Here is a 115,343-nt window from a genome sequence, read left to right on the forward strand (position 1 = left end):
GGATTTACGCTTGGCGCGGGGTGGAGCAGCCCGGTAGCTCGTCAGGCTCATAACCTGAAGGCCGCAGGTTCAAATCCTGCCCCCGCAACCAAAAACCAAAATCTCCTCCGCAAATCTCCAAATCCAAATCGATGACCCCACCATAAGCGTAAGCAAAAGTCGTTGCCTCGCGTCGTCGGGCCCGGTAAGAACGCAAGCCGCTACGGAAAGCACCCGGCTGCGGTCGCGGTCATCGCCATGCATGTTCTCATATCATCGGCGTGGCCCGCGAATTTTTGCACAAGTCCTTTGGATCGACGAATGGCGATAACGGCCCTGCAGATAGCGGACAGCGCGCTGATCCTTCCCCTGATCAAGCAGCAGTCGGTGACGATGCTGGAGGCCTACAGCGCCAATCCGCGGCTGAGTTCCGTTTTTGCGACACAGCAGCGGTGGCTGCTTGGCCATATGGCATTGGGCCTTCATTTCCGAGCCGCCGCGCAGGGCGAGCTGACGACGCTCTCCCGTTTCCTGACAAGCGTCACCGAGCATGCGGTTTCCAGCCGCAACACCGGCGACGCCTTCATCAAGGAAATGATCCATTACGGTTACGCCAGCCTGGTGGATGCAGCTAACGACCGACGCTCGCGGCCCATATCCATCTCGACCGTCGCACTGGAAGCGATCCATACCTGGGCCGCGATCCATCTGGTCACGCTCGACCGTTTCGACAACGGCCGTCGTCTGGAAGTATTTCAGGCTGCGGAAGGCGCCATCGCCCGTCTGCAGCCGGAAATCGCCGACGGCCTGCTGACGGACCCCGTCATTCGCCAGCCCCAGAAAACGTTTTCGCTGTTCACCTGGCTCAACAACGGCGGAGTGATCATGGAATGGCTCTTCGCGGGGCTCGGCGAGATCAGTTCCGACGGCCGGCGCTATCCGACACCGGTCGCTTCGCTGGCCGACATGGCAGGATGGCTGAAGCTCTCGCGCACCCATCTCGACCGCAAGCTGCGCGAGGCTGAGGCCATGGGAAGCCTGGGATGGGCGGGCCGGCGGGGCAATTCCGCCATGTGGGTCTCAGCCGCCTTCGTGCGGGAGATGATCGAAGCACAGGCGGCAAAGCTCGCTGTCATCGATGCCGCTTTCGAGCGTTGTTTTTCCCGTTGATCCTCTGCCGGCGTTCCAGATTTCGAATGTTCCGACGCAGCCGGATGGCGAAGGATTGACGAGCGGCGTTTTCAGGAGCGCATCGGGGCGACATCGATGACGGTCCGCCGGCCGGCACCGGTTCTCCGGACGAGCCGCGAAGGTTACCGGGGGCGGCGCACGGCCCGCACCTTGCCGCTGGTCCCGCCGCCGCAGAAGAATTGATCCGCGCCATCGGATTCAAGGCCGGAGACGCCCAGCCCCAGCGGCATTTCGAGCATTTCCAGCACGGTTCCGGTCTCGGGGTCGATACGCCTCACTTCGCCTTCGTCGCCTTCCCAGACGCCGTGCCAGAGTTCGCCGTCGACCCAGGTCACGCCGGTGACGACGCGATTGGATTCGATGGTGCGGAGGATCCTGCCCGTATCAGGATCGACCTGATGGATCTTGCGGCCGCGATATTCGCCGACCCAGAGCGCGCCCTCCGCCCAGGCGAGACCGGAATCGCCGCCATTCCCGGGCGCGGGGATCGTCGCGACGACGGTGCCCGTCTTCGGATCGATCTTATGGATGCGATCTTCGGCGATCTGAAACAGATGCCTGCCGTCGAAGGCCGTTCCGGCATGCGAGGCGACATCGATGGAACGCACCGTTTCGCCGCTTGCCGGATCGAAGGCGTTCAGCTTGTCTCCGGAGGCGAACCAGACGTGCTGGCCGTCGAAGGTGACGCCATTCACGCGATCGGCCCCCGGGAAGGGTCCATATTCTCGGATGATTTCGGCTTGAGATTTTTTCATGTGCTCATCCTAGTCGTTCGGGAGCGGACCGGGGAGTAACAAGATTGTCGGGAAACCGGGCACGGACGGGGTCATCCACCGGCGTGCGCGTCCCTGACCGAACCATTGCACCTTGCCGGCGTCCGAAAGCTGTTCCAGCGCCCGCTGCACGGTGCGGGCGCTCGCCCCAAGCGCAATCGCCAGCGCCGAGCTCGACCACGCCTCGCCATCGGCAAGGAAGGCGAGCACCGCCGCATGCTGTTCTTCGACCGGCGGCGCCAGCACGATGACGTCGTGGTTACTGGATGGCGTCAGAGCAAAGCCTCTCCTTGTCGCCGTAACGTCCGCCAGTCCCCGGAGTTCGGCCCGCAGCCGCCCGATTTCGACCCGCAGCCGGGCGCGATGCGATTCGTCCGCGTGACGGGCCCGAAAGGCGCGGTAAAGCAGCGCGCTTCTCGGCACGTCGCCCGGCCAGCCTTCGCCCAGCGCGCGGGCCAGCGCGAACAATATCGGGCGAGACGCAAGAGATACCTGCGTGTCTCCGCGCCGCACGCAATTGCGGCATGCATCCACCACCAGCACCCCCGCGGCGAGGGCCGTTTCGACCTCTTCAAGCAGGAGCAGGCGTTCCTGGCCTTGTGCGATCACCCGTGCCGCAGGCGTCTTCAGGACAAGGGATGCGCTTTCGACCTCCGCTGTCAGCGCGGGAATGCCCGCTTCCCGCGCGGCTTCCTCGGCACGACCGAGTGCTCTGCGCGCCGCCTTCGTCTGCAGGCGGCGGATCGCCACCCCTGCCACGACCAGTTCATAGGCAGCTTTCGATGCGGGCGGAAGCGGAGGTGGGTCGAAGGCGGCGAGAATGCGCTCGGCCGCGTCGAGGCGCCCGATCAGCAACAGGCGCCGAACCTCCAGATTGACCGCGTGTGCCGCGTTCACCCGGTCACCATGCGCTTCAAGCACGGCCCGAGCCTGGTCGAGTGCCTTTACCGGCCACGCAAGATCGCGGGAGACCAGTGCGATCTCCGCCTCGGCAACGACGCATCGTGCGCGGGCCATCGCCTCTTTCGGGCCGAACGCGCGGGCGGCACTTTTGAGCAGGGCCTTTGCCCGGGCGAGATCGCCGAGCTGCGCCATGGCGATGCCTCTGAGCGCAAGTGCGGGCGCATCGTCGCGCAGCGCCACCCGCTTCAATGCCCCCAGAGGATCACCCGAGGCGAGCGCCCGCGCCGCGGCCGTGATCAGCGAGTCCATCGGAATCCCGTCACACTTGTCACTCTCACCATTCGATATCCGGCCCTAGTCTATCTCGTGACCACCAACCTGCATCTCAACAAACAGGAGGTTCATATGCGAAATCAAGTCGTTTCGCCGGAAGAATGGCTGCAGGCCCGCCTTGAGTTGCTCGCCGCGGAGAAGGACTTCACCCGCCAACGGGATGCGCTGACGCGCCGCCGCATGGCGATGCCCTGGGAGCGGGTGGAGAAATCCTACCGGTTCGAAGGGCCGGATGGCGCGCTTTCCCTGGCGAATCTCTTCGACGGCCGCTCGCAGCTGATCGTTTATCACTTCATGTTCGGGCCCGATTGGGAGGAAGCGTGCAAGTCGTGCTCGTTCTGGGCGGACAATTTCAACGGCATCCCGATCCACCTCAACCATCGCGACGTGACGTTCGTTGCCATTTCGCGGGCGCCGCTTGCCAGCATCGAGGCCTACAAAAAACGCATGGGCTGGAGCTTCCCGTGGTTTTCCTCGAACGGCAGCGATTTCAATTTCGACTATCAGGTCTCGGTGAAGCCGGAAGATCTCGCCACGGGCCAAGCGTATTACAACTACAAGGTTCAGCCGAGCAACGCATCCGAGGAAGTCGGCATCAGCGTCTTCAGCAGGAATGAAGGCGGCGAGGTGTTCCACACCTATTCCTGCTATTCGCGCGGCGTCGACATGCTCAACGGCGCCTATCATTTCCTGGATCTCGTGCCGAAGGGCCGCGACGAGGACGACCTCCGGTTCCCGATGGCCTGGCTGCGCCGTCACGACCAGTATTGAGGCCTCAGGCCTTTTCCGGGTGTTCGACGGGTGGCGGCAATCGACGCAACTCCCGGCCTGACGTCCGGCAAACAATGCCATCCCTGCCATCAAATCCGGAGACATGACATGAGCAAGTCCTATATCGGCGGATGCGCCTGCGGCGCCATTCACTACGACATCCCTGCGGAGCCGCTGGTGATGAACGATTGCCAGTGCCGTCAATGCCAGCGCGACAGCGGCACAGGGCACGGATCCTACCTGACCTTCCCGCGCGCCGCGGTGACGGTTCACGGGCAGGCGAATACCTGGGATCTCGTCGGCGACAACGGCTACGTGAAGTCGCGCGGTTTCTGCGCCAATTGCGGGACACTGGTCTATCTGACCTTGCCGGCCGTCCCGGACATCTTTGTGGTCTATGCCGGCAGCCTGGAGGATCCGAGCCGCTACAAGCCGCAATTCGTCTGCTGGACGGCCGCCGGCCATCAATGGGACCACATGGACCCGGACCTGCCGAGGTTCGAGAAGATGCCGCCCGCCTAGCCGGCAAGGGTCAAATCCCCGACAGGTGGCGGCTGGTATCGAACCGACGGCGGACGCCATCACGGGATCAGTGGCCTGGAGGCAGGTGGCTCACGCCGAGTTTTGCGACGAGCGTCTTGTTTTTTGATACCGGCGTTCTCTATAGATCAGAGGCGGCTGGATTTGTTCGAATGCAAAACAATGAGATTGCAGCTCTGATCAATCGCGTGGCGATCGGCGATCGCAAAGCGTTCGCGGCGTTGTATAGTGCGACGAGCCCGAAACTATTTTCGATCTGCCTGCGTATCTTGAAAGACAGGGCCGACGCGGAAGAAGCGCTTCAGGAAATCTATGTCAGGGTCTGGCAGCGCTCCAGGACTTTTGCCGTCGATACCGGTTCGCCCCTGGCCTGGCTGGCAGCGATCGCGCGCAATCATGCGATCGACATCCTGCGGGCCAGGAAACCTGTCGCCGAAGACCTGGATGATGCCTACGATCTTGCCGATGACGGCATTCTCAACCCGGAGCAGCAGGTCGCCATGGCTGATGAAGGCCGCCGCATCGATAATTGCATGCAGGAGCTCGATTCCGTGCATGCGGGTGCGGTTCGACGTGCCTATGTGGAAGGTTTGAGTTATCTTGAACTGGCGGAAGAACTGAAGGTGCCTTTGAACACGGTGCGCACATGGCTGCGCCGGAGCCTTCTCAAACTGAGAGAGTGCATGCAGCGATGACGTCGGGCGAACAAAGTCAGGGCAGGCGGCCGCAGGACGAGATCCTGGCGGGCGAATATGTGCTTGGCGTTCTGTCGCTGGAGGCGCGTCACGCCGTCGAGCAGCGGATGGCGAGCGATCGTGCCTTTGCCCGGATCGTCGAACGTTGGCAGGCGGACCTTGCCTCCCTCAACGACGAGTATGAGGACGTCGCACCGCGCCCGGTGGTCTTCAGCCGGATCGAAACGCGGCTCTTCGGCCCCACGCGCGCTGTCGCACCCTCGTCCGGCCTGTGGAATTCCGCGCAGTTCTGGCGGTGGCTCTCGCTTGGCACGTCGGCGGTAGCTGTCGCCGCCATTGTCTATGCGTCCGGGGCCGGCCCGAAGCCTCAAAGATCGGCTCCGCTGGTGGCGGAACTTTCTTCGACCAATAGCCAGGTCAATCTGCTGGCTTCCTACGACGCCGGGAACGGCCGTTTGCGGATCGTGCCGGTCGCGGCCGGCGGACGCGACGAAAAATCGCTGGAACTCTGGCTGGTGCCCGGAAGCGGCAATCCGCGATCCCTCGGCGTCTTCCAGCCGGACAAGGCGGGCGAGCTCGTGATCCCCGCCGATCTTCGCGGCAACATCGCCGAAGGCGCGACGCTTGCCGTCAGCCTCGAACCATTCGGCGGCTCGCCGACAGGTGTGGCGACCGGCCCTGTGGTGGCGAGCGGCGTTGCCCGCAGGCCCTGACGATTTTCCCGGCATGACGGTTTGCAGCGACATCGTGACTGTATGTTTGCACACGCGTCACAAAAGTTTAGCAGGGAATAAATAAGGTGGCCTGAGTTTCACTTCGAGGCTTACCTGATGATCTCCCTTCTCCGTGCTTCCCGCACGGCAATGGCCGTTTGCGCTATTGCCGCAGCTTCCGTTTTGCCCGCCATGGCCCAGAGCCGTCCGGACCTCACCGTCGCCGTTGCCGACATTCCGCCGACGCTGGAACCGGCGCAGGAGCTTTCCAACGTCGGTACCCGCGTCACCTATTCGATGTTCGACACACTGATCCGCCGCGATTTCCTGTCCTCGCCGAAGGGCGACGGGTCGAAACTCGTACCTTCGCTTGCCGAAAGCTGGAAGCGCATCGACGGCCGCACGCTGGAGGTCAAGCTGCGGCCGAACGTCAAGTTCCACAACGGCGAGATCATGACGGCCGACGACGTGGTCTTCACCTTCTCGCCGGAGCGTCTCAGCGGCAAGAACGCCGTCATGAAGCAGGGTCCGGGCTTTTTCGGCGGACTTGAAAAGGTCGAGGCGATCGATGCCGCGACCGTCCGTTTTGTCACCAAGAGCGTCGATCCGATCCTCGAGCAGCGTCTGGCGTCCTGGGCTTCGTGGATCGTCAACAAGAAGGACTGGATGGCCAACGCCAACGGCAAGTTCCCGAAATTCCCGGTCGGCACCGGCCCGTTCAAGCTCAGCGAATACAAGCCGAACGAATCCATCAAGCTGGCCGCCTTTGACGACTATTTCGGCGGCAAGCCGACCGTCCAGTCGGTCATCTTCCGCGTCGTGCCGGAACAGGCGACCCGCATCGCCGGTCTCGTTTCCGGCGAGTTCGACATCATCGCCAATGTCTCGCCGGACCAGATCCAGCAGATCAACAGCTATCCGGATATCGAAGCGCGCAGCGTCGTCCTCGCGAACGCCCACGTGCTCGTCTACAACACCGAAAATCCGGTGATCAAGGACAAGCGTGTCCGCCAGGCGATGAACCTCGCCATCGACCGCAACCTGCTCGTCGAGGCGCTGTGGAACGGCCAGGCCGTGGTGCCGAAGAGCCACCAGTTCCCCGAATTCGGCGCCCTTTACGACGACAAGCGCGCCGGCCTCGTCTACAATCCGGAAAAGGCCAGGCAGCTTCTGAAGGAGGCCGGCTACAAGGGCGAGGAAATCCACTACGCGACCCGCGCCAACTATTACCTGAACGCCGTTCCTGCTGCCCAGGCGATCATGGAAATGTGGAAGGCCGTCGGGATCAACGGCAAGCTCGACATCGTCGAAAACACCGACACGATTACCGGCGATCTCAAGATGGTCCGTAACTGGTCGAACTCGATCCGCTATCCTGACCCCGCCGGCGGTCTGTGGAACCTCTGGGGCCCATATAACGGTCCCCAGCAGAACAAGGAATGGACGCCTGTCGAGTTCAACAAGCTCGGCGAGGAACTGGACCAGAGCTCCGATCTCGCCAAGCGTCGCGACGTTTTCCAGAAGATGCTCGACGCATGGGAAGACGATGCTCCAGGCACCATTCTCTACCAGCCGCTCGAAACCTACGGCGCGCGCAAGGCCGTGAACTGGAAGCCCTATAACTTCTACTACATGGACCTGCGTCCCTATAACCTTACCGTCGAGGCCAAACGTTCGTGACGGTTCTCGAAGCTGATCGTCTCTCCGCCGATTCCAATCGGCGGAGAGAACCCATCTCAAGCCGTGGTGCAGCCAGAGCGGACACCGTTCTTGCGGTGGAAGGCCTGACAGTGGGCACGGGTCGCGCCGATCTGGTGATCGACGTTTCGCTCGACGTGCGCGCCGGTGAAACGCTCTGTCTGGTCGGCGAGAGTGGCTGCGGCAAGAGCCTCACCTGTCTCGCCGCCATGGGCCTGACCTCCGAGCCGCTGATCCGCAAATCCGGCCGGATTTCCTTTCTCGGACAGGATCTTTCCCTGCTTCGCGAAAACCAGCTCGCCGAGATCCGCGGCCGCGACATGGCGATGATCTTTCAGGATGCGACGGCGGCGCTCAATCCGGTGCGCCGGGTCGGCATGCAGATCGCCGAAGTGCTGGTCGTGCATCGCGGGCTCACCTGGAGCCAGGCGATGAAACAGGCGGTGGAGCTGCTCGCTTCGGTCGGCATTCCCGATCCGGCCGGCCGCGCCAACGCCTATCCGCACCAGCTTTCCGGCGGCATGAACCAGCGCGTGATGATCGCCATGGCGCTCGCCTGCCGGCCGAAACTTTTGATCGCCGACGAGGCGACGACCGCGCTCGACGTCACGACGCAGGCGCAGATCCTGAAGCTGATGAAGGAGCTGCAGGCGGAGACCGGTGCGGCGATGATCCTCGTCACCCACGATCTCGGCGTCGTGGCCGAAATCGCCGATCGCGTCGCGGTCATGTATTCCGGCCGGGTGGTCGAGACCGCTACCGTCGACGATCTTTTCGAGCGGCCGCTGCATCCCTATACGCGCGGGCTGATGGCCTGCCGGCTGCATGCGACGACCATCAGCCATGGCCGCATCGCAGCGATCGAGGGCACGGTGCCGAGCCCGTCGCGGCGGCCCGAAGGTTGCAGTTTCCGGCCACGCTGTCCCTATGCGAGCGATGAATGTATGGCGCTGCCTGCGCTTCGCCCGATCGCCGGCATATATGGTGCCGATCAGCATCGGGCAGCTTGCCATTTCGCCGAGGACTTCGCGAGGGCGGGTTCATGAGCGGGAAAGGCAGGCTGGTCCTCGACGATATCGTCCGCGTCTATCGCTCCGGCGGCAGCCTGTTCGGTGGCAAGACGGTCGTGCGTGCCGTCGACGGGGTCAGCATCACGCTCGAACCCGGCGAGACGCTCGGCATCGTCGGCGAAAGCGGCAGCGGCAAGTCGACGCTCGGGCGCATCGCCGCCGGCATCGAAGCCCCCACATCAGGCCATGTCACGCTCGATGGAAAACCCTATGCCCGCATCGGTTCCACCGCCTGGCGGCGCGAACGGCGCGGCGTGCAGATGATCTTCCAGAACCCGTCGAAGGCGCTCGATCCGCGCATGGCGATCGGCGGCCAGATCGAAGAAGCCATGCAGGCCCATGGGATGTTCGACGCCGCAGGCCGCAAGCAGCGCATGAGCGAGATGCTGGCGCTGGTCGGCCTGCCGGGCATGGGCGCGCGCTTTTCGCACCAGCTTTCCGGTGGCCAGCAACAGCGGGCGGTGATTGCCCGTGCCCTGGTGCTCGACCCGAAAGTGGTGATCTGCGACGAGGCGGTGAGTGCGCTCGATGTCTCGGTGCAGGCCCAGATCATCAATCTGCTCAACGATCTCAAGGCTCGTTTCGGGATCGGTTATCTGTTCATCTCGCATGATCTCGGCGTCGTCCGCCATATCAGCGACCGGATCGCGGTGATGCGGAAGGGCGTCATCGTCGAGGCCGGCCGTGCCGCCGAAATCTTCGCCAATCCCCAGCATGAGTATACGCGATCGCTGCTGGCCGCCGTGCCGGCGACAACGCCCGCGGAGCGCCGCGCCCGCGAGCGTCTGATCGCTTGAACAGCCAGGAAAAAGCCATGTCGTCTCTGCCCGCCATCATCGCCCATCGCGGTTATTCCACCCTCTATCGGGAAAATTCGCCTGCAGCCTGGATCGGGGCGATCGAGGCGAAGGCGGACTATATCGAGGTGGACGTGCGGGTGACGCGCGACGGCGGGATCGTCTGCTGCCACGACAAGGACCTGCAGCGCCTCGTCGGCCGGGACGATGCGATCGCCGATATGGCAAGCGCGGAGCTGGCGGCGATCGAGGCGGACGGCTTTCCCGCCGCGCCGCCGCTTGCCCTGCTCTTCGAGACGGTGCCGGAAGACCGGCCGATCCTGTTCGACGTGAAGGACGAGTTGCCGGGTTCGCTGGATATCCTGCTGGCGGCGCTTGCAAAGGTGCCGAACCGCGCTCTCACGCTCGGCCTGCATTCGTCAGGCTCCGTCAGGCATATGCGGGACGGCGGCTGGACGCGGCCGGTCCTCGGGCTGATCAAGGGTTTCGACGAGGAAGCCTTTTTCGCGGCCGGCGGCGATATCCTGCGCATCTGGGAATGGGACACGGCGCCGGGGCGCATCGCCGGTCACGTCGAGCGCGGCCGGCCGGTCTGGATCACTGCCGGCGAAGGCGCCACCGGCCGCAGGGTCGGGGACTTTGCCGACGCGGAGCTTTTGCGCATGACGCGCGAAGGCGCTTCGGGTTTCCTGGTCAACGACCCAGTTGCTGCCCGCAATGTGTTGGAAGAAGCGCCGGGGACGCGGTCATGAGACTGCAATTCATCCTCGTCAAACTCGTGCGCGGGCTGCTGACGATGCTGCTTGCGGTGACCTTCGTGTTCGTCGTGCTGCGCCTGTCGGGCGACCCGGTGACGATGATGCTGCCGGACGATACGCCGGCTTCGGTCATCGCCGAATACCGGGCGATGTGGGGTCTCGACAGGTCGCTGCCCGAACAATATGTCCGCTACATCCTCTCTGCGGCACAAGGTGATCTCGGTTATTCCTTCCGCGACGACCGGCCGGCGCTGGCGGTGGTGCTGGAGCGGGTGCCGATGACGCTGCTGCTCGGTCTTTCCGGCTTTGCGATCACCGTGGTGATCGGTCTGTTCGCCGGTATCGCCGCAGCGCTGAAGCGCGGCACGGGCATCGACCATGCCGCCATGGCGTTTTCGATCTTCGGCCACAGCATGCCGAACTTTTTCCTCGCCATCCTGATGATCCTGCTGTTCTCGATGACCTTGCGGGTGCTGCCGAGTTCGGGCGGTTCGACCTGGTGGCATCTCATTCTGCCGGCGGTGACGCTCGGCATCATCAATGCCGGCACAGTGGCGCGCTTTACCCGCTCCTCGATGCTGGAAGTGCTGCATCAGCCCTATATGCGCACCGCTCGCGCCAAGGGCCTCAGGCTGACAAGGCGGGTGACGTCCCACGCCATCCCGAACGCGGCGATCCCGGTCGTCACCATTCTCGGCCTTCGCCTCGGCGCGCTGATCGCCGGGGCGATCGTTATCGAGTCGGTCTTCGCCTGGCCGGGCATCGGCCTGATGCTGGTCAATGCGGTCAGCCAGCGGGATCTTCCCGTCGTCCAGACGATCGTGCTCCTCGTGGCGCTCACCATGGTCGTCACCAATTTCATCGTCGATATCGCCTATGGCTGGCTCGATCCACGCATCGAAACCCGCGAGGCCAAGGAAAGCTGATGAGCATCGAACAATCGGCGCCGGCTGCAAAGGCCGGCTGGTTGAGGATCAGGATGGCCGGCAGGCCGCGCCTCATCATCATCCTCTGCATGGCGTGGCTGGCCTTCGTGCTGATCGTCGCGATCGGCGCGGATCATCTGGCGCCCTACAGCTACACGGCGCAGAGCCTGCTCAGCCGCCTGAAGGCGCCGGCCGTGCTCGGCGGCGATCCGCGGTTCCTGCTCGGTTCCGACGGACTTGGCCGCGATGTGCTTAGCCGGCTCATTTATGCCACCCGGATGAGCGTTCTGATCGCGATCGTCGGCTCTCTGATCGGCGCCACCTTCGGCACGCTGATGGGGTTCCTGGCCGCGCATTTCCGCGGGATCGTCGAAGACGTCATCATGGTCTTCGTCGATTTCCAGGCGAGCATGCCGTTCCTGATCATCGCGCTCGCGGTGCTTGCCTTTTTCGGCAACAATTTCGAGCTCTTCCTGGTGGTGGTCGGACTTTACGGCTGGGAGGTCTATGCGCGGCTGACCCGCAGCCTGGTGCTGCAGGCGAAGGGCCAGGGTTATGCGTTTGCGATCGGCACGCTCGGCGTCCATCCGGTGCGGATCTATGCGCGGCACATCCTGCCGAACATCCTGAGCGTGCTGATCGTCCAGGTAACGCTCAACTTTCCGGAGCTGATCCTTCTGGAGACCTCGCTCAGCTTCCTCGGCCTCGGCATCCAGCCGCCGCAGACCAGCCTCGGCCTGATGCTGGGTGAAGGGCGCAACTACCTCGCCACCGCCTGGTGGACCGGCGTGCCGGCCGGCATCGTGATCTTCCTGACGACGCTGTCGATCAGCCTCTGCGGCGACTGGCTGCGCGACAAGCTCGATCCGACGCTGAAAGTCGCTGAAAGCTGAAGGTCAGGCCTCGGCCTCGCCGATATCCCAATAAAGCCCGGCCATCATTGCAAGCCCTTCGCGGACGATCGAGATCGGCAGGTGCTCGTTCGGGGCGTGCTGCAGGCAGCCCGGATAGGAATGCGGGATCCAGATGGTCGGCAGACCGAGCAGGTCGGAAAAGATGTTGTTCGGCAGCGAGCCGCCGAGATTGGGCAGGATCGCCGGCGGGGCACCGAGCGTCTTCTCGATCGAGGCGACGACGCGCCTGACCCACGGATGATCGGGATCGAGGCGGCTGGCGAGGAAGATAGCGTCGGTCGGATCCTTGACCACGACCCGGTCGTAGCCGGCATCGATCAGCGCCTTGCGGACCGCCGGGACCACCGCATCCGGATCGACGCCGACCGGGAAACGCAGCTGCATCCGGGCGCGCGCTTTGGGCGGGATGGCGTAGAGCGGCTGGGCGAGATTGCCGCATTCCATCTCCATCACCTCGAAGGAGCTCCAGGCGAACACCTTTTCCTCCGGCGTGAGCCCCGGTTCGCCCCACCAGGGCTCGATCGGCGGGTCGCCGGCGGCGGGCGTGATGTGGCAATCCTTCAAAGCGATGCGGACATTTTCCGGGATCGAACCCGGTGTCATCTCAGGCACCTTGATCTGCCCGGTGCGGCCGACCAGCGCGGTGATCGCGTGGCAGAGTTCGATGCCTGGATTGGAGAGGATGCCGCCCCAGTTTCCGGAATGCTGGAAGCTTTCGCGCGCATGGATTTCCAGATGGAAGGACATGCCGCCGCGGGCGCCGAGAAAGATGGTAGGGCGGTCGAGGGCAAGGCGCGGGCCGTCGGAGGCGATGAAGACATCCGCCTTCAATTCGTCCCGATGGGCGGCGCACATTTCCTCCAGCCCCAGCGAGCCGGATTCCTCGCCCATCTCGATCAGGTATTTGAGATTGAAGCCGAGCGAGCCCTTGACCGCAAGCAGCGCCTCGACGGCGGCGAGGTTCACGGCATGCTGGCCCTTGTTGTCGGCCGTGCCGCGGCCATACCAGGCGCCGTTCCTCTCGATCATCTCGAAGGGCGAGAGGCCGTCGTCCCACTGGCCATCCAGACCGGCGACGACATCGCCATGTCCGTATTGCAGGACGGTGGTGAAGCTCGCGTCCTCGATGCGTTCGGCCAGCAGAAACGGGCCGGGCGCGGCATCGTTTTCGTAGATCTTCGTCGTGAAGCCGAGCCGCTTGAAAAAGGGCTGCATGTCGTCGGTGATATAACGCCAGAGATCCGGCTTGTTGGCGGCGACGCGGCTGGCGGATGGGATCGCCACGCGTTTGCGCAAGGTTTCTTCGAAGGAACCGTCATCGAGATAGCCCACGGCCTTGTCGATCGTTGCTTGGCGGGAGGCTATCGTCATCCGGGCATCCTTGAAATCAGGCGGTCTTGACCTTGGCGGGCGGTGGAAAGACCGAGGCGTTCGAGAGGTCGAGATCGAAATGGCAGCGGAACATGCCGCCGGTCTTGGTTGTCTTCTGCGGCGGCACCGTATTACGACAGATATCCTGCGCAAAGGGGCAGCGGGTATGGAAACGGCAGCCGGACGGCGGAAAGGCGGGATTCGGCAACTCGCCGGCGATCGGATGCAGCGAGCGGTCGCTGGTATCCATGTCCGGTGCCGCGTCGATCAGCAGGCGGGTATAGGGATGGCGCGGCTTGCGGAACAGTTCTTCCGATGTTGCCTCCTCCACCAGTTCGCCGAGATACATGACCCCGATCCGATCGGCCATGATGCGCACGACAGAGAGGTTGTGAGTGATGAACAGGCTGGTGAGGTGGAGGTTCTTCTGCAGGTCGCGCAGCAGGTTGAGGATCTGCGCCTGCACCGAAACATCGAGCGCGGACGTGGGTTCGTCAAGGATCAGGAATTCCGGTTCGCCGGCGAGCGCCCGGGCGATGCAGATGCGCTGCCGCTGGCCGCCCGAAAACTCCTGCGGGTATTTTTCCGCGTCGGCTGCCGAGAGGCCGACCTGAACCAGCAGTTCATCGACGCGGGCGCGGATGGCGGCACGGCCTTGGCGCAGCTTATGAACACGGATCGGTTCGGCGATGATGTCCTCGATCGTCCAGCGGCCGTTGAGCGAGGAATAGGGGTCCTGGAAAATCATCTGCAGGCGCGGCTTGTTGCCTGCGGCATTCGGCGGAAAGTTGATTTCGCCCGATGTCGGCGCCATCAGGCCGGAGACCAGCCGCGCCAGCGTGGACTTGCCGCAGCCGCTTTCGCCGACCAGGCCCATGGTTTCGCCATGGCGAACGGTGAGGCTGACATCGCTGACGGCCCTGGTACCGCCGGCCTCTCCCTTTTTCAGCCGTTCCAGAAGGCTCTGGTTGCGGCGGTAGACCTTGCTGACATGATTGAGGATGAGGAAATCGGAAGCGCTCATGCGGTCACCCTTTCCAGCGGATGGAAACAGGAAAAGGCGGAGCTTTCCGCGTGATAGAGCGGCGGAATGGTGGCGCGGCAATCGCTTTGCGCCTTGAAACAGCGCGGATTGAAGGCGCAGCCGGGCGGAACCGCGCCGAGCCCCGGCATGGCGCCGGGGATCTGGTCGAGCCGCATCTCGCCGGTGGCCGACGGCATCGGCGTCGCGCGGATCAGGCCGCGCGTATAGGGGTGTTTCGGCGCGTTGAAGAGCTCGCCGACCGGGCTGATCTCGGCGACGCGTCCGGCATAAAGCACCGCGACGCGATCGGCCATCTTGGCGATGACGCCGAGATCGTGGGTGATCAGCATCATGCTGACATTGCTTTCCCGGTGCAGGTCGCGCAGCAGTTCGAGGATATGGGCCTGGACGGAGACATCGAGCGCTGTGGTCGGTTCGTCGGCGATAACGAGCATGGGATCGGCGCAGAGCGCCAGTGCGATCACCACCCGCTGCCGCATGCCGCCTGAAAGCTGATGCGGGTAACGCTTGAACTGCACATCCGGATTGGGCAGGCCGACACGGTCGAGCCAATCCCGCGCCTTCTTTTTCGCCTGACTGCCGCTGAGTTTCAAGTGTGCCTGGATGGTGTCGCAGAGCTGCTGGCCAATGGTGATGACCGGGTTGAGGCTGGTCATCGGGTCCTGGAAGACGAAGCCGATCCGGCCGCCGCGCACGCTGCGCATGGCTTTCGGCGAAAGCTGGTCCAGCCGCTCGCCGGCAAGGGTGATGGTACCGCCGGTGCGCTTCAGCGGCGGTACGAGGAGGTCTATGATCGCAGCGCCGGTGATCGACTTGCCGGCGCCGGATTCGCCGACGATGCCGAGCACTTCGCCGGGATTGATGAAAAAGGACACCTTATCCAGTGCGGTGACCAGTCCTCCCTCGCGATTGATGGTGACGGTGAGTTCGCGGACGTCGAGAAGCGGAGCGGTTGATGTGATCATGAGCGGCCCCGCAGGCGCGGATTGTAGACGTCGCGCAGATGGTCGCCGAGGATGTTCACCGACACGACGAAGAGGACAAGCGTCAGGCACGGCCAGACCGAGATCCACCATTCGCCTGATTGCAGGAAGTTGTTGCCGTTGCGGATCAGCGTGCCGAGCGACGGCGAGGTGACCGGGATACCGATGCCGAGGAAACTCAGGGTCGCCTCGGTGATGATGGCGATGCCGAGATTGATGGTGGCGATGACGAGGACCGGCGCCATGACGTTCGGCAGGATATGCAGGACGATGATCGACAGGTTGCTGCGGCCGGTGATGCGGGCAGCCGAGACATAGTCCTGGTCGCGCTCGATCATCACCGAGGAGCGGATGGTGCGGGCATACTGGACCCAGAAGGCGATGCCGATGGACATCACGACGATGGCGATCGCGGTGCCGACACTGCGCTCGGCGCCGAGCACGGCGCGCGCGGCGCCATCGATGATCATCGCCAGCAGCAGGGCGGGATAGGCGAGCTGCACGTCGGCGACGCGCATGATGAAGGCATCCACCTTGCCGCCGACGAAGCCGGCGATCAGCCCGAGGCTGCCGCCGAGGACGAGGCCGATGGTAACCGACAGGAAGCCGACGATGATCGAGGTGCGCATGCCATAGGCCATGGCGGTGATCAGGTTGCGGCCCTGGTCGTCGGTGCCGAGCGGGAAATCGGGAGAGCCGTCCGCCATCCATGCCGGCGGAATGAAGCTGTCCAGCACCGACATGCCGGAGAATTCGAACGGGTTCAGCGAGAACAGCGGCACGACGAAGGCGTAGATCAGCAGCGCGAAGATCACCACGGCGCAGAGAGTGGGGCCGGGCGCCCTGCGCATGGCGCGCAGAAGCTTGCCACCTCTGCTGCGACGCCTGGCGATTGCGGGGGTGTTGACGACAGGCGTCATGATTGCCTCCTCAACACGCGGGCGTCGATCAGCGGATAGAGCAGTTCGACGACCAGATTGATGACCATGAAGACCAGGCCGACGAAGATCAGGTAGATGGCGATGACCGGGATGTCGGCGCCCTGGATCGATTGCAGGAAAAGCGAGCCGAGGCCCGGCCAGGCGAAGACGTTTTCCGTCACCACCGAAAAGGCGATGATATTGCCGAGCTGCAGGCCGAGCATGGTGATGACCGGCAGCAGCGTGTTCTTGATGGCATAGACATACCAGATGCGGGTTTCCGACAGGCCGCGGGCGCGGGCGAAGCGGATGTGTTCGCTCTGGCCGACTTCCATCAGCTGGGTGCGCAGCATGCGGATGATGAAGGCCACCTGGAAGGTGGACAAGGTCGCCGCCGGCAGGAGGATCGCCCGCCAGCCGGAGACGCTCAGAAGCCCTGTCTTCCAGAAACCGAGATCGACCACCGTGCCGCGCCCGAACGAGGGCAGCAGGCCGAGCTGCACCGAAAACACCGCGATCAGCAGGATGCCGACGACGAAATTCGGGAGCGTAATGCCGGCGGTCGAGACCAGCATGATGAAGCGGCCGAACAGCGAATTCGGGTGGACGCCGCAATAGATGCCGGCCGGAACGCCGACCGCGATGGTGATCAGCAGGCTGACGAAGGCGAGCTCGACGGTGGCGGGCAGGCGCTCGGCGATCAGGTTCGCAACCGGATCCTGGGTGCGGTAGGAAAAGCCGAAATCGCCCTGCAGCATGTTGCCGATGAAATGCAGGAAACGCGTCCAAAGGGGCTGGTCGAGGCCGAGCTTGGCGATCAGTTCCAACCGCTCGTTGACGGTCGCATCGGCCGAGAGAAGCGCCGCCAGCGGGTCGCCGATATTGGCGACCAGCAGGAAGGCGATGAAGCTGATCACCAGCAGGACGATAAGCGTCTGCACGATCCGTGACGCGGCGTAATTCAGCACGACAAATTCCTCAGCAGCAGCTATCCCCGAGCTTGTCGAGGAAGGCGGTGCATTTTTCGAGCTCGGAAATGGCGACCGACTCGTCCGGCTGATGCGCATCGGCGATATCGCCCGGACCGATGACGACCGAAGGGACGCCGGCGATCTGGAAAATGCCCGCTTCCGTGCCATAGGAAACATAGCGGGGTTCGCTGCGGCCGAGAAGGCCCAGCAGTTCCGCGTCGAGTGCCGGGTCGTTGTTGGGTTTGAGGCCGGGGATGCTGGCCTGGACATCGAAGACGATGCCGCAGGACGGATCGATCGCCTTCATCGCCGGTTCGAGCTTCTCAGTGGCAAAACGCTTCATGTGGTCCAGCACCTCATAGGTGCTCTGACCGGGGATGAGGCGCATTTCCCAGAAGAACTCGCAGTTTTCCGAGACGATATTGCCGTGCAGGCCGCCTCTGATGACGGTCACCTGGGTCGTCGAATAGGGCGGGTCGAGCCCTTCGAATTGCGGGCCGTTGCGCATGTCCTCGCGGATGCGGTTGATCTCGGCGATCATGTCGCCGGCCACCATGACCGCGTTGACATAGCGGTCTGGTTGCGAGGAATGACCGGGCTTGCCCTTGATGCGGCACCAGCCGATGAGGCCGCCCTTGTGGGCCGCGATCATGTCCATGCTGGTCGCTTCGCCGATCACGGCAAGGCGTGGTTTCAGGTCGCTTTGGCCAACCCATTCGGCCATCGAACCCACGCCGGTGCAGCCGACTTCCTCGTCGTAGGAAAAGGCGAGATGGATCGGCTTCTTGAGGTTCTTCCTGGCGATGCCGGGCACGGCTGCGAGACAGCAGGCGAGAAAGCCCTTCATGTCGGTGGCGCCGCGGCCGATCAGGCGGCCGTTCGCTTCCCTCAGCGTCCAGGGATCGCCGGTCCAGGCCTGGCCTTCGGTCGGCACCACATCCGTGTGGCCGCTGAAGATGATGCCGCCCGGCGCTTCCGGGCCGATCGTGATCAGCACGTTGGCCTTGTCGCCCTCCGGACTTAGAAAACGCCGGACGCGCCCCCCGAAGGGGGCGGTCTGGTCTTCGACATACTGGATCAGCTCCAGGTTCGAAACGGCGCTGACAGTGGGGTATGAAACGAGGCCGGCAAGCTGCCTGGAGATGTCGGACGCAATCGTCATTACTTCACCGTGAAATAACGCAGAGGGTAGGCAAGGTCGGCCGGCTGGACGACGGTGACGTTGTCCTTGACGCCCCAGAGAATGTTCAGCTGGTGAAGCGGGATGAAGGCGACGTCAGCTTTCATGATCTTGAAGGCCTGGGTGATATACCCGGTGCGCTTGGCCTGGTCGGTTTCCTTGCCGATCAGGTCGATCAGCTTGTCGACTTCCGGATTGGAATAACCGCCGATGTTGAAGGCGCCGAGACCGCTCTTGGCGTCGCGGGTGGCGGCGATCGAGGTCAGGAAGATGTGGGCGTCATAGGTGGCCGGCGAATAACCGAGCATCGCCATGCTGGTATTGTATTCCGGCGGGTTGACCTGGGTCGCCCATTTGGCGGTCGGCTGGGCACGCGGATCGACCTTGATATTGATGCGGGCAAGCGAGGCGGCGACGGCAAGGCAGGTCGCCTCGTCGTTCATGAAGCGGTCGCTGGTGCAATCCAGTGTCACGGAGAAACCGTTTTCATAGCCGGCTTCCTTCATCAGCGCCTTGGCCTTGTCGACATCCGGCTTGACCGGTGCGCCGAGCGCCGCATCGAAACCATTGACCTCCTTGCCGATCGGCAGTCCGACCGGGACCGAGAAATTGCGCATGATGCGTTTCTGGATCGCGCCGGTATCGATCGCCAGTTCCATCGCCTGGCGGACCTTCAGCTCCTTGAAGGGGTTCTTGGTCTTTTCGCTGCCGAAGATCAGGCTGTCGCGGGCAACGTCCGGCTGGATGTAGATGGTGCGAAGATCCGGGCCGGCCTGCATGTGCAGTTTCGGATCGTTCTCGATGCGCTCGGCATCCTGCGGCGGCACGCCGTCGATCATGTCGACTTCGCCGGAGATGAGGGCCGAGACGCGGGTCGACGGGTTGGGGATCACGAAGAACGTCGCATTATCGACATTGCCGGTCTTCTTGTCCCACCAGCCCGGGTTCGGTGCAAAGACCGTCTTCACGCCCGGATCGCGTTCCTTGATGACATAGGGGCCGGTGCCCATGGCGTTACGGTTTGCGAAGGTTTCGGTGGCGTTGTTGGCGGCGCCCGGCTGTACCGTGTTGTTCGCTTCGGCCCATTCCTTGTCCATGATGTACCAGTTGGTGATCTGGTTCGGCAGGATCGGGTTGATGGCGCGGGTCTTGATGCGGACCTTGTAGTCGTCGACCTTCTCGATCGAGGCAATCGAATTCAGGTTCGCCTTGATGCCGCCGGCCTGGCCGCGGGTCAGCGAGAAGACCACGTCATCGGCGGTAAAGGCGTTGCCGTTCGAAAATTTCACGTCCTTGCGGAGGCTGAATTCCCAGGTCGTGCCGTCGACCTGTTTCCATTCGGTCGCAAGCGCCCCTTCGATCTTCTGCTCGGCGTTACGGCGCACGAGCGGTTCGTAGACATTGGCAAGGACGGCGAAGATCAGCGTGTTGGAAACCGCATGCGGATCGAGCGTATAGGCATCGAGCGGGCCGGCGAACTTGAAGTCCGCCGCTTCCGCCATGCCGCCAAGCGGGGCGGCCAGGGCAGCCGCGGCGATCGTGCCCAGCAGCATCTTGCGTTTGAATGCGGAAAACGAAAAAGACATCATGATCTCCTAAGCGCGCCACGAGACAGTCGGGATACGGGACAAGGATGCGGCAGATATTTTATGGCTAAAATATCTCGACGGAGTGAGCTCGGAAAGTGTGAGCATGCGGCCGTTCCCTGTCGTTGTTTTTGGTGCCTACTTGCGAGGCTTGGGCAAACAATAGGCGATTTAAGGAAACATGCAAGCATGTTTGATCAAATGAGCGTAACTCTTTTGGGTGGGCAAAACACCGGCGTGCGCAGGCGCTTCCGAAGCGCCAAGCGTGTCGGAACATTGCAGATATTTCAATAGATTAGCTGTAGCCGCCGCCTTGAGGCGGTCAGGTTCCCGCGAACATCGGGCCGCCCTTGTGGGCCGGAAAACCGTAGCCGTTGATCATCACCAGATCGATATCGCTGGCTCGCGCGGCAATTCCTTCCGCCAGCAGCGCCGCACCTTCCCCAGCCATAGCCCCCAGCATTCTTTCGAGAATTTCGTTCTTCGAGAACGCGCGTGGCGCGATGCCCTTTTTGGCGCGGGCAGCTTCTATGATGGCGGTGACCTCCGGATCGATGGTGCGCTTGCCCTCCGGATAGACATACCAGCCACGTCCGGCCTTCTGGCCCAGACGGCCCGCCTCGCAGAGCGTGTCGGCGATCTCGACATAACGCGCCGAAGGATCGCGGGTCGCCGCCTGTCGCTTCCGGCGCGCCCAGGCGATTTCAAGGCCGGCCATATCGTAGACGGCGAACAGGCCCATCGGGAAGCCGTAGTCCTCCAGCGCGGCGTCGATCTCGTGCGGCAGGGCGCCGTCTTCCAGCAGGAATTCGGCCTCGCGGCGATAGGCGGAGAAGATGCGGTTGCCGATGAAGCCTTCGGTGACGCCCGTGACGACCGGCAGTTTTCGCAGTTTCTTGGCAACCGCGAGACCCGTTGCGAGCACATCCGGTGCCGTCTTGGCGCAACGCACGACTTCCAGGAGCCGCATCACATGGGCAGGCGAGAAGAAATGCAGGCCGAGCACCCGTTCCGGGTGGGCGGTCGCGGCGGCGATCTCGTCCGGGTTCAGGTAGCTGGTATTGGTCGCCAGCACCGCATCCGGGCGGATGACCTTGTCGAGGCGCTGGAAGAGGCTGGTCTTGACGGCGAGATCGTCGAACACGGCTTCGACGACGAGATCGCAGGGAGCAAGATCGGGGTCCGTCGCCGTCACGGAAAGCCTTGCCTTCTGGGCTTCGAAGCCGGTCTGATCGAGGCGGCCCGAGGCGACGTTGCGTTCCAGCAGGCCGATGATGCGCTCTTTGCCCTTTTCGGCGGCTTCGGTGGTCTGGTCGAGGCCGATCACCGAATAACCGGCACCAAGGGCCGCAACGGCGATGCCGCTGCCCATCAGGCCCAGGCCGCAGATGCCGATCGTCCTGACCGGACGAGGTTCGACGCCTTCCAGACCTTCGACCTTGGAGGATTCCCGTTCCGCGAAAAAGACATGGCGAAGAGCCGCGGCCTCGCGGCTGTCGCGGAGTGCGAGGAATGTGGCGCGTTCGTCCGCCAAGCCTTCCGCAAAGGGGCGGTTGGACGACGTGACCAGCCGGACCGCTTCGGCCGGCGCCTTCTGGCCGCGTGCCCTGGCAAGGATCCTGGCCGAGGTTTTTTCGATCTCGGCCGCATCGGAGAGCGCGATCGTGAGTTCGCCCGTGCGGCGGAGTGGTTTTCCGGCCAGTGCCGACACTGCGGATGTTGCGGCTTCGACGAGATCGCCTGCGGCCAGTTCATCGACGATCCCGAGTTTCAGGGCTTCCTCGGCCTTCACCGAACGCCCCGACGTGATCAGGTCGAGCGCCGCCGGAATGCCGATCAGCCGTGGCAGGCGTTGCGTGCCGCCGGCGCCGGGTACGATCCCGAGTTTGACTTCGGGCATGCCGACCTGCGCAGCCGGCGCGGCGACGCGAGAGTGGCAGGCAAGTGCGACTTCGAGACCGCCGCCGAGTGCTGCGCCGTTCAGGGCAGCGACGACGGGCTTCGACAGGCCTTCGATCTTCTCGATGACGGAAGGCAAGGTCGGGTCCATGGCCGGCTTGCCGAATTCCTTGATGTCGGCGCCGCCGATAAATGTCTTGCCGGCGCCGGTGACAACGACGCCGGTCACGTCGGCTGCCGTTTCCGCGTGCGCAAGCGCTTTGGCAAGCCCACCGCGGACATCGACGGACGTGGCGTTGACCGGCGGATTGTCGATCGTGACGACCAGAACTCCGTTGCGGGTCGTGGCGGAAACCGTGGCGGAAAATTCGATCGTCTCGTTCATGATAGCCTCAGGCCGGAATGACGGCGGTCGCCTGGATTTCGATCTTGGCGCGGTCTTCCACCAGCGCCACCACCTGCATGGCGGCCATGGCGGGGAAATGCTTGCCGATGATTTCGCGATAGGCCTGGCCGATACCCTTGAGGTTGCCCAGATATTCGGCCTTGTCGGTAAAATACCAGGTCATGGTGGTGATGTGCTCGGGTCCTGCGCCGGCTTCGGCCAGCACGGCGACCACATTCTGCAGCGTCTGCTTCACCTGCCCGACGAAATCGTCGGTTTCGAACTGGCATTGGCCGTTCCAGCCGATCTGCCCGCCGACGAAGATCTGGCGGCCGCTGGCGGCAACGCCGTTGGCGTAACCGATCGGTTTTGCCCAGCCTTCAGGCTGCAGAATCGTGTGCATCATCGTTCTCCAAATGCTGTGTCAGCGCTGCGCGCATATCGTCCGGCCAGGGAAGGGCCTTGTGGGTTTCGTGTGAGGTCGCGACGAGACGCTGCTTCGCCGTCCAGAGCAGCCGGTCGCGGGACCGCACCTCGTATTCGAGATCGGCAGAACTGTTGCCGACCCGGATGACCCTGATGGAGAAATCCATCATGTCGCCGTGGTAACCGGGGCTCTTGAACGCGACGTCCAGAGTTACTGTCGGCACGCCGATCTTGCGGTCGTTGATCATCTCCGGCCATGGCGCGCCGATCGCGCCGAAAAACTCCTCGCAAACCCCGACCATGATGTTCAGGTAAGAGGGGAAATAGGCGATGCCGGAGGGGTCGCAATCTCCGAAGTTCAGGCGGCGGGAGGTCGTGTAAGCCATGATCACCCTCACGCCTTCAAAAGTTCGCGGGCGATGATGAGCTTCTGGACCTCGGTCGCACCTTCGTAGATGCGCAACGCGCGGATCTCGCGGTAAAGGCTCTCGGTGATCTCCCCGCTCTTGACGCCGCGGCCGCCGAAGATCTGCACGGCGCGGTCGATGACGCTTTGCGCATTCTCGGTTGCCACCATCTTGGCCATCGCGGCCTCCTTGGTGGTCGGCAGGCCCTGCACATCGCGGCGCCAGGCGGCGCGGTAGGTGAGGAGCGCGCCGGCATCGATCTCGGCCGCCATGTCGCCGAAGGCTGCCTGGGTGAGCTGCAGGTCGGAAAGGTGGTTGCCGAACATCGGCCGGGCCCTGGCATAGGCAACCGCCTCGTCCAGCGCGCGCTTGGCAAAACCGAGCGCCGCCGCCGCGACGGAGGCGCGAAAGATGTCGAGTGTCCGCATGGCGATCTTGAAGCCTTCGCCGGGTGACCCGAGCAGGCGCGAAGCCGGAATGCGGCAGTTTTCGAAGCGGATCGTCGCCAGCGGATGCGGGGCGATCACGTCGATGCGCTCGGCGATCGAGAAGCCCGGATCGTCGGCGAAGACCACGAAGGCGGAAATGCCGCGCGTGCCGGGCGCTTCGCCGGTACGGACGAAGACCGTGTAGACATCGGCGATGCCGCCATTGGAAATCCAGGTCTTCTCGCCGTCGAGGACGTAGTAGTCACCGTCCTTGCGGGCGGTGCAGGCCATGGCGGCGACGTCCGAGCCGGCTTCCTTTTCCGACAGCGCGAAGGCGGAAATCCATTCGCCGGCCTGTGCTTTCGGCAGAACCGTGCGGCGCAGTTCCTCGGAGCCGGACAGGCCGATCGCGCCGGTGCCGAGGCCCTGCATGGCGAAGGCGAAATCTGCAAGGCCATCATGCCAGGCGAGCGTTTCGCGCGTCAGGCAGGCGGCGCGAGAATCGATCGCCCGGCTACCGCCGGCGCCGGTCGCGGCATCCAGAAGGCCTGCCTGCCCGAGCGCCCTGACGATCGCCCGGCAGGCGCCGTCGGTATCGGAATGGTCGATATGGCTGAGAGCGCCGGAAGCCGCAAAGGCGTCCAGTTTTTCGGCGAGCGCCTTGTGGCTCCCGTCGAAGAACGGCCAGTCGAGGAAATCGCGGGCCGGACCTTTGAGCGTCGTCGGGGCGGCCATCAGTTGCCCTCGAAGACCGGCTTGCGTTTTTCGGCGAAGGCCTCGAAGGCGCGGCGGAAATCCTTGGTGGCCATGCAGATCGCCTGGGCCTGCGCTTCGGATTCGATCATCTCGTCGATGCCCATCGCCCATTCCTGGTTCAGCATGGTCTTGGTCATCGTGTGGGCGAACCACGGCCCATCGGCCAGTGAATGAGCGAGCTTCACGGCTTCGGCTTCCAGAACGTCGCCGGGATGGATGGTGTTGAAGAAGCCCCAGGCTTCGCCTTCGCGGGCGTTCATCGTGCGGCCGGTGAACAGGAGTTCGGCGGCGCGGCCCTGGCCGATGATGCGCGGCAGGATCCCGCAGGCGCCCATGTCGGCGCCGGCGAGGCCGACGCGGGTGAAGAGGAAGGCTGTCTTGGCTTCAGGCGTGGCCAGCCGGATGTCGGAGGCCATGGCGAGGATCGCGCCGGCACCCATGCAGATGCCGTCGACGGCAGCAACAATCGGCTGCGGGCATTTCTTCATGGCCTTGACGACGTCGCCGGTCATGCGGGTGAAGGCCAGGAGATCCGGCATCGCCATGTGCGTCAGCGGCTCGATAATCTCGAAGACGTCGCCGCCGGAGGAGAAATTGCCGCCGGCGCCGGTCAGAACGATCGAGCGGATGTCGGAGGCGTAGACGAGATCGCGGAAAAGGTCCCGCAGTTCCGCATAACTTTCGAAAGTCAACGGATTCTTGCGTTCCGCCCGGTTCAGGCGAATGGTCGCGACACGGCCGTTTTCGCTGACTTCCCAGAGAAAATGCTTCGGCTGATAATCCTTGAACGGGCGGAGATGTCCCGCCATCGATGCCTGTTCGCTCATCCTGCCAATACCTCCCCACCGGCAACCGCGATTGCCTGTCCGTTGATCGATGCAGCACCGGGCGATGCCAGCCACAGAACGGTGTCTGCGACCTCCTCCGGCTTCACCAGCCGCCCCTGCGGATTGCTCTTCGTGAATTCCTTGAGCGCCTGTTCTTCCGTCCGTCCGGTCTTTTCGACGATCGTTTCGATCGAGCGGGCGATCAGCGGCGTATCAGTAAAGCCCGGGCAGACGGCATTGACGGTGATGCCGGTCTTGGCCAGTTCGAGCGCCAGAGAGCGGGTGAGGCCAATGACGCCGTGCTTGGCGGCCACATAGGCCGAGACATAGGCGTAACCGGTCAGCCCCGCGGTCGAGGCGATATTGATGATGCGGGCGCCTGCTCCGAAAGCCTTGAGATCCGGCAGCACGGCCTGGGTCACCAGGAACACGCCGGTGAGATCCACCGTCATGACCCGGTTCCACATCTCCAGCGAGGTCTTTTCGAAAGGCGCGCTCGGGCCTTCGCCGGCATTGTTGACGAGGATATCGACCGGGCCGAAAGCGGAATGCGCCGCCTTCAGGCCGTTGTCGATCGCCATTTTGTCGGTGACGTCGAAACCGTCGGCGACGCAGACCCTATCCTTGCCGAGCTTGTCAGCCAGCGCCTCCAGCGGCTCCGCCCGGCGGCCGGCGAGCGTCACCCGTGCGCCGGCTTCCACCAGCGCCGTCGCGATCGCCGCGCCTATCCCCGAGCCCGCGCCGGTGACGAGGGCGTGGCGGTTGGCAAGCCTGGCGGAGGTCGCTTCGCTCATGACGCGATCCTCATTTCGCCGCCGTCGGGCCGACGGCCGGAGGAGCAATGGCGGCCGCAGCGCGCGCGAGGTTGGTCTCGTATTGCGCCTTGCCGGAATAATACTGTTTTGGCCACGGAATGTTGGTCAGGCCGATCTTTGCCGCTTCGTGCAGAACCCAGGCGGGGTCCGCCAGATGCGGGCGGGCGACGGCGCAGAGATCGGCGCGGCCGGCGGCGATGATCGAGTTGGCATGGTCGGCTTCCGAGATCGCGCCGACGGCGATGGTCGGAATGCCGATCTCGTTGCGGATCTTGTCGGAGAAGGGCGTCTGGAAGAGGCGGCCATAGACCGGCTTTTCTTCCTTCCAGACCTGTCCGGACGAGCAGTCGATCAGGTCGGCGCCGGCATCCTTGAACATCTGCGCGTAGATCGCCGCGTCTTCCGGCGTGTTGCCGCCCTCGAACCAGTCGTGGCAGGAGAGGCGGACGGAGATCGGCTTGTCCGCCGGCCAGACCTCGCGGATCGCCTTGAAGACTTCCAGAGGATAACGCGCGCGGTTCTCGTGGCTGCCGCCATATTCGTCGGTGCGGATATTGGTGAGCGGCGACAGGAAGCTCGACAGAAGATAGCCGTGTGCGCAGTGCAGCTCGAGCCAGTCGGCACCGGCTTCGGCGGCATATTTCGCGGCGCGGACGTGGTCGGCCTTGACCCGGTCCATATCGGCGCGGTCCATCGCCTTTGGAACCTGGCTGGTCTTGAGGTAGGGCAGCGCCGATGCGGAGATCAGATCCCAGCCGCCTTGCTCGACCGGTTGGTCGATGCCTTCCCAGGCGACCTTGGTCGAGCCCTTGCGGCCCGCATGGCCGAGCTGGATACCGACCTTGGCGGCGGAATTGTCGTGCACGAAGGTTACGAAGCGTTTCCACGCAGCGGCCTGCTCGTCGTTCCAGAGACCGAGGCAGCCGGGGGTGATGCGGGCATCCGGCGAGACGCAGGTCATTTCCCCAAACACGAGGCCGGCGCCGCCAAGCGCACGGGAGCCGAGATGGACCAGATGGAAATCGTCGAGCATGCCGTCCTTGGCGGAATACATCGCCATCGGCGACATGACGATGCGGTTCGGCAGATGGGTTTCGCGCAGCGAATAGGGCGTGAACATCGGCGGCAGGGTGCGGCCGTTGCCTGAGACGTCGATGCCGTTTTTCTTTGCGAACCAGCGCTCGTAACCTTCCAGCCACTTGGGATCGCGCAGGCGAAGGTTCTCGTGGCTGATGCGCTGCGAGCGGGTCAGCATCGAATACATGAACTGTTCCGGCTCCAGCGTGTCGGCATAACGCTGTCCGACCACTTCGAACCATTCCATGGCGTTGCGCGCCGCGTTCTGGATGCGGGCGACGTCGACGCGGCGGATTTCCTCGTAGGTTTCGAGGACCGCCGGGATCTTGTCCTTGTCGTGGCCCAGCTTGTTGAACTGGTTGGTGAGCTCGATCGCGTCGTCGATGGCGAGCTTGGTGCCGGAGCCGATCGCGAAATGGGCGGTATGGGCGGCGTCGCCCATCAGCACGACATGCGAATTGCCGTTGAAATGGCTCCATTTGCCGCAGATCAGGCGGTTGAAGTTCAGCCAGGCGGAGCCGCGCAGGTGCCGCGCATTGGTCATCAGCTCGGAGCCTTCGAGCACTTCCGAGAACAGGTCCTGGCAGAAGTCGATCGAGCCCTGCTGGTCCATCTGGCCGAGGCCGTGCTTTTCGTAGGCCTCCTCGGTCGTCTCGACGATGAAGGTCGAGGTCTTGTCGTCGAACTTGTAGATATGCGCCTGGAACCAGCCATGGTCCGTCTTGCGGAAATCGAAGGTGAAGGCGTCGAACAGCTTGTTGGTGCCGAGCCAGATATAACGGTTTGGACGGACCACGAGGTCCGGCTCGAAGACTTCCGGATAACGGTTGCGAATCTTCGAGTTGAAGCCGTCGGAAGCGATGATCAGGTCCGCGTCCGGATAGTCGATATCGCCACTGGAATCGGTCTCGAAAACCAGTTCGACGCCGAGCGCCTCGCAGCGGCGCTGCAGGATGTTGAGGAGTTTCTTGCGGCCGATGCCGACGAAACCGTGGCCGGAGGTGCGCTGGCGCGTGCCCTTGAAGAGCAGCTCGATATCGTCCCAATGGTTGAACGCATCCTCGATCTCGGCGGCGCTTTCCGGATCCCAGGCCTTCATCGAAACCATGGTGGCGTCGGAGAAAACCACGCCCCAGCCGAACGTGTCGTAAGGCTTGTTGCGCTCGATCACGGAGATCGAGTGCTCCGGGTGCTGCTTCTTCATCAGGAGCGCGAAATAGAGACCGGCCGGGCCGCCACCGATACAGACGATGCGCATATCCAAGTCCTCCTGGGGTCAACCGTTCATTATTTTAAGTTTAAAGTATATGGCGTCTGGTCAAACCGTCAAGCGGATAATTCCTTCGCCATGGCATTTATCGGGGCGGCTTGTTCAGGCCTCGGTTTTCCGCTCCAGCCAGCCCGGGTCGTATTCGGGGAGCGGGATCGCATCGAGAAGCGCGCGGGTATAGGCCGCCGAAGGGGCGGCGAAAACCTGCTCGCAGGGGCCCTGCTCGACGATCCGGCCGAGCCGCAGCACATAGACATGGTCGCAGATGGCGCGGATGACCGAGAGATCGTGGCTGATGAAGGCCATGGCTAGACCGAGTTCCCGCGAAAGCTCTTTCAGCAGCTTCAGGGCCTGCGCCTGGGTGGAGACGTCGAGGCCCGAGACGATCTCGTCGGCGAGCACGAAATCCGGCTCCATCAGCACGGCGCGGGCGATGCCGATGCGCTGGCGCTGGCCGCCGGAAAGCTCGTGCGGGTAGCGATCGAGGCAGGCGGCGGGCAGGGAGACGCGGTCGAGCACGGCCTTGACCCGCGCCAGCGCCTCGGCGGTATCGCCGGCGAGTCCATGCAGCAGAAGCGGTCCGGTCAGAATGCGGCGGATCGTGTGGCGCGGGTTCAGCGAGGCCATGGGGTCCTGGAAGATCATCTGCATGCGGCGCCGCAGGGGCCGCATCTCGTTTTCCGGGATATGCGTGATGTCCTTGCCGTCGAAGGCAATGTTGCCGGAGGAGACATCGACGAGACGCAGCAGCGCACGGCCGAGCGTCGTCTTGCCGGAGCCGGATTCGCCGACGATGCCGATCGTCTGGCCGCGTCCGATGCGGATATCGACGCCATGGAGAACAGGCGTCGGGGTGTGGCCGCCGAACAGGCCTGCGCGCTTGCCGTAGGTGACTTCGATGCCGGTCGCGACGAGGAGGTTTCTGTCCATCAGCGAATCCCGATCTCCTGGCGGAGCGCATGGAAGATTTCCTCCGGCACCGGTTCCAGGCCGGCATCCGGCCGGTCGTAGCGTGGGCCGGCGGCGATCAGCGCCCTGGTGTAGGCATGCTGCGGGTTTTCGAGCACCGAGCGCACCGGCCCCTCCTCGATGACCTTGCCGGCATAAAGAAGCGTGACGCTGTCGCAGATCTGCGCGACGATGCCGAGATCGTGGGTGACGAACAGCACGCCGGTGCCGTGTGCCTCCTGCATGCGGCGGATGAGGCGGAGGATTTCCTTCTGGACCGTCACGTCGAGCGCTGTCGTCGGTTCGTCGGCGACGACCAGTTCCGGATCGACGGCGAAAGCCGCGGCGATCAGTACGCGCTGGCGCATGCCGCCCGAAAGCTGGTGGGGAAAGCTCGCCATCACGCGGTCGGGATCGCGGATCTGCACATCGGCCAGCAGCTGCAGGGCGCGTGCCTCGGCCGCCCTGGCTGAGAGCCCACGTTTTAGCCGAAGCCCGTCCGCCAACTGGGCGCCGATGCGGCGGCCCGGATTGAGTGCCGTCTGCGGGTCCTGGGGGATCAGCGCGATTTCCGAGCCCATGATGCTGCGCAGTTCCTGCGGCTTCATGGCCAGAAGGTCGCGGTTCTTGAAATTGATCCAGCCGCCGGTGACGCGGACGGTGCGCGGCAGAATGCCGAGGATCGCCTTGGCTATGGTCGACTTGCCGGCGCCGCTTTCCCCGACGAGGCCACGGACCTCGCCTTTCTTCAGCGAAAGGCTGACATCGCGCAGGACCGGCAGACCGCCTTCGCGATCGGAGACGGCCGAGAGGCCGGTGACGTTGAGAAGCATGTCTGTCATCGTCTCATCACCGGATCGAATGCCCGGCGCAGGCCGCCGCCAAGCTGGTTGAAGGCGAGGACGGTGGCGAAAAGCACGGCAAGCGGCGCGACAAGCAGCCACCAGGCATGGTGGATGAGCTGGCGTCCCTGCGCGATCATGCCGCCCCATGTCGGTGTGTCCGACGAGACCGACAGGCCGACGAAGGAGAGGATCGCCTCGACCACCACGGCGATGCCCATTTCCAGGCTGACGAGCGCGATCAGCACCGGAACGATGTTGGGGAAGATTTCGCGCGTCAGGATTTTCATACGTGGGAAACCGACGGTGCGGGCGGCGGTAATATAGTCGAGCTGCGCCTGGGCCAGCGTCTCGGCGCGCACCACCCGGCAGAAGCGGGTCCAATCGATGATGACGATCGCGGCGATGACCGAATGCACGCCGGAGCCGAAGACGGCGACCAGTAGGATCGACAGAAGCACCGGCGGAAAGGCCATCCAGATATCGACGATCCTTGAAATGATCCGGTCCGTCCAGCCGCCGTACCAGCCGGCGAGCAGGCCGAGCACGGTGCCGATCAGCGCCGCGAGGCTGGCCGAGCTAACGGCGACGAAAAGCGCGATGCGGCTGCCGTAGAGAAGCCGGGAGAGGACGTCGCGGCCGAGATCGTCGGTTCCGAGGTAATAACCTGGCTCGGCGCCGTCGAGCCAGGCCGGCGGCAGCGAGCCCAGCATCAGGTCCTGTTCAAGCGGGTCTTTGGGCGCGATCAACGGCGCGAGGATTGCGATGACCAGGAGCAGCAGGATGAAACCGCCGCCGAACAGGACTTTCGGCTCGGTGAGCAGGGTTTTGAACCGCGAGGGCGGGCGGAACTGCGCCGCGGGCCCGGTGATGGTGATCGGTTCAGCCATGACGGAGCCTCGGGTTAAGGGCTGCGGCCAGAAGATCGACTCCGAGATTGATGACGATAAAGATCGCGCCGAAGACCAGCACCAATCCCTGGATCAGCGGCAGGTCGCGGTTGATCACCGCGTCGATCGCCATGTTGCCGATGCCGGGATAGGAAAAGATGCGCTCGACGATGACTGTGCCGCCGACCAGGAAGGTGAACTGCACGCCTGTCAGCGACAGGGCCGGGCCGATGGCGTTGCGCAAGGCTTCCTGCAGTACCAGCCGCACTTCCGACATGCCCTTGAGGCGGGCCAGAAGCACGTAATCCTGCACCATGGCCTCCAGTAGCGCCTCCTTGAGAATACGGGTGATGACGGTGGCAAGCGGCAGGGCGAGCGCCAGCACCGGCATGACCATATGGGCGGCGATATCGAGGAAGATGTCAAAGCGCAGGCGGATGAGGCTTTCGGCGAGGTAGAACGGCGTCGCGAAATCGATCGACAGCGTCGGGTCGATCCGGCCGGAGAGCGGGAAGATCGGAAAAAGCACGCCGAGCAGGAGAACCAGCGCCAGCGCCCAGACGAAATCGGGCACCGCCAGCAGCACGCCGTTGGTGGCGTCGATTGCCGGTTCCAGAGGTGTGCGGCGAGACAGAGTGCCGATCACGGCCACCGCTCCGCCGATCAGTATGGCGACGAATAATGCCGCGAAGGCGAGTTCAAGCGTTGCCGGCAGGCGCCCGAGCAGCAATTCCAGGACATCGCGGCGCAGCGAGATTGAAGTGCCGAAATCGCCGACGAGCACCGCCTGCAGCCAGACGCCGAATTGCGCCGGCAGGCTGAGGTCGAGGCCGTATCTGGTGCGCAGCGCCAGGATGTCGGCGGGGCTTGCGCCCGGCGCGATCATCATCGCAATCGGATCGCCCGGCACGACGCGCAGCAACACGAAGACGATCAATGCGACGCCGAACAGCGTGATTGCTGCCATGACGAGTCGATTGAGGATGGATAAGGCGATCATGAGCATTCCTGGATTTGGCTGCCCCTCATCCGGCTGCCGCCACCTTCTCCCCGCGGGCGGGGAGAAGGGATATGTCGCGGCCTCTCCGTCCCTCTCCGGCGTCGCGTGTGGTACGTCCCCTCTCCCCGCGAGCGGGGAGAGGGTTAGGGCGAGGGGCAAACCCGTCGATCAGGCCTTAGACACCAAGGTCGGCTGCAGCGCGCCGGACACATTCGGCACGACCTTCAGCTTGTCCTTGTAGACGATCGGCTGGACATACTGGAGGAGCGGGATGACATAGCCCTGTTCGGCGATGTACTTGCTCACCGCCTTCCAGCCGGCGATGCGCTTCTTCTCGTCCTTTTCGCCCCAGAGCGGCATGATCATGTTGTCGAGATCGTCCGTGTTCCAGACCGAGTGCGGCGAGGGGCCGAACATGGCAAAGCCGGTAGAGGTGGTCGGGTCGGCGATCGCGTTGCCCCAGTTGTAGAAAGCGGCGGGGGCAAGCTGGTCGGCGGCGCGCAGTTCGTAATGCTTGGCGATCTCGTAGACTTCGATTTCCGCTTCGATGCCGACGCGGCGCCACATGCCGACGATCGCCTGGATCATTTCGTAATCCTTCGGCTTGAAGCCGCGCGTCGTCTGGATCTTGAACTTCACCGGCTTTTCGGTCGAGAAACCGGAGGCCTTCAGGAGTTCCTTCGCCTTGTTCTGGTCGTAGCCAACCTTGATCGAGGCGTCATAGGCGTCGTATTCCGGCGCTTCCAGCGTATCGATCGGCACGCCGTAACCCTTCAGCAGCCGGTCGACGATCGCCTTCTTGTCGATTGCGTGGTGGGCGGCAAGACGCACGTTCTTGTCGAGCATGGCGTCGATATTGTTGAGGAAGATCATGCCGATATCCGAGATCGGCTTTGCCGCACCCTTCAGGCCCTTCTTGTCCTTCAGGCGGTCGTATTCCTCGTAAGGGATTTCGAGCGTGATATCGGAGGAGCCGGATTCGATTTCGGCGACGCGGCTCGTCGCATCCGGCACGAACTTGAAGACGACCGTGTCGAAGGCCGGCTTGCCGCCGTAATAGTTCGGGTTAGCCTTCAAGCGCAGGAAGGCGTTGCCCTCATAGGCATCGACCATATACGGCCCGGTCCCGATCGGCTTCTTTTCGAAACCTTCGGCCCCGACCTTTTCATAATAGGCCTTCGGCATCACGTAGCCGGTGAGGAAGGCCATCCATTTGAAGAAGGTCGGGTCGTATTGCTTGACGTCGCCGGTGATGCGCTTTCCGTCGATCTTATAGTTGGAGACGCCGCCCCAGACGAATTGGATCGGATTGCCGGTTTCGGGCTTCGCGGCGCGTTCCAGCGACCAGACGATGTCGGCCGGGGTGAAATCGGAGCCGTCATGCCATTTGACGCCCTCGCGGACATCCATCCAGACCTTGGTCTTGTCGTCGTTCCAGCCCCAGGCGGTCAGCAGCCCCGGTTGGAACGAAAGATCGGGACCCTGACCGATGAACTGGTCGAAGATCGAGCGATAGATCGCCTGGATCGTCGGGTTGACGGCGGAGGGACCGACCGTCGGGTCGAAGGAGGGCAGGTTGACGTTATAGGCGATGGTCAGCGTTGAGCTGTCCTGCGCGAAAACTGCATTACGTCCGGAAAATACGCCTGTCAGAAAAGTGGCCGCGCCAAGGCTCAATGCCTGGCGCCGGGAGAGCGTCGTCATGATCTAACTCCATTGTTCCCTGGTGGCCAAACTTGCGGACAGGCTGTCCGTGTCGGGCTCATTCGTGTGAATGGTTGAACGTTAAAATAAGTGCGAAACGGCGGCAAGGACTATTTGCAACCGAACGTTTGCGATTTTTATGCCGAAGCGATCAAATAATATGCATTAGCATATATAATGGTTCTTGTTACCGCCGGTCATCATACGATGAACGCTTGGAATAGCGCGTAGTATTCCCGCGGCATTTGTGAATTGACAAATGCCCGGTGCAGAAAATATGCTTTTGCAAATGATTATCGAATGAAGCCGACAAGGCGAAGGGGAACTGCCATGGCCGAGCGATCTTTTGCGCGCGAAGTCGAGGATCTCAAACTTGGAGAAGGCGAGATTTTCCGGGGTGAAGGCATTCTCGCCATCACCAAGGCGCTGCTGCAATCCGGCGTTTCCTATGTCGGCGGTTACCAGGGCTCGCCGATCTCGCACCTGATGGACGTGCTGGCCGATGCCAAGGACATCATGGAGGATCTCGGGGTTCATTTCGAGACTTCCGCCTCGGAAGCGGCAGCGGCGGCGATGTTGTCTGCCTCCGTCATGTATCCGGTGCGCGGCGCGGTCACCTGGAAATCGACGGCCGGCACCAACGTCGCCTCGGACGCGCTCTCCAACCTCTCCTCCGGCGGCGTCAACGGCGGCGCGCTGATCATCCTCGGCGAGGATTTCGGCGAAGGCTCTTCGATCATGCAGGAACGCAGTCATGCGTTCGCGATGAAGTCGCAGATGTGGCTTCTCGACCCGCGTCCCAACCTGCCGGCTATGGTTCAGGCCGTTGAAGACGGCTTCCAGCTTTCGGAAGCCTCCAACACCCCTGTCATGCTGGAAGTGCGCATCCGCGCCTGCCATGTGCATGGCCAGTTCGTCGCGAAGAACAACAAGCGGCCCGATTTCACGCTGAAGCAGGCGCTGGAAAACCCGGTCCGCGATGTCAACCGCATCGTCTTGCCGCCGGCGAATTTCGCGCAGGACAAGGACAAGCTGGAGCGCCGCTGGCCGGCCGCCGTCAACTTCATCAAGGAGAAGAAGCTCAACGAGCATTTTGGCCCCGAGGAAGGCGAGATCGGCATCATCACGCTCGGCGGTCTCTACAACGGCGTCATGCGCGGCCTGCAGCAGCTTGGCCTGGCGGATGTCTACGGCAATTCCTCGATCCCGATCTATGTGATGAACGTCGCCTACCCGATGATCGACGACGAAGTGGTCGATTTCTGCGTCGGCAAGAAGGCCGTGATCATGGTGGAAGAGGGCGCTCCGGAATATATCGAGCAGTCGCTGCACACGTTGATGCGCCGCCGCGATATCCAGACCCGCCTGCACGGCAAGGACATCCTGCCGCTCGGCGGGGAATATACCGCGCCTGTCATGATGAAGGGGCTGAAGACCTTCATAGAGATGTACGATCGGCTGCTGCTCGGCAACCAGCCGCCGGTGCCGGATCCGACGCCCATCCTCAACGACCCCAAGGTCAAGGCGCTGGCCGAAGTCGTGCCGGCACGTCCTGCCGGTTTCTGCACCGGCTGTCCGGAGCGGCCGATCTTTGCTGCCATGAAGCTGGTCGAGAAGGAACTCGGCGAACATCATGTCTCGGCCGATATCGGCTGCCACCTTTTCTCGATCCTGCCGCCGTTCAATATCGGCGGCACGACGATGGGTTACGGCCTCGGGCCAGCGTCGGCTTCCGCATTCAACGTCGAAGCCGACAAGCGCTCGATCGCGGTCATGGGCGATGGCGGCTTCTGGCACAACGGTCTTGCGACCTCGGTCGGCAATGCCGTCTTCAATAAGCAGGACGGTGTCATCCTCGTCGTCGACAATTTCTATTCGGCGGCAACCGGCGGGCAGGACATCCTGTCGTCGCGGGCCATCAATCCGAACCGCAAGACCAACAACTCGATCGTCAATGCGGTGAAGGGCATCGGCGCCACCTGGGTGCGCCAGATCGATCGCACCTATGATGTCGGAAAGATGCGGGACACGCTGAAGGAGGCGCTGACCAGCAAGGAAAAAGGCCCGAAGATCATCGTCGCCTCTTCCGAATGCATGCTGAACAAGCAGCGCCGGGTGAAGCCGCAATTCAATAAGGCGGTCAAGGACGGCAAGCGCATGGTCAAGGAGCGCTTCGGCGTGGACGAGGACGTCTGCACGGGCGATCACGCCTGCATCCGGCTTTCCGGCTGCCCGTCGCTGTCGGTCAAGCACACGGACGATCCGTTGAAGGACGATCCGGTTGCGGCGATCGACAATAGCTGCGTCGGCTGCGGCAATTGCGGCGAGGTTTCGGAAGCGGCCGTTCTCTGTCCCTCGTTCTATCGCGCCGACGTCATTCACAATCCGACCGGCTGGGACAGGTTCCTCTCGAAATTCCGTAGCTCGGTGATCGGCTGGCTGCAGGCCCGTCGTGCCGCCGGCCGCGTCGTGTTCGCGGAGGCTTGATCCATGAATGAGACGGTAAACCCCAAGACGCTCCATGCTTCCGACAAGCCCCTGACGCTTGCCATCATGGCCATGGGCGGCCAGGGCGGCGGCGTGCTGGCCGACTGGATCGTCGGCCTTGCCGAAGAGCAGGGCTGGATGGCGCAGTCGACTTCGGTGCCGGGCGTTGCCCAGCGTACCGGCGCGACGATCTATTATATCGAGATGCTGCCGGCCCGTGACGGCGTGTCGCCGATCTTCTCGCTGATGCCGACGCCGGGCGATGTCGATGTCGTGCTCGCCGCCGAATTGATGGAGGCCGGCCGCTCCGTGCTGCGCGGCCTCGTGACGCCGGACAAGACAACGCTGATCGCCTCGACGCACCGTTCTTTCGCGGTTGGCGAAAAGGAAAAGCCGGGCGACGGCATCGGCGATCCGACCGTGGTGGTCGGGGCGACCGATTTCGCCGCCAGGCGCACCATCGCCTTCGACATGGATACGCTGGCGCTCAAGAACGGCAGCGTGATCTCCGCTTCGATGTTCGGTGCGCTTGCCGCGGCGGACGTGCTGCCTTTTTCCAAGGAAGCGTTCGAGGCGACGATCCGCGGCGGCGGCAAGGGCGTCGAGCCCAGCCTGCGCGCCTTCAACGCCGCCTATGAGCGCACCAGAGCCAAGCCGCGGGACGAAGTCACCGCCTCGGCGCCAAAGCGTTTCGATGTCATGCCGGAAACCGCCGGCCATCCGGACCTCGATCGGCTGGTGCATCGTATGCGCGCCGAATTCCCGGAGGTCGCCTGGCCGCTGCTGTTTGCCGGCGTCAAGAAGCTCACGGATTTCCAGGACCCGGCCTATGCCGGCGAATATCTCGACCGGGCCGGCAAGCTTCACGCGCTCGACCGGGCCAATGGCGGCGAGGATCGTGACTATGCCTTCACCGTCCAGTCGGCGAAATACGTCGCCGTCGCCATGGCCTATGACGATGTGATCCGCGTCGCCGACCTGAAAACCCGCGGCTCGCGTTTCGATCGTGTCCGCAAGGAGGTCGGCGTCAAGCAGGACCAGGTTCTCTACATGACCGAATACATGCATCCGCGCATGGAAGAAGTCGTCGGAACCATGCCGAAGACATTGGGCCTGTGGGTGGAAAACCGTCCCAAGGTTTTCGCCTGGCTCGACCGTCGCATCAACAAGGGCCGCCGGGTGCAGACCGGCACGCTCTTCTGGTTCCTGACGCTCTACACGCTGGCGGCACTCCGCCGCATCCGCCGCGGCACGCTGCGGCATGCGCGGGAAATCGAGCATCGCGAAGCCTGGCTCCAGACGGCGACGTCGCTGCTTTCGCGGAACTATGACCTCGCGGTCGAGGTGATCAACAATCGACGACTGGTGAAGGGCTATTCCGACACCCATGCACGCGGGCTTTCAAAGTTCGATCGGGTGATGTCGGCATTGGGGACCCTGGCGGACCGCGAAGACGGTGCGGCCTGGATGAAACGTCTGCGCCAGGCGGCGTTGCTGGATGAAAACGGCATTGCGCTGGATGGAGCGTTGAAGACGGTTTCCACCCTTTGAAGGGAGAGCCGTCGCGTTCTCGCGGCGGCATGCCAATCCGCTTCGCATACCAGCCGTTCGCCGCAATGATCATCCGCGGCTGGAAGCCGCCAGGGCGGTGTTCAGAACCTTGCTGCAGAAGTTCATATTCAGCAACGGGTTAAGAGATGTGGGCCCGCGGGTCGGGTCCTGTCCGCTGATGCAGGCAACCACCAGTGCCGACAGCGTGGCCTGGCGCGGATTTATGGCGCCGGTCGGGGTGGCAACCGGCTTGCCGTCCGGCCCAATGACGGGGCGGCCGACCAGAGCGACCAGAAGATTGCCGTATTGGCTGAGAATGATGGAATAGGCATCATGGCCGATGAAGCCGTTGGCATAGGCCTCGCAGGCTCTATACAGGCCGTCGCGCAGCGCCAGCACGGCACCGGCGCGGCCCTCTCCCTCCTCGATACTTTCATCCGTCTTGGCATCCGGCGCGACTTCGGTCGTGGTTCCGGTCGAACTGGTGATCTTGACCGTTGCTTTGGCGGATTTGTCGAAAGCAACCGTGTAGTCCGGGCTGGGTTCGCTGCAAATGATCGGATAGCCCAGTCGTTTGCGTTCGGTGATGAGCCTGAAATTGCCGGTCATGACCAGAGATTTGGTGCCGCCGATTTCGGCTTGCTGCACCTTTTCATTCGCGGAGGTACAACCTACCAATGCCGCCGCGAGCGCGGCAGCGCAGATCTTGTCAAACATGTCCCCGATCCCCCTGCAGCAACTTGCTGCCAGCGTCGGCATCTCCACTCTTAACCGGTGGGCCCTCGATGCCTCGGATGGTTAATGTGCGTTAAGAAATCATGTTTTGCAATCAAAAGTTATAATGTATTTATAAAACACGCACCCGCCGGATGAGTTCTTCTTGAAGAGGGTGGGTTTCAGCTCGGCTGGGCTGCGCGCAGAACACGCTCAAGGCGGCGGTCATGCTCCGGTTTTAAGCATACAGACACATTATAGCCGCGATCCCGTTGCTTTTGCTGCGCATCTGTCCAAAAACTAGATGCGAAGTTCTTCAGCACCGGCAGTTCACATGGAATCCACGGATCGTCAGCCAAGTCGCTTTCGAGACATCCTTGAGACGTATCGTCCTTACCTCATCGCTGCGGCGGCGTTGGCGGTTTTCGCGTTCACGACTTTTGCGATCTACAACCTCACGAACGAGGTCAGCTATGACGACGTTATCGAGGCCCTCGCCAACACGCGCTGGTCTTCGATCGGCCTTGCGGTGTTCTTCACGGCACTGAGTTTCGCGGCCCTGGTCGGCTACGACGTGAACGCGATCACCTATATCGGCCGGTCGCTGCCTTTCGTGCCTGTCGCGATAACGGCGTTCAGCGCCTATGCCGTGGGCAATACGGCCGGATTTGGCGCGCTCAGCGGCGGCGCCATCCGGTTCCGCGCCTATTCGCGCCTGGGGCTTTCGCCGGACGATATCGGGCGCGTCATCGCGTTCGTGACGCTCGCCTTCGGCATCGGGCTTCTGGCGGTCACCGCGCTGGCGTCGCTGGTCACGGCGCCGAGGATCGGTGCCATTCTCGACATCGACGGGGATTGGGTGCGCGCCGGCGCGGTGGTGATCATCATCGTGCTGACCGCCGTCGTGATCCTTGGGCGAGACGGGCGGACGGTTTCGGTGGGAAGCCTCAGCATCCGCCTGCCGGATACCCGTACGTCCTCGCAGCAGTTCCTGATCACCGCACTCGATATCGCCGCCTCGGCTTCCGTCCTCTACGTGCTTCTGCCGCAGACGGAAATCGGCTGGCCTTCCTTCCTGGCCATCTATGCGACGGCCGTCGGCCTCGGCGTCCTGAGCCATGTACCCGCCGGTCTGGGCGTCTTCGAAACGGTGATCGTTGCCGCACTTGGCAACAGGGTCAGCCTTGACGAAGTGCTCGGCAGCCTCGTTCTCTACCGCGTCATCTATCACGTCCTGCCGCTGCTCATTGCCACGCTGGTGGTGATCGGCGTCGAGATCCGGCAGCTTGCGCATCACCCCGTCGCCTCGACGCTCCGCAAGCTCGAATTCCGCCTCGCGCCGCCGCTTCTGGCAACCTTCTCGATGATCGCCGGGGCCATGCTGATCTTCTCGAGCGTGACCCCGACGCCGGATTCCGACATCAATTTCCTCGGCAACTACCTGCCGCTGCCGGTGTTCGAAGGCGCGCATTTCCTGTCCAGCATTCTCGGCCTGCTGCTGTTCGTCGCGGCGCGCGGCATCGGCCAGCGGCTGGACGGCGCGTGGTGGACCGGCATGGTCTGCACTGCCCTGGCGCTGGTTCTCTCCTTCATGCGGGCGCTCGCACTTTTCGAGGCGACGTTCCTGATCATCCTGCTGATCGGCCTGTTTCTCAGTGCCAAGCAGTTCAAGCGCCGGGCATCGCTGTTCGGACATGTGCTGACGCCCAGCTGGATCGCGGCCATGTTCATCGTCGTCGCCGCGGCGATCACGGTCCTGCTGTTTGTCTATCGCGAGGTGGACTACAGCCGGGAGCTCTGGTGGCAGTTCGAGTTCTCCGGGGAAGCGCCGCGCGGATTGCGCGCCGTCCTCGGCCTAGCGATTTTTGCGGCGACGATCTCCGTGTTCAGCCTTCTGCGGCCGGCGGCTCGACGTTCGGCATTGTCGACGCCGGGCGACCTCGAGCGGGCAGTGCAGCTCGTCATGGCGCAGGACAACGCCGACGCCAATCTTGTACGGATGGGTGACAAGCGGCTGATGTTCTCCGAAAGCGGCAAGGCCTTTATCATGTACGGCATTCAGGGCCGTTCCTGGATCGCGCTTTTTGATCCGGTCGGACCGCAGGAGGAGAAGGCGGATCTTGTCTGGCGTTTCGTCGAGGAGGCCCGTGCCCAGGGCGGCCGTGCCGTGCTCTATCAGATTTCGCCGGGCCTCCTTTCACATTGTGTCGATGCGGGTCTCAGGGCCTTCAAGCTCGGCGAACTGGCGATCGTCGATCTGTCGCATTTCGACCTCAAGGGCAGCCGGCTTGCTGCGCTTCGCCAGGCCATCAACAAGGGCGTCCGGGAAGGTTTGGAGTTTTCGGTCATCGAGCAGCCGGATGTGATGACCCATGTCGAAGAACTCAGGCGCGTGTCGGATGCCTGGCTCGAAGATCACAACACGCGCGAGAAGACATTCTCGCTCGGCGCTTTCCGGGATGACTATGTCAGCGCCCAGCCGGTCGCGATCCTCAGGAAGGACGGCAGGATCGTCGCCTTCGCGACGCTGTCGCTCACCGATACGAAGTATGAAGGTACCGTCGATCTGATGCGCTTCATGCCGGGCGCCCCGAAAGGCTCCATGGATTTCCTGTTCGTGAAGATCATGGAATATCTTCGCGATGCCGGTTATGGACATTTCAATCTCGGCATGGCCCCACTTTCGGGCATGTCGACGCGCGAGGCTGCGCTCGCATGGGACCGGATCGGCAGCGTCGTTTTCGAACACGGCGAACGGTTCTACAATTTCAAAGGGTTGAAAGCTTTCAAGTCGAAGTTCCAGCCCGCCTGGGAGCCGCGTTATCTGGCTGTGGCAGGGGGCGTCAGCCCCGCCATCGTGATGATGGACGCAACGCTTCTGATCGGCGGCGGCTTGAGAGGAGTGGTCGGTAAATGATGTTTCTACGTTCTCTTTCGATGGCGCTTGCCGCCCTGACGTTCGGCGCCTTGACGGCTGCTGCCCAGGATCAGCAGGATTATCACACGGGCCTGATCCCGCAGCCGCGCATCCTTGTGCCGAACAATGGTAGCGATCTTGAAGGCATCGTGTTCCTGATTTCCGGCAGTCGGGGTTGGGGCGCGCCGGAGGATGCCGAGGCGCAGAAGCTGCTCGCCGCCGGCGCGGCCGTGGTCGGCATCGATTTCCCGTCCTATGTCAAATCGCTCAACGCCGATGACGGCGAGTGCATCTACATGGTGTCTGATATCGAGGACGTCTCCCAGCAGGTGCAGCGGCGGATCGGAAACCCGCAATACCGCCACCCGATCGTTGCCGGCATCGGGGAAGGCGGCGCGCTGGCGCTTGCGATGATCTCTCAGAGCCCGGCCGCGACGATCGAGGAGGCAATCGCCGTCGATCCGCTGGCGGGCATCCCGCTGGCCAAGGAACTCTGCACCCCGGCATCCAAACAGAAAGCCGGCGATCGCACGATCTACGGTTTTGACGACGGCGCGTTGCCGGCGGCGGTGGCGATTGTTTCCACGCCTTCCGCCGATGCCGGCGGCAAGGCGCATGGACAGCGCCTGAAGCAGGACCACCCGGAGGTGGAGTTGATCAATTCCGGCGAGACGCCGGATGTGGCGCTGTCGCAGGTGCTCGCCACCCGTATCGCGGCGGCCGGGCGGATCAATCAGCCGCTCGACCTTCCCCTGACCATTCTCCAGGCCAAGCCGGCCATGAACACGATGGCGGTGATCTTTTCCGGCGATGGCGGCTGGCGCGACCTCGACAGCGAGGTGGGCGGCTATCTTCAATCGCAGGGCATTCCGACGGTCGGACTGGATTCGTTGCGTTACTTCTGGTCCGAACGCACGCCGCAGGCGACGGCGGATGATCTGTCAAAGATCATCGAACACTATCGCCGGCAATGGGGTGTCCAGAACGTGCTGCTGATCGGTTACTCGTTCGGCGCGGACGTGCTGCCCGCGACCTACAATTCCCTGCCGGCCGCAGACCGCGCACGGGTCAAGCAGATCACGCTGCTCGGCCTCTCGCGTGACGTGGACTACGAGATTTCGGTCACCGGCTGGCTTGGCGTCGCAGGCGCCGGCAAGGGCGGCGATACGATGAAGGACGTCGTCAAGATCGATCCGAAGATCCTTCAATGCGTCTACGGCACCGACGAGGACGATGATCCCTGCCCGACGCTGAAGGACAGGGGCGTCGAAGTCGTGCCGATCGAGGGCGGTCATCATTTCGACGAGAACTATCAGGCGCTCGGCAAGCGCATCCGCGACAGCCTGCAGACACGGCTGTCGAAATAGCCCGATCAGATTTCGTGCTTGCGGATGTTGAGGAGGATCTTGTGCAGCGTGCCCGTGAAGGCGCGGTATTCCTCCTCGTCGATGCCGTCGAACATCCGCACCAGTGAATCATACATGGTCGGCCAGAAGCGGCCGAAAGCGGCGCGGCCTTCCTCCGTGATGGTCACGTCGCGGATGCGCATGTCTTCTGCGCGGGGCGTGCGGCGGATATAGCCCTGCTCCTCGAGGGAATCGAGCGTGCGGCTCATGGTCGACTGCTCGATGACGGCAAAGATCGAAAGCTCGTTGATGGTGAGCGAGGCGGAGACGCTGAGGACCGCGAGCGTGCGCATCTTGGCGGTCGAGAGCTCGTACTCGCGCAATTCCTCCGCCATGTTGGAATTCCAGCGGGAGATGATCCGGTTCATCAGATACGGCGCGAAATGGTTGAGGCCGATCTCGCCCATGGTCGGCCGATTTTCCTGATCGCCTTCCTGGTGCCAGCGCAGCACCACGCCCGAAAACCGTTCTGCCATGAAATCCATCTCTCCTAAGCCGCCTCGCTTCAACGCAGCGACGATGCGAGCAGAAAGCCCGAGCCGCCCGACAGCCCCGGTCCCGGATGGGTCGAGGCGCCGATATGATAGAGGTCCGGCACGTGGGTGCGGTGGTTAACAGACGACTTGAAGGGTCGCCAGAGGAAAAACTGGTCGAGTCCGCAGAAACCGCCATAGGGATCGCCGCCGACGAGGTTCATGTTCAACGCTTCCAGGTCAGCAGGCGAATAGGCGCGGCGGGCGAGCTTGATCTCGGCGAAGTTCTCGATGTGGCGGGAAAGCAGTGCTTCGATGCGGTCGGCGTAACGTTCGCGCAACTCCTCGGTCCAGCGGCCGTCGGCGGGCGTGGCGATCTCGCCGGCCGCGTCGCCCTTGATGAAGCGCGGCGCTTCGGGAAGCTGCAGCCAGAGAACGGATTTGCCATCCGGCGCGCGTGAAGGGTCGAAGCTGGCTGGTTGGCCGACACAGACGGTCGGTTCGGCGGGCAGCAGGCCGCGTTCGCATTCGTTGGTGGCGCGGGAGACGCCATCGAGGCCGGGCGTCAGGTGCAGCAATGCCACCTTGGCGAGATCCGGATCCCCCTTCCAGCGCGGCGGTGCGGAGAGGGCATAGTGGATCTGCATATTGCCCTTGCCGTATCGATACCGGGCCACGCCTTCCTGAATCTCGGTCGGTGCCGGCTGCGGCCAGTCCCTGAGCAGCCGGTCGTAGATCTGGTTCGGCGTCGTCGAGCACACGACGCCGGATGTGGCGTTGATCGTCTCGCCGCCAACCAGCCGAACGCCGGCGGCCTTGCTGCCCGGGCCGGGAAGGATGCGTTCGACATCCGTACCCGTGCGGATCGCGCCGCCCTGATCGGCGATCAGTCGTTCGAAAGCCCTGACGAGGTTCGCAGCGCCTCCCTTGACGATCGGGCAGCCGGCAAGTTCGATGGCAAAACCGATGACCTTGACCATCTCGGCCGAATAGGCGCTTTCCGGCGCCAGGCCGCAATGCAGGACCCAGGGCGCCCAGAGGGCGTGGGCGGTTTCGGACCTGTAGGTGGTTTCGAGGTAGCCGCGTGCGGGCGTCAGGGCATCGCCGAACCAGGCGGCAAGCTGGCGCAAGCCCTTGCTCCAACCCTGTTTCGCGACCGTCTTCAGCGTGGTACCGGACCAGAGCGCTCCGCCCAGCAGCGAAAACAGGAAGGAGGCATCGGCGCCGAGGGCGTTCATTTCCTTGTCGAAGGTCTTGCCGTCGCCAACCGCGAGCGCCTCGAAGGTGGCGATATTGCGCTGGCGATCTTTCGAGAGGATGACGGAAGAACCGTCAGGGCGCAGCACGCCGGTCGGCAGGTCGGTATGGGCGAATTCAAGGCCGCGGGCTTCGAGATCCTTGCCGAGCGCGCCATAGGCGGGCGAGGTCAGGAACAGCACCATGGTGGTGGCCATCACGTCATGGGTAAAGCCCGGCGCCGTCACCTCCTCCGTGCACAGGCAGCCGCCGACGCGGTCGCTACGCTCCAGGACGAGAACCTTCTTGCCTTTCTTGCCGAGCATGGCGGCGGCAACCAGTGCGTTGATACCGCTGCCGACGATGATGTAGTCAAAATCCGCCATGCCGCCCGCCTTTCCGCTGGATACAGAAAGGGCCGGAACCTTCCGGTCCGGCCCTTCGATTGGATCAGGCGATCAGCGCCAGCGCGCGAACCGGCGAGCCGGTGCCCTTGACGAGCTTCAGCGGTGCGGCGATCAGCACGGCGCCCTTCGGCGGCAGCTGGTCGAGGTTGGACAAGGAGGCCAGGCCGTATTTGCCGGCTCCATGCATGAGGTTATGGGCCGGGAAGGGCGGGTTCATGCCGCCGGCCGAGCCGGCATCGGTGCCGATGGTTTCCTGGCCCCAGCCGATGATGTTTTTCGAGATCAGGTATTGGATCGCTTCGGCAGTCGGGCCGGGCGAATGCGGGCCGTTCTCGTCGGCATTCAGGAAGGTTTCGGTGGAGCCGTTGCGCTTGTACCAGTCGGAGCGCATCAGCACCCAGCTGCCGGCTTCGATCGCGCCATGCTCGGCTTCCCATTCCTTGATGCTGTCGACGGTCAGCAGATAGTCCGGGTTTTCTGCGGCTTCTTTGGAACGGTCGATGACATTGACCGGCGCGACGAAATTCTGCGGCGGGATGGTGTCGGTCGTGTTGTTTTCCTTGTCCTTGCCGGTGATCCAATGACAGGGCGCATCGAAATGGGTGCCGGTGTGCTCGCCGAGCTCCAGCCAGTTCCAGGCCCAGAACGGACCGTCCTGGTCGTACGCCGAGATGGTGTGGACGGCGACCTTCGGGGTGTTCTTGCCGAACTGCGGCGGCAGGTAGAGAACGGGGGTGTCCGGCCCGAGCGGCGCCGTCAGGTCGACGACCTTGACCGAGCCGGAAAGAAGAGCGGAAGCGAGACTGGTGAGCGTGGTGGAAGACATGGTGCCGGGTTCCCCTTGAATGACCGGTTTCGTGAGCCGGGCGGCAGGCCGGTTTCCTCTCCGGCCGCCGCTAACCGATGAGCGAGCCTATTGCAGAAAATATGAGGATGCAAGCAATCGGCCAGGGCTGCGCCGCGCAAATTTGCGTGGTCGTTTTGTATGAGAAATACCCGGGATTTTCATGCGGAATGGCACTTCGCTGTCTCGATTAAGGGCGGGTACAGCCCGCCATCGGCTTCTCGACCGGTTGCCCGCCCTTGATGCCGTTTCCAGAAAATGTATGCATATGGATAAATAATGGGAACAGGGGACGGGACGATGACGGCTTATGACGCGGTGGTGATCGGAGCGGGCCATAACGGGCTTGCGAGTGCCATCCACCTGGCCGCAAAGGGCTGGTCGGTGGCTGTCGTCGAGGGCAAACCGGATCCGGGCGGTGCGGTGAAGACACGCGAACTTACGCTGCCGGGCTTCCGGCACGATCTTGCTGCCATGAACCTGTCGATGTTTGCGGGCTCGCCCTTCTTCGCCACCTACAAGGATGAATTGATCGCCCATGGTCTCGGGTTTGTACCGGCCAGACACTGCTTCGCCAGCGTGTTTCGGGATGGGACGCATCTGGGCGTCTCGACCGATCTCGAAGAAACGGCCGGAGCGATCGCGGCGATCTCTCCGCAGGATGCGGCGGCATGGCGAAAGCTGTTCGCAGAATTCGGCTCCGACGCTCCGCATATTTTCGGGCTGCTTGGTTCGCCGATGCCGTCGCTTGCCGCTGCGAAAGTGGTCTGGAAGGCGTGGCGGGAGAAGGGCAGCGGCTGGCTTTACGATACGGTGCGCATGCTGCTCGCCTCGCCCCGCGATTTCCTCGATACTCGGTTCCGCAACGACAAGGTCAAGGCGATGATGAGCGCCTGGGGACTGCATCTGGATTTCGCGCCGGATGTGGCGGGCGGTGCACTTTTTCCCTACCTCGAAAGCATGGCGAACCAGGCTTTCGGCATGGTGATCGGCCAGGGCGGTGCCGATACGATCGTCAAGGCGATGACCGGGCTTTTGAAGGCGAAGGGCGGTGAACTGATGCTCGGCACGCCGGTCGAGCGGGTCGAGACGACCGGCGGCATGGCGACCGGCGTCAGGCTTGCCGACGGACGGGTGGTCACGGCCCGCAAGGCGGTCATCTCGAACGCTCATCCCCAGCTGTTGTTCGGAAAGCTCGTCGATACCGATCCCGCCCGGGAAACATTCGATCGCAAGGTCGAAAGGTTCCGCGCCGGACCGGGCACGATGATGATCCATCTGGCGATGGACGGCCTCCCCGATTGGAGAGCCGGCGAAGCGCTGAAAGACTATGCCTATGTGCATGTGGCGCCGGATCTGGCGATGATGTCCAGGGTCTATTCGGAGGCGATGGGCGGCCTGCTGCCCGCCGAACCGGCTTTGGTCGTCGGCCAGCCGACGGCGCTCGACCCGTCGCGCGCGCCGAATGGCAAACATGTGCTCTGGGTTCAGGTGCGGGTCCTGCCGGCGGAAATCCGTGGCGACGCGGCCGGGACCATCGCGGGTACGGATTGGGATGCGGTGAAGGAAGCCTATGCCGACCGGGTGCTCGACATTCTCGAGACGTATGCGCCGGGGACGAAAGCGAAAATCCTCGGCCGCGCGGTATTCTCTCCGGCCGATCTGGAGCGGGAGAACCCGAACCTGATCGGCGGCGACAATCTTTCCGGCAGCCACCATCTCGACCAGAATTTCCTGTTCCGGCCCGTGGCGGGTTATTCGCGCTACAAGACCCCGGTGAGGTCGCTCTATCTCTGCGGCGCGTCCACCTGGCCCGGCGCCGGCACGGGGGCGGGCTCCGGCTTCATGCTGGCAAAAATGCTGGCCGGGAAAGGCTGAGCGCGAACCTTTGACATTTCAAATATCTGCTTCTAGACCTTGGATCGGTTACAGAGGCAGCATTCGGAATGGCAGAAGCGGAAGCGACCAACGTCGATCTGGAGATCATCGTTCAAGGCGTCCAAGGGCGGTCGAAGCCCGAGCTGCGCCTGTGGTTGCGCATGCTGTCGACGACCAAGCTGATCAGCCAGGAAATCCGCCGCCGTCTGCGCACAGAGTTCGGCGCGACGCTGCCGCAGTTCGATTTGATGGCGCAACTCTATCGCGAGAAGGACGGGCTGCGGCTCGGCGAGCTTTCCAGGCGCACCATGGTCACCAACGGCAATGTCACCGGCCTTGTCGAGCGGCTGGAAGCGGACGGCTATGTGCAGCGGCTGACGCCGGACGGCGACCGGCGCGTGACTGTCGCAAAGCTCACCGATGCCGGCACGATGCTGTTTGCGGCGATGGCCGCGGCGCACGAGGGCTGGCTGCAGGACATGATGGCGGATGTCGATCCGCGTATGGTCGGCGCCCTTTGGCTGGAAATCGGTTCGCTCAAGAGTTCCGCCAGCAATCATCTCTCCGGTGCGGCCTTCGAATAACCGCGTTGCCGGGGTTCTCAGCGCTTCTTTTCCTTGTTGAACTTCTGTTCGAGAAGATTGACCAGCCGTACCATCGGCCAGAGGAAGGCGATGTAGATCAGCGCGGCGCCGATCAGCGGCGTCGGATTGGCGTAAAGCGCCTGCGCGTCCGTCGCCTCCTTCAGGAGTTCCGGCAGCGCGACCGTCGAGGCAAGCGAGGTATCCTTGAACATCGAAACGCAATTGTTGGTCATCGGCGGAATGACGATGCGGATCGCCTGCGGCAGCACGACCTTGCGCAGGGTGACGAAGAAGGGCAGGCCGAGGGCATCGGCCGCCTCGAACTGGCCGCGCGGAATGCCTTCGATGCCGGAGCGGAAGATTTCCGCCGAATAGGCGGCCATGACGATCGAGAAGGCGAGGCCCGCGGACGTCCAGGACGACAGGCGGATGCCGACGAAGGGCAGGGCGTAATAGATGAGTATCAGCACCACCAGCATCGGCGCCGCGCGAAAGATGTCGATGTAGAGCACCGTCAGGTAGCGCACCGGCTTCGGCCCGTAGAGGCGCAGGAGCGCGATCACCAGCCCGCAAGGGATGCCGAAACCGATGCCGGCAACGCCGAGCAGGAAGGTGTTGATCAGCCCGCGCAGCAGCGCCGGAAACGCGTCGCCGAGAACCCCGAGATTGAAGAAAGTGTCGAGGAGGGTCATTTCCTGGTGCCTCTGTGCTCACGAAAATGCCGGCCGTCGCCGGCCGGCATGACTGGGATTTGCAGAATCGATAGCCGGCTTATGGCTTTGGCAGCGGCTGTTCGACGGCGGATGCCGAACCGGCCGCCGGATCCGAACCGAACCACTTCTTGTGGATCGCGGCCAGCGTACCGTCCTTCTTCATGGCGGTGATCGCGTCGTTCGCCTTGGCGAGCAGCGGATGGTCCTTGGTCATCATCAGGCCGTATTGCTCTCCGGTCTTGATGCGCACCTTGACGGCGAGGTCCTTCATCTTGAGGAAGGCGTATTCCATGCCCGGAACGTCGCTGACGGCCACGTCGGCGCGGCCGGCCGAGAGATCCATCAAAAGATCCTGCTGGGCGTTGTAGCTCTTGATGTCGCTGATGCCGTATTTTGCCTTGTTGTCCTTGGCCCATTTGTCGCCGGTGGAGCCGGCCAGAACGCCGACGACCTTGCCCTTCAGGTCCTCGACCTTGGAAACGGTCGCTTCCTTGCGGGTGGCGATGCCCATGTCGGCATCATAATAGGGCTGCGTGAAGGACTGGCTGCCAAGGCGCTCCTTGGTGATGGTGATCGAGGAGATCGCGACATCGATGCGCTTGGAGGATGTGGCGGCGAACAGAGCCTGGAAACCGAGGTCGGAAATCTCGACCGTCATGCCGAGGCGTTTTGCCACTTCATTGACGATATCGACCTCGAAACCTTCGAACGTGCCCGTGGCCGTCTTGTATTCGAAGGGCGGGTTGCTCGGATAGGAGCCGACGACAAGCGCGGCGGCCGAAGCAAAGCCGGCGCTTGCGACGGACAGGGCGGCGGCACCTGCGAGGCCGAAAAAGGCGCGGCGGAAAAGGGTCATGGTCATGATTTCGTTCCCTCTGTTTTCGTGACCGGCGGGCATTTTCCTCTGCCGGATCGGATAGGATTCTTGGTTGTTGGTCAATGCAGCGGCCGGGCACAAGCTCTCCCCCAAGAGCAATCCAGCGCCCTCTCAACCCCTCTTTCCACGCGCGATCGGAGCGGATCGTGATCGAAAATCCCGCAAGTTTCAAGCGGAAAGATTGAAGCTTAAATCAAGTCCGAGAGGTCCGTTCGGAGGGATAAATCATGGGGCGTGAATAGTTTAGGTTTAAACTTGTTTTTTCGTGTCGCCGGTTCGATAGTGGGCGCGACAGGGGAACAGAGGCCGCCGGCAACCGTTGCGGCTTCACAGAAAAGCAGGAACCAAGCCATGCGTTTTGCCTATTTCGCCTTTTTCGAAAACACCGATGGCAGCGAACTTGCCGTGAGCAAGGCGGATGTCGAGACCGTCGCCGAGATCGTCAAGCTGACGCCCGGCCTCACTTCGGCCAATCTCTATACGCCCGAAGTCACCAAGGACATGTACAACAAGGACGAGCAGTCGCCGATCTTCGGCATGCAGCTCTATTTCAACGATTTGACGGATCTGGAAGACGCAATGGCGCCGGCCGGCCACCTGCATCAGCTTGCCGCTTCCGGCGTGCTTTCGAGCATTCGCGGTGCGAAGGGCACGCAGCAGGCCATGTATGCGCGGCATTTCCCGGTCGACGATGTCAGGCTCGATATCGAAAAAAACGGCAATCCCTGTTCCTACGTGGTGCATTATACCGGTCCGGCTCAGGACCTGAACGTCTGGATGCACCATTATGTCAGCCACCATCCGCAGGTGATGCGCACCTTTCCGGGCATCCGCAAGATCGAGGTCCTGTCGCGGATCGATTGGTGCGGTTTCCTTCCCTGGGAGCGGGTCAACCACATGCAGCGCAACCGGGTGATGTTCGACAGTCCGGCCGCGCTTCAGGCAGCGCTGCAATCACCGGCGCGCATCGCCATGCGCGAGGATTTCAAGACCTTCCCGCCCTTTGAAGGCGGCAATTCCCATTTCCCGATGGAAACCAGGATCATCGTCCCCTGAGGGACGATGAGGCTGTTCAGAGCTTGATATGGTCGCGGTCGAGATCCGCGACCGAGCGGCAGCCGAGAAGCGCCAAGGTGCGGCGGGTCTCTTCTTCGAGGATGGCGATGGCGCGAGCCGCACCCGCTTCGCCGCCGGCCGCTAGACCATAGAGTGTTGCCCGGCCGGTCATGACCGCATCGGCGCCGAGCGCCAGGGCCTTGACGATATCGGTGCCGCGGCGAAAGCCGCTGTCGGCGAGGATGATGATCCTGCCTTTCAGCTTGCTGGCGATTTTTGGCAGGACTGTCATCGGCGAGGGGGCGCCGTCGAGCTGGCGGCCGCCGTGATTGCTGACGACGATGCCATCGGCGCCCACATCGATGGCCAGTTCCGCATCGCGCATCGTCATGACGCCCTTTATGATCAGCGGGCGCTTCCAGATTTTTCGCAGATGGCGGATGTGGTTCCAGTGAAGGTCCGGCTCCACCTGCTCGCGTGACCAGATGGCGGTGCGGGCAAAGGTCTGCTGGTCGGCAGGCAGGAAATCGAGGAGGTTGCCGAAGGGCGGGATGCCGCGCGCCATCACCGACAGCGCCCAGCGGGGGTGGCAGAGAATATCCAGCTTGTGGCGCAACGTCGGGTCCATGCCGGAGCGATAATTGCGGCGGTCCCATTCGCGGTTGCCGAATGTCGCCGCGTCGGTCGTCACCATCAGCGCCTGGCAGCCGGCACGTTCGGCGCGGCCGACCAGTTCGTCCATGAAGGTCTGGGAGCGGAAGACGTAAAGCTGCATCCAGTGGGAGAGGTTCGGGATGCCGGAAAGCTCCTCGATCCGCATGTTGGAGACGGTGCTCTGAGTAAAGGTGACACCCGCCCCAGCCGCCGCTTTGGCTAGCCGCCGATCGCCTTCATATTGGAAGAGGCCATTGAAGCCGGTCGGTGCGACGATCAAGGGAAGTCGCATCTTCCGGCCGAAGATCGTCGTCGTAAGATCGGGCATGCCGACGCCGGTCAGCGTCGAGGGACGAAATTCGATTTCCGAGAAGACCTCGCGGTTGCGGCGGAGTGTCCATTCGTCCTCGGCGCCGCCCTCGAGATATTCCAGCACGAAGGCCGGCAAGCGGTTGCGCGCCATGGCCTGGAGGTCGGCGATGGTGACGGCTCGGTTCACATCCCTGCCGCTGTAATACTTCCGCCCGGCGAGCGTCATTACTCCACCTGATAGCCGGCTTCGGCCAGCACCGGCGACCATTCGGCGTTGACATCGTCCGGCGGCACCGCGGCGAGCAGGCTGCGGGTATAGGCATGCTGCGGATTGGCAAACACCGTCTCGGTCCTCCCGCTTTCCACCACTTCGCCACGATACATGACCATCACCCGATCGCAGAGATAACGGACGACGGAAAGGTCGTGGCTGATGAACAGCATCGAGAAGCCGTGCTCGTCGCGCAGTTTTAGCAGCAGATCGAGAAGCTGGGCCTGAACCGACACGTCGAGGCCGGAGACGATCTCGTCGGCGACGAGGATGCGCGGCAGGGTGCAAAGCGCGCGGGCGATGTTGACGCGCTGCTTCTGGCCGCCTGAGAGCTGGGAGGGGAAGCGCATCGCGGCATCCGGCGGCAGGCCGATTTCCTTCAACAGTTCGGCGGCGCGGTCCATGCGCTCGCGGGTGCTGTTGTGCAGGCCGCTTGCCTCGTTCGCCTGGGTGACGATGCTGCCGATCCGCCGGCGCGGGTTGAGCGCCGATTGCGGGTCCTGGAAGACCATCTGGATATATTCGCGGCGATAGGCCTTTTCCGCATTGCCGTTAGCGGTGACATCGCGACCGGCGAGCGTGATCCTGCCGTCGGTTGGCGTATCGAGGCCGACGACGAGGCGAGCGAGCGAGCTCTTGCCGCTGCCGCTTTCTCCGACGATGCCGACGAACTCACCCTCGCCGAGGGTGAAATCGACGCTGTTGACCGCCTTGAAGGCGTTGCGCCTGGCGAACGGGCTCCAGGCGGTCGTATAGGCCTTGGTCAGTTTTTCGCCGTTGAGATGGATCCTGGTCGAGGCGATCTCGCGGCCGGGCGCCAGTGGCGGCGGCACGATGTCCGGCGTCTTTTCGGTGCGGATGCAGGCGGCGATATGGTTGGGACCGATATCGGCGAGCGGCGGTTCGATCTCCGTGCAGGCCTCGATCGCGTTCGGACAGCGGGAGGCGAAGCGGCAGCCTTTCAGTTCTTTCAGCACCCGCAGGCCCGGCATGCGTTCCGGCAGGATGAAGAGACCGCGGCGCGGGCCCGATATGTTCGGGTTGGCGAGCTGCAGGCAGCGCGTATAGGGATGTGCCGGTGCCGAGAAAAGCTGTTTTGCCGGGCCGCGTTCGGCCGGGCGGCCGGCATAGAGCACCATGATCTCGTCGCTGATCTGCGAGGCGAGGCGCAGGTCGTGGGTGATGAAGATCACCGCCGTGCCGTCGCGCTTCTGCATTTCGGCGATCAGCTTGACGATGCGGGCCTGGATGGTGACGTCGAGCGCGGTGGTCGGCTCGTCGGCGATCAGCAGGCGCGGGCGGCTGGCAAAGGCCATGGCGATCAGGATGCGCTGGCACATGCCGCCGGAAAGCTGGTGCGGATATTTTTCCAGAAGCGCTGCGCCATGCGGCAGATGGACAGCCTCGAATTCCTTGAGAGCCCGCTCGCGCCAATGCTCCCCGGGGGCAAGACCGATGCGCAGAAGGTGTTCCTTCATCTGCTGGCCGACTGTCAGAACCGGGTTGAGGCCGGAAAGCGGCTCCTGCGGAATGAAGGCGATGTCACGGCCGAGAAGGTTGCGCCGGCGTTCCGCCGCCATCGACACCAGGTCTTCGCCATCGAAGGAAAGGGTGCCCTTGGTGACGGCAAAACCCTTCGGCAGATATTGCGAGATGGTGCGGCCGATCATCGACTTGCCGGCGCCGGATTCGCCGACCAGGCCGAGGATCTTGCCGGGTTCCAGCGAGAAGTTGAGATCGGTCAGGACCGGAAAACTTTCCTTGGCTCCGAGCGATTCAACGCAAAGATTTTTTGCTGAAAGAATGGGATTCTTGGCTGAAGGAATGGCCATGTCAGGTGCGCTCCGTCTGGGTCAGGCGCGTATCGAGCGTGCGGCGCAGGCCGTCGCCCAGGATATTGAAACCGAAGACCGCGAAGAAGATCGCGAAGATCGGCGCGATCAGGTTGAACGGCGCGTCGTAGATGTTCTGGCGCGCATCGGCGATCATCTGGCCCCAGGCGGCGGTTTCGGAGCCGACGCTCATGCCGACGAAGGACAGGATCGCTTCGACGATGACCGCGACGCCCATTTCGAGGCTCATCAGGGTGATCAGCAGCGGCAGGGTGCCGGGCAGGATTTCGCGGGTGATGGTGCGCCAGTGCGAGAAGCCGACAAGCTGGGCGGCCGAAACATAGTCGCGGCGGCGCAGCACGATCACCTCGCTTCGCAGCACGCGGCAGAAGCGGGTCCAGTCGACCAGGACGATGGCCAGCACGACGTTGCGCAGGCCGGTTCCAAGGCCTACCATCAGGATGAGCGACAGGATGACTGGCGGGAAGGACAGCCAGATCTCGACGACGCGGCCGATCAGCCAGTCGACCCAGCCGCCGAAATAACCGGCGACGTGAGCAAAGAAGGCGCCGATGATCATCGCACCGATCGAGGCGCTGAACGCGACTGTCAGCGCGACGCGGGCGCCGAAAATCAGGCGGGAGAGGACGCAGCGGCCAAGGCTGTCGGTGCCGAGCGGAAACATGGCGTCGCCGCCGTCGGCCCAGATCGGCGGGGTCAGGATCGACAGGAGGTTCTGCTCGTTCGGATCGTTGGGCGCCAGATAGGGCGCGAAGATCGCGCAGACGGCCAGAATGAAGATGATCACCAGGCCTGTCTGGACGCGGCCGGATTTCAGCCAGAGCGGAAGGGGTCTCATCTCAGCGTACCCTCAGTTTCGGGTTGAGGATCAGGTAGAGGCTGTCGACCACGATGCTGATCACCAGAACGGCGATGCAATAGGTGAGCCCGGCGCCCTGGATGATCGGCAGATCCGCGTTGCGGATCGCATCGACCATCAGGTTGCCCATGCCCGGATACGAATAGATGATCTCGACCAGCAAGGTGCCGCCGAACAGGAAGCCGAACTGCACGCCCATCAGGCTCAGCGTCGGCAGGATGGCGTTCTTCAGGCCGTGACGGATGAGAATGCGCTTTTCGGAAAGCCCGCGAAGCCGCGCCTGCTGGATATAGTCGTCCTGATAGGCATCGAGCAGGCTTGAGCGCAGCACGCGCATCAGCGACGGCGACAGCGCGATGCCGAGCGCCAGACAGGGCAGGATCATATGTTCCAGAGCGTTGAGGAAGGTCGAGATATTGCCGGTGATCAGGCTGTCGAGCAGCAGGAAGCCGGTCACGACCGGGCGCTCGAAACCGGGGCTGAGGCGGCCGGTGAAGGGCAGGACTTCGAAAAAGACGCCGAAGATCAGGAGCAGGAACAGGCTCCAGAGGAATTCCGGAAGCGACAGCAGCAGGATGGAGAGGAAGTCCATCACCGCTTCGGCGCGGGTGCCGCGGACATAAAAGAGGAAGAGGCCGCCGGCCAGGCCGAAGACGGTGGCGACACCCATGGCGATGACGGCGAGCTCGATGGTGGCCGGCAGGGTCGAGCCGATCAGGCTCGTCACGTCCTGGCGGAAGTGGATGGAGCGGCCGATATCGCCATGGAAGAGCTTGTTCAACCAGATGCCGTATTGCTGGTAGAGCGGCAGGTTGAGCCCCATTTCGGTGCGCATTGCCTCGACTTCCTGAACCGTCGCATTGGGCGGCAGGGACATGGCTGCCGGATCGACCGGCAAAATGCGCAGGATGCAGAAGAGAAGCGCGGAAACTATCAGCAGGATTGGTATCGCGGTCAGCACGCGCTTTACCAAAAGCTTGGCAATGGTCGCAAACATGCGCATGCCCCGTATTACGATGTCAGGGAAGGGGTCCGGATTGGCTCCGGACCCGATAAAACAGATTGGTCAGATCTTCGCTTACGACCAGGACATGGTGCTGCCCAGAACCCAGGCATTGCCATACTTGACGTAGTTGAGGCTCTTCTTCCGGACCAGCGTCTGGACGCTCTGCAGGATCGGGATGTTGGCGCCGGTCTCGACGGCTTCCTGCGCGACCGCCTTGTAACCGGCGATGCGCTTTTCATAGACCGGTTCAACGAACAGCTTGAGGATCTTGTCGCCGATCTCCTGACCCTTCCAGGCGCCGAACGGCATCTTGGGGTTCATCAGATAGCCGGAGAAGATTTCCGGGTCGCCGGTGGCGTTGTCGAAGCTGTAGAGCGTCGCTTCCGGCAGCTTGCCGCCACGGTTGAGCTCGAAATATTTCGAATATTCGATCTGTTCGAGTTCGACCTTGAGGCCGACCTTCTGCCACATCTGCACCAGGGCGCGGGCAATATCGAAGTCGCTCGGGAACTGGCCGTTGGTTGCGGCAAGCTTGAAGGTCGCCGGCTTGTCCGCCGTATAACCGGCGTCGGCGAGCAGCTTCTTCGACAGTTCCGGGTCGTAGGCAAACTTGTAGTCGGGCAGGTAGCCCGGCGTGCCGGGCGTTGCCGGTATCGAGAGCGGCACGGCGGCGCCGCCGTAGAACGCCTTGGAAAGGGCTGCCTTGTCGATCGCGTGGTGGGCGGCGAGACGGACGGCCTTGTCGGTAAAGCCCATGTCGTTGCGCATTTGCAGAAGGATCAGGCGGGTGAAAGGGTTGATCTCGGCGGTCAGGCCCTCGGTCTTGCCGAGCCGCTCAGCTTCGCGGACCGGGATGTTGACGGTCAAGTCCACCTGGCCGGACTGGATGGCGGCGGTGCGGGCCGACGGATCCTTGATGATGTCGATCGTGACGCGCTTGATCTTCGGCTTGGTGCCGAAATAGTCGTCGTTACGCTCCAGCACGATGCGGGAATTCATCTGGTAGTCGACGAGCTTATAGGGGCCGGTGCCGACCGGCTTCTTGGCGAATTCTTCCGGGCCGACGGATTCGACATATTTCTTCGGCACGAGGTAGCTGCCGAGGAATGCAAGCCATTGCGGCGCGGTCGGGGTCGGGGCGGAGAACTTCATTACGCCCGAGGTCGGCGAAAGGATCTCGATGTCGGTGAGCGTGCGCCAGGAATTGGCGATATCGAGCTTCAGGCCGGACTTGATGCGATCGACGAAGGTGTACTTGAAGTCCTCCATCGTCATCGGATCGCCGTTGTGGAACTTCACGTCGCTGCGGATCTCGAAGGGCATCGAAAGGCCATCCGGCTTCAATTCCCATTTGGTGATGAGATTGGCGATCAGCTTCAGGTCCGGCGACTGGTCGAGCGGCTGGTCGAAGACCATCTTGAAGAGCGGCTGCGCATCCGGAACGAAGCGGAGGTTAGGGTCCCAGGACGGCACGTCGGACGGCCAGCCGATGGTGACGTTGTCGGTATCTGCGGCAAAAGCGATTGTGGCCTGTGACAGCACGGAGCCGCTGACCGCGGCGAGGCCGAGCATCTGCAGGAGATTTCTGCGGTCGATTTCAAAAGTCATGACGATCCCTCTGGTTTGCCCGTCGATCGCGACCGACGGACCTGCGGCGGTTGGTGAAACGCAAGCCTGCAATCCTGCCAGGGGCTTCGATTTTTTCTTTTTGAGCCGCTTTTCGCGGTCGTCCCCTTAACAATTGAGGGGATCGTAGAACGAGGTATAAATTACTTCAAGCCTAAAATTTCGGATCGTGAGAAATTGAGAATGCGATCGACCTTTGCGTGTGGAAGGCCGAAAATGCGGGGTTTTTATCAGCCTGCAGGTTGAGAGCGGGGTAGAGACGATCGCCAAATTAGTGACCAGAAACCGATCTCGTAAAAATCCGTTGACGTCCTTTCCAATTATTTTATGCTTAAAATGTCTTTTAGGGAAATGACGCCTCAGCGCGGCTGAAAGAGGGACGTTCATGATCGATCCGCATTGTCATTCCAGTAGCATCATGGTGGAGCGTCCGGCGGCAGTCGCCTTCGAACTGATGTCGGACGGGCTGAAGCAGGGGCAATGGGCCTGGGGCAGCCTCAACCGTACCGAGGTGGAGCCCGGCCTCTTCTGCGGCACCTCGACCTTCACGGGAAAGCAGACTTTCGTGCGGCTGAATGTCGACCGGGCGCGCTTCCAGGTGGATTACGAGGTCGGCGCCGCCAAGGAGGCCATGCAGTTCCGCAACATGTCGCGCGTCATCCCGGGCGAACTCCTGCGGATGGGGCCGGACAAGTGCGTTGTGACGCTGCTGACCTGGCGGCTGGAGACGCAGACGGATGCGGAGTGGATCCAGTTCGGGACGATCCACGAGGCCGAGATGTTCCTGATCAAGGGCATCCTGGAACGGACATAAGGACAGAGCCATGCATTCTCCCTACCTCCTCTTCGAGAACCAGGCGCTGAAAAACCCGGATGCGCCGATGCTGATCGCGCCGGCCAGCGCCAGGCTGGCTTATGCGCCCGAGGGTTTTCGCCATAGCTATGGCCAGGTTTTCGCGCGCGTCGGCCTTCTTAAACAGAAGTTCGCGGCGGCGGGGTATGGGATCGGATCCCGCGTGGCCCTCCTCCTCGAAAACCGTCCGGAATTCTTCGACTACTGGCTGGCGCTCAACGCGATCGGCGTTTCGATCGTGCCGATCAATCCCGATCTGCGCCGCGACGAGCTGCTGTTCCAGCTCGACATGGCCGAGGCGCCGCTGATGGTGGTCATCCGCGAGCGCCTGGATGATCTGTGCAACATCGCGCCCGGCAAGGTGACGGTGATCACCGCCGGTGACGACATTCCGTCCTTGCCGCAAACGCGCGAGGCAAGGCCCGGCGGCCCGGATGCCGAATGCGCCCTGCTCTTCACCTCCGGCAGCACCGGCAAGCCCAAGGGCTGCATTCTCTCGAACATCTATTTCATCAGCATCGCCGAATGGTACACCACGCAGGGCGGCATCGCCGCGATGGGCGAGGGAGCCGAAGTGGCGCTGACGCCGCTGCCGATGTTCCACATGAATGCGCTCGGTTGCACGGCGGTCGGCATGATCATGAAGGGCGGTGCGATCGTACCGCTCGACCGGTTCCATTCGAGCAGCTGGTGGGCGTCGATCGCCGATTCCGGCGCGACGATCATTCACTGTCTCGGCGTCATTCCCGCGATCCTGCTGCAGCTGCCGGCCGTCGAAGCCGAGCGGGCGCACAAGGTGAAATTCGCGCTGGGACCGGGGGTCGATGCCCGCCACAAGATCGAATTCGAGGCGCGTTACGGCATCCCGATCGTCGAGGCCTGGGCGATGACCGAAACCGGCGGGCGGGCGGTGACCACCACCGCGGCGGACGATTACACGCCCGGCCTTCGCTGCATCGGTCGCCCGCGTGCCGGCATGGATTTCCGCATTGTCGACGATGCGGGCATGGATGCGGAAATCGGCAAGCCGGGCGAATTGCTGGTGCGTGCCAAAGGCGCCAACCCGCGCGACGGTTTCTTCAGCGGTTATCTCAACGACGAAAAGGCGACCGAAGAGGCGTGGGAAGGCGGCTGGTTCCATACGGGCGACGTCGTTTATGCCGACGAGAAGGGGCTCCTCTATTTCTTCGACCGCAAGAAGAGCATCGTGCGGCGCAGCGGCGAGAACATCGCCGTGCTGGAAGTGGAAGCCGCACTTGCCAAGGATCCGGCGGTCAAGGCTTCAGCGGTAACGCCTGTGCCGGACGATCTGCGCGGCGAGGAGGTTTTTGCCTTCATCGTCGAAAGCGATGTCGCGGGAGCGGGCGAGCCGACTGAGAAGGCGAAGCGGATCATCGAGGCCGCCGGCGCGCATATCGCCTATCACAAACTGCCCGGCTACGTGGTTTTCATCGACAGGCTGCCGGTGAGTTCGACGCAGAAGCTGCAGCGCGGCGAGATCAAGACGATGGCGGCCAAGGCCGTCGCAGATGGTTCGGCGATCGACCTCAGGAAGCTGAAGGCATCGATCCGCAAGGCGGGATGAACTCTCTTACGGTCCATCACCGCTTCTGATATACTGTAAATCACAGCTTAAATCCTGATATGGAGGCTTGCATGACCCCGGAAAAGATCCTCTACGAGACGTCCGTTACAGCGCATGGCGGTCGGGAAGGAAAAGCGCAGAGCACCGACGGCAGCTTTGCCGTCAATCTGTCGGTGCCGAAAGGGCTTGGTGGCCCCGGGGGCGAGGGGACCAATCCGGAGCAGCTTTTCGCAGCCGGTTATGCGGCCTGCTTCCTCGGTGCGGTGAAGCTCGTGGCGCGCACCAGCAAGATCGCGCTGCCGGACGACGTTTCGATCACCGCAAAGGTCGGCATCGGTCCGGTGCCGGTCGGTTACGCGCTGGCGGTCGAGCTCGTGGCTTCCTTGCCCGGCATCGAGCGTGCGGTCGCGGAAGAGATCGTCGCCGGCGCGCATGAGCGCTGCCCCTATTCCAACGCGACGCGCGGCAATGTCGACGTCAAGCTGACGGTGGCCTGATGGTCTTTTCCCGCGCGCGGCAATCGTATGACGGCGTGGTTCTGGCGGTGCCGGTGACGGTGCCCTACCAGCGCTACTCCATCGAGACCGCGCATTGGTGGATGGGCAAGGCGCTGAGGGCTCTGGCCGATGGCGCCGGCATCAGCCACCGGGATTTCGACGGTTTTTCCGTCGCGAGCTTCACCATGGGGCCGGATGTGGCTGTCGCTCTGACGCAGCATTTCGGGTTGTCGCCGCGCCATATCGACCACGTGCCGATGGGCGGGGCGGCGGGCATCGTCTCGCTCCGCCGGGCGGCACGGGCGGTGCAGGCGGGCGATGCGGACATCGTCGCCTGCGTGGCGGCCGACACCAACCGGGTCGATAGTTTCCGCAGCCTGCTGGCGGGCTTCTCCCGGTTTTCCCAGGATGCCGTCTATCCCTATGGGGCCGGTGGCGCCAACGGCAGTTTCGCACTGATCGCCAGGCATTACATGGATCGCTACGGCGCGACCCGCGAGGATTTCGGCAAGCTCTGCGTCGCCCAGCGCGACAACGCGCTACGTAATCCCGACGCGCTGATGAAGAAGCCGCTGACGCTGGAGCAATACATGTCGGCGCGGGCGATCGCCGAGCCCTTCCATCTGTTCGATTGCGTCATGCCCTGCGCCGGTGCGGAAGCCTTTCTGGTGATGCGTGAGGAGACGGCCACTTCGCTCAAGCTTCCCTTCGTCCGGCTGCTGTCTGCCATCGAACGGCATAATGCGTTTGCCGAGGATCCGGTGCAGGTGCGCGGCGGCTGGGTTGTGGATCGCGACGAGCTTTACGGCATGGCCGGTTCGGCGCCTGGCGACATGGATTTTGTTCAGACCTATGACGATTATGCGGTGATCTCGATGATGCAGTTCGAGGATCTGGGTTTCTGCGCCAAGGGCGAGGGGCCGGATTTCGTGCGCCAGCACACCTTCACGGTGGACGGATCCTTTCCGCACAATACGTCCGGCGGCCAGCTCTCGGTCGGTCAGGCGGGGGCGGCCGGCGGGCATCTCGGCATTACCGAAGCGATGCGCCAGCTTCTGTGGACAGCGGAAGGCAGGCAGGTGAAGGATGCGAAACTCGGGCTGGTTTCGGGCTTCGGCATGATCAACTACGACCGCGGTCTTGCCTCTGCGGCCGCTATTCTGGCGAGGGCGTCATGACCGAACCTCTCCCCAGGCCAAAACGCAAGAACCCGCTTGCCCGTACCACGCAGCCGCTGCTGCCGCCTCAGGCGCGCAGCCGCAAGGCACATGGGTTTACGCTCGCGGCCGCGACCGGCCGCTTCATGCTGCAATGCTGCGGCGAATGCGGGCGTTATACCTATCCGGCGCGCGAAGCCTGTCCGAACTGCCTTTCGTCGGATCTGACGTTCCAGGACGCGCCGAGCGGTGGTTCGCTGCTGTCGGAAACCCGGATCGAGGTCACCAGCGATCCCTATTTCCGCGAACACATGCCCTGGCGCACCGGGATGGTTCAGCTCGACTGCGGACCGGTCGCCGTCGTGCATCTGCATGGCGATTGCGGCGGGCCCGGTAGCCGGCTCAAGCTGTCCCTGCAGCTGGATCGGGCCGGGCAGGCCGTGTTCTTCGCCAAACCCGTTTCGGAGGTGCCGCACATGGAAGACAATCCGCAATGGCGCGAGATGACCGCCGATCCGAAGCACCGCCGGATTTTGATCACCGACGGGCGCGGCCCGCTTGCATTGCCGCTGGCGCAGGCTCTCAAGAAGGCGGGGGCGGCCAGGATCTTCGTCGGCGTGGCCGACCGCTGGAAGCCATTTGACCAGCAGGTGCCGCTGGAGGCGATCGAGGGGGTCGAACTCGTCGATCTGGACCTGACGAGCGAGCGTTCCGTGCAGGATCTGGCGATGGATATCGGTGCCAAGGTCGAGATCCTGATCAACACCGCCGATCATGTCCGGCCGGCGCATCTCTTCGACGCGGGCGCGGCCAATTCGGCACGCGAGGCGATGGATCACACCGTGATGGGACTGATGCGCCTTGCCCAGGCTTTTGGTCCGGTGATGCGCTCGCGCGGCGCAGATGGCGCGACCGGTGCCGTTGCCTGGGTCAACGTGCTCTCGGTGCACGGCCTCAGCAATGCACCGCAATTCGGCGTCCATTCCGCGGCGCATGCCGCCTGCCTGTCGTTGTCGCAATGGCTGCGTACCGAGCTTCGGCCGGGCGGCATCCGGGTTCTCAACGCCTTTACCGGGCCGCTCGATACTGAATGGTTCCAGACCGTGCCGCCGCCGAAGGTGGCGCCCAAGGCTCTGGCCGATGCCGTTCTCGACGGGTTGAAGCGGGGTCTGGAAGATATTTATGTCGGTGATGTCGCCAAGGATATCGAGGCGCGGCTGTTCGACAATCCGAAAGCCGTCGAGCGGGAGGCCGGCCAATGAGCGACGATATTCTGGGCAAATTCGCCGGAGCCTTGGCGAGCGGTGCGGTCCGCGTCGTCGATCTTACCCACACGCTGTCGCCGGATTTTCCGGTCATCGTCATGCCGCCGGAGCTTGGCCAGTCGGCGCCGTTCCGCATGGAGAGGATTTCCCGTTACGATGGCGGCGGGCCGGCCTGGTACTGGAACAACCTCTCGTTCGGCGAGCACACGGGCACGCATTTCGATGCCCCGATCCATTGGTATACGGGCCGCGACCTGCCGCTCAATTCCGTCGATACGCTGCCCCCGGCCGATATGATCGCGCCGGCCTGCGTGATCGATTGTTCGGCCGACGCGGCTAAGGACGCGGATTTCCTGCTGACCGTTTCGGATGTCGTCAAATGGGAAGAAGAGCACGGCCGCATTCTACCGCGCTCATGGGTCCTGCTTCGTACCGACTGGTCGAAGAAGTCAGGCGCCGCCTATGCCAACCTCCTTGCCGATGGCGCCCATACGCCCGGGCCGGATGCGGACGTCATGCGCTGGCTGGTGGCGGAACGGGACATTATCGGCTTCGGGACGGAAACGATCGGCACGGATGCCGGGCAGGCCGGGCATTTTTCACCGCCTTATCCGGCGCATCATTACCTTCATGGTGCCGGCCGCTACGGGCTGCAATGCCTTACCAATCTCGACCGTTTGCCGCCGAAAGGCGCGATGATCGTCGCGGCGCCGCTGAAGATCCAGAACGGCTCGGGCAGTCCGTTGCGCGTGCTCGCGCTCGTTCAGGAGCGCTCGACCGGATGAGAGCCGCTCGCCACGCGCCGGGCGGCCGTGTCGTAGAAGCTTGTCAGCAGTTCCAGCATTTCCGTCGCGTCGCCAAGCCCCTGTTCCGCATGGTCCATCTTCTGGATCAGCGAAATCAGCAGATGCCGGCGCAGGGCGCGGTAATCATGGGCGAGCTTGGTGCCCTTGCGGGTTGGCGTGTAGAGCGTGTCCTTGCGCGAACGGCCCTTGACGCGTTCGATCAGCTGCAGGGTCTGCAGCTTCTTGATGGCGTATTGAATGTTGGCGGTGTCGTCGCGGCCGAGAAGCCTGGAGATTTCGCCAAGCCCTTTTGGCTTGTTGCGATAGCGGATCGTGTGCAGGATGGCGGTGTCGAGACCGCTCAGACCCGCGCCGGCCAGTTCGCTCGAGCATTCAGCCTGCCAGCGCAGGAAGGCGGCCGAAATCCGCCACAGCGACCATTCGAATTCCGTCAGCGCGGCTTCCGACATCTCGACGGTCGTATCGCTCAGCGGGTTTTCGGGCGTGATCGGCGAATTCATGCGGCTCTCCGGGCGGTTTCTGCAACGAGAGTAAAGCCTTAAATTGGTGTTTTGACGAGCACGAAATCGCAACCGGCAAGCGAACGAAACGAGGGGAACAATGCGCATCTTCTGGCAAAGCTTCATCGATGCCACTTCAAGTGCCGCCTATATGAAGCGGCTCTCCAGCTATCTGAACAAGATCGCCGAGCCGGGCACCACGGTGGATGTTTTCGGCATCAGCCCGCCGGACCGGCATTTCGGGCGGCTGGCGGAATTCCGCTGCGCGGCGATCGCGATCGACAACGGGCTGGAGGCGGCGAGCCGCGGCTACGACGCGGTCGTCATCGGCCATTTCCAGGATCCGGGGCTCTACGAACTCAAGTCGGCGCTGACCATTCCGGTGATCGGTGCGGGCGAGGTCTGCATGCACTATGCCGCACGGCTCGGGCGGCGCATGGCGCTCGTCACGCTCGATGACGTCTTTCAGGTCTGGCACTACGAGCAGGCCGATCTCTACGGCCTCGGAGGCCGGGTCAAGCACGTGGTCGGCATGAACTGCGAGCCTTCGGATTTCAGCGCCGCCTTTGCGGGCGACGACGAGGCGCGGTGGCGGATGCTTGAAAACTTCACCGCCTGCGCTGAGCCGCTGGTGCGCGACGGCGCCGATGTCATTGTGCCTGCAGGCGTGCTTCCCGGCCTGCTGGTCGGCGGCGAATATGGGTTCAAGGTCCTGCATGCGCCGGTCGTCAACACGGCGGCGGTGGCGCTGAAGAGCGCCGAGATGGACGTGCGTCTACAGAAGATCAACGGTATCGAAGTGAGCCGCGGGCCGTTTTGCGCGCTCGCCAACGAGCACGCGATCGAGGATTTCCGGACGTTCGTGGCCAAGGGCCGCCAGGCGCCGCTGTTTCCAAGCGACACCTGAAAACGTCACATCGTCAGCATCAGGCGTCCGCGCGAAATGGCGCCTTTTTCCATCAGGCGATGGGCTTCGGCGGCTTCGGACAGGGGCATGGTGCGGGCGACCTGGGGTTTCAATATGCCGGCGCCGGCGAGATCCATCATCGCCTGAAGCGCCGATTTGTCGTCGGTGATCATGGCGCGGGTAACCTTGACGCCGAATTCCTCGCCCCGGTCCCGGATCGGGTCGGCGACAAGCCAGATCATATGGCCGCCTTTTTTCAGCACCTTGTAGGACTTGTCGTGGACTTCGCCGCCCATGAGTTCGAAGACGATGTCCTGATCGGTGAGGATTTCGGAAAAATCCTGTTCGTCATAGGCGATGACGCGGTCGGCGCCGAGGCCGAGCACGTAGTCGCGATTGGTCGAGCGGCAGGTGGCGGTGACGTGGGCGCCGAGATGGTGGCAGAGCTGGACAAGCAATCCGCCGACCGCGCCGGAACCGGAATGAACGAGAACCTTGTCGCCGGATTTGACTTCGGCGGTGCGCACCGAGATCCAGGTGCTGACGCCGGCATTGGTGAGCGCCACCGCATCGATGGTGGAAAGGCTGTCGGGGATTTTGACCGCATGCTTTTCATCGACGGCGATCAATTCCGCATAGCCGCCCTGGGAGAAAGTCCCGGCCATCACCACGGCTCGGTCTCCCGGTTTGAAGGCCGTGACACCGTCGCCGACCGCCGCCACCGTGCCGCCGCCGTCGCGACCGGGCACGCTCGGCATAGGCAGGGTGAAATGGTTTTGCAGGTGCCCGGCGCGGAGCTTCCAGTCGAAGGGGGTGACGCTGGCGGCTTCGAGTTTCACGAGGATCTGGCCGGGTCCGGCGACCGGATCGGGCAGGTCGACATAATGCATCACATCGGCCGGGCCGTGTTCGCTGTACTGTATGGCCTTCACGTCTTCACCCCCGGAAAATTGTTGCGGCTATGCGGAGCGCGCCGCGGTGACGTCGGCGGCGATGCCGGCGCCGAGGAACCTCGTATCGCTTGAGAGCAGGTAGAAGCTGATGCCGGCCTGCGACCATCTGCCGATGTCATCGGGAGAAGGGCGGAAGATGCCGACGGCCTTGCCAGCCTTGCGGGCCGCGCCGGTGATCTCAAGAATGGCTGCGTCGAGCTTTCCGGCTCCATCCGGCCCCATCGCGTCGATCGAGACGGAGAGGTCGCCGGGGCCGATGAAGATCACGTCGACGCCCTCTACGGCGACGATGTCCTCGACATTGGCAAGGCCGTCCGCGGTCTCGATCTGGATCGCCAGGACAATGTTCTCGTTGGCGGATTTCAGATAATCGGGGATGCGGTAACCATAGCCCGCGGCGCGCCCGGGTCCGACGCCGCGTTCGCCGATCGGCGGATAACGAGTGGCCAGAACCGCCGCCTTGGCCTGCGCAGCGTTCGAAACGCGGGGCACCAATACGCCGGCTGCTCCGGCATCCAGCGCTCCCGCAATCGATTCCGGAGCATGGCCCGGCACGCGCACCATGGCGGGTACACGATGCACGTCCGCGGCACGAACGAGATTTTCGATGAGTTCCCGGCCGATCTGGGCGTGTTCGGCGTCGATACAGATGAAATCCAGACCGGCCGCCGCAGTCACCTCGATTGCGACCGGGTGAGGGATCGCCGCGAATGTGCCGATGACGCGCTCGTGACCGATACATTTCTTGCGGAAGTCGCTCATTGGGACGCCTCGTGAAAATCTGCCGCTATGGCTTTGAACCTACACTGATTTAAAGTTTAAGCCTAAAATTCTTGAAGCCGCAAGCTGATTAAATCGTATACTGAAAATCGCTCATTTTGAGGACTTAACGCGACAATCGGGAATATATGCTTGAATAATCAGAAAATCAGTATACGGTTTTGACGGGAGATTTCGATGCTGAAGCTGAGCGACAATCTGGTCGATGCGATCTATGCCGATCTGCGGCAGAAGCTGCAGCGGAGTGCTGTTTCGCCGAGCGATCGCCTTGTGGATACGGAGATTGCCAACGCCCGCGGCATTTCCCGCATGCCGGCGCGCGAGGCGCTGCTGCGGCTGGTTTCGGAAGGGTATCTGGTCGGCACGACGCGCGGCTTTGCGGTCCGGGAACTGTCGCTGGAAGACATTTCGGGGCTTTTCGAAGTGCGCCGTCAGCTCGAACCGCGTGCGGCGGCCTGTGCCGCTCGCGACATGACGCCCGAGATCGAGGCGGAGATCACGGCGGCGATGAACCGGGTGGAACGGGCGCTCGGCGAAAGCGACATTCCGGCCCTGCTGGCAGCCAATGTCGATTTCCGTAATGCCTGGCTGAAGGCGGTCAGCAATCCGCACATGGCGGCGACGATTTCCCGCTTCATCGATTATTTCCAGTCCGTGCGGCTCGGCACGTTCGCCGATCCGGGGACTGCGGAACTTTATATCGATGGCCTTTCCCGCATCCACGCGGCCTTCCTCGCGCGCGATCCGCTGATGGTGCAGGACCGCATGACGCTTTTCATGTTCGCGGCGGAGGAAGCCTATCTCTCCGTTCGGCGGCGCCAGTTGCAGGAGGCGGAGGCCCAGCGTCCCGCCCGCAGAAGAACACAAAAGAGAGGAACAGCATGATCAAGCCGCATCCGCTGAAGGGTCCCAGCAAACTGAAACTCGGCGTCTTTTCGCCGAATGCGGACGGGGGACTTGCGATTACCGACGTGCCGGAACGCTGGCAGGCGCGCTGGGAGGACAATCTCAACGCCGTGCAGATCGCCGATCGCGGCGGGCTCGACTTTTTCCTGCCGATCGCTCGCTGGAAAGGTTTCGGCGGCAAGAACCGGGTGCGCGAATGGTCGTTCGAGACCTTCACCTGGGCGGCAGGCCTTGCTTCGGTCACCGAGCGGATCGGTCTTTTCATGACCGTGCATGTGCCGCTCGTGCACCCGCTCTATGCGGCGAAGGCGCTGGCGACGGTCGACCATATCAGCAGCGGCCGGGCCGGCCTCAACATCGTCTGCGGCTGGAACCCGAAGGAGTTCGGCATGTTCGGGGTGCCGCTGGTCGAAAAGGGTTACGACCAGGCCGACGAATGGCTGGAGATCATGGAGCGGGCCTATGCGTCCGATGCGCCGTTCGACTATGACGGCACCTATTACAAGCTGAAGGACGTCGTCAGCCGCCCGGCGAGCCTGCAGTCGCCGCGGCCGGTCACCATGAACGCCGCCTTCGGCGGGCCGGGCCGGGATTTCGCGGCGAAGAACTGCGACTATCTGTTCACGACCTTCACCGAGATTTCCGAAGCCGGAAAACATGTGGAGGATATCAGAAGCCGGGCGGACAAGCTCGACCGCGATGTCGGCGCCTATACGGTATGCCACGTCGTTTGCCGGGAAACGCAACAGGAGGCGGAGGACTATTATGAGCGTTATGCGGTGACGATGGCGGATCACGCGGCGGTCGACGCGCATATGGCCGGCAAGAAGGAGTTCACCCAATCGCATGACAAAAGCGCGTATGATCTCTATCGCAAGCGTTTTGCCGGTGGCGCCGGCGGCTATCCGCTGGTCGGCACGCCGGAAAAGATCGTCGAAGACATGATCGCCATATCCGAACAGGGATATTCCGGTATTGCAATGTCCTTCGTAAACTACACCTATGAGCTGCCTTTCTTCTGCGATCGCGTCGTGCCTTTGTTGAGGGATGCGGGACTAAGGGTCGAATGACGATGGATATCCTGAGCGACGAAACGGAAGCAACGCGGCTGGCCTTCCGGGAAGGCATGGCCCGGCTGGCGGCGGCGGTGAATATCGTCACCACGGACGGGCCGGGCGGGCTCGCGGGTTTCACGGCGTCGGCCGTCTGCAGCGTCACCGACCGGCCGCCGACGCTTCTCGTCTGCCTCAACCGGTCAAGTTCGGTCGCCGGGATGTTCGAGAGAAACCGGGTACTCTGCGTCAATACGCTCGCCGCAGGCCATGAGCCGATGTCGAAACTGTTCGGCGGCTCTACGCCCCAGGACGAGCGGTTCGCGGTGGGCGACTGGGTGCTCGGCGCGACCGGATCGCCGCGGCTGACCGATGCGATCGTCTCGTTCGATTGCGAAGTGGAAAACGCGGTTGCGAGCGGCACGCATCACGTGCTGTTCTGCCGGGTCATCGGCATTGCCCATGGCCCGGCGGATGAGGAGGCGCTCGTCTATTTCCGGCGCCGCTATCACCATCTCAAGTGAAATGAATTTGACGGCAGCCGCCGCCAACCATTCGTCATGCTCGGCCTTGTGCCGAGCATCTGCAACCGTCGTCCGCAGATCCTCGGCACAAGGCCGAGGATGACGCTGGAGGGTTTGTGGGGGAACAGCTTGGCTTTCGGGCCGGGCTTTTCTTCTTATTTCGACCTGGCGATGATCCCGCCGAGCACGGTGTCGAAACGGTCGATCTCTTCCACCTTGTTGTAGTGGACCATGGAAACCCGCATGCAGCCGGTGTCCATGGCAAGACCGAGGCGCTTCATCAGGCGGGGTGCGAACATGTGTCCGTCGCGGCTGCCGATATTGTTCCTGCCGAGCTCTACGGACAGATATTGCGGCGAAAGGCCCGGAATGTTGAAGCAGATGGTCGGAACGCGCTTTTCCACCTGGGCTTCATCGGAAACCCCATAGATGGTCGCACCGTGCTTCTTCAGCACCGACAGCATCTTCTTGGACAGCGTCTGCTCATAGGCGCGGATGGCGCCCATGGCGGCGGCAAGCGCATCGCGGCGGGAATGTTCGCCTTCGGGAAGGAACCTGCGGCCGAGATCTTCGAGATAAAGCACGGCGGCATTCATGCCGGCGACGTTCTCGTAGGTGAAAGTGCCGACCTCGATCTTGTAGGGGGGCACGTCCGGAATGAAGTCTTCCTTGAAGGTGGGGAGCCTGACCAGCGCATCATAACGGCCCCAGAGAAAGCCCATATGCGGCGAGAAATTCTTGTAGCCGGAGCAGACGAGATAGTCGCAATCCCAGGCCTGGACGTCGATCAGCGCGTGCGGGCCGTAATGCACGCAGTCGAGGAAAACCTCAGCGCCGGCCGCATGCGCCAGCTTGCCGACGGTTGCCACATCGACGATCGTACCGATCGAATGGGCGGTCACGGTGCAGGCGACCAGGCGGGTCCTGTCGTTCAGGAGCGGCTTCAGGTCGTCGGTATGCAGCATGCCGTCTTCGCGCATCTTCCACCAGACGATCCTGGCGCCGTCGGCTTCCAGCGCCATCCAGGTGGCGATGTCGGCGTCATGGTCCATGTCGGTGACGATGATCTCGTTGCGCTCCTTCAGCATCTTGGCGATGCCGAGGCTGACGAGGCGGATGAAGGATGTGGCGTTGAGGCCGAAGGAAATTTCCTCCGGACGGTAGGCATTGACCAGCAGGCCGACCGAGACGCGGGCCTCGGCGATCGTGCGGTCGACGCCCTGGCTGTGCAGGTAGGGCGCCATGCGCTGCACGTTGCAATCGACGAGATGGGCTGCGACCGCATCGACGACGGCCTGGGGCACCTGTGCGCCGCCGGCATTTTCGAAGAAGATGAAATCCTTGTATTTCTGGAGAGCGGGAAATTTCAGTCTCAGTTCATCGACCGGAAAAGCCTTGGCGAGGTTATCGCCTGCCGTAACGTGTGTATTCATGGATTTCTCCCAGGTGCCGTGGATCGATGAAGAGGATACGGATGACAACGAGCCTTCCGCTGTTTATGTTGGGCCCGTTGCCAAATGAGCATTTGATCAAACTTTCAGATGTTCTATTCTGGCCCCAGCGTTTGATCAAGGGGAATCGCGTCGGCAACAGAAGACGGCTGGACGCAAGCAGACTTGAAGAGAGGGGGCCTGTTGTGCGAGGCCTGGTTGTGATTTGAGTGGGATCAAGGGACCAAAGATGGCGGATAGCGGGCTTTTAAAGGTCACGTCGCGCGTGACCGTTCAGGATACGGTCTACGAACAGCTGCGCCGGGCGCTGATGTGGGGCTCATTCGCCCCGTCGCAGGCAATCACCATTTCATCGCTGGCGACCGAGTTCGGCACCAGCCACATGCCGGTGCGCGAGGCGTTGAGACGGCTCGCGGCGGAAAACGGGCTGGAGATCGGCCATAACGGGTCGGCGCGGGTACCGGCGGTTTCCCGCGAGCGGCTCGACGATCTTTGCCAGGCGCGTGTCGCGCTCGAAGGCCTGGCGACGGAACTCGCGGCCAAGCATATGAGCGACGAGGATATCGACCGTTCGGAGGCGCTTGCCCGCGAGCACGAGGAAACGGGCAAGGCCGGCGACGTCTACGGGATGCTGCGCAAGAACCAGGAATTCCATTTCGGCATCTACGAGGCATCGCGCTCCGAGGTGCTGCCGCAGCATATCGAGATGCTCTGGTTGCGGTTCGGCCCCTACATGCGGATGCTGACCAACTATGTGGAAAAGGAATTCGACAAGGGCGTCACGCATCCTTTCTCGTCCTATCACTTCCGGATCGTCGCGGCGCTTCGCGAGCGTAACGGAGCGCTGGCGCGGGACATGATGGTGGGGGATATTCTCGCCACCCAGTCGCATCTGCGGGACATGTCCCCGGAACTGCGCTGACCCCGGCACGGCGCGCCGGGGCCTTCGTCCGCTAAGGATTACTGGCCGAGGCCGAGCGAAGCGAGATAGTCGACCGAAGCCGGGATCTTCGACTTGTCCTTGATCTCGACGATCAGGCGCGGATTGCTGGTGAGATCGGCAAGCGCCTGGAAAACCGAAGGCCACAGGATGTTGCCTTCGCCAAGCGCCCAATGGCGGTCCGCATAACCATCGGCGTCCTGCAGGTGGACATGCTGCAGGCGGTTGCCGGCGGCTTTCACATAATAATCGACCGGCGGAGCGCCGGTGGAGCCATGCGCGTAATGAGCGTGGCCGGTATCGGTCGAGACCGCGACCGCCGGCGAGTTGAAGCTGTCGGCAAGCGCCACGCGGATGTGCTGGTCGATATCCTCGATGTTTTCCAGAACGATCACGGCGCCGATATCCTCGGCCTGCTTGACGGCATCGCGCATCGTCAGGTGCACGTATTCGAGGACGCGCTCGCCCTCGCCCTTGTTGTTGTCGAGGTTGTTGTAGGACCAGGTCGTGTAGGGGCTGTGGGCAACCATCTGCGTCGCGCCGATCGCGGCGCAGACGTCGAGGCCCTGCTTCAGGCGCCTGGCGACGACCGCGCGGATGTCGGGATCCTGGGAGGCGATGGTGAAGCCCCAGAACGGGCCGTGGATGCCGAGGCGGCCTTCAAAACCGTCGAGCAGCTTTCGGGCGCGCTCGGCGAGCGGCGTCCAGTCGCCGTTCAGAACGTCACCGGTGGTGAAATCCTGGAGTTCGAGATCGCGCTGCTTATCGAAAAGCCAGTTGCGGTGAATTTCGAGCTCGCCAAGCGTCATGGCAGCGCCGATCACGGGGAGGGAGGACATGGAAAACTCCATTAAAACAAAAGGAAATTTGGGGAGGGGACGTGCCGGAAGAAAATCCGCGCGGAGGTTTCCATCTCAGAATTTTGTGTCGGCAATATTACATTTGTAACGCGGGATGATGAAATTTGCATCCGTGTTCAATTTCATCGAATCGCCAAGCCGGCGTCACGGAACTGATACACAGGCTGGCCAAATAGCCCCTGCAAATCAGGGGGTCGTCGTGAGCGGCAACAATACGCTTCTTATCGCCATGAATCAGGGTGAGCGGCTTTTATGTCCGCAGCCCGGTCGGATGGCGTGCCGTTGGCGGGCCAGGCTCTGCGCACCCCTCAGCCGTCACCGCTCGAGCTCGCAGGGGCTGATCGAGCTCGTTCCATAACCCGAAGCCAAAGGATTGTTCTCCATGGTCAACTTCACCCGCCGCAGCACGCTCGGCCTTGCCGGCGCCGCTGCCGGTTCGCTGATCCTGCCGCGCTTCTCGATCGCCCAGAGCGACAAGCGCCCGTCGATCACCATCGCCGTCCAGAAGATCACCAACAACAACTCGCTCGACGTCTGGCACGAACAGTCGAATGTCGGCGAACGCGTTTTCTTCCCGAACCTCTGGGAAGGCCTCATCCTGCGCAACTGGATGGGCAACCAGGGGCCGCTTCCGGGCCTCGCGACCGAGTGGAAGCGCATCGACGACAAGACGCTGGAGCTGAAGCTGCGCCAGGGCGTCAAGTTCCACAACGGCGACGAGCTGACGGCCGACGACGTCGTGTTCTCGTTCTCCAGGGAGCGCGTGTTCGGCAATACGGAGCCGGCCGGCGGCAAGACGATCTTCGAATCCGAGCACAAGCCGACCACCGTCAAGGAATTGCCGGCTTCCGTTCCCGGCGTCGGCCGTCGCCTGTGGCCGGCCCTTGCCGGCGTCGAGGCCGTCGACAAGTACACCGTCCGTTTCCACAACGCGACGCCCGACGTCACGATGGAAGGCCGCCTCTATTCCGGCGGCAGCCAGATCACCAACCGCCGCGCCTGGGACGAAGCCAAGTCCTTTACCGAGTGGTCCCGCAAGCCGGTCACCACCGGCCCCTACATGGTGGCCGAATACAAGCCGGACGTCTCGCTGACGCTCGTCGCCTTCGATCAGTACTGGGGCGGTCGTCCGCCGCTCGCCCAGATCCGTTTCGTCGAAGTTCCGGAAGTCGCCTCGCGCGTCAACGGCCTGCTTTCCGGCGAATACGACTTCGCCTGCGACCTGCCGCCGGACCAGATCGCCACGGTCAAGGCCGCCAAGGGCTTTGAAGTCCAGAGTTCGACCATCTGGAACCACCGCGTTTCGGTGTTCAACACTCAGAACCAGATCCTTGCCAACCCGCTGATGCGCCGCGCGATGACGCACTCGATCGACCGCAAGGCGATCGTCGAAGCGCTCTGGGCCGGCCAGACGGTCATCCCGGCCGGTCTGCAGTTCGAATCCTTCCGGACTTCGGACATGTTCATCGAAGGCTGGGCCGCTCCGGAATTCAATCCGCAGCTCGCCAAGGACCTCATCAAGCAGGCCGGCTACAAGGGCGACCCGATCCCGTATCGCCTGCTCAACAACTACTACACGAACCAGACGGCCAACGGCCAGATCATGGTCGAGATGTGGAAGCAGGTCGGCATCAACGTGCAGATCGAAATGAAGGAAAACTGGGGCCAGATCCACGATCCGGCGGGCGTCAAGGGGGTCCGCGACTGGTCGGCTTCCAACACGATCAACGACCCGATCACCCCGCTGGTCGTTCAGTTCGGTCCGAACGGGGAAGTCCAGCAGAAGAAGGACTGGTCGAACGCCGAGATGAACAAGCTCGCGCAGGTCATGGGAACCTCCACCGACCGCGCGCTGCGCAAGAAGGCGATCGCCCGCATGCTGGAAATCGCCGAGCGCGAAGACCCCGTCTACCAGGTCCTGCACCAGAACGCGGTGTTCACCGGCATGAAGTCTTCGCTGAAGTGGAAGGCCGCTCCGGCCTTCGCGATGGACTTCCGTTCCTCCAACTGGGCGAGCTGATCCGATCGGCCTCCTCTGCTCCGGCGACCAGGTTGTCGCCGGAGCATTTGTTTTTCAAGAACGGCAATGTCTTCGCCCGGAAAAGGCGGAAGGCAGGAGTATGGCGGGATATGGATAGGGCATCGTCCAATCTGGTGGAGCTGCGCGACCTGAAGGTCGCCTTCGACGGCGTCCAGGTTCTGCACGGCATCGATCTCAATGTGGGCCGTGGCGAAGCGCTCGGTCTCGTCGGAGAATCCGGATGTGGCAAGTCGGTGACCTGGCTTGCCGCGCTGGGACTGCTTCCCGGCAAGGCAAGCGTCAGCGGTTCCGTGCGGCTTGATGGGCAGGAACTCGCCGGCGGTCCCCGCGAGGCGTTCGAGCAGGTGCGCGGTGGCCGGATCGCGATGATCTTCCAGGACCCGTCGAGCTCGCTCAATCCGGTGCTCAGGATCGGCCGGCAGATCGTCGAGGCGCTGTCGTTGCATCGAGGCCTGAGGGGCGACCCGGCAAGGAGAGAGGCGCTGCGGCTGCTGGACATGGTCGGCATTCCCGACGCCCGACGCCGTTTCGATCTCTACCCGCACGAATTCTCGGGCGGCCAGTGTCAGCGTCTGATGATCGCCATGGCGCTCGCCGGCGAACCGGACCTGCTGATCGCCGACGAGCCGACCACGGCCCTCGACGCGACGATCCAGGCGCAGATCCTCGACCTCATGATCCAGCTTCGGGCCGAGACCGGCATGGCGACGGTGTTCATCAGCCACGATCTCGGCGCGGTTTCCCAGGTCTGCGAACGGGTCTGCGTCATGTATGCCGGCCGGATCGTCGAGGAGGGCACCGTCGCCCAGCTGTTTTCCGAACCGCGCCATCCCTATACGCGCGGCCTCTTCGACGCGATCCCTCGGATCGACGGTCCCCGCCAGCGGTTGATCCCGATCCCCGGCACGGTCCCGAACCCGAAACATCTTCCCGAAGGCTGTTCCTTCCAGCCGCGCTGTTTTCGCGCGGTGGAGGCCTGCCGCGGCGAGCGCCCTCAGCTCGCGACCTCGGCGGACGGCCGGCAGCTGGCCTGCTTCCGGCCGGTCCAAGTCAATGAGCCTGTCGAAGCGCGCTCCAGAATGACCGAGGACATGCTGCAATGACCGCCCTCATCGAAGCGGACAATCTCGTTCGTATCTACAAGATCCGCCGCGGTCTGTTTGCGCAGCCGCATCCGGTGCGCGCCGTGGACGGCATCTCGCTTTCGCTGAAACCCGGCGAAACGCTGGGCGTCGTCGGCGAGTCCGGCTCGGGCAAGTCGACCCTCGGGCGGATGCTGCTCGGCATCGATGCCGCACAGGGCGGCGAAGTGCGGTTCGAAGGCAAGCCGATGCCGCACCTGAAGACGCCGGAATGGCGTGCACTGCGCGCAAAGATGCAGTTCGTCTACCAGGATCCGCTGGCGGCGCTCGACCGGCGCGTGACGATCGCAAGGCAGATCGGCGAGCCGCTGGAGATCCACAAGCTCATCCCGAAGCAGCATCAGCACGCCCGTGTCGCCGAGCTGATGGCGGCCGTCGGCCTGCGTCCGGATCAGGCCGGCCGTTATCCTCACGAATTGTCGGGCGGCCAGCGGCAGCGCGCCGTGATCGCCCGTGCGCTTGCCGCGCGCCCCAAGCTTCTGGTCTGCGACGAGCCGGTTTCCGCGCTCGACGTTTCCATTCAGGCGCAGGTCGTCAACATGCTGCGCGACCTGCAGGAAAAGAACGGCATCGCCATGGTTTTCATCAGCCATGACCTCAAGGTGGTGCGCAACATCGCCGACCGGGTGGCGGTGATGTATCTCGGTCGGATCGTCGAGGAAGCGTCCTCCGACGTGATTTTCCACTCGCCGCAGCATCCCTACACCAAGGCGCTGGTTTCGAGCGTACCGGTGCCGGGCAAGATCCTCGAAGGACGCGTCATCCTGCAGGGCGAGCCGCCGAATCCGGCCAATCGTCCGCTCGGCTGCGCTTTCCATCCCCGTTGCGCGTTGGCGCAGGACGTCTGCCGTTCCGTCGTGCCGCAGCTTCGTCCGATCGGCACCGGCCGTACGGCGGCCTGCCATGTCGTGGCCGGCGAAGCAGCCCCGATCGCTGCCTGAGAGGAGTTTTCGATGATCCGCTTCGTAGCCGTCCGCCTCCTCCGGGCAATGATCACCATCTTTGCCGTCGTAACCTTCGCCTTCGTCGTGCTGCGCATGTCGGGCGATCCGGCGCAGGTCATGCTCGGCCCGGACGTGCCGCAGGAGGCCGTCGACGCATTCCGCCGGTCCTGGGGCCTCGACCAGCCGCTCTGGATCCAATATCTCGCCTATCTCAGATCGATCTTCACCGGCGATTTCGGCGTGTCGATGCGCGACAAGGCGTCGGCGCTGGATCTGGTCCTGCAGCGCGTGCCCGCGACGCTGCAGCTCACCCTGCCGGCCTTGCTCCTGAAGCTGGCCTTCGGCATTCCGGCCGGCGTCTATGCGGCGCTGCATCGCCAGAGCTTTGCCGATCGCGGCGTGATCCTGCTTGCGGTCCTCGGCTTTACGATCCCATCCTTCGTCATGGGCCTGGTGCTGGTGCTGATCTTCGCGGTCATCCTCGGCGTGCTGCCGTCCGGCGGCCAGGATACCTGGGTGCATGGTATCCTGCCGACGATCACCATGAGCATCGGCGGCATCGGCATCCTCGCCCGCTTCTCGCGCAGTGCCATGATCGAGGTGATGGGCCAGCCCTATATCCGCACCGCCTCCGCCAAGGGGCTGAAATGGCGTGACGTCGTCTGGAACCATGCGCTGCCGAACGCCGCCGTGCCGATCGTGACGATCGTCGGCTTCATGGTCGGCTCGCTGATTGCCGGCGCCGTGGTGGTCGAATCGATCTTCTCGTGGCCGGGCATCGGCCGGCTGCTGATCGTTTCGGTCAGCAATCGCGACCTTGCCGTCGTCCAGTGCATCCTGCTGATCATCGCCGCCGCGATGGTGGTTTCGAACCTCGTCGTCGACCTGCTTTACGGCTGGCTCGATCCCCGCCTTCGCTCCAACGCGGCGCATTGAGGATAAAGAGACATGGCCACGATCAATCTTTCGGAAACCTCGCGGACGCCGGGCTGGTATGCGACTTTTATCACGCGCCTGCGCCGGAACCTGCCGTTCACCGTCGCGCTCGGCATCCTGTGGCTGACGGCCATGGTGGTGGTTGCGGTCTTCGCCGACCAGATCCGCCCCTACAACATCACCGCGATGGACCTTTCTAGCCGGCTTTCGCATCCGGGCGCCCTGAAGCACCTGCTCGGCACCGACGAGCTCGGTCGCGACGTGCTTTCGCGGCTGCTCCAGTCGGTCCGGGTGTCGCTGATCATCGCTTTCGGCGCGACGATCCTGTCTGCGGTGTTCGGCACGGCGCTCGGCTTTGCCGCCGCTCAGTTCCGCGGTGCGGTCGAGCATCTCGTGCTCGTGCTTGCCGACTTCCAGGCGGCGCTGCCGTTCCTGATCATGTCGCTCGCGGTGCTCGCCTTCTTCGGTTCTTCGATGGTACTGCTCGTCTGCCTAATGGGCTTCTACGGCTGGGAACGTTACGCCCGCATCGCCCGCGGTCTGGCGATTTCCGCCAGTTCGCAAGGGTATGCGGCCTCGGTCGTGCAGCTCGGCGCGACGCCGGCGCGGGTCTATTTCCACCATATCCTGCCGAATGTCGCCTCGACGCTGATCGTCTCGATGACGCTGACCTTTCCGGAAATCATCCTGATGGAAAGCGGTCTTTCCTTCCTCGGCCTCGGCGTGCAGCCGCCGGAAACGAGCCTGGGCAACATGGTCGGTTTCGGCCGCGAATACCTGACCCGCGCCCCGTGGATCATGCTCGCCCCCTCGGTGGTGATCATGCTGACGACGCTGTCGATCAGCATCGTCGGCGACTGGCTGCGCGACAAGCTGGATCCGACCCTTTCTTGAGCCCGGGCGTGACGTAATCTCAGGTGGCGGCCGCAAGACCGGCCGCCACCTGCATCTGTATTGCGGGTGAGAATTGCAACGGATCGTCAATGATCCGGCCGAAAATAGAGCAAGATCGGGACTGTTTGACGCACTCGCCACTTGAGTTTCTGCAATCATGCCGCTAAATCTCAGCCCACCAGGACCGGGCCCCTCTGACAGTTCATCTCTGAGCTGTGATGTCGGACTGGATTAGTCCAACTTGGGTGCCTGGTGTTCGTGGAAATCATGTGACGGCAACGGCGGTGACCTACGACAGGCAAAAATGCAGGTCGTAAGCGTCTCAGGTTCGTCTCGGTCCACACGCGGGCACTCCCGCCTTTGAGAGATTGGGTGCCAAATGATGGAATTCTTTAGTGCGGAGGCGTTGTCCGCCCTTCTGCAGGTTATCATGATCGACCTCGTGCTGGCCGGCGACAACGCGATTGTCATCGGCCTTGCAGCTGCGGGCCTGCCGAAGGCACAGCGGTCCAAGGCCATTCTGGTCGGTATCATTGCGGCAACCGTGCTGCGTATCGGTTTCGCGCTCGCCACCACCCAGCTCCTGCAGATCGTCGGCCTGCTGCTCGCCGGTGGCGTCCTGCTCCTCTGGGTCTGCTGGAAGATGTGGCGCGAACTGCGCACGCCGCATCAGCATGAGGAAGAAGCGAGCGAAGCGCTCGAGGACGCCGACCTCAATGCCGATGGCACGGTGGCCGGCGGCGCGCCGCGCAAGACCTTCGCCCAGGCAGCCTGGCAGATCGTCATTGCCGACGTTTCGATGTCGCTCGACAACGTGCTTGCCGTTGCGGGCGCCGCTCACGAACATCCGGGCGTCCTGATTTTCGGCCTGGTCCTCTCGATCGCGCTGATGGGTGTGGCCGCAAGCTTCATCGCCCGCCTGCTCAACAAGCATCGCTGGATCGCCTATGTCGGTCTCGCCGTCATCCTTTACGTGGCGCTCGAAATGATCTGGCGCGGTTATCACGAAGTCGCGCCTTATATCGGCATGTGATCTTCGACGGCGCGGCGGTACTGCCGCCGCGCCTTCTGTTTCGGGCCTTTCACACCCGCCTTCGCTCGCCTGTCGCCGAGCGGCTTTTCCTGATCTCAACCAAAACTTATGCCACGGCAGCAGAACCTATTCGTCAGGCTGCCGATCTGCTTTTATGTCTTCATGCCAAGCTGCGGCGTCCATGCGCCGGCCGTGTTGGAGTGGAGGACGCGGGCTCGATTTTGGAGGAGAATGCGCCTGTCCGCCGGGCGCTGAAGATCGACCATCTAGGAAAAGCCATGACCGAACCCTGTTATGATGTCGCCCATCTGGGCCACGTTGAGCTTTATTCCGACCGTTTCGAGGAATCGCTCGATTTCTTCACCCGTGTCTACGGACTGACCGAGAGCGGCCGCGAGGGCGACAGCGTCTATCTGCGCGCCTATGACGATTACGAATTCCACACGCTGAAGCTCACCAGGCATCACACCACGGGTGTCGGCCATATCGCCTACCGCACGTCGTCCGCCGAAGCGCTGGAACGCCGGGTCAAGGTAATCGAGGAAAAGGGTTGGGGCGTCGGCTGGACGGACGGCGATCTCGGCCATGGGCGCGCTTACCAGTTCAAGAGCCCCGATGGCCATCTGTTCGAACTCTACTGGGACACCAGGGAATATGTGGCGCCGCCGGAGGAAAAACCGGCGCTGAAGAACATCGCCCAGCGTTATCACGGCCGCGGCGCAAGCCCGCGTCGCCTCGATCACGTCAATCTGCTCGCTGCCGATGTCAGCCTGATCCGCGAATTCATGACCACTGCGCTGGGCAGCCGGGTCACCGAGATGATCCAGCTCGACAACGGCCGCCTCGGCGGCTGCTGGTTCACCATCAATAACAAGACCTATGACCTTGCCTGCTCCGAGGACCACACCGGGTCGCATGGCCGCTTCCACCATGTCACCTACGCCTGCGACCAGCGGGAAGACATTTTGCGCGCCGCCGACATTTTCCTGGAAAACGGCGTCCACATCGAATCCGGACCGCACAAGCATGCGATCCAGGGCACGTTCTTCCTCTATGTCTGGGAGCCGGCCGGTAATCGCGTCGAGCTTGCCAATGCAGGCGCGCGCCTGATCCTGCGTCCGGACTGGAAGCCGGTCGTCTGGACCGAGGCCGACCGCAAGAAGGGGCAGGCCTGGGGCATGAAGACGATCGAAACCTTCCATACGCACGGCACGCCGCCGGTGGCACACAAGTAAGTCAAGAGGCATTCCTATGGCAAAGACAGCATTGGTCATCAGCGCTCATTCGGCGGATTTCGTCTGGCGTTGCGGCGGCGCGATCGCGCTTCACGAGGAAAAGGGCTATGACGTCACCGTCATCTGCCTGTCCTATGGCGAGCGCGGCGAAAGCGCCAAGCTCTGGAAGAACCCGGGCATGACGCTCGAAAAGGTGAAGACCGAGCGCCGCAAGGAAGCGGAAAACGCCGCAAAGGCGCTTAATGTCACCGACATCCAGTTCTTCGACCTCGGCGATTATCCGCTGGTCGTCGATCAGGACGCCAAGTTCAAGCTGGTCGACGTGATCCGCAAGGTACAGCCGGAATTCATGCTCTCCCATTCCAAGTGGGACCCCTACAATACCGACCACATGTATGCGACGCAGGTGGCGATCGAGGCGCGCATGATCGCCCAGGCCTGGGGCCACAATCCCGGCGAAAAGATCCTCGGCGCGCCGCAGCTCTATCTGTTCGAGCCGCACCAGACCGAACAGATGGAATGGAAGCCGGATGTTTTCCTAGATATTTCCTCCGTCTGGGAAAAGAAGTGGGCGGCCATCCAGTGCATGGAAGGCCAGGAGCATCTCTGGCATTTCTACAAGAACGTCGCCGAGAACCGCGGCAACCACTTCATGCGCAATTCCGGCGGCCAGGCCAGCGGACGCAAATCCACCCATGCGGAAGGTTTTCAGTCGGTCTTCCCGCGCACCGTCGACGAACTTTGATAGGGATTGAGCGCTGATGTCGGTCGTCGTCCAGAATATCGAACGCGCGGATCAGTCGGTCATCGACCGCCTGGCCGCCTGCGGTGTTGCTACCGTCCACGAGGCGCAGGGCCGCAAGGGCCTGCTCGCCAGCTACATGCGGCCGATCTATTCTGGCGCGCGCCTTGCGGCGAGTGCGGTCACCATTTCCGCCCCTCCGGGCGACAACTGGATGCTGCATGTGGCGATCGAGCAGCTGAAGGCCGGCGACATCCTGCTGCTCGCTCCGACCAGTCCCTGCGAAGACGGTTATTTCGGGGATCTGCTCGCCACCTCCGCACAGGCGCGCGGCTGCAAGGGCCTGATCATCGACGCCGGTGTCCGCGACGTGGTCGATCTGACCGCGATGAAATTCCCGGTCTGGTCGAAGGCGGTCTATGCCCAGGGCACGGTCAAGGAAACCCTCGGCTCGGTCAATGTCCCGGTCGTCTGCGCCGGTGCCTATGTCCGCCCCGGCGATGTGATCGTTGCGGATGACGACGGTGTCTGCGTGGTCGCCCGCGAGGAAGCCGAAGCGGTCGCCAAGAAGGCGGAAGCCCGGGTCGCAGCGGAAGAGGACAAGCGGAAGCGGCTCGCCGCCGGCGAACTCGGCCTCGATATCTATAACATGCGCGGCAAGCTCGCCGAAAAGGGTTTGAAGTATATCTGAGCGGGGGAATCGGAGGGTTCTTTCGTCATCCTCGGCCTTGTGCCGAGGATCTGCTCACATCGACCGTTGGCAGATGCTCGGGACAAGCCCGAGCATGACGGCAGGATTTTTTGCCGACACGTGAGACGGGGAAAACGACCGGCTCGTTTCCCTGTAAAAGCGGAGGAAGATTTCATGGCGACAAGCGAAACCGGTATCCGCTGCATGTGGATGCGCGGCGGCACGTCCAAGGGCGGATATTTCCTCGCTTCGGACCTGCCGGCCGACCGCGACAATTTCCTGCTGCGGGTGATGGGCTCGCCCGATCCCCGCCAGATCGACGGCATGGGTGGCGCCCATCCGCTGACCTCGAAAGTGGCGGTGGTGAAGAAGTCCGAGCGGGAAGGGGTCGATGTCGACTATCTCTTCCTGCAGGTCTTCGTCGACCAGCCGATCGTCACCGATGCCCAGAACTGCGGCAATATTCTCGCCGGAATCGGGCCTTTCGCCATCGAGCGGGGGCTGGTACCGGTCAAGGGCGAGAAGACCGAAGTCTCGATCTTCATGGAAAATACCGGGCAGATCGCCATCGCGACGATCGAGACGCCCGGCGGCCGGGTGACCTACAAGGGCGAAGCCCGGATCGACGGCGTGCCGGGAACCTCCGCGCCGGTGCCGATCGTGTTCGCGGATACGGCCGGTTCCTCCTGCGGGGCGCTGCTGCCGACCGGGAATGCGGTCGATGTGATCGAAGGCGTCGCCTGCACGCTGATCGACAACGGCATGCCCTGTGTCGTCATGCGCGCCGATGTGCTCGGCATAAAAGGCGACGAAAACCCGAAGGAGCTGGAAGCCAACCAGGAACTGCGCGTCAGGCTGGAGGCGATCCGGCTGAAGGCAGGGCCGATGATGAACCTTGGCGATGTCACCAAGAAGTCGGTGCCGAAGATGACCATGGTTTCGGCGCCAACCGCCGGCGGAGCGATTTCGACCCGCACCTTCATCCCGCATACGTGCCACGACGCGATCGGCGTGCTCGGCGCGGTCAGCGTGGCGACGGCCTGCCTCCTGCCGGAAGGGCCGGCTTCGGAACTGGCCGTCATTCCGGATGGTGACGAAAAGCTGCTGTCGATCGAGCATCCGACCGGCGAGATGAGCGTCATCGCCACGATGAGGGATGGCGAGGTCCATCGTGCGGCGGTGCTGCGCACGGCGCGCAAGCTGTTCGACGGCGTGGTTTTCGGCGATTGAGAGTAGGATACGGCTATGAGGATCGCATTTCTGGGATTTGGCGAAGCGGCACGCGCCTTTCACGACAGTCTTGCGCCGAAGCTCGATAACGGTGAATTCCGCGCTTATGACCTCCTGCTCGGCAATCCCGAGAAGTCGGGCGAAATGCAGGCGGCGATGGCGAGCCGTGGGGTCCGGCCGGAAGTATCACCTGCGGGTCTCGCAGATGCCGAGTGGATCTTCAGCGCCGTGACCGCCGACCAGAGCCTCAGCGCGGCGCAATCCATCGCGCCTCATCTCGGCCAGGGCGCGCTGCTGATCGATATTAACTCCGTCTCCCCCGGCCGCAAGCGCGAGACCGCCGCGCTGATCAACCAGACCGGCGCCGATTATCTCGACATGGCCGTCATGGCGCCGGTTCATCCCAAGGGCCATGCAACCCCGGTTCTGATTGCCGGCAAGGGTGCCGCCGGGCTTCTGGAGCGGTTTCAAAGCCTGGGCTTCAGCGCAGAAGTTGCCGGTGAGGCTGTCGGCTCGGCAACGGCCATCAAGATGGTGCGCTCCGTGTTCGTCAAGGGTCTGGAAGCGATCACCGTGGAGGCGCTGCTGGCGGCAGAAGCTTCGGGCTGTTTCGAGGAAATCCTCTCTTCGCTGTCACAGAGCTTTCCGGGCCTCGACTGGTCGAAATTTCCGAATTACCAGTTCGAGCGCACCACCCGCCACGGCCGCCGCCGGGCTGCAGAGATGCGGGAAAGCGGCGTCACGCTCGATGCGCTGGGGCTGAACGGCGGTCTTGCCCGCGAGATCGCCGCCGTTCAGGACGAGATGGCGGCAAGCGGCGTGAAGCCGACGGATGATCTCAGGGACACCGTCGCGCGGGTTCTTTCGGCCCGGCGGCAAGGCAAATAAGTCCGTCCCTTCAATGCGTTCGGTGTATACGCATTGATCTTTTCCGCTCTAAATACCTGCCGTCATCCACAGCCTGCACCCTCTGTATACATGAGGCTTGGCCAATCCATCAGATATGGCTAAGATTTGTGATCGACAGGCGGAAGTTGCGCGCCTTGTCCGGGTAAAGGTGCGGATTTGGAAGAGACCTCGAGAACGACCCATACGATGCGCGCGCTGATGGAGCTGCGCAAGAAGATCCTCAGCGGCGACTATCCCGGCGGCACCCGGCTTTTCGAGGTGTCGCTGGCAGAAACGCTGCAGATTTCGCGAACGCCGGTGCGCGAGGTGATGTCGCGCCTTGCGGAAGAGGGGCTGCTCGACCGGCTGGCGAATGGCGGTTTCGTGGTCCGCAGCTTCACCTATGCGGATGCCGTCGATGCGATCGAGCTGCGCGGCGTGCTGGAAGGGACCGCGGCAAGGCTTGCCGCCGAACGCGGCGTTTCGCAGGCCGGATTGGACCAGCTTCGGGAAATCCAGGCCCGGCTCGACGATTGTTTCGGCGAAGCTGCGGACGATGTGGATCTGGAAGCCTATTCCGAAGCGAATGCCAAATTTCATATCGCGCTGGTCGAACTTTCCGGCAGCACCGTGATCCAGCGGGAAGTCGAGCGGGCGACGCGCCTGCCATTCGCCTCGCCGTCGGCTTTCCTGTCGGGCCGGGCTCACGTGGCGGCGTTCCGCCAGTCGTTGCATATCGCGCAGGACCAGCATCGCACGCTGGTGTCGGCGATTGCCGGGCGCGAGGGCGCAAGGGCTGAATTCATCGCCCGCGAACACGCCCGCATCGCCCGCAAGAACCTCGAATACGCTGTCTTCGAGGATCCGGAGCTGATGCTGACCGTTCCCGGCCTCGTGCTCCTCAACTCCTGAGAGCCCAAGTTAAAGCCCGAGCGCGATCCTCGCGATTTTTCCTGGCGGAGAGCCTTCGGTTTACCATCCGAAGGCGATCGTCAGCCTCCCGAACATTTTCCCTTGAATTTGTCTGCCGATGCCGTCATGTATACACGACACCGAAAGCACAGGCAAACCATAGGGAGGAATTCCGTGTCTCAGGCCAATCTCACTCAAGTTTTGAAGGATGCAGGCAACACTGTCGAGCATCTGCGCAGCTCCAAGACCGGCATCTATGTATACCCGGTCGTTGCTCCGGAATTCTCGAACTGGCGTTCGGAACAGGCTGCCTGGCGTGAAGGCGCCGTTCTGTTCGACCAGTCGCATCACATGGACGAACTGGTCGTCGAAGGTCCGGATGCTGCCAAGTTCCTCGAAAGCCTGTCGATCAACAGCTTCGCCAATTTCGGCGTCGACCGCGCCAAGCACTATGTTCCGGTCACGCCTGCCGGCCACGTCATCGGCGACATGATCATCTTCCGCGAAACCGAAGAGAAGTTCGTTCTCGTCGGCCGCGCTCCGACCGCCAACTGGCTGCTCTACAATGCCTCGCTCGGCAAGTTCAACGTCAAGCTGACGCATGACCCGCGTTCGCCTTCGCGTCCGGACGGCAAGCTCGTCACGCGTATCCACTACCGTTTCCAGATCCAGGGTCCGGATGCGCCGAAGGTCTTCGAAAAGATGAACGGCGGCCCGATCCCGGAGATCAAGTTCTTCCATGTCGACTGGATCAATGTCGGCGGCCGCAAGGTTCAGGCCCTGCGTCACGGCATGGCCGGCGCTCCGGGTCTCGAAATCTGGGGTCCGTATGCGGAGAAGGACGAGGTCCGCGCCGCCATCCTGAAGGCAGCGGAAGAAGCCGGCGTCGATCTGCGCCCGGTCGGCAGCCGCGCCTACGCCACCAACACGCTGGAATCCGGCTGGATCCCGTCGCCGCTTCCGGCGATCTACACCGGCGCCGAACTGCAGGGCTATCGCGACTGGCTCTCCGCACAGAGCTATGAAGCCAGCGGCTCGATCGGCGGCAGCTACGTCTCCGACAATATCGAAGACTACTACCTGAACCCCTACGAGCTGGGTTACGGCGTCTACGTCAAGTTCGACCACGACTTCGTCGGTCGCGCCGCCGTCGAAAAGCAGAAGGCAACCCCGCAGCGCCGCAAGGTTACCTTCGAATGGAACTCCGACGACGTCGTCAAGGTCATCGCTTCGGCCTTCCAGCCGGGCGAACAGGCCGCCAAGTGGATCGACTTCCCGCTCTCCAACTACGCTTCGTCGAGCTTCGACAAGGTCCTGAAGGACGGCAAGGTCGTCGGCCTGTCGATGTTCAACGGCTATAGCTACAACGAGCGTTCCATGCTGTCGCTCGGCGTCGTCGATGCCGACATCAAGGAAAACGACATCCTGACCCTCATCTGGGGCGAGCCGGATGGCGGCACTTCCAAGACCTCGGTCGAGCAGGGCCACAAGCAGGCCGAGATCCGCGTTCGCGTCGCAGCCGTGCCCTATGCTCAGGAAGCACGTGAAAATTACGCCGAAAGCTGGCGCACAAAGAAGGCCCTCTAACGGCCGGGCGTGCGAGAACGGGTTGTTCTCGCACGCCGCTCCGTCCGTCGGACCGGACGTTTTTCATTGGCTAAACGGGGGGAGGAACAACAATGGCACTTTTGAATCTGTTCAAGGGCAAGCAGGAAGAGAAGTCCGTGGAGCCGGCCAGCTTCAGGGATCTGATCGATGGCTATTCCATCGAAGTCATGCCGCGCACGGCGGCGAAGATCGAAGATTTCAAGACGCTGCTGCCGAAGGGCACGCGGGTTTATATCGCCCATATCGAGGGGACCCCGATCGAGGACATGGTGCAGACCGCAAGGCTCCTCCACGAAGACGGCTTCCCGGTCATGCCGCATTTTCCTTCCCGCATCATTCCGAGCCTCGCGACCCTGGAAGACTGGATCAAGCGATACAGGAACGAGGCGGGCGTGGACCAGGCGCTGCTGCTCGGCGGTGGCGTGTCGACGCCGGCAGGCGATTTCGACAGCTCGATCCAGCTGATCGAGACCGGCCTGTTCGACCGTTACGGCTTCAAGCGGCTGCATGTCGCGGGCCATCCGGAAGGCAATAAGGACATCGACAAGGACGGCGGCTCCAGGATCGTCGACGAGGCGCTGAAGTTCAAGCAGGCCTATTCGGAACGTACCGACGCGGAGATGGCAATCGCCACCCAGTTCGCTTTCGACGCCAAGCCCGTCATCGCATGGGCGGAGCGCATCGCAGCCGCCGGCGTCAAGCTGCCGATCCATCTCGGCATTGCCGGTCCGACGAAGCTGCAGACGCTGATCAAGTTCGCCATAGCCTGCGGCGTCGGCCCGTCGCTCGGCGTGCTGCAGAAGCGTGCGATGGATATCAGCAAGCTGCTCGTTCCCTACGAGCCGACCGAAGTGCTGGCCGAGATTGCCGATTACAAGGCCGCTCATCCCGAGAGCCTGCTTCAGAAAATTCATGTCTTCCCGCTCGGCGGTATCCGCGCCAGCGCCGAATGGATGAACGAACAACTGACCGGCGAGCGCAACGTCGCACCGTGACTTAACCGAAGCGGAGCAGGAATGACCTCGCTCCGCTTCGCCGCTGCCGGGAGGAGAAAGGCAGGGGAGGACAATACGTGGACTATCCTAATCTGCGTCACATCCGTCTTTTCTGCGCCTGCCTGCGCACGGGCTCGCTGACGCAGGCGGCCGATATCGTCGGCGTCACGCAGCCTGCGGCATCGCAGGCGATCTCCCGTCTCGAAGACCTTTTCGGCACCCGGCTTCTCGAACGAGGGCCCGGACATGCCATGGCGACGCCGGAGGGCCGGGTCGTGCAGACGAGGTCACTTCGCGCGCTTGAGCTTATTCGCACGGGTTGCCAGAAGCTCCAGGCGGATTCCGGATCGCGTGGCTCCGGTGCCGACGCCAGGCTGACGATCTCTCACCTTCGTGCCCTGCAAGCCTTTGCACAGACCGGAGGCTTTCCGGGCGCGGCGCGCATCCTCGAGCAATCGGGTGCCGCGGTCCAGCGCACGGCGCGCAATGCCGAGGCGATCCTCGGCACCAGTCTTTTCGAGGCCGACGGCCGCGCGACGCGATTCACCAGTGCCGGCCGTGCCGTTGCCCGCTGGGCCGGGCTTTCGCTGAAAGAACTCGGCAACGCGACCGAGGAGGTGCAGGAGCTGCGCGGCAAGTTCGACGGCCTTGTATCGATCGGCGCCCTGCCGATGGCGCGCACCACCATCGTGCCCGACGCGATCGCCTCGCTGGCTTTCACGCATCCGCTGGCGCGGTTCGAAATTCTCGAAGGCAGCTACGAACAGCTCCTCAGCGATCTGGAAATGGGGCATATCGATTTCCTGATCGGCGCGCTGCGCAGCCGCCTGACGCCGTCGCTTGTCCAGGAACCGCTTTTCGATTTCCGGCTCGCGGTCGTTGCCGGGGCCGGTCATCCGCTTGCGGCGAGGACGGATGTCTCGCTTGCCGAGCTTGCCTCCTATCCGTGGGTCGTGGCCCGCAAGGGCACGCCCAACCGCAGCACCTTCGATGCGCTGGCGGCGAAGTTTCCCGATGGACCGCGGACGCAGGGAACGGTCGAGACCGGTTCGCTGACGGCGCTGCGCGGGATACTGATGCAGACGGACCGGCTGGCGTTGCTCTCGCGCCATCAGCTCCGGCACGAGCTGAAGGCCGGGTTCCTCACGCTCCTGAATTACGACGTGCCGGGAAAGCCGCTGTCGATCGGCATCACCACCCGCCGCAACTGGCAGCCGACCGCTCTCCAGGCGGAATATCTGGCGGCGATCCGGCGCGTGGTCTCGACAGAGGAGACGGTCAGCGCTCCTGACGGCGGCTGCCTGCCGCCGCTGAAAGCCGCCGAGTAGCGTCACTTGCCATTGCAGTTTTCAGGGTTATCGTTATTGCCGCATATGTCCGGCCGGTCTGATGCCGCGCGCCGTCACGAGAGAGCGGGAGCATCTTTGAGAAAAAAGGCCGTCAACAGTCTCGAACGCCTGCAGGCAGTGCTTGAGGTCTTTACCGAGGATCGTCTGGAATGGACGCCCGAAGAGCTGATGGAGGAGCTGGGCTATAGCCGCCCCACGCTCTATCGCTACCTCAAGATCCTGAAAGACAGCGGTTTCCTGACCTCCATGCCGAATACCGGCTTCACGCTCGGACCAAGGGTGGTGGAGATGGATTACCTGCTGCGCAAGTCCGACAACCTCATCCTGTCCGGCGCCCCCTATCTGCAAAAACTTGCCGGACGATACGAATGCACGGCGCTGCTGGTGCGCTGGTACGGCGAAAAGATCCTGTGTGTCGATTCGATCAGTTCCAGCCGCGAGGCGATCAGCAGTTATCCGCGCGGGCGGCCGATGCCGCTCAGCCGCGGCGCGATCGGCCGGTCCATCGTAGCGTTTCTACCCCGCCGCAATCTGGTGCCGCTGATCAAGCGCACGCTCGACGAATGGCAGGCGGCGGGCGCCGGCGATACCGTGGAAGCGGTCCTCGACGGGCTGAAATCGGTGCGCAAGAAGGGTTATGCCGTGGCTTACGGCGAGGTCACGCCGGGTGTCGTCGGTTTCGCCGCGCCGATCTTCGACGCGGGCCAGAGCCCGATCGCAAGTTTTTCCGTATCGATCGCCCAGGATCACGTTCCCGGGCCCGTGGTGGAGGTAATCGCCCGGGAAGTCTTGCTTGCAGCCGGAGAAATCAGCGCTGCACTCGCATCGCATCGACATAGAATTTCGAGTCAATAATCTCATATTACAAGAAAATAGGTTGACTTTCGGGGGCTGCCTTCGCATCTTGCCGCGGCGGAGCAGGTCCGGCATTCGGCACATTCCGCTTGCGGATTTTTAAACGCCTCGGGGGCACTGGACTTCTTCAAAGTTCGCGGTGCGGTACCCAGGACCGACAGGAGGAGCATTTCATGAAGAAGATCGACGCTTTCAACCACATCTGGCCGAAGCCCTTTTTCGACAAGCTGATCGGCTATATCGGCACGATGACGGATGTCACCATGCGCTCGGGCGCGGTGCCGATGATGACCGATCTCGACCGTCGTTTTCAGGTGATGGACATGTTCGGCGGCGACTACCAGCAGGTCCTGTCGCTCGCTTCGCCGCCGCTCGAAAAGCTGGCCGGCGCCGAGCGCGCCTATGACCTCGGCCGGATCGGCAACGATTCCCAGAAGGAACTGTGCGACAAATATCCGGAGCGCTTCCCGGCCTTCATCGCCACCGTGCCGATGGAAAACCAGGAATGGATGATGGCGGAAACCAAGCGGGTCGTCGAAGATCTCGGCGCCTGCGCGGTCCAGATCTTCACCAACTACAGCGGCAAGCCGCTCGACCTGCCGCAGTTCGAGCCTTTCTTCGAATATATGGCCAAGTCCGGCAAGCCGGTCTTCCTGCATCCGTCGCGCGGCGCCAACTTCCCAGACTATCTGACCGAAGATCGTTCGGAATACGAGATCTTCTGGACCTTCGGCTGGCCGTATGAAACATCGGCGGCGATGGCGCGCCTCGTCTTCTCGCGCATCTTCGACAAGTACAAGGGCCTCAAGGTCGTCACCCATCATGCCGGCGGCATGGTGCCCTTCTTCGAAGGCCGCGTCGGTGCCGGCTGGGACCAGATGGGCAAGCGCACGTCGGATCGCGATCTCTCCACCGTGCTGAAGGCTATCGAGCGTCCGCATCTCGACTACTTCAAGGAATTTTATGCCGATACGGCGAGCTTCGGTTCGACCAAGGCGATCGAACACGCGATCGAATTCTTCGGCGAAGACCGCGTGCTGTTCGCGTCCGACGCGCCGTTCGATCCGGAAGGCGGGCCGATGTACATCCGCGAGACCATCAAGGTTCTCGACAACATGGACATTTCCGACGCCACGCGCCAGAAGATCTACGAGGGCAATGCCAAGAAGCTTCTCGGCCTGAAGTAAGCGCTCAGGTTTTGTCAGCTAACGAACGCGCGGGCGGCAAACGCCCGCGCGTTTTTCATTGGGAGAGCCGGTCGATGTAACGCCTGGCGGAGCGGGCGACGATCGCCTGTCCGTCCTTTCGGACATTCTGGTGCGAAAAGGCGCCGTAGATGCGCTCGAAAGGCCAGGGCGCCAGCCGTTCGGCGACGTCGGCGACTTCTGCCGCTCTGAGCGGCAGCATGTTGGGATAACTCCACATGAAGGAGACATGGTCGGCGCCCGGCGTGACCTGGACGATGTCGCCGGCCAGCAACACGCCCTCGCCGTCTTCGCCGGTCCAGTGCAGCACGGTGCCGCCCGCGAAGTGGCCGCCGCCATGGACCAGCGTGACGGAGGACGAAAGCACGAGCGCATCCTCGTCCCAGAGCCGGACATGGTCCGAGGGACGGCAGATCCATTGCTTGTCGGCGGCATGCAGATAGATCGGCGCGTCGAAGGCCGTCGCCCAGTCCTGCATGGTCGTGTAATAATGCGGATGCGATATCGCGATGGCGCTGAGGCCGCCCAAGGCCTGGATAATCGCTTTGGTCGCTTCGTCGAGCAGCGCAATGCAGTCCCAAAGAATATTTCCGGCCGGCGTTCGCAGCAGCAGGGCGCGCTGGTTGATGGCGAAGGCCGGGACGGTCTGGATCGCCATCAGGCCCGGCTCCAGCTGGACCCAGGCATTCCGATGCGTCCGCGCGAGTTTTTCCCTCCTCGTCCATGCCTGGCCGGAGGGCGGCACGTATTGACGCTCGTCCGCACAGATAGGGCATGTTTCTGGTGGCTCTTCGGCTTCCTCGAAAGAGGTTCCGCAGGCGCCACAGAGAAAAATCGACATCGCACCCTCCATCAGGACCTTTGCCGGCCCTGTCGTGAATTTGACAAGAAACGTTATTCGTCAAGGAAAGGGAAGTCATTGCTCATGTCGGCAACGTCCAGTCGGGACCGCTCATATTCTTCGGGAAGGATTCACGTTTTCCAAAGGCCGGTACGATAGGGTCGGGCCGACCTGTTTCACGCCCCGAGGATGAGATGACGGCCCCGAAGACGCCAAGGCTCCTGAATCTGGATATCCTGCGACTCGTCTCGGCATTGATGGTGCTGACCTTCCACTATGGATTCCGCATGCGGATTTCCGGCGAAGGCGGTGGTCTCGGCTTTCCGGAACTCGCGCCTTTCGCCATGTGGTTCGATACCGGCCTGCTGATCTTCTTTGCGATTTCCGGCTACGTCATCACCATGTCGGCGGAAGGCCGCTCGGCCTACGATTTTGCCGCCGGTCGTTTCGCGCGGCTCTGGCCGACCTTCATCGTCTGCGCGACGATCACCGCTGCCGTGCTCGCCGTCTGGCATGTGCCGACCCTCGATCCGCCGACGGTGAAACAATGGCTGGCGCATGCCGTCATCATCTCGCGCGGCCTCGGCCAGCCCTTCCTCGATGGCGCCTATTGGACGATCGCCTACGAGATCATCTTCTACTTCTGGGTTTTCCTGCTGATCGCCACCGGCCTTTTCGAGCGCGGCTGGCGCGTCGTGGTGCTGGCATGGCTGGCGATTTCCGTCGGCAACGAGGCTTTCATCGGCAGCGGCGCGATCCAGAAACTGCTGATCACCGAATATTCCGGCTATTTCGCCTTCGGCCTGGCGCTTTACAAGACGAGGCAGCACGCTTCCCCGTCGAGCCTCTGCGTGCTCGTCGCCGCCGTCTGCTGGGCGATGGCCACGCCGTTCCTGACCGAACCGGATTTCGTCGAGACATACGGGCTGAGCCGCAACGCCATCGGGCTGGCGTTGATCGGGCCGGCGGCGCTTGCGGCGGTTGCCGTCTGTGCAACGGCGCCGTCGCTACGCATTTCTCCCGGACTGGCGATCGGGCTCGGCGGCCTCACTTATCCGCTCTATCTGCTGCATCAGAACATCGGTTACGCGGTGTTTGCCCGTTTCGGCACCGACGGAAACCGCTGGCTTGTCGCTCTGGCACTGATTGCCATCCTGCTTTTCGTCGCCTGGGTGATCGCAAGAACGATCGAGCCGGCGGCACGACGGGCGATCATCCGCGTTGCAGGCCACATTCGAGACGGTTTCGGACGTCTGAGACAGCGCGCAGCCTGATCGCGGATTGACGGCCCTATTTTACCCGGATAAATCTGCGCCTTTATCAAGGGGAAGCGGATGTCGGATCTTCATTGGACAGCATTTCGGGGTGAAAACCGTATCGCGGGCGGATCTCCCGTGGAGGTCGTGACGGCGATCGGGGCCGGCGGCCATGATGGCGTGCTGGTCTTCGACGATGCGACGGGAAAGCCGGTCGATCTCGACCTGCGCGGCACTCTCGAAGACTGTCTCGGCCGTCTCCCCAAAAACGAGGTAAAGCCCGGCGAACAGCCGGAACGGCGGCCCGGACGGCCGAAGCTCGGCGTGGTGCCGCGCGAAGTGACACTGCTGCCGCGGCATTGGGAGTGGCTGGGCGAACAGCCGGGCGGCGCCTCGGTCGCGCTGCGCAAGCTCGTCGATGCGGCGCGCGCGGCCACTGGCGCGCAAGACGGCAGGCGTCGGGCTCAGGAGGCGGCCGATCGCTTCATGCGGGCGGTTGGTGGTGACCAGCCGGGATATGAGGATGCGGCGAGGGCGCTTTATGCAGGCCAGGCGGAACCCTTCAAGATGCTGACGGAGAGTTGGCCGAAGGATGTTCGCGACCATGCCCGCTATCTGGCGAAAGATGCGTTCGCAACCGGCCCTGCCGACGGGAAGTAGATCAGGTGGTTCCCCATGTAGCGCGCATTTTTCGGGCTGAGGGTGGCCCGGAGGGGTTGCCGCCTGACAGGGCCATCCGCGCAGTATACACGTTTGCGAACATGTTCTGTTTGCAATTGAACGTGGACCGAACGGAAACTGCACCGTAAGTTGTCTCACGCCGCCGGGGAGGGTGGCTGGAGGAGCAGTTTATGGATCGCATGAAGAACAAGGTCGCTCTCGTGTTCGGCGCCGGTTCGGTCGGCCCGGGTTTCGGGAACGGCAAGGCCGCTGCCGTCGCTTATGCCCGCGAGGGCGGCCGCGTCGTCTGCGTCGACGTCGATCTCGACGCGGCGAAAAACACGCTCGACGTCATCGAAGCCGAGGGCGGGACGGGGCTGGCGCTTGCCGCAGACGTCACCAGATCCATCGATATTGCTGCCGTCGTCGAAAAAACCATGGAGCGCTTCGGCCGCATCGACGTGCTGCACAACAATGTCGGCATCAACCTGCCGGGCGGAGCCGCGGAGGCGACCGAAGAGAGCTGGCGCAGGGTCCTCGACGTCAACCTGACCAGCGCTTTCCTCACCTGCAAGGCTGTCCTGCCGATCATGGAGAGGCAGGGGGGCGGAGCGATCGTCAATATCTCCTCGCTCGCGTCCATCCGGTGGACCGGCTATCCATACGTTTCATATTATGCATCGAAGGCGGCGCTGAACCACTTCACGCGCGCGATTGCGATCGAATATGCGGCCAAAGGCATCCGCGCCAATGTGATCCTGCCGGGGGTGATGGACACGCCGCATATCCAGAAACAGATCAGCGGTTACTACGCCTCTCCCGATGAAATGAAGGCTAAAAGAGACGCGATTTCGCCGATGAAACGCCAAGGAGACGGTTGGGACATCGCCTGGGCCTCGGTTTTCCTCGCCTCCGACGAAGCGAGATACATTACCGGGATCGAGCTCCCGATCGATGGCGGGCTGCATGCAACGGTGTCCGGCAGCTTGAGCTGACACGATGGCCCGCCTGCGGAACCAGTTCCATGATATGGATCGACCGTAAAGTTTTCGAGGCCGCAGTCAAATTCAGCCTTGCCTAATCCGCCCGTCTTGCGCAAACTCCGGCAACTTGTGGAAGAATAAGATCCAGATAATGGACCACTGCGGATGGCTGGAGGAGCCGGACGTCGGGAGGAGAAGCGGTCACGCCGGAGAGGGGTGTGGTCCGCCTGGATTTGCGGTTTGGCCCGTGATCGATCCGGAGCGTTTCTCCCGGCCGTCCCCTTCGCAGCATAGAGGAGGATGACGTGTGACGGCAGCCCAGAATACGATCGAGCCCATGGACGAGGCGTCGCTGCTCGCGGGCCTCGAAGGTGTGGCGCCGCAGCAGAGCGGCTCCGTCTGGATGCGGCCGGTGGAGGCGGTTGCCGCAGCACTTCTCGTCGGCATCATCGCGCTTTTGCTGGCCGGGGTCATTTCCCGTTATGTTTTCTCGCTGCCGATCGTCTGGATCGACGAGGTGGCGTCGATCTCCTTCCTCTGGCTTGCCATGCTCGGTTCGGCCATGGCGGTCGACCGCAGCGAGCACCTGCGGCTGACGCTGTTTGTCGGCATGCTGCCGGAAAAGGTGCATGCGCTGGCGAATACGCTCGCACTGCTGCTGATGGCGCTTTTCCTTGGGGTGATGCTGCGTCCGGCCTATGAATATGCGATCGAGGAATCCTACATCACCTCGGCGGCGCTCAACATTCCGATGAGCTTTCGCGCCGCGGCCCTGCCGGTCGGCGTCGGGCTGATGCTGATCCTCGCGGTCGCCAATGCGTTGAAGGGGGCGAACCTCAGGCAGGTCGCGATTTCCGCGGTGGTGATCGCCGCCGTGACCGCGCTCCTCTGGTTCGCCGGGCCGAGCCTGAAGCAGATCGGCAACTGGAACATTCCGATTTTCCTCGTCGGTTTCGTGGCGCTGTTTCTGGTTCTCGGCGTGCCGATCGCTTTCTGTTTCGGTCTCGGGACGCTGGCCTTCCTGACGTTCACCACGTCGGTACCGGTCTTCGTGATGATCGGCCGCATGGACGAAGGCATGTCGAGCATCATCCTTCTTTCGGTGCCGATCTTCGTGCTGCTCGGCTGCGTGCTCGATGCGACCGGCATGGGCAAGGCGATCGTCGAGGTTCTGGCCTCGCTGCTTGGCCATGTCCGTGCCGGCATGTCCTATGTGCTGCTCGGCTCGATGTTCCTCGTCTCCGGCATTTCGGGCTCGAAGGTTTCGGACATGGCGACCGTCGCGCCGGCGCTGTTTCCGGAAATGAAACGCCGTGGCCACAGACCGCCGGAGATGATCGCGCTTCTGGCGACGGGTGCGGCGATGGCGGAAACCGTGCCGCCGTCGATCGTGCTGATCGTGCTCGGGTCCGCGGCTGGCGTCTCGATCGCGGGACTGTTCACATCCGGTTTCGCCATCGCCATGGTCCTGCTGTTGGTGCTTGCGATCCTGGCGCGCTGGAAGGCGCGGCACGAATCCATGGCCGGCGTCCGCCGGGCGCCGCTTTCGGTGATCAAGAAGGCGTTTCTGGTGGCTGCTCCAGCGCTGGTGCTGCCCTTCCTGATCCGCACCGCCGTCGGCGAGGGGATTGCCACCGCGACCGAGGTTTCGACGATCGCGGTGCTCTACGCGATGATCATCGGCGCAACGCTTTACGGCGGCATCAGCCTGAAGAAGCTCTATTCCATGCTGGTGGAAACGGCGGCGCTCTCCGGCGCGATCCTGATGATCCTCGGGGCCGCGTCCGCCATGGCCTGGGCGCTGACCCAGACGGGGTTCGCGGCCCAGCTCGTCGAGGCGGTGCAGGGCCTGCCGGGCGGCTGGCTGACCTTCATGGGCGTCACCATCCTGATCTTCATGGTGCTCGGCTGCGTGCTGGAAGGCCTGCCGGCGATCGTGCTGATGGCGCCGATCATGTTTCCGGTCGCCCGTTCGCTCGGCATCAACGACATCCACTATTCGATGGTGGTGGTGACGGCGATGAATATCGGCCTGATGACGCCGCCAATCGGCATCGGTTTCTATATCGCCTGCAAGATCGGCAATGTCTCGCCGGACGAAGCCATGAAGGCCATCTGGCCCTATATCGGCGCGCTGATGATCGGCCTCCTGGTGATCGCAGCCGTGCCCTATTTCTCGACGGTTTTCCTTTGAAGGCCGTGAGACCATAAAAACCGGGAACTGAAATCGGAGGAGGATTTCATGAACGTCAATCGCAGAACGCTTCTTTTGGGGGCGGCCACGACCGGCATCGCCACCACCTTTTCGATCCGCACGCGGCCGGCAAATGCCGCCGAGTTCACCTACAAGTTCGCCAACAACCAGGCGCTGACGCATCCGATGAACGTGCGCGCCAAGGAAGCGGTCGCCAAGATCCTGGAGGAGAGCGGCGGGCGGATGGCGATCAACATCTTCCCGTCGAGCCAGCTCGGCGCCGACACCGACATGCTGAACCAGGTTCGATCCGGCGGCGTCGAAATGTTCAGCCTGTCGCCGATCATCCTGTCGACGCTGGTGCCCAACGCTTCGCTGAACGGGGTCGGTTTCGCCTTCCCGAGCTATGACAAGGTGTGGCCGGCGATGGACGGCGAACTCGGCAAATATGTTCGCGGCGAGATCGAGAAGAAGGGTCTGCTGACGCTCGACAAGATCTGGGACAACGGTTTCCGGCAGATCACCTCCTCCAAGGGGCCGATTACGACGCCGAAGGATCTCGAGGGCTTCAAGATCCGCGTGCCGGTGAGCCCGCTCTGGACCTCGATGTTCACCGCCTTCGGTTCGGCGCCCGCCAGCATCAACTTCGCCGAGACCTATACGGCGCTGCAGACCGGCATCGTCGACGGGCAGGAAAACCCGCTTGCCATCCTGACGACTGCCAAGCTGTTCGAAGTGCAGAAATATGTGTCGATGACCAACCACATGTGGGACGGCTTCTGGATCCTGCTCAACCGTCGCTCCTGGCAGGCGCTGCCGGCAGACCTGCAGGGGATCGTTTCGAAACACTTCAACGCCGCCGCCGAGCTGCAGCGCAAGGACGTGATGGGCCTCAACGCCACCGTCCAGGCCGAGCTCGAGGGCAAGGGCATGAAATTCAACAAGCCGGATGGCGCGCTTTTCCAGGAAAAGCTGCGCGCCGCCAATTTCTACAAGGACTGGAAGGCGAAATATGGCGACGAGGCCTGGGCCATCCTCGAAAAGGCCATCGGCAAGTCGCTGAGCTAATCGGGCACGGGCATGCATGTGATGGGAAGCGGCATATGGAACAAGTGATCGAAAACCTGCCGGGTCTTCGGGAAGGTGCCGCTTCCGCTTCGGGTGCGCAGGCGGTGGAACGGGCGTTGCAGCTTCTCTCCATCGTCGGTCGCGGGGCGGAGAAGGGCGTGGCGCTGGCCGAGGTGGTTGCCGATAGCGGCCTCAACAAACCGACCGCCCGCCGGCTTCTGATGGCCCTGATGCGGTCCCGCCTCGTCGAGCAGGACGAGCTTACCCGCCGGTATTATCTCGGCGGGGAGCTCTATGTGCTAGGCATGCTGGCCTCGCGCCGGCATGGCCTCCTGGAAATGGCGGGCGAGAGCCTGAAGCGGCTTTCGGCCAGGTCCGCCGACACGAGCTTCGTGTCGATGCGGCGTGAGGATTACGCCGTCTGTCTGCATCGCGAGGAGGGCACCCATCCGGTGCGCACCCATGCGCTGCTGACCGGCGACCAGAACCCGCTCGGGGTCGGCGCCGGCTCGCTTGCCATGCTGGCGGCGCTGCCGGATGCGGAGGTCGATGGCATCCTCGGCCGCATTGAAGGCGTCATCGCCGCGCAATATCCGGGCTATTCGACGGATATCATCCGCGATGACGTCGCGCGGACACGGGAGGTTGGCTATGCGCTCAATCCCGGGCGGGTGATCGCCAATTCCTGGGGGATCGGCATGGCGATCCTGCTGCCCGACGGGCGGCTCGCCGGGGCCCTGTCGATCGCCGCGATCGACAGCCGCATGGGCGAGGCGCGCCAGAAGGAGCTTGCGGCCCAACTGGGCCAGGAGGTCGAGCGGGTGCAGGGTAAATTGAAGGCGTTATTCGGTTCGGAAAACCCGGCGCTTCGAAAGGCGCCGCAGGCGTCGCGGTCGGGAATGCCGGAACGTGTCTGAAACAAAGGAGAAGGTCATGGCAGGAGCACAGATCGTCGGTTGGGCCCATTCGAAATTCGGCAAGTCCGAAGCGGGTTCGACGCGGGAATTGATGGCCGAGGTGATCAATCCGGCCCTCGAACATGCCGGTATCACGGCGAGGGATGTCGACGGCATTTTTGTCGGCGTGTTCAACAACGGCTTTTCCAAGCAGGATTTTCAGGGCGCCCTGGTGGCGATGGCGGCCGACGGATTCGATCATGTACCGGCGGTGCGGATGGAAAATGCCTGTGCCACAGGCTCGGCGGCGCTTTATCAGGCGCTCGATTTCATCGCTGCCGGCCGCGGCAAGGTCGCGTTGGTCGTCGGTGCCGAGAAGATGACCGCGCTGCCCACCAAGGAGACTGGCGACATCCTTCTGTCGGCCTCCTACCGCGAGGAGGAGGCGGATGTCGAGGGCGGTTTCGCCGGCCTCTTCGGCCGCATCGCCAGCCATTATTTCCAGCGCTACGGTGACCGTTCGGAAGAGCTTGCGATGATCGCGGCGAAAAACCACGCGAACGGCATGAAGAACCCCTATGCGCACATGCAGAAGGATTTCGGCTTCGATTTCTGCAACACGGTGTCCGACAAGAACCCCTATGTGGCGGCGCCTCTGCGCCGTACCGACTGCTCGCTGGTCTCGGATGGCGCGGCCGCGCTGGTGATCGCCTCGCCCGACGTTGCGGCCGGCATGAAGCGGGCGGTCGCCTTCAGGGCGCGCAACCATGTCAACGACATCCTGGCCATGTCGCGACGGGATCCGATCGCCTTCGAAGGTGCCCGCATGGCCTGGCAGAAGTCGCTTGCCGATGCCGGCGTTTCGCTCGACGACCTGAGCTTCGTCGAAACCCATGACTGCTTCACCATAGCGGAGCTCATCGAATACGAGGCGATGGGGCTCGCCGAGCCCGGCAAGGGATATCGCGTCATCCGCGAAGGCATCACCCGCAAGGATGGCCGTTTGCCCGTCAATCCGTCCGGCGGCCTGAAATCCAAGGGTCATCCGATCGGCGCGACCGGCGTTTCCATGCATGTGATGGCGGCGATGCAGCTCTGCGGCGAGGCGGGCGACATGCAGCTGCCGAAGGCGACAATGGCCGGCGTCTTCAACATGGGCGGCGCGGCCGTCGCCAACTATGTGTCGATCCTGGAGCGGACGAAATGAATGCGACAACCTCGGCTGGCGTCGGCGATCGCGCCGAACCGATAGGGGGTCTCAGCCCGCGTTCGACGCGGGTGATGAACCTCGCCCGTTTCGTGACGCAGGCGATGCGCCGCGAGCCGCAAGGCCTCGCTCTGGTCTGGGCCGAGAAGACCTGGACCTGGGAAGAGTTCGAAACGCGCATCGACGCGATGGCTGCGGCGCTGCAGCAGCGCTTCGGGGTGAGCAAGGGCGACCGCATCCTGGTCCAGTCGCAGAACTGCAACCAGATGTTCGAGAGCATGTTCGCCTGTTTCCGGATCGGTGCCGTCTGGGTGCCGACCAATTTCCGGCAGACGCCGGAAGAGGTGGCCTATCTCGCCAGGGCGAGCGGCGCGAGCGGCCTGATCTGTAATGCCTCGTTTCCGGATCATGCGCGGGTGGTGCGGGAAAGCAATCCCGCGATCGGTTTTGTTGTTGCCATCGGCGAAGCGGATTTCGGGCCATCATACGATGGCGTTGTCGAGGAGTTCCGCGGCGAGAAACCGGTCGAAGCGCGTGTCGAGCGCGACGATCCGTGCTGGTTCTTCTTCACGTCGGGCACGACCGGCCGGCCGAAGGCGGCGGTCTTGACCCACGGCCAGATGGGTTTCGTGATCAACAACCATCTCTGCGACCTGATGCCGGGTGTCACCTCCGCCGATGCCGCTCTGGTCGTCGCGCCGCTGTCGCATGGCGCGGGCGTGCACCAGCTCACCCAGGTGGCACATGGGGTGAAGACCATCCTGCTGCCGACCGAAAAATTCGACATCGACGCCGCCTGGGCGCTGATCGAAAAATGGCGCGTCTCGACCATGTTCACCGTGCCCACCATTTTGAAGCTGCTGGTCGAGCATCCGGCGGCGGACACATACGACCATTCCTCGCTGCGGTATGTCATCTATGCGGGCGCGCCGATGTATCGCGAGGACCAGAAGCGGGCGCTGAAAAGTCTGGGACCCGTGATCGTGCAATATTTCGGGCTGGGCGAAGTGACAGGCGCGATCACCGTGCTGCCGCCGGCCCTGCACTCTGCCGAGGACGGCGAGGCTGCCAGGATCGGGACCTGCGGCATGGAACGCACCGGCATGCAGGTGTCGATCCAGAACGATCAGGGCGATGAGGTCGGGCCTTACGAGACCGGCGAGATCTGCTGCATCGGTCCGGCGGTGTTTGCGGGTTATTACGACAATCCGGAGGCCAACGAGAAGGCGTTCCGCAACGGCTGGTTCCGCACCGGCGACCTTGGCCACATGGATGCGGAGGGTTTCCTCTACATCACCGGCCGCGCCTCGGACATGTATATTTCCGGCGGCTCCAACGTCTATCCGAGGGAGATCGAGGAGAAGCTGCTCACCCATCCTGATATCAGCGAGGTGGCGGTGCTCGGCGTGCCGGATCCGCTCTGGGGCGAGGTGGGCTATGCAGTCTGCGTCGCCAAGCCCGGTTCGGCGGTGACCGAGAAGGACCTGTTTGCCTTCATCGACGGCAAGATGTCCCGCTACAAGATGCCGAAGCGTTTCATCTTCTGGGATGCCCTGCCGAAATCCGCCTATGGCAAGATTACCAAGAAGATGATCCGTGAGGAGCTGCAGGCACGCGGCAAGCTCGATAATAAGCCGGCTAATAATGTGCCGACGCTGCGCCAGCTGAAACATCCAGGCCCTATCGCGCCGATCAGGCGAGAGGCGGTGCGGACCGAGTTGAAGCCAGTCGAGGGCGTGCTGCGGCCGGGCGAGGTCTTCATGGCCGGCGTGGCACGCATCTTTGCGGAGGCGGGCTGTAGGGGCGGTTTCCTCAATATCGAGGGCGGCGCCTGCGATCCGTTCCGTTACGTGCTGCCGGCCTTCTCGCCGGACGAGGATCATGTTGCCTGGTACAGCGCGACTTTCGCGCCGGAAGCGGGCGGCAGGTTCCAGGCGGCGACCGCAATGGTCGGCGAACGGGATGGCGCGCCTTTCCTGCATTGCCATGGCATCTGGGATACCGGCGAAGGGGCTCTGCGGATGGGGCATGTTCTGCCCTTCGACAGCATTGTCAGCCGGCCGATCGCGGTCAAAGGTTACGGTAGCGCCACGGCCACCTTCTCCTCCATTCCCGATCCGGAAACCAATTTCACGCTGTTTTCCGCCAGGGGCGAAAGCGGCGAAGGTAACGGCATCCTGCTACGCGTCCGGCCAAACGAGGATGTCGGTTTGGCGATCGAGGAAGTCTGCCGGGAGCACGGCATAGAGAGCGCCCGCATTCATGGCATCGGCAGCATCAACGAACCGGTGTTCGAGGACGGACGCCGGATTGTCTGCCTCGCGACCGAGATCGCCATCGAGAATGGCGTACTCGAAAACACGCCTGACGGGCTTCGGGCCTCGATCGATGCTGCGGTCGTCGATACGGACGGCGTCATCTATCACGGCCGGCTGGCGCGTGGCGACAATCCGGTCGGCGTCACTTTCGAACTGGTCATCGTCGAAAACCGGGAGAGCTGAACATGCGAAGCGTCGTCGTCACGGGTGCGGGATCGGGTATCGGCCTTTCGACGACGGAGCTTCTGATCGAAGCCGGCTGGCATGTGCTGGCCGCCGACCGCGATGCCGCCGCACTCGAACGGCTGATGGAACGGCTCGGCAACCGGGCCAGTCTTCTGACCACCGTTGTCCTCGATATTACCGACGAGAAGGCGATCGCGGATTTTGCCGAGCGATGCCGGGCGCTCCACAGCCCGCTGCAGGCACTGGTCAACAGCGCCGGCATCGGTTCGAACGTCCGGTTCGCCGATACCACGACCGACCAGCTTCGGCGGATGTATGAGGTCAATGTCGTCGGCGCGTTTGCGCTGTCCCAGGCACTGGCGCCGATCATGCGGGAAAACGGCGGCGGTTCGATCGTCCACATCGCCTCGGTTTCCGGCATCAAGGGCAATCTCGGCCGCTCCGCCTATGGTGCGTCGAAGGGCGCTTTGGTGACGCTCACCAGGATCATGGCCGTCGAGCTCGCCGACGACCTGATCCGCGTCAACGCGATTGCCCCCGGGCCGATCGAGACACCGATGGTCAGGGAAAACCATACCGCCGCGACACGCGAGGAATGGAGCCGCACCGTGCCGATGCGGCGCTACGGCCGGCCGGAAGAGATCGCCACGGCCATCGCCTTCCTCGTCGACGAGCGGCAATCCTCTTATATGACCGGCCAGATTCTTGCCATCGACGGTGGATTTACCGCCGCCGGATTGATGGCCTGATCCGTTCCGGCACGACATTCGCCCTGTGACAATCTCTTCATAAAAAGAGGTTGCAAGGCTCGTTGACAAGTCGCGGGATAGATTAGAAAACTGGCACCTTCCGACGGCAGCCACGGGGGGACTTCCATGTCTAGGCGCGCGTTTTTCGGCTTTCTCGCTCTCATCGTTTCCGCATCCGCTTTCGTCTCGCCCCTGACGGCGGCCGACCGGCGGATCGAAAGCACTCCGAACGGCGATTATCTCGGCTTCGATCTTCGAACCGTGAAGAATGTCAGCCAGCCCCAGTGCGAGGCGGCCTGCATCGGCGACAATGCCTGCAAGGCCTTCACCTATAACGAGAAGGCCAAATGGTGCTTCCTCAAGTCGGATTACAGCCAGCTCAACCCGTTCCCGGGCGCCACAGCCGGCAAGATCGTCGTAACGGCGGTTGAACCGGATATCGGCGCCCCGCCGAAACTGTCCTTCCTCTCGGAAGAGGTTCTCCAGCAGGCGCGCGACCAGAAGGAGGGCCTGACGCTCGGCGACAACCAGCAGGGTTACGGCGTCGAGAACCTTAAGACCATCGCCCAGGGCCAGGTCCTGGCCGGCAACGTCGATACGGCGATCTACAATTTCAAAGGCGCGCTCTCGATCATCCCGGATGACGGTGCGCTGTGGATCGAGCTCGCCCGGGCTGCCAGCACCGCCAAGAACAACAGCACCGCCGATGGCGAAGGCACGCTTGCCGCCGTCAACGGCTATCAGCTTTCGCGCACCACGCAGACCCGCGCCGAGGCGCTGGCGGTTCTTGGCGCCGCACTCGCCAAGCAGCAGAACTATCGCGCGGCGCTCAATGCCTACAAGGCGAGCCTTGCGCTCGTGAACGCCCGCACCGTGCAGGCCGCCTATAACGACCTGCGGGAGCGCCAGGGTTTCCGCATGACCGGCAACACGGTCGATGCCGACAGCGCCAATCCGCGCGTCTGCGTGCAGTTCTCCGAACCGCTGGTGAAGATCGGCGTCGACTACGCGCCCTTCGTCGTGCTCAACGGCCAGGCGCCGAAGGCGATGGAAGCCAAGGACAGCCAGATCTGCGTCGAAGGCTTGACCCACGGCCAGCGCTACAAGCTGTCGCTGCGCCGCGGCCTGCCGTCTTCCGTGGACGAGCCGCTTGCGGCCCAGGTGGACATCGACATCTACGTCAAGGACCGCTCGGCGACCGTGCGTTTCACCGGCGACAGTTTCGTGCTGCCGTCGACCGCGCGCCGCGGCATCCCGATCGTTTCGGTCAATACCGAAAAGGCCAATCTGAAGCTTTACCGGGTCGGTGACCGCAATATCGCGGCGTTGCTCGCCAATTCGCAGTTCCTGACCCAGATGGACGGCTACAACGCCACCCAGATCCAGGAGCAGAGCGGCGAACTGGTCTGGCAGGGCACGATCGACATCGTCCAGGACTTGAACAAGGACGTGGTGACGAGCTTCCCGGTGGATGAAGCCCTGCCCACCCGCAAGCCCGGCGTTTATATGCTGACGGCGGCTGCCGCCAACGCGGCGAGCCAGGAATGGGATACCAAGGCGACCCAGTGGTTCGTGGTCTCGGATATCGGGCTCACCACCTATGCCGGCACGGACGGCCTTAACGTGTTTGCCCGTTCGCTCGGCAGCGCCAAGCCGATGGCGGGCGTCGATCTGCAGCTTCTCGCCAAGAACAACGAAATCCTCGGTACGGCGAAGACCGATGCGGATGGCCGGGCGGTGTTCACCGCGGGCCTGATGCGCGGCACCGCTGCGATGGTGCCGGCCGTGCTGGCGGCCCAGAACAACGGCCAGGACTATGTCTTCCTCGACATGTCCCGCGCCGGCTTCGACCTTTCCGACCGCGGCGTCACCGGTCGCCCGGCCCCCGGCGCGATCGACGTCCTTCCCTGGACCGAGCGCGGCATCTACCGGCCCGGCGAAACCGTGCACGCCTCGGCGCTCGCCCGCAATATCGATGGGACGGCGATCGAGAACCTGCCGCTCACCTTCGTCTTCCTGCGCCCCGACGGCGTCGAGGATCGGCGCATGGTCAGCAACGGCTCGCTTGGCGGCTATGCGCTCGACCTGCCGCTCTTGGCCACGTCGATGCGCGGCACGTGGACGATGCAGATCTTCACCGATCCCAAGGGCTCGACGATCGGCGAAAAGAACTTCCTCGTCGATGACTTCGTGCCGGATCGCATCGAATTTGATATGGTGAGCGATGCCAAGGAAATCGCGGTCGGTGAGCCGGTGCCGGTCAATATCGACGGCCGTTATCTTTATGGAGCGCCGGCCGCCGGCCTCAATCTCGAGGGCGAAATCGCCCTGAAAACGACGCGCGAAACCCCAGCTTTCCCGGGCTATCAGTTCGGCCTCGTCGACGAAGAGGCGAGCGAAGCGGTACGCATTCCGCTTGAAGGGCTCGAACCGCTCGACGACGATGGCAAGGCGACCTTCGAGGCGACCGTTGCCGAAGCGCCTTCGACGACGCAGCTGGTGAATGCCGATATCGTCGTGCGCATGCAGGAGGCGGGCGGTCGCGCCATCGAGCGTTCGATCAGCCTGCCGGTCAAGGCGGAGGGTGCGCGGATCGGCATCAAGCCGGAGTTTTCCGGCGATCTCGGCGAGAACTCGGTCGGCAATTTCACCGTGATCATGGTGGATGAGGCCGGCAGGAAGCAGGCTATCCAGAACCTCCCCTGGAAGCTGATCAAGATCGACCGCGATTACCAGTGGTATCGCGAGGGTTCGTCCTGGCGGTTCGAGCCGGTAACCCGCACCAGCCAGGCGGCCAACGGCACGGTGAATGTCACCGCCGACGGCGGTAAGGTTTCCGTCCCGGTCAAGTGGGGCCGCTACCGGCTCGAAGTCGAAACCGCCGATATCGGCGGGCCGACTTCCAGTGTAGAATTCGACGCCGGCTGGTTCGTGACCGCGACCTCGACCGAAACCCCGGATGCGCTGGAAATCGCGCTCGACAAGCAGAGCTACAAGGTCGGCGAGACGGCCAAGCTCAAGGTGTCATCGCGTTATGCCGGCGAGCTGATGATCACGTCCGGTTCCGAGAGCCTGATCGCGGTCAAGACCGCGAGCATCGGCGCCACCGGTGGCGAGGTGGAGATCCCGGTCACCGCGGCCTGGGGCGCCGGTTCCTACGTCACCGCGACGCTTTATCGTCCCGGCCAGGCGCAGGAAAGCCGCATGCCGATGCGCGCCATCGGCGTCACCTGGCTCAAGGTCGATCCGGAAAGCCGCGATCTGCAGGTGTCGATCACGGCGCCGGAAAAGACGCTGCCGCGCCAGCCGCTGAACATCTCGCTGCAGGTGGCCGGAGCGGGCGCCAACCAGGACGCCTATGTCACCGTTGCCGCGGTGGATGTCGGCATCCTCAACCTGACCCGTTACCAGCCTCCGGCGCCGGACGACTGGTATTTCGGCCAGCGCCGCCTTGGCCTCGAAATCCGCGACATCTACGGCCGCCTGATCGACGGTTCGCTCGGCGCCACCGGACGGCTGCGCACCGGCGGCGACGGCGGCAGCACGGCTCTGCAGTCGAGCCCGCCGAAGGAAAAGCTGATTGCCTTCTTCTCGGGTCCGGTGAAGCTCGATGCGCAGGGCAAGGCGAATGTCTCCTTCGATATTCCGCAGTTCAACGGCACGGCGCGGGTCATGGCCGTCGCCTGGTCGAAGACCGGCGTCGGGCATGGCGTCAAGGACGTGGTGATCCGTGATCCGGTCGTGGTCACGGCCAGCCTGCCGCGCTTCCTGGCGCCCGGCGACCAGACCAATCTCAGGCTCGACATCGCCAATACCGATGCCCCGGCCGGCGATTACCAGCTCGCCATTACCACCAACAAGCCGGTTGCGGTCGATCAGAAGGGGACGGGCAAGATCACGCTGGCAGCCGGTGGCAAGTCCGATGTCACGCTTGCGCTTCGCGGCGTCGAGCCGGGTGACGGGTCGATTTCGATCCGCCTTTCGAATGCCGCCGGCATGTCGCTCGACCAGGTCCTCGACATTCCGGTGCGGCCGGCCGCGATGCCGATCACCCAGCAGCGGCTCGTCGAGCTGAAGCCGGGCGCCAGCGTGACGGTCGATTCCAACCTCTTGGCCGACAGCATCCTGCCCGGTGCCTCGATCAGCGTGAATGTCAGCCGCTCGACGGCCTTCGACATCCCCGCGCTGCTGATGAGCCTCAGCCGGTATCCTTATGGCTGCGCCGAACAGACGACCAGCCGCGCATTGCCGCTTCTTTATCTCAGCCAGATGGCGGTGCAGAACGGCCTTGCCGACGACACGGAGGTCAAGAAGCGGGTCCAGGATGCGATCTACCGCGTGCTGTCCTACCAGTCCTCGGCCGGCAGCTTCGGCCTCTGGGGTCCGGGCGGCGGCGATCTGTGGCTCGATTCCTACGTGTCGGATTTCCTCAGCCGTGCCCGCGAACAGGGTTACGACGTGCCGGAACAGGCGCTTGTCCAGGCGCTCGACAGCCTGCAGAATTCGCTCGGCTTCACCAACAACGTCAAGGATCAGGGCAACGAGATCGCCTATGCGCTCTATGTGCTCGCCCGCAACCGCAAGGCCGCGATCAGCGACCTGCGGTACTACGCGGATACGATGCTGAACGATTTCCCGACGCCGCTCGCCAAGGCGCATATCGCCGCGGCGCTGGCGCTTTACGGCGATGCGCAGCGGTCGAAGAACATCTTCGCGGCCTCGCTGCAGATGTCGCAGGACGCGCAGATCCACCGGGTCAGCCTGTCGCGTTCAGATTACGGCTCGTCCCTGCGTGACGGCGCCGCGGTCCTGGCGCTCGCCGCCGAAAGCCGGCCGGTGCCGCCGATCGTTCCGGCGCTTGCCACCATCGTCGCCAAGGAATGGGGGCAGAAGAAATATACCAGCACCCAGGAACAGACCTGGATGCTGCTGGCCGCCCGCGCGCTGCAGAACGGCGACGACGGCCTGCGCCTGCAGGTCAACGGCGCCGACCATCGCGGCACGCTGATGTCGCAGATGAGCGGCGATGCGCTGATCGGCCACCCGCTGACCGTCAAGAACGTGAGCGCCGATCCGCTGTCTGCCTCGATCACCACGGTCGCGGCACCGGCCCAGCCGCTGCCGGCCGGCGGCGACGGGTTCCAGATCACCCGCACCTACTATTCGATGGACGGCGAGGAGGCTAACGTCAGCGAGGCGCAGCAGAACCAGCGTTATGTCGCGGTGATCAGCATCACCGAGAGCAACAGCTGGCCGTCGCGCATCGTCGTCACGGACCTCCTGCCGGCCGGGTTCGAGATCGACAACCCGAGCATCGTCGGCAGTGCCAGCCTTGCGAACTTCGACTGGATCGAGGACGTGCAGGCGGCGCACACGGAGTTCCGCAACGACCGTTTCGTCGCGGCCTTCGACCGCAGCGCCGGCGACAACCGCGAGATCACGCTTGCCTATGTCGTTCGCGCCGTAACCCCCGGCGTCTACGATCATCCGGCCGCACAGGTCGAGGACATGTATCGTCCGCAGTTCTCGGCCCGCACCGCAACCGGCAAGATGGAGGTCGTTGCCGCCCCGTAAGCGGCAGCGCGTTCCAATGAAGCGCAGGTGGAAACTTTCGATCGGTCTTGCTGTCGGCCTCGTCCTCGCGGCGGGGCTGATCGTCGGCCTCGATGCGGCCGACAGGGCCTATCCGCCGCCGCTCGAAAGGGCGCGGGTGGTTTCCGCCGAGGTGCTGGATGCGGATGGCGAACTGCTGCGGGCGTTCGCGACGCCGCAGGGCCGCTGGCGGCTTCGCACGACGATCGAAAATGTCGATCCTCGTTTCCTGAAAATGCTGGTCGCTTATGAAGACCAGCGCTTCTACGAGCATGCGGGCGTCGATCCGTGGGCGCTCGGTCGTGCCGTGCTGCAGCTCGTCACCAACGGCCATGTCGTCTCGGGCGCTTCGACGCTGTCCATGCAGGTGGCGCGGCTGATCGAACCGCGCGAGAGCCGGTCGGTCGCGGCAAAATTGCGCCAGCTCGTCCGTGCCGTCCAGATCGAGCGGCGGCTTTCGAAGGCGGAAATCCTCGAACTCTACCTCACCCACGCGCCTTACGGCGGCAATCTGGAAGGGGTGCGGGCCGCGAGCCTTGCCTATTTCGGCAAGGAGCCGCGGCGGCTGACGGTGGCGGAAGCCGCCCTTCTCGTCGCCCTGCCGCAATCGCCGGAAGGCCGGCGGCCGGACCGGCATTTCGAGATCGCAAAGGCGGCCCGCGAGCGGGTGCTGATGCGCCCGGCGGTCGCCGCAATCACCGGCGATGGCGAGGCGGAACGGGCGGCGGGCGATGGCATCCCGAGGCGCCGGCTGCAACTGCCGGCCTATGCGGCGCATCTTGCCGAAGCGGCGATCCGCAAACAGCCGAAGGTCGAGCAGCACAGGACGACCCTGAAGCGCAGCATCCAGCAGGGGCTGGAGCAGGTCGCGAGAGAAGCTTCGGTCAAGCTCGCTCCAAAAGTTTCCGTCGCCATGGTGATGGCGGACATCACCACCGGGGCGATCGTCGGCGAGGTCGGTTCCGCCGACTATTTCGATGCCGAGCGCTCCGGCTGGGTGGACATGACGCGCGTCAACCGCTCGCCGGGCTCCACGCTGAAGCCGTTCATCTATGGGCTGGCCTTCGAGCAGGGGCTGGTTTCCCAGGAGACGATCATCGAGGACCGGCCGGCGGATTTCTTCGGATACCGCCCGAAAAATTTCGACATGACCTATCAGGGCGATGTCAGCGTCCGGCAGGCGCTGCAATTGTCGCTCAACGTGCCGGCGATACGGCTGCTGGATGCCGTCGGGCCGTCGCGGTTGATGATCCGCTTCCGGCGCGCGGACGTGCGGCCTGTGCTGCCGGCCAACGAGGCGCCGGGCCTGGCGATCGGGCTTGGCGGCGTCGGCATCACGCTCAAGGATCTGGTGCAGGCTTATGCGGCGCTTGCCAATCGCGGCAATCCGCTGCGGATCGGCAACGGCATCGAGGATAAGCCGGGCTTGATCGACGGCGAGCCGCTGCTCGAGCCGCAGGCGGTGTGGAACGTCGCCGACATTCTCTCGGACGTCCTGCCGCCGCAGGGCAGCCGCCGGCTCGGCATCGCCTACAAGACCGGCACGAGCTACGGTTATCGCGACGCCTGGTCGGTCGGGTTCGACGGGCGTCATGTGCTGGGCGTCTGGGTCGGGCGGCCGGACAATGGTGCGGTGCCGGGGATCGCTGGCTACCAGACGGCTGCGCCGATCCTGTTCGAGGCTTTTGCGAAATCCGGTGTGCCGATCACGCCGCTGCCGTCGGCGCCCTCGGGCGCCGTCCGCATCGCACAGGCCGAACTGCCGATCAGCCAGCGGCGTTTCTCGATGACCGCGAACGGGCTGATTTCCGCCTCGACGCGCGAGCCGGCGCCGCAGATCGTCTATCCGCCGGAAGGCGCGCGGGTCGATCTCGGGGCGCAATCGGGCGATATCTCTCCGCTGGTGCTGAAGCTGCAGGGGGGGCGCGCACCCTTCCGCTGGCTCGCCAACGGCAAGCCGCTCAACGAACTTTCCCGCCGGCGCACCAATGAATGGACGCCGGATGGGGCTGGATATTCGACGCTGACGGTGATCGATGCCGCGGGGCGCGCGGCGAGTGTCCGGGTGTTCGTGGAGTGAAGACCGCTCGATAAAGCTGATGGAACGATCCGGCGGATTGGATCCTCGGGTCAAGCCCGAGGATGACGAAAGAGAGGGTGTGCCCCGGCTGTCCCAGAGCAATCGGGTCCTCAAATGAAGGTTTTCACAAGTGGGGCGGCCGCTGTTTTCGCCAGTCCTCCCAACACGCTCGTCATCCTCGGGCTTGACCCGAGGATCCACTCACCAAGGATTAAAAGCTCTTGGGATATCCACCGTTTCCCGGCCTTCGGCCAACATTCCGGAGCCCCGCGCAGTCGCCTGCCGTGGTTTTCAAAGATCGGAGAGCCCACACGAATGCGGAACCTCATATAGATTTTAATAGGTGGCTCCACATTCGCGTGGCCTTCGGCGTCTTGTCGAGGCTTCCGGCCTCTACAGGTGATCACCTCGCCTCGCTGCGTGGCTTTGTTCGCGGTCTCCTTTCGGGAAACCCTGCCACTTGCACGGCTCAACCGAACCTGGCCCGGCGGCCAGGGGGAGGCTTGATAGGAATGTTCGCCTTTCGACGGGCACTCCATGGCTTTCACCTCCCTGACCTTTCCTGCACGTTACAGGTCCAATCAGGGCGCCGGCCCCCGCCTGCCCGCGAACGTCTCGCGAAACACTCCGGCGACGGAAGCGGGAGGATTGTAGGCATGGGTTGGGAGGACGGGGATGATGATGAGATCAAGTTATTGGAGATGCTAGGCTGGGATGATGAATTGTCCACGGGACAAGCATGGAAAGACAGCATCGGAAGGCGTCTCCCGCCTACCCCCCTCTGTCCTGCCGGACATCTCCCCCTCAAGGGGGGAGATCGGCTGGGAGCGCGGTCTTGCCCAGCCAAAAGCCTTGAGACTGACGAACCCACTCCCTGCAAACTTCCAGCCATCGCACAAATCAAAGAGGGCTCGCCGAGCAAACCTCCTTCGATCTCCCCCCTTGAGGGGGAGATGTCCGGCAGGACAGAGGGGGGTGTGACACGGCACAACCTCTCTCAAACCGCCCGACGACCGCACTCGTCAGTTCTCCGAAATAGGACTTCCGGAAAGCATGATGCGGTCGCTTCGAAGGACGTTCTAGGCTGCCGCCTTCTTCTTCGCGATACGAGCACGGATCGACTCGATATCCGCCTTGGGCGTCGCCTTGAAAAGCGTGCGGGTATATTCGTGCTTCGGGTCGGAAAACACCTCGTCGCGGGTGCCGTATTCCACCGCCTCGCCGAAATACATCACCATCACCTCGTCGGCGATGTAGCGCACCACCGACAGGTCGTGGCTGATGAAGACGTAGGTGAGGTCGAATTCGTCCTGGAGGTCGGCGAGCAGGTTCAGCACCTGGGCCTGCACCGAAAGGTCGAGCGCCGAGACCGGTTCGTCGAGGACCAGCAGTTTCGGTTTCATCATCAGCGCGCGGGCAATCGCGATGCGCTGGCGCTGGCCGCCGGAGAACATGTGCGGATAGCGGTTGTAGTGTTCCGGGCCGAGGCCGACCTTGGTCAGCATTTCGCTGGCGCGGTCGCGGCGTTCGGCAGCCGACATGTCGGTGTTGATCGCGAGCGGTTCGCCGAGCACGTCGCCGATCTTCTGGCGGGGGTTGAGCGAACCATAGGGGTTCTGGAAGACGATCTGCACCTTCTGGCGCATGTCCTGGGTCAGGTGGCCCGGGCGGGTATCGACCTTCTTGCCGTCGATCAAAAGGTCGCCGCCGGTCGGTTCGTCGATGAAGGTCAGCATGCGGGCAAGGGTGGACTTGCCGCAACCGGATTCTCCGACGATCGCAAGCGTCCTGCCGCGTTCCAGCTTGAAGGAAACGCCCTTCACCGCATGGATGATCTTCTTCGGCTTGAAGAGGCCGCCCGGCAGTTCGTAATCGCGCTTGATGTCGCGCACTTCGAGCATGGTATTATTCGTCATCGTCTCGCTCATGCGCCTACTCCGGGCGCCGGTTCCGGATTGCCGTCGAAGAAGGCGGAAACGGTGGTGAGGCGGTCGCCGGTGGCGTTTTCCGGCAGTGCCGCCAGAAGCGCCTTGGTGTAGTTGCTCTTCGGGTTTTCGAAGAGGGAAAGCACGTCGGCCTCCTCCATCTTGCGGCCCTTGTACTGCACGACGACGCGGTCGGCGGTCTCGGCGACGACGCCCATGTCATGGGTGATCATGATCAGGCCCATGCCGTTTTTGGCCTGCAGCGCCATGATCAGGTCGAGGATCTGCTTCTGGATCGTCACGTCGAGCGCAGTGGTCGGCTCGTCGGCGATCAAGAGCTTCGGATTGCAGGCGATCGCGATGGCGATCATCACGCGCTGGCACTGGCCGCCGGACATCTGGTGCGGAAAATGGTTCAGCCGCTCTTCCGGGTTGGGCAGGCCCACCTGTTTGAACAGTTCGATGGCGCGGGCGCGGCGGGCCTTGCCGTCGAGGCCGAGATGGATGCGCAGCACTTCCTCGATCTGAAAGCCGACCGTGAAACACGGGTTGAGGCTGGCGACCGGCTCCTGGAAGATCATCGCGATATCCTTGCCGATCAGCTTGCGGCGCTCGGCGGGGCTGATGTTCTGGATGTCGCGGCCTTCGAAGAGCATGCGGTCTGCGGTGATCTTGGCGGTCCACGGGAGAAGTCCCATGACGGCCAGCATGGCGACGGATTTGCCGGAGCCGGATTCGCCGACGATCGCCAGGACCTCGGCCTTTTCCACCGAGATGGAGACGCCGTCGACGGCGCGGAACCAGCCGGTCGCGGTTTCGAATTCGACGGTCAGGTTGTCGATTTGCAGAAGCGCCATTCTCTAGGACCTCTTCAGTTTCGGGTCGAGCGCATCGCGCAGGCCGTCGCCCATCAGGTTGATGGCGAGAACGGTGACGAGGATGGCGACGCCCGGGAAGGTGACGACCCACCAGGCGCGCAGGATGAACTCACGCGCTTCGGCAAGCATCGTACCCCATTCCGGGGCCGGCGGCTGGGCGCCCATGCCGAGGAAGCCGAGGGCGGCCGCATCGAGAATGGCGTTCGAGAAGGAGAGCGTCGCCTGGACGATCAGCGGCGGCGTGCAGTTCGGCAGGATGGTGCGGAACATCAGGCGCAGCGGGCCGGCGCCGGCAAGGCGGGCGGCGGTCACGTAGTCCCGGGTCTTTTCCGCCATCACGGCGGCGCGGGTGAGGCGCACGAAATGTGGCTGCAGGGTGAGCGCGATGGCGATCATGCCGTTGGTGAGGCTGGGCCCGAGGATCGCGACGAGCACGAGCGCGAGCAGCAGCGACGGGAAGGCGAGGATGATGTCCATCAGGCGCATGATGACGGTATCGACCCAGCCGCGGTAATAACCGGCGATCAGGCCGACGAGGATGCCGCCGGTCAGCGACAGCGTTGTCACGAACACGCCGATGAACAGCGAATATTGCGCACCGTAGATGAGCCGCGAGAGAATGTCGCGGCCGACCGGATCGGTGCCGAGCAGGTAACCTGCGCGGCCGCCTTCGGTCCAGACCGGCGGAACCAGAACGGCGTCGCGATACTGTTCGAACGGCGAGTGGGGCGCGATGATCTGCGCGAACACGGCGACGAAGACGAGGCCCAGGAAAACGAACAGGCCGATGACGGCACCGCGGTTTTCGGAAAAATAGAACCAGAACTCTTTCAGCATCTGGCGGCGCATGGCGGAGCTGGAAACCGGCTCCGGCGCCTTCTCGATAAGGGTATCGGCCATGGGAGTTTCTCCTTCTTAGTGCCGGATACGGGGATTGATCAGGCCGTAGAGCAGATCAACGATGAGATTGACGAACATGATGATCGCCGCGATCAGCAGAAGGCCGCCCTGGATGACGGCGTAGTCGCGGCGGAAGACGCTGTCGACCATCCACTTGCCGATGCCCGGCCAGGAGAAGATCGTCTCGGTCAGGATCGCGCCGGCGAGCATGACGCCAATCTGCAGGCCGATCGTGGTGATGACCGGGATCATGGCGTTGCGCAGCGCATGGATGCCGACGACGCGGAAGGGCGAGAGGCCCTTGGCACGGGCGGTGCGGACATAATCTTCCGAGAGCACTTCGAGCATGGCGGAGCGCG

Annotated in this window: 99 protein-coding genes, 1 tRNA gene and 1 pseudogene (1 of these 101 running past the window's edge); 59 read left to right on the top strand and 42 right to left on the bottom strand. The window is 63.2% G+C overall.

Annotation, left to right across the window (positions count from 1 at the left end; translation table 11 throughout):
* The first annotated feature begins 14 nt into the window (after positions 1–14).
* A tRNA-Met gene (locus J2X76_RS21890) sits at positions 15–91 on the top strand.
* A gap of 209 nt (positions 92–300) precedes the next feature.
* A complete protein-coding gene (locus J2X76_RS21895; protein ID WP_310219400.1) occupies positions 301–1,149 on the top strand; it encodes a hypothetical protein in 849 nt (282 codons plus the stop codon).
* Positions 1,150–1,292: 143 nt separating this feature from the next.
* Here J2X76_RS21895 and J2X76_RS21900 read toward each other — a convergent pair whose 3' ends face one another.
* The gene (locus J2X76_RS21900) at positions 1,293–1,925 is read right to left on the bottom strand and encodes a PQQ-binding-like beta-propeller repeat protein (protein ID WP_113286459.1); all 633 of its coding nucleotides are present in this window, start codon (positions 1,923–1,925) and stop codon (positions 1,293–1,295) included.
* Positions 1,926–1,934: 9 nt separating this feature from the next.
* Positions 1,935–3,155 (bottom strand): helix-turn-helix domain-containing protein, encoded by a 1,221-nt coding sequence (locus J2X76_RS21905; RefSeq protein ID WP_310219402.1) that lies wholly within the window; start codon positions 3,153–3,155, stop codon positions 1,935–1,937.
* 96 nt (positions 3,156–3,251) lie between these two features.
* Here J2X76_RS21905 and J2X76_RS21910 point away from each other — a divergent pair, with 96 nt between their 5' ends.
* The 10 genes from J2X76_RS21910 (at position 3,252) to J2X76_RS21955 (ending at position 12,040) form a co-directional block, all read left to right on the top strand.
* Complete coding sequence (locus J2X76_RS21910) at positions 3,252–3,950, top strand: thioredoxin family protein (protein ID WP_310219404.1); 699 nt, start codon at positions 3,252–3,254, stop codon at positions 3,948–3,950.
* 108 nt (positions 3,951–4,058) lie between these two features.
* The gene (locus J2X76_RS21915) at positions 4,059–4,472 is read left to right on the top strand and encodes a GFA family protein (RefSeq protein WP_310219406.1); all 414 of its coding nucleotides are present in this window, start codon (positions 4,059–4,061) and stop codon (positions 4,470–4,472) included.
* A gap of 170 nt (positions 4,473–4,642) precedes the next feature.
* Positions 4,643–5,185, top strand: coding sequence for a sigma-70 family RNA polymerase sigma factor (locus tag J2X76_RS21920; protein ID WP_310219408.1), 543 nt, complete (start codon positions 4,643–4,645; stop codon positions 5,183–5,185).
* The gene (locus J2X76_RS21925) at positions 5,182–5,898 is read left to right on the top strand and encodes an anti-sigma factor domain-containing protein (protein WP_310219410.1); all 717 of its coding nucleotides are present in this window, start codon (positions 5,182–5,184) and stop codon (positions 5,896–5,898) included. Before J2X76_RS21920 ends, J2X76_RS21925 begins: the two co-directional genes overlap by 4 nt.
* A 117-nt stretch (positions 5,899–6,015) precedes the next feature.
* Entirely contained in the window at positions 6,016–7,578 is a 1,563-nt protein-coding gene (locus tag J2X76_RS21930) for an ABC transporter substrate-binding protein (RefSeq protein WP_310219412.1), read from the top strand.
* Positions 7,579–7,631: 53 nt separating this feature from the next.
* Complete coding sequence (locus J2X76_RS21935) at positions 7,632–8,642, top strand: ABC transporter ATP-binding protein (protein WP_405030079.1); 1,011 nt, start codon at positions 7,632–7,634, stop codon at positions 8,640–8,642.
* Positions 8,639–9,463 (top strand): ATP-binding cassette domain-containing protein, encoded by an 825-nt coding sequence (locus J2X76_RS21940; RefSeq protein WP_310219415.1) that lies wholly within the window; start codon positions 8,639–8,641, stop codon positions 9,461–9,463. The genes J2X76_RS21935 and J2X76_RS21940 overlap by 4 nt, the downstream gene beginning before the upstream one ends.
* 17 nt (positions 9,464–9,480) lie before the next feature.
* Entirely contained in the window at positions 9,481–10,215 is a 735-nt protein-coding gene (locus tag J2X76_RS21945) for a glycerophosphodiester phosphodiesterase family protein (protein WP_310219416.1), read from the top strand.
* Entirely contained in the window at positions 10,212–11,147 is a 936-nt protein-coding gene (locus J2X76_RS21950; RefSeq protein ID WP_310219418.1) for an ABC transporter permease, read from the top strand. The genes J2X76_RS21945 and J2X76_RS21950 overlap by 4 nt, the downstream gene beginning before the upstream one ends.
* A complete protein-coding gene (locus J2X76_RS21955; protein ID WP_310219420.1) occupies positions 11,147–12,040 on the top strand; it encodes an ABC transporter permease in 894 nt (297 codons plus the stop codon). Before J2X76_RS21950 ends, J2X76_RS21955 begins: the two co-directional genes overlap by 1 nt.
* 3 nt (positions 12,041–12,043) lie before the next feature.
* Here the strand turns inward: J2X76_RS21955 and J2X76_RS21960 are convergent, their stop codons facing one another.
* The 19 genes from J2X76_RS21960 to J2X76_RS22050 all read right to left on the bottom strand — a co-directional run bounded on the left by J2X76_RS21960 (position 12,044) and on the right by J2X76_RS22050 (position 33,791).
* Positions 12,044–13,432: a M20 family metallopeptidase gene (locus J2X76_RS21960; protein ID WP_310219421.1), complete on the bottom strand. Its 1,389-nt coding sequence runs from the start codon at positions 13,430–13,432 to the stop codon at positions 12,044–12,046.
* Positions 13,433–13,448: 16 nt separating this feature from the next.
* Positions 13,449–14,456 carry an ABC transporter ATP-binding protein gene (locus J2X76_RS21965; protein ID WP_310219422.1) on the bottom strand — a complete coding sequence of 336 codons (1,008 nt, stop codon included), beginning with the start codon at positions 14,454–14,456 and terminating at the stop codon, positions 13,449–13,451.
* Positions 14,453–15,442: an ABC transporter ATP-binding protein gene (locus J2X76_RS21970; RefSeq protein WP_310219424.1), complete on the bottom strand. Its 990-nt coding sequence runs from the start codon at positions 15,440–15,442 to the stop codon at positions 14,453–14,455. The genes J2X76_RS21965 and J2X76_RS21970 overlap by 4 nt, the downstream gene beginning before the upstream one ends.
* Complete coding sequence (locus J2X76_RS21975) at positions 15,439–16,380, bottom strand: ABC transporter permease (protein WP_310219425.1); 942 nt, start codon at positions 16,378–16,380, stop codon at positions 15,439–15,441. Before J2X76_RS21975 ends, J2X76_RS21970 begins: the two co-directional genes overlap by 4 nt.
* Positions 16,377–17,345, bottom strand: a complete 969-nt coding sequence (locus tag J2X76_RS21980; RefSeq protein WP_310219881.1) for an ABC transporter permease — start codon at positions 17,343–17,345, stop codon at positions 16,377–16,379. Before J2X76_RS21980 ends, J2X76_RS21975 begins: the two co-directional genes overlap by 4 nt.
* A gap of 13 nt (positions 17,346–17,358) precedes the next feature.
* The gene (gene argE / locus J2X76_RS21985; protein ID WP_310219427.1) at positions 17,359–18,513 is read right to left on the bottom strand and encodes an acetylornithine deacetylase; all 1,155 of its coding nucleotides are present in this window, start codon (positions 18,511–18,513) and stop codon (positions 17,359–17,361) included.
* A complete protein-coding gene (locus J2X76_RS21990; RefSeq protein ID WP_162732159.1) occupies positions 18,513–20,117 on the bottom strand; it encodes an ABC transporter substrate-binding protein in 1,605 nt (534 codons plus the stop codon). Before J2X76_RS21990 ends, argE begins: the two co-directional genes overlap by 1 nt.
* Before the next feature lie 322 nt (positions 20,118–20,439).
* Positions 20,440–22,401 (bottom strand): 3-hydroxyacyl-CoA dehydrogenase NAD-binding domain-containing protein, encoded by a 1,962-nt coding sequence (locus J2X76_RS21995; protein WP_310219428.1) that lies wholly within the window; start codon positions 22,399–22,401, stop codon positions 20,440–20,442.
* Between the two features lie 7 nt (positions 22,402–22,408).
* Positions 22,409–22,804, bottom strand: a complete 396-nt coding sequence (locus J2X76_RS22000; protein WP_112740622.1) for a RidA family protein — start codon at positions 22,802–22,804, stop codon at positions 22,409–22,411.
* Complete coding sequence (locus J2X76_RS22005) at positions 22,782–23,213, bottom strand: thioesterase family protein (RefSeq protein WP_310219430.1); 432 nt, start codon at positions 23,211–23,213, stop codon at positions 22,782–22,784. The genes J2X76_RS22000 and J2X76_RS22005 overlap by 23 nt, the downstream gene beginning before the upstream one ends.
* An 8-nt stretch (positions 23,214–23,221) precedes the next feature.
* Entirely contained in the window at positions 23,222–24,397 is a 1,176-nt protein-coding gene (locus J2X76_RS22010) for an acyl-CoA dehydrogenase family protein (protein WP_310219432.1), read from the bottom strand.
* Positions 24,397–25,245 carry an enoyl-CoA hydratase family protein gene (locus J2X76_RS22015; RefSeq protein ID WP_113126925.1) on the bottom strand — a complete coding sequence of 283 codons (849 nt, stop codon included), beginning with the start codon at positions 25,243–25,245 and terminating at the stop codon, positions 24,397–24,399. The genes J2X76_RS22010 and J2X76_RS22015 overlap by 1 nt, the downstream gene beginning before the upstream one ends.
* Positions 25,242–26,039: an SDR family NAD(P)-dependent oxidoreductase gene (locus J2X76_RS22020; RefSeq protein ID WP_310219434.1), complete on the bottom strand. Its 798-nt coding sequence runs from the start codon at positions 26,037–26,039 to the stop codon at positions 25,242–25,244. Before J2X76_RS22020 ends, J2X76_RS22015 begins: the two co-directional genes overlap by 4 nt.
* 10 nt (positions 26,040–26,049) lie before the next feature.
* On the bottom strand, positions 26,050–28,395 hold the full coding sequence (locus J2X76_RS22025; RefSeq protein WP_113286479.1) for a bifunctional salicylyl-CoA 5-hydroxylase/oxidoreductase: 2,346 nt from the start codon (positions 28,393–28,395) through the stop codon (positions 26,050–26,052).
* Between the two features lie 114 nt (positions 28,396–28,509).
* Positions 28,510–29,337, bottom strand: coding sequence for an ATP-binding cassette domain-containing protein (locus J2X76_RS22030; RefSeq protein ID WP_310219435.1), 828 nt, complete (start codon positions 29,335–29,337; stop codon positions 28,510–28,512).
* Positions 29,337–30,197 carry an ABC transporter ATP-binding protein gene (locus tag J2X76_RS22035; protein ID WP_310219436.1) on the bottom strand — a complete coding sequence of 287 codons (861 nt, stop codon included), beginning with the start codon at positions 30,195–30,197 and terminating at the stop codon, positions 29,337–29,339. The genes J2X76_RS22030 and J2X76_RS22035 overlap by 1 nt, the downstream gene beginning before the upstream one ends.
* A complete protein-coding gene (locus J2X76_RS22040; RefSeq protein WP_310219437.1) occupies positions 30,194–31,087 on the bottom strand; it encodes an ABC transporter permease in 894 nt (297 codons plus the stop codon). Before J2X76_RS22040 ends, J2X76_RS22035 begins: the two co-directional genes overlap by 4 nt.
* The gene (locus J2X76_RS22045; protein ID WP_310219438.1) at positions 31,080–32,087 is read right to left on the bottom strand and encodes an ABC transporter permease; all 1,008 of its coding nucleotides are present in this window, start codon (positions 32,085–32,087) and stop codon (positions 31,080–31,082) included. The genes J2X76_RS22040 and J2X76_RS22045 overlap by 8 nt, the downstream gene beginning before the upstream one ends.
* Positions 32,088–32,255: 168 nt before the next feature.
* Positions 32,256–33,791, bottom strand: coding sequence for an ABC transporter substrate-binding protein (locus tag J2X76_RS22050; protein WP_310219439.1), 1,536 nt, complete (start codon positions 33,789–33,791; stop codon positions 32,256–32,258).
* A 330-nt stretch (positions 33,792–34,121) separates the two neighbouring features.
* On the opposite strand from J2X76_RS22050, the gene J2X76_RS22055 reads away from it, so the two are divergent.
* Positions 34,122–36,278, top strand: coding sequence for an indolepyruvate ferredoxin oxidoreductase subunit alpha (locus tag J2X76_RS22055; protein ID WP_310219440.1), 2,157 nt, complete (start codon positions 34,122–34,124; stop codon positions 36,276–36,278).
* A 3-nt stretch (positions 36,279–36,281) separates the two neighbouring features.
* Entirely contained in the window at positions 36,282–37,829 is a 1,548-nt protein-coding gene (locus J2X76_RS22060) for an indolepyruvate oxidoreductase subunit beta family protein (RefSeq protein WP_310219442.1), read from the top strand.
* A 69-nt stretch (positions 37,830–37,898) separates the two neighbouring features.
* Here J2X76_RS22060 and J2X76_RS22065 read toward each other — a convergent pair whose 3' ends face one another.
* Positions 37,899–38,546, bottom strand: a complete 648-nt coding sequence (locus J2X76_RS22065; protein ID WP_310219444.1) for a hypothetical protein — start codon at positions 38,544–38,546, stop codon at positions 37,899–37,901.
* Between the two features lie 331 nt (positions 38,547–38,877).
* Here J2X76_RS22065 and mprF point away from each other — a divergent pair, with 331 nt between their 5' ends.
* Both mprF and J2X76_RS22075 read left to right on the top strand, forming a co-directional pair.
* Complete coding sequence (mprF, locus tag J2X76_RS22070) at positions 38,878–41,460, top strand: bifunctional lysylphosphatidylglycerol flippase/synthetase MprF (RefSeq protein ID WP_113286487.1); 2,583 nt, start codon at positions 38,878–38,880, stop codon at positions 41,458–41,460.
* Positions 41,457–42,827 carry an AcvB/VirJ family lysyl-phosphatidylglycerol hydrolase gene (locus J2X76_RS22075; protein WP_310219445.1) on the top strand — a complete coding sequence of 457 codons (1,371 nt, stop codon included), beginning with the start codon at positions 41,457–41,459 and terminating at the stop codon, positions 42,825–42,827. Before mprF ends, J2X76_RS22075 begins: the two co-directional genes overlap by 4 nt.
* Before the next feature lie 5 nt (positions 42,828–42,832).
* Here the strand turns inward: J2X76_RS22075 and J2X76_RS22080 are convergent, their stop codons facing one another.
* The 3 genes from J2X76_RS22080 to J2X76_RS22090 all read right to left on the bottom strand — a co-directional run bounded on the left by J2X76_RS22080 (position 42,833) and on the right by J2X76_RS22090 (position 45,808).
* Positions 42,833–43,342 (bottom strand): MarR family transcriptional regulator, encoded by a 510-nt coding sequence (locus J2X76_RS22080; protein WP_310219446.1) that lies wholly within the window; start codon positions 43,340–43,342, stop codon positions 42,833–42,835.
* A 29-nt stretch (positions 43,343–43,371) separates the two neighbouring features.
* Positions 43,372–44,961, bottom strand: a complete 1,590-nt coding sequence (locus J2X76_RS22085; RefSeq protein WP_310219447.1) for an NAD(P)/FAD-dependent oxidoreductase — start codon at positions 44,959–44,961, stop codon at positions 43,372–43,374.
* Positions 44,962–45,025: 64 nt separating this feature from the next.
* A complete protein-coding gene (locus J2X76_RS22090) occupies positions 45,026–45,808 on the bottom strand; it encodes a cyclase family protein (RefSeq protein WP_310219448.1) in 783 nt (260 codons plus the stop codon).
* Positions 45,809–46,126: 318 nt separating this feature from the next.
* Between J2X76_RS22090 and J2X76_RS22095 the strand changes: the two genes are divergently transcribed.
* Complete coding sequence (locus tag J2X76_RS22095; protein ID WP_310219450.1) at positions 46,127–47,704, top strand: NAD(P)/FAD-dependent oxidoreductase; 1,578 nt, start codon at positions 46,127–46,129, stop codon at positions 47,702–47,704.
* 68 nt (positions 47,705–47,772) lie between these two features.
* The gene (locus tag J2X76_RS22100) at positions 47,773–48,288 is read left to right on the top strand and encodes a MarR family transcriptional regulator (RefSeq protein WP_310219451.1); all 516 of its coding nucleotides are present in this window, start codon (positions 47,773–47,775) and stop codon (positions 48,286–48,288) included.
* A 17-nt stretch (positions 48,289–48,305) separates the two neighbouring features.
* On the opposite strand, the gene J2X76_RS22105 is transcribed toward J2X76_RS22100, so the two are convergent.
* Entirely contained in the window at positions 48,306–48,980 is a 675-nt protein-coding gene (locus J2X76_RS22105; protein WP_113126908.1) for an amino acid ABC transporter permease, read from the bottom strand.
* 79 nt (positions 48,981–49,059) lie between these two features.
* Positions 49,060–49,857: an ABC transporter substrate-binding protein gene (locus tag J2X76_RS22110; RefSeq protein ID WP_162736287.1), complete on the bottom strand. Its 798-nt coding sequence runs from the start codon at positions 49,855–49,857 to the stop codon at positions 49,060–49,062.
* A 372-nt stretch (positions 49,858–50,229) separates the two neighbouring features.
* On the opposite strand from J2X76_RS22110, the gene J2X76_RS22115 reads away from it, so the two are divergent.
* On the top strand, positions 50,230–50,934 hold the full coding sequence (locus tag J2X76_RS22115; RefSeq protein ID WP_113286493.1) for a hypothetical protein: 705 nt from the start codon (positions 50,230–50,232) through the stop codon (positions 50,932–50,934).
* Positions 50,935–50,950: 16 nt separating this feature from the next.
* Here the strand turns inward: J2X76_RS22115 and J2X76_RS22120 are convergent, their stop codons facing one another.
* The 5 genes from J2X76_RS22120 to J2X76_RS22140 form a co-directional block, all read right to left on the bottom strand.
* Positions 50,951–52,126 (bottom strand): alpha-hydroxy acid oxidase, encoded by a 1,176-nt coding sequence (locus tag J2X76_RS22120; RefSeq protein WP_310219452.1) that lies wholly within the window; start codon positions 52,124–52,126, stop codon positions 50,951–50,953.
* Complete coding sequence (locus J2X76_RS22125; RefSeq protein WP_310219453.1) at positions 52,126–54,003, bottom strand: ABC transporter ATP-binding protein; 1,878 nt, start codon at positions 54,001–54,003, stop codon at positions 52,126–52,128. The genes J2X76_RS22120 and J2X76_RS22125 overlap by 1 nt, the downstream gene beginning before the upstream one ends.
* A gap of 1 nt (position 54,004) precedes the next feature.
* Entirely contained in the window at positions 54,005–54,862 is an 858-nt protein-coding gene (locus J2X76_RS22130) for an ABC transporter permease (protein WP_113286496.1), read from the bottom strand.
* A gap of 1 nt (position 54,863) precedes the next feature.
* Positions 54,864–55,880 carry an ABC transporter permease gene (locus J2X76_RS22135; protein ID WP_113126949.1) on the bottom strand — a complete coding sequence of 339 codons (1,017 nt, stop codon included), beginning with the start codon at positions 55,878–55,880 and terminating at the stop codon, positions 54,864–54,866.
* Between the two features lie 81 nt (positions 55,881–55,961).
* Positions 55,962–57,497 carry an ABC transporter substrate-binding protein gene (locus J2X76_RS22140; RefSeq protein WP_113126903.1) on the bottom strand — a complete coding sequence of 512 codons (1,536 nt, stop codon included), beginning with the start codon at positions 57,495–57,497 and terminating at the stop codon, positions 55,962–55,964.
* A gap of 403 nt (positions 57,498–57,900) precedes the next feature.
* Between J2X76_RS22140 and J2X76_RS22145 the strand changes: the two genes are divergently transcribed.
* From J2X76_RS22145 to J2X76_RS22170, 6 genes are all read left to right on the top strand, one after another.
* Positions 57,901–58,329, top strand: a complete 429-nt coding sequence (locus J2X76_RS22145; protein WP_310219455.1) for a hypothetical protein — start codon at positions 57,901–57,903, stop codon at positions 58,327–58,329.
* 10 nt (positions 58,330–58,339) lie between these two features.
* Positions 58,340–59,953 (top strand): AMP-binding protein, encoded by a 1,614-nt coding sequence (locus tag J2X76_RS22150; RefSeq protein WP_310219456.1) that lies wholly within the window; start codon positions 58,340–58,342, stop codon positions 59,951–59,953.
* 71 nt (positions 59,954–60,024) lie between these two features.
* Entirely contained in the window at positions 60,025–60,450 is a 426-nt protein-coding gene (locus tag J2X76_RS22155) for an organic hydroperoxide resistance protein (protein ID WP_046631594.1), read from the top strand.
* Entirely contained in the window at positions 60,450–61,628 is a 1,179-nt protein-coding gene (locus tag J2X76_RS22160) for a thiolase family protein (RefSeq protein WP_310219460.1), read from the top strand. Before J2X76_RS22155 ends, J2X76_RS22160 begins: the two co-directional genes overlap by 1 nt.
* Positions 61,625–62,869, top strand: a complete 1,245-nt coding sequence (locus J2X76_RS22165) for an SDR family NAD(P)-dependent oxidoreductase (protein ID WP_310219462.1) — start codon at positions 61,625–61,627, stop codon at positions 62,867–62,869. The genes J2X76_RS22160 and J2X76_RS22165 overlap by 4 nt, the downstream gene beginning before the upstream one ends.
* On the top strand, positions 62,866–63,657 hold the full coding sequence (locus J2X76_RS22170; RefSeq protein ID WP_310219464.1) for a cyclase family protein: 792 nt from the start codon (positions 62,866–62,868) through the stop codon (positions 63,655–63,657). Before J2X76_RS22165 ends, J2X76_RS22170 begins: the two co-directional genes overlap by 4 nt.
* Here J2X76_RS22170 and J2X76_RS22175 read toward each other — a convergent pair.
* Positions 63,636–64,178 carry a winged helix DNA-binding protein gene (locus J2X76_RS22175; RefSeq protein ID WP_162732157.1) on the bottom strand — a complete coding sequence of 181 codons (543 nt, stop codon included), beginning with the start codon at positions 64,176–64,178 and terminating at the stop codon, positions 63,636–63,638. The two genes, J2X76_RS22170 and J2X76_RS22175, sit on opposite strands and share 22 nt — an antisense overlap.
* A 100-nt stretch (positions 64,179–64,278) precedes the next feature.
* Here J2X76_RS22175 and J2X76_RS22180 point away from each other — a divergent pair, with 100 nt between their 5' ends.
* Positions 64,279–65,085, top strand: a complete 807-nt coding sequence (locus J2X76_RS22180) for an aspartate/glutamate racemase family protein (protein ID WP_113126896.1) — start codon at positions 64,279–64,281, stop codon at positions 65,083–65,085.
* Positions 65,086–65,090: 5 nt separating this feature from the next.
* Here the strand turns inward: J2X76_RS22180 and J2X76_RS22185 are convergent, their stop codons facing one another.
* Together J2X76_RS22185 and J2X76_RS22190 are read right to left on the bottom strand one after the other, a co-directional pair.
* Complete coding sequence (locus J2X76_RS22185; protein ID WP_310219466.1) at positions 65,091–66,017, bottom strand: NADP-dependent oxidoreductase; 927 nt, start codon at positions 66,015–66,017, stop codon at positions 65,091–65,093.
* A gap of 27 nt (positions 66,018–66,044) precedes the next feature.
* Entirely contained in the window at positions 66,045–66,800 is a 756-nt protein-coding gene (locus J2X76_RS22190; RefSeq protein ID WP_113126894.1) for an aldolase/citrate lyase family protein, read from the bottom strand.
* A 195-nt stretch (positions 66,801–66,995) separates the two neighbouring features.
* Between J2X76_RS22190 and J2X76_RS22195 the strand changes: the two genes are divergently transcribed.
* Genes J2X76_RS22195 through J2X76_RS22205 form a run of 3 tightly spaced genes read left to right on the top strand, consistent with a single transcriptional unit; the run spans position 66,996 to position 69,300 of the window.
* Entirely contained in the window at positions 66,996–67,703 is a 708-nt protein-coding gene (locus J2X76_RS22195) for a GntR family transcriptional regulator (RefSeq protein ID WP_113286504.1), read from the top strand.
* Positions 67,700–68,794, top strand: coding sequence for an LLM class flavin-dependent oxidoreductase (locus tag J2X76_RS22200; RefSeq protein WP_310219467.1), 1,095 nt, complete (start codon positions 67,700–67,702; stop codon positions 68,792–68,794). Before J2X76_RS22195 ends, J2X76_RS22200 begins: the two co-directional genes overlap by 4 nt.
* Positions 68,791–69,300: a flavin reductase gene (locus tag J2X76_RS22205; RefSeq protein ID WP_113126891.1), complete on the top strand. Its 510-nt coding sequence runs from the start codon at positions 68,791–68,793 to the stop codon at positions 69,298–69,300. Before J2X76_RS22200 ends, J2X76_RS22205 begins: the two co-directional genes overlap by 4 nt.
* A 155-nt stretch (positions 69,301–69,455) precedes the next feature.
* Here the strand turns inward: J2X76_RS22205 and J2X76_RS22210 are convergent, their stop codons facing one another.
* Positions 69,456–70,733, bottom strand: a complete 1,278-nt coding sequence (locus J2X76_RS22210) for a cysteine desulfurase-like protein (RefSeq protein WP_310219469.1) — start codon at positions 70,731–70,733, stop codon at positions 69,456–69,458.
* Between the two features lie 247 nt (positions 70,734–70,980).
* On the opposite strand from J2X76_RS22210, the gene J2X76_RS22215 reads away from it, so the two are divergent.
* Positions 70,981–71,673, top strand: a complete 693-nt coding sequence (locus J2X76_RS22215) for a GntR family transcriptional regulator (RefSeq protein ID WP_113126889.1) — start codon at positions 70,981–70,983, stop codon at positions 71,671–71,673.
* 38 nt (positions 71,674–71,711) lie between these two features.
* Here J2X76_RS22215 and J2X76_RS22220 read toward each other — a convergent pair whose 3' ends face one another.
* The gene (locus J2X76_RS22220) at positions 71,712–72,530 is read right to left on the bottom strand and encodes a sugar phosphate isomerase/epimerase family protein (RefSeq protein WP_310219470.1); all 819 of its coding nucleotides are present in this window, start codon (positions 72,528–72,530) and stop codon (positions 71,712–71,714) included.
* Between the two features lie 403 nt (positions 72,531–72,933).
* On the opposite strand from J2X76_RS22220, the gene J2X76_RS22225 reads away from it, so the two are divergent.
* The 17 genes from J2X76_RS22225 (at position 72,934) to J2X76_RS22305 (ending at position 91,233) form a co-directional block, all read left to right on the top strand.
* Entirely contained in the window at positions 72,934–74,571 is a 1,638-nt protein-coding gene (locus tag J2X76_RS22225) for an ABC transporter substrate-binding protein (protein ID WP_310219472.1), read from the top strand.
* 110 nt (positions 74,572–74,681) lie between these two features.
* Positions 74,682–75,695, top strand: coding sequence for an ABC transporter ATP-binding protein (locus J2X76_RS22230; RefSeq protein WP_310219474.1), 1,014 nt, complete (start codon positions 74,682–74,684; stop codon positions 75,693–75,695).
* The gene (locus tag J2X76_RS22235; RefSeq protein WP_310219476.1) at positions 75,692–76,675 is read left to right on the top strand and encodes an ABC transporter ATP-binding protein; all 984 of its coding nucleotides are present in this window, start codon (positions 75,692–75,694) and stop codon (positions 76,673–76,675) included. Before J2X76_RS22230 ends, J2X76_RS22235 begins: the two co-directional genes overlap by 4 nt.
* 12 nt (positions 76,676–76,687) lie before the next feature.
* Entirely contained in the window at positions 76,688–77,614 is a 927-nt protein-coding gene (locus J2X76_RS22240; RefSeq protein ID WP_113286509.1) for an ABC transporter permease, read from the top strand.
* 12 nt (positions 77,615–77,626) lie between these two features.
* Positions 77,627–78,508, top strand: a complete 882-nt coding sequence (locus tag J2X76_RS22245) for an ABC transporter permease (protein ID WP_310219477.1) — start codon at positions 77,627–77,629, stop codon at positions 78,506–78,508.
* Between the two features lie 379 nt (positions 78,509–78,887).
* A complete protein-coding gene (locus tag J2X76_RS22250; RefSeq protein WP_113126882.1) occupies positions 78,888–79,541 on the top strand; it encodes a TerC family protein in 654 nt (217 codons plus the stop codon).
* Positions 79,542–79,819: 278 nt separating this feature from the next.
* Positions 79,820–80,776 carry a VOC family protein gene (locus J2X76_RS22255; protein ID WP_310219479.1) on the top strand — a complete coding sequence of 319 codons (957 nt, stop codon included), beginning with the start codon at positions 79,820–79,822 and terminating at the stop codon, positions 80,774–80,776.
* Between the two features lie 16 nt (positions 80,777–80,792).
* Complete coding sequence (locus tag J2X76_RS22260; protein WP_310219480.1) at positions 80,793–81,521, top strand: PIG-L deacetylase family protein; 729 nt, start codon at positions 80,793–80,795, stop codon at positions 81,519–81,521.
* 16 nt (positions 81,522–81,537) lie between these two features.
* The gene (locus tag J2X76_RS22265; protein WP_310219481.1) at positions 81,538–82,209 is read left to right on the top strand and encodes a 4-carboxy-4-hydroxy-2-oxoadipate aldolase/oxaloacetate decarboxylase; all 672 of its coding nucleotides are present in this window, start codon (positions 81,538–81,540) and stop codon (positions 82,207–82,209) included.
* A gap of 174 nt (positions 82,210–82,383) precedes the next feature.
* Positions 82,384–83,439 (top strand): 4-oxalomesaconate tautomerase, encoded by a 1,056-nt coding sequence (locus J2X76_RS22270; protein WP_310219482.1) that lies wholly within the window; start codon positions 82,384–82,386, stop codon positions 83,437–83,439.
* A 15-nt stretch (positions 83,440–83,454) separates the two neighbouring features.
* Positions 83,455–84,327 (top strand): DUF1932 domain-containing protein, encoded by an 873-nt coding sequence (locus J2X76_RS22275; protein WP_310219484.1) that lies wholly within the window; start codon positions 83,455–83,457, stop codon positions 84,325–84,327.
* A 177-nt stretch (positions 84,328–84,504) separates the two neighbouring features.
* Positions 84,505–85,239 (top strand): GntR family transcriptional regulator, encoded by a 735-nt coding sequence (locus J2X76_RS22280; RefSeq protein WP_405030076.1) that lies wholly within the window; start codon positions 84,505–84,507, stop codon positions 85,237–85,239.
* Between the two features lie 174 nt (positions 85,240–85,413).
* The gene (locus J2X76_RS22285) at positions 85,414–86,826 is read left to right on the top strand and encodes an aminomethyltransferase family protein (protein WP_113126876.1); all 1,413 of its coding nucleotides are present in this window, start codon (positions 85,414–85,416) and stop codon (positions 86,824–86,826) included.
* A gap of 92 nt (positions 86,827–86,918) precedes the next feature.
* Positions 86,919–87,842, top strand: coding sequence for a methylenetetrahydrofolate reductase (locus tag J2X76_RS22290; protein WP_310219488.1), 924 nt, complete (start codon positions 86,919–86,921; stop codon positions 87,840–87,842).
* Positions 87,843–87,919: 77 nt separating this feature from the next.
* A complete protein-coding gene (locus J2X76_RS22295; RefSeq protein ID WP_310219490.1) occupies positions 87,920–89,170 on the top strand; it encodes a LysR substrate-binding domain-containing protein in 1,251 nt (416 codons plus the stop codon).
* A 96-nt stretch (positions 89,171–89,266) separates the two neighbouring features.
* On the top strand, positions 89,267–90,046 hold the full coding sequence (locus J2X76_RS22300) for an IclR family transcriptional regulator (RefSeq protein WP_113126873.1): 780 nt from the start codon (positions 89,267–89,269) through the stop codon (positions 90,044–90,046).
* A 173-nt stretch (positions 90,047–90,219) separates the two neighbouring features.
* On the top strand, positions 90,220–91,233 hold the full coding sequence (locus J2X76_RS22305) for an amidohydrolase family protein (protein WP_310219492.1): 1,014 nt from the start codon (positions 90,220–90,222) through the stop codon (positions 91,231–91,233).
* 55 nt (positions 91,234–91,288) lie between these two features.
* Here J2X76_RS22305 and J2X76_RS22310 read toward each other — a convergent pair whose 3' ends face one another.
* Positions 91,289–92,092, bottom strand: coding sequence for an MBL fold metallo-hydrolase (locus tag J2X76_RS22310; protein WP_310219494.1), 804 nt, complete (start codon positions 92,090–92,092; stop codon positions 91,289–91,291).
* A gap of 194 nt (positions 92,093–92,286) precedes the next feature.
* On the opposite strand from J2X76_RS22310, the gene J2X76_RS22315 reads away from it, so the two are divergent.
* The 12 genes and pseudogenes from J2X76_RS22315 (at position 92,287) to pbpC (ending at position 111,281) form a co-directional block, all read left to right on the top strand.
* The gene (locus J2X76_RS22315) at positions 92,287–93,366 is read left to right on the top strand and encodes an acyltransferase (protein WP_310219495.1); all 1,080 of its coding nucleotides are present in this window, start codon (positions 92,287–92,289) and stop codon (positions 93,364–93,366) included.
* A gap of 60 nt (positions 93,367–93,426) precedes the next feature.
* Entirely contained in the window at positions 93,427–94,008 is a 582-nt protein-coding gene (locus J2X76_RS22320; RefSeq protein WP_310219496.1) for a DUF2239 family protein, read from the top strand.
* Positions 94,009–94,199: 191 nt separating this feature from the next.
* A complete protein-coding gene (locus J2X76_RS22325) occupies positions 94,200–95,003 on the top strand; it encodes an SDR family NAD(P)-dependent oxidoreductase (RefSeq protein WP_310219498.1) in 804 nt (267 codons plus the stop codon).
* A gap of 325 nt (positions 95,004–95,328) precedes the next feature.
* Positions 95,329–97,185: a TRAP transporter large permease subunit gene (locus J2X76_RS22330; protein WP_310219887.1), complete on the top strand. Its 1,857-nt coding sequence runs from the start codon at positions 95,329–95,331 to the stop codon at positions 97,183–97,185.
* A 48-nt stretch (positions 97,186–97,233) separates the two neighbouring features.
* Positions 97,234–98,253 (top strand): TRAP transporter substrate-binding protein, encoded by a 1,020-nt coding sequence (locus J2X76_RS22335; RefSeq protein ID WP_310219499.1) that lies wholly within the window; start codon positions 97,234–97,236, stop codon positions 98,251–98,253.
* A gap of 35 nt (positions 98,254–98,288) precedes the next feature.
* Positions 98,289–99,170, top strand: coding sequence for an IclR family transcriptional regulator (locus tag J2X76_RS22340; protein ID WP_310219501.1), 882 nt, complete (start codon positions 98,289–98,291; stop codon positions 99,168–99,170).
* A 16-nt stretch (positions 99,171–99,186) separates the two neighbouring features.
* Positions 99,187–100,356 carry an acetyl-CoA acetyltransferase gene (locus tag J2X76_RS22345; protein ID WP_113126867.1) on the top strand — a complete coding sequence of 390 codons (1,170 nt, stop codon included), beginning with the start codon at positions 99,187–99,189 and terminating at the stop codon, positions 100,354–100,356.
* A pseudogene (locus J2X76_RS22350) lies at positions 100,353–101,981 on the top strand (acyl-CoA synthetase); the annotation flags it as partial. The gene J2X76_RS22345 and the pseudogene J2X76_RS22350, both read left to right, overlap by 4 nt.
* Before the next feature lie 396 nt (positions 101,982–102,377).
* Entirely contained in the window at positions 102,378–102,857 is a 480-nt protein-coding gene (locus tag J2X76_RS22355) for a PCC domain-containing protein (protein WP_310219889.1), read from the top strand.
* 2 nt (positions 102,858–102,859) lie between these two features.
* Positions 102,860–103,609 (top strand): SDR family oxidoreductase, encoded by a 750-nt coding sequence (locus J2X76_RS22360; protein ID WP_310219503.1) that lies wholly within the window; start codon positions 102,860–102,862, stop codon positions 103,607–103,609.
* 126 nt (positions 103,610–103,735) lie between these two features.
* Complete coding sequence (locus tag J2X76_RS22365; protein ID WP_310219504.1) at positions 103,736–109,183, top strand: alpha-2-macroglobulin family protein; 5,448 nt, start codon at positions 103,736–103,738, stop codon at positions 109,181–109,183.
* Between the two features lie 16 nt (positions 109,184–109,199).
* A complete protein-coding gene (gene pbpC / locus J2X76_RS22370) occupies positions 109,200–111,281 on the top strand; it encodes a penicillin-binding protein 1C (RefSeq protein ID WP_310219505.1) in 2,082 nt (693 codons plus the stop codon).
* A 1,079-nt stretch (positions 111,282–112,360) separates the two neighbouring features.
* Here pbpC and J2X76_RS22375 read toward each other — a convergent pair.
* The 4 genes in view from J2X76_RS22375 to J2X76_RS22390 are tightly spaced (at most 15 nt apart) and all read right to left on the bottom strand, a layout consistent with a single transcriptional unit that may run on beyond the window.
* Complete coding sequence (locus tag J2X76_RS22375; RefSeq protein ID WP_310219507.1) at positions 112,361–113,209, bottom strand: dipeptide ABC transporter ATP-binding protein; 849 nt, start codon at positions 113,207–113,209, stop codon at positions 112,361–112,363.
* Positions 113,206–114,063 (bottom strand): ABC transporter ATP-binding protein, encoded by an 858-nt coding sequence (locus tag J2X76_RS22380; RefSeq protein ID WP_310219508.1) that lies wholly within the window; start codon positions 114,061–114,063, stop codon positions 113,206–113,208. Before J2X76_RS22380 ends, J2X76_RS22375 begins: the two co-directional genes overlap by 4 nt.
* A 3-nt stretch (positions 114,064–114,066) precedes the next feature.
* Positions 114,067–114,984 (bottom strand): ABC transporter permease subunit, encoded by a 918-nt coding sequence (locus J2X76_RS22385; protein ID WP_310219510.1) that lies wholly within the window; start codon positions 114,982–114,984, stop codon positions 114,067–114,069.
* A 15-nt stretch (positions 114,985–114,999) separates the two neighbouring features.
* On the bottom strand, positions 115,000–115,343 hold the 3' portion of the coding sequence (locus tag J2X76_RS22390; protein WP_113285132.1) for an ABC transporter permease subunit. Its footprint extends 661 nt past the window's final position; the window shows 344 of its 1,005 coding nt (coding positions 662–1,005); its start codon lies beyond the right edge, outside the window; the stop codon is at positions 115,000–115,002.

The organism is Neorhizobium sp. 2083 (assembly GCF_031455615.1).
Taxonomy (GTDB): domain Bacteria; phylum Pseudomonadota; class Alphaproteobacteria; order Rhizobiales; family Rhizobiaceae; genus Neorhizobium.

Bases quoted from the DNA above. Each gene is read 5' to 3' on its own strand.
- J2X76_RS22385 (WP_310219510.1), bottom strand. From the start codon at position 114,984: ATGGCCGATACCCTTATCGAGAAGGCGCCGGAGCCGGTTTCCAGCTCC.
- J2X76_RS22050 (WP_310219439.1), bottom strand. From the start codon at position 33,791: ATGACGACGCTCTCCCGGCGCCAGGCATTGAGCCTTGGCGCGGCCACT.
- mprF (WP_113286487.1), top strand. From the start codon at position 38,878: ATGGAATCCACGGATCGTCAGCCAAGTCGCTTTCGAGACATCCTTGAG.
- J2X76_RS22040 (WP_310219437.1), bottom strand. From the start codon at position 31,087: ATGGCTGAACCGATCACCATCACCGGGCCCGCGGCGCAGTTCCGCCCG.
- J2X76_RS22320 (WP_310219496.1), top strand. From the start codon at position 93,427: ATGTCGGATCTTCATTGGACAGCATTTCGGGGTGAAAACCGTATCGCG.
- J2X76_RS21990 (WP_162732159.1), bottom strand. From the start codon at position 20,117: ATGTCTTTTTCGTTTTCCGCATTCAAACGCAAGATGCTGCTGGGCACG.
- J2X76_RS21955 (WP_310219420.1), top strand. From the start codon at position 11,147: ATGAGCATCGAACAATCGGCGCCGGCTGCAAAGGCCGGCTGGTTGAGG.
- J2X76_RS22275 (WP_310219484.1), top strand. From the start codon at position 83,455: ATGAGGATCGCATTTCTGGGATTTGGCGAAGCGGCACGCGCCTTTCAC.
- J2X76_RS22195 (WP_113286504.1), top strand. From the start codon at position 66,996: ATGCTGAAGCTGAGCGACAATCTGGTCGATGCGATCTATGCCGATCTG.
- J2X76_RS22135 (WP_113126949.1), bottom strand. From the start codon at position 55,880: ATGTTTGCGACCATTGCCAAGCTTTTGGTAAAGCGCGTGCTGACCGCG.
- J2X76_RS22100 (WP_310219451.1), top strand. From the start codon at position 47,773: ATGGCAGAAGCGGAAGCGACCAACGTCGATCTGGAGATCATCGTTCAA.
- J2X76_RS22210 (WP_310219469.1), bottom strand. From the start codon at position 70,733: ATGAATACACACGTTACGGCAGGCGATAACCTCGCCAAGGCTTTTCCG.
- J2X76_RS22170 (WP_310219464.1), top strand. From the start codon at position 62,866: ATGAGCGACGATATTCTGGGCAAATTCGCCGGAGCCTTGGCGAGCGGT.
- J2X76_RS21965 (WP_310219422.1), bottom strand. From the start codon at position 14,456: ATGAGCGCTTCCGATTTCCTCATCCTCAATCATGTCAGCAAGGTCTAC.
- J2X76_RS22165 (WP_310219462.1), top strand. From the start codon at position 61,625: ATGACCGAACCTCTCCCCAGGCCAAAACGCAAGAACCCGCTTGCCCGT.
- J2X76_RS22020 (WP_310219434.1), bottom strand. From the start codon at position 26,039: ATGAGCGAAGCGACCTCCGCCAGGCTTGCCAACCGCCACGCCCTCGTC.
- J2X76_RS21945 (WP_310219416.1), top strand. From the start codon at position 9,481: ATGTCGTCTCTGCCCGCCATCATCGCCCATCGCGGTTATTCCACCCTC.
- J2X76_RS22240 (WP_113286509.1), top strand. From the start codon at position 76,688: ATGATCCGCTTCGTAGCCGTCCGCCTCCTCCGGGCAATGATCACCATC.
- J2X76_RS22075 (WP_310219445.1), top strand. From the start codon at position 41,457: ATGATGTTTCTACGTTCTCTTTCGATGGCGCTTGCCGCCCTGACGTTC.
- J2X76_RS22255 (WP_310219479.1), top strand. From the start codon at position 79,820: ATGACCGAACCCTGTTATGATGTCGCCCATCTGGGCCACGTTGAGCTT.
- J2X76_RS22375 (WP_310219507.1), bottom strand. From the start codon at position 113,209: ATGAGCGAGACGATGACGAATAATACCATGCTCGAAGTGCGCGACATC.
- J2X76_RS22305 (WP_310219492.1), top strand. From the start codon at position 90,220: ATGAAGAAGATCGACGCTTTCAACCACATCTGGCCGAAGCCCTTTTTC.
- J2X76_RS22360 (WP_310219503.1), top strand. From the start codon at position 102,860: ATGCGAAGCGTCGTCGTCACGGGTGCGGGATCGGGTATCGGCCTTTCG.
- J2X76_RS21950 (WP_310219418.1), top strand. From the start codon at position 10,212: ATGAGACTGCAATTCATCCTCGTCAAACTCGTGCGCGGGCTGCTGACG.
- J2X76_RS22115 (WP_113286493.1), top strand. From the start codon at position 50,230: ATGCGTTTTGCCTATTTCGCCTTTTTCGAAAACACCGATGGCAGCGAA.
- J2X76_RS22205 (WP_113126891.1), top strand. From the start codon at position 68,791: ATGACGATGGATATCCTGAGCGACGAAACGGAAGCAACGCGGCTGGCC.
- J2X76_RS22140 (WP_113126903.1), bottom strand. From the start codon at position 57,497: ATGACTTTTGAAATCGACCGCAGAAATCTCCTGCAGATGCTCGGCCTC.
- J2X76_RS22340 (WP_310219501.1), top strand. From the start codon at position 98,289: ATGGAACAAGTGATCGAAAACCTGCCGGGTCTTCGGGAAGGTGCCGCT.
- J2X76_RS22175 (WP_162732157.1), bottom strand. From the start codon at position 64,178: ATGAATTCGCCGATCACGCCCGAAAACCCGCTGAGCGATACGACCGTC.
- J2X76_RS22270 (WP_310219482.1), top strand. From the start codon at position 82,384: ATGGCGACAAGCGAAACCGGTATCCGCTGCATGTGGATGCGCGGCGGC.
- J2X76_RS21975 (WP_310219425.1), bottom strand. From the start codon at position 16,380: ATGACGCCTGTCGTCAACACCCCCGCAATCGCCAGGCGTCGCAGCAGA.
- J2X76_RS22035 (WP_310219436.1), bottom strand. From the start codon at position 30,197: ATGACAGACATGCTTCTCAACGTCACCGGCCTCTCGGCCGTCTCCGAT.
- J2X76_RS22335 (WP_310219499.1), top strand. From the start codon at position 97,234: ATGAACGTCAATCGCAGAACGCTTCTTTTGGGGGCGGCCACGACCGGC.
- J2X76_RS21940 (WP_310219415.1), top strand. From the start codon at position 8,639: ATGAGCGGGAAAGGCAGGCTGGTCCTCGACGATATCGTCCGCGTCTAT.
- J2X76_RS22030 (WP_310219435.1), bottom strand. From the start codon at position 29,337: ATGGACAGAAACCTCCTCGTCGCGACCGGCATCGAAGTCACCTACGGC.
- argE (WP_310219427.1), bottom strand. From the start codon at position 18,513: ATGACGATTGCGTCCGACATCTCCAGGCAGCTTGCCGGCCTCGTTTCA.
- J2X76_RS22180 (WP_113126896.1), top strand. From the start codon at position 64,279: ATGCGCATCTTCTGGCAAAGCTTCATCGATGCCACTTCAAGTGCCGCC.
- J2X76_RS22110 (WP_162736287.1), bottom strand. From the start codon at position 49,857: ATGACCCTTTTCCGCCGCGCCTTTTTCGGCCTCGCAGGTGCCGCCGCC.
- J2X76_RS22080 (WP_310219446.1), bottom strand. From the start codon at position 43,342: ATGGCAGAACGGTTTTCGGGCGTGGTGCTGCGCTGGCACCAGGAAGGC.
- J2X76_RS22380 (WP_310219508.1), bottom strand. From the start codon at position 114,063: ATGGCGCTTCTGCAAATCGACAACCTGACCGTCGAATTCGAAACCGCG.
- J2X76_RS22250 (WP_113126882.1), top strand. From the start codon at position 78,888: ATGATGGAATTCTTTAGTGCGGAGGCGTTGTCCGCCCTTCTGCAGGTT.
- J2X76_RS22235 (WP_310219476.1), top strand. From the start codon at position 75,692: ATGACCGCCCTCATCGAAGCGGACAATCTCGTTCGTATCTACAAGATC.
- J2X76_RS22085 (WP_310219447.1), bottom strand. From the start codon at position 44,961: ATGGCGGATTTTGACTACATCATCGTCGGCAGCGGTATCAACGCACTG.
- pbpC (WP_310219505.1), top strand. From the start codon at position 109,200: ATGAAGCGCAGGTGGAAACTTTCGATCGGTCTTGCTGTCGGCCTCGTC.
- J2X76_RS21995 (WP_310219428.1), bottom strand. From the start codon at position 22,401: ATGAACGAGACGATCGAATTTTCCGCCACGGTTTCCGCCACGACCCGC.
- J2X76_RS22000 (WP_112740622.1), bottom strand. From the start codon at position 22,804: ATGCACACGATTCTGCAGCCTGAAGGCTGGGCAAAACCGATCGGTTAC.
- J2X76_RS22225 (WP_310219472.1), top strand. From the start codon at position 72,934: ATGGTCAACTTCACCCGCCGCAGCACGCTCGGCCTTGCCGGCGCCGCT.
- J2X76_RS21925 (WP_310219410.1), top strand. From the start codon at position 5,182: ATGACGTCGGGCGAACAAAGTCAGGGCAGGCGGCCGCAGGACGAGATC.
- J2X76_RS22315 (WP_310219495.1), top strand. From the start codon at position 92,287: ATGACGGCCCCGAAGACGCCAAGGCTCCTGAATCTGGATATCCTGCGA.
- J2X76_RS22355 (WP_310219889.1), top strand. From the start codon at position 102,378: ATGGGGCATGTTCTGCCCTTCGACAGCATTGTCAGCCGGCCGATCGCG.
- J2X76_RS22055 (WP_310219440.1), top strand. From the start codon at position 34,122: ATGGCCGAGCGATCTTTTGCGCGCGAAGTCGAGGATCTCAAACTTGGA.
- J2X76_RS22290 (WP_310219488.1), top strand. From the start codon at position 86,919: ATGGCACTTTTGAATCTGTTCAAGGGCAAGCAGGAAGAGAAGTCCGTG.
- J2X76_RS22310 (WP_310219494.1), bottom strand. From the start codon at position 92,092: ATGTCGATTTTTCTCTGTGGCGCCTGCGGAACCTCTTTCGAGGAAGCC.
- J2X76_RS22345 (WP_113126867.1), top strand. From the start codon at position 99,187: ATGGCAGGAGCACAGATCGTCGGTTGGGCCCATTCGAAATTCGGCAAG.
- J2X76_RS22065 (WP_310219444.1), bottom strand. From the start codon at position 38,546: ATGTTTGACAAGATCTGCGCTGCCGCGCTCGCGGCGGCATTGGTAGGT.
- J2X76_RS22190 (WP_113126894.1), bottom strand. From the start codon at position 66,800: ATGAGCGACTTCCGCAAGAAATGTATCGGTCACGAGCGCGTCATCGGC.
- J2X76_RS22265 (WP_310219481.1), top strand. From the start codon at position 81,538: ATGTCGGTCGTCGTCCAGAATATCGAACGCGCGGATCAGTCGGTCATC.
- J2X76_RS21900 (WP_113286459.1), bottom strand. From the start codon at position 1,925: ATGAAAAAATCTCAAGCCGAAATCATCCGAGAATATGGACCCTTCCCG.
- J2X76_RS21920 (WP_310219408.1), top strand. From the start codon at position 4,643: ATGCAAAACAATGAGATTGCAGCTCTGATCAATCGCGTGGCGATCGGC.
- J2X76_RS22145 (WP_310219455.1), top strand. From the start codon at position 57,901: ATGATCGATCCGCATTGTCATTCCAGTAGCATCATGGTGGAGCGTCCG.
- J2X76_RS22045 (WP_310219438.1), bottom strand. From the start codon at position 32,087: ATGATCGCCTTATCCATCCTCAATCGACTCGTCATGGCAGCAATCACG.
- J2X76_RS22365 (WP_310219504.1), top strand. From the start codon at position 103,736: ATGTCTAGGCGCGCGTTTTTCGGCTTTCTCGCTCTCATCGTTTCCGCA.
- J2X76_RS22025 (WP_113286479.1), bottom strand. From the start codon at position 28,395: ATGCGCATCGTCTGTATCGGTGGCGGCCCGGCCGGTCTCTATTTCGCG.
- J2X76_RS21930 (WP_310219412.1), top strand. From the start codon at position 6,016: ATGATCTCCCTTCTCCGTGCTTCCCGCACGGCAATGGCCGTTTGCGCT.
- J2X76_RS22260 (WP_310219480.1), top strand. From the start codon at position 80,793: ATGGCAAAGACAGCATTGGTCATCAGCGCTCATTCGGCGGATTTCGTC.
- J2X76_RS22230 (WP_310219474.1), top strand. From the start codon at position 74,682: ATGGATAGGGCATCGTCCAATCTGGTGGAGCTGCGCGACCTGAAGGTC.
- J2X76_RS22005 (WP_310219430.1), bottom strand. From the start codon at position 23,213: ATGGCTTACACGACCTCCCGCCGCCTGAACTTCGGAGATTGCGACCCC.
- J2X76_RS22150 (WP_310219456.1), top strand. From the start codon at position 58,340: ATGCATTCTCCCTACCTCCTCTTCGAGAACCAGGCGCTGAAAAACCCG.
- J2X76_RS22060 (WP_310219442.1), top strand. From the start codon at position 36,282: ATGAATGAGACGGTAAACCCCAAGACGCTCCATGCTTCCGACAAGCCC.
- J2X76_RS22130 (WP_113286496.1), bottom strand. From the start codon at position 54,862: ATGAGACCCCTTCCGCTCTGGCTGAAATCCGGCCGCGTCCAGACAGGC.
- J2X76_RS22155 (WP_046631594.1), top strand. From the start codon at position 60,025: ATGACCCCGGAAAAGATCCTCTACGAGACGTCCGTTACAGCGCATGGC.
- J2X76_RS22325 (WP_310219498.1), top strand. From the start codon at position 94,200: ATGGATCGCATGAAGAACAAGGTCGCTCTCGTGTTCGGCGCCGGTTCG.
- J2X76_RS22330 (WP_310219887.1), top strand. From the start codon at position 95,329: ATGGACGAGGCGTCGCTGCTCGCGGGCCTCGAAGGTGTGGCGCCGCAG.
- J2X76_RS22105 (WP_113126908.1), bottom strand. From the start codon at position 48,980: ATGACCCTCCTCGACACTTTCTTCAATCTCGGGGTTCTCGGCGACGCG.
- J2X76_RS21905 (WP_310219402.1), bottom strand. From the start codon at position 3,155: ATGGACTCGCTGATCACGGCCGCGGCGCGGGCGCTCGCCTCGGGTGAT.
- J2X76_RS22010 (WP_310219432.1), bottom strand. From the start codon at position 24,397: ATGGCCGCCCCGACGACGCTCAAAGGTCCGGCCCGCGATTTCCTCGAC.
- J2X76_RS21895 (WP_310219400.1), top strand. From the start codon at position 301: ATGGCGATAACGGCCCTGCAGATAGCGGACAGCGCGCTGATCCTTCCC.
- J2X76_RS22095 (WP_310219450.1), top strand. From the start codon at position 46,127: ATGACGGCTTATGACGCGGTGGTGATCGGAGCGGGCCATAACGGGCTT.
- J2X76_RS21910 (WP_310219404.1), top strand. From the start codon at position 3,252: ATGCGAAATCAAGTCGTTTCGCCGGAAGAATGGCTGCAGGCCCGCCTT.
- J2X76_RS22090 (WP_310219448.1), bottom strand. From the start codon at position 45,808: ATGTCTTCCACCACGCTCACCAGTCTCGCTTCCGCTCTTCTTTCCGGC.
- J2X76_RS22200 (WP_310219467.1), top strand. From the start codon at position 67,700: ATGATCAAGCCGCATCCGCTGAAGGGTCCCAGCAAACTGAAACTCGGC.
- J2X76_RS21960 (WP_310219421.1), bottom strand. From the start codon at position 13,432: ATGACGATAGCCTCCCGCCAAGCAACGATCGACAAGGCCGTGGGCTAT.
- J2X76_RS22125 (WP_310219453.1), bottom strand. From the start codon at position 54,003: ATGGCCATTCCTTCAGCCAAGAATCCCATTCTTTCAGCAAAAAATCTT.
- J2X76_RS21915 (WP_310219406.1), top strand. From the start codon at position 4,059: ATGAGCAAGTCCTATATCGGCGGATGCGCCTGCGGCGCCATTCACTAC.
- J2X76_RS22220 (WP_310219470.1), bottom strand. From the start codon at position 72,530: ATGTCCTCCCTCCCCGTGATCGGCGCTGCCATGACGCTTGGCGAGCTC.
- J2X76_RS22160 (WP_310219460.1), top strand. From the start codon at position 60,450: ATGGTCTTTTCCCGCGCGCGGCAATCGTATGACGGCGTGGTTCTGGCG.
- J2X76_RS22015 (WP_113126925.1), bottom strand. From the start codon at position 25,245: ATGAGCGAACAGGCATCGATGGCGGGACATCTCCGCCCGTTCAAGGAT.
- J2X76_RS22215 (WP_113126889.1), top strand. From the start codon at position 70,981: ATGGCGGATAGCGGGCTTTTAAAGGTCACGTCGCGCGTGACCGTTCAG.
- J2X76_RS21970 (WP_310219424.1), bottom strand. From the start codon at position 15,442: ATGATCACATCAACCGCTCCGCTTCTCGACGTCCGCGAACTCACCGTC.
- J2X76_RS22245 (WP_310219477.1), top strand. From the start codon at position 77,627: ATGGCCACGATCAATCTTTCGGAAACCTCGCGGACGCCGGGCTGGTAT.
- J2X76_RS22120 (WP_310219452.1), bottom strand. From the start codon at position 52,126: ATGACGCTCGCCGGGCGGAAGTATTACAGCGGCAGGGATGTGAACCGA.